The sequence below is a fragment of the Stutzerimonas azotifigens genome, from assembly GCF_013522725.1.
Classification (GTDB): domain Bacteria; phylum Pseudomonadota; class Gammaproteobacteria; order Pseudomonadales; family Pseudomonadaceae; genus Stutzerimonas; species Stutzerimonas azotifigens_A.
Genome location: NZ_JAAMRF010000003.1, coordinates 228,966 through 342,282, shown reverse-complemented (window position 1 = coordinate 342,282; position 113,317 = coordinate 228,966). Strand labels below are relative to the sequence as shown.

Annotated in this window: 108 protein-coding genes (2 of these 108 only partly in view); 59 read left to right on the top strand and 49 right to left on the bottom strand. The window is 64.6% G+C overall.

The genetic code is table 11. The features are described from left to right. Window positions 1-1,049 carry the 5' portion of a tRNA uracil 4-sulfurtransferase ThiI gene (thiI, locus tag G7026_RS07465; RefSeq protein WP_181070123.1) on the bottom strand. Its footprint begins 439 nt before the window's first position, so the window shows 1,049 of its 1,488 coding nt (coding positions 1-1,049); the start codon lies at window positions 1,047-1,049; its stop codon lies beyond the left edge, outside the window. Window positions 1,050-1,376: 327 nt separating this feature from the next. Between thiI and glnA the strand changes: the two genes are divergently transcribed. The 5 genes from glnA to ntrC all read left to right on the top strand — a co-directional run bounded on the left by glnA (window position 1,377) and on the right by ntrC (window position 6,816). Beyond that, window positions 1,377-2,780 (top strand): glutamate--ammonia ligase, encoded by a 1,404-nt coding sequence (gene glnA, locus G7026_RS07460; RefSeq protein ID WP_181070122.1) that lies wholly within the window; start codon window positions 1,377-1,379, stop codon window positions 2,778-2,780. 153 nt (window positions 2,781-2,933) lie between these two features. Then, a complete protein-coding gene (locus G7026_RS07455) occupies window positions 2,934-3,503 on the top strand; it encodes a DUF4124 domain-containing protein (protein ID WP_181070121.1) in 570 nt (189 codons plus the stop codon). Between the two features lie 5 nt (window positions 3,504-3,508). Continuing rightward, window positions 3,509-4,132: a DUF4124 domain-containing protein gene (locus G7026_RS07450; protein WP_181070120.1), complete on the top strand. Its 624-nt coding sequence runs from the start codon at window positions 3,509-3,511 to the stop codon at window positions 4,130-4,132. 168 nt (window positions 4,133-4,300) lie between these two features. Next, window positions 4,301-5,383: a nitrogen regulation protein NR(II) gene (gene glnL / locus G7026_RS07445; RefSeq protein ID WP_181070119.1), complete on the top strand. Its 1,083-nt coding sequence runs from the start codon at window positions 4,301-4,303 to the stop codon at window positions 5,381-5,383. Next, a complete protein-coding gene (gene ntrC, locus G7026_RS07440; RefSeq protein WP_181070118.1) occupies window positions 5,380-6,816 on the top strand; it encodes a nitrogen regulation protein NR(I) in 1,437 nt (478 codons plus the stop codon). Before glnL ends, ntrC begins: the two co-directional genes overlap by 4 nt. Window positions 6,817-6,866: 50 nt before the next feature. On the opposite strand, the gene G7026_RS07435 is transcribed toward ntrC, so the two are convergent. Then, window positions 6,867-7,307: a hypothetical protein gene (locus G7026_RS07435; protein ID WP_181070117.1), complete on the bottom strand. Its 441-nt coding sequence runs from the start codon at window positions 7,305-7,307 to the stop codon at window positions 6,867-6,869. On the opposite strand from G7026_RS07435, the gene G7026_RS07430 reads away from it, so the two are divergent. Next, window positions 7,306-7,800: a tRNA (cytidine(34)-2'-O)-methyltransferase gene (locus G7026_RS07430; RefSeq protein ID WP_181070116.1), complete on the top strand. Its 495-nt coding sequence runs from the start codon at window positions 7,306-7,308 to the stop codon at window positions 7,798-7,800. The genes G7026_RS07435 and G7026_RS07430 overlap by 2 nt on opposite strands. Window positions 7,801-7,927: 127 nt before the next feature. Next, on the top strand, window positions 7,928-10,285 hold the full coding sequence (locus G7026_RS07425; protein ID WP_181070115.1) for an FdhF/YdeP family oxidoreductase: 2,358 nt from the start codon (window positions 7,928-7,930) through the stop codon (window positions 10,283-10,285). Between the two features lie 42 nt (window positions 10,286-10,327). Here G7026_RS07425 and G7026_RS07420 read toward each other — a convergent pair whose 3' ends face one another. From G7026_RS07420 to trxA, 4 genes are all read right to left on the bottom strand, one after another. Next, window positions 10,328-11,296 (bottom strand): CDP-6-deoxy-delta-3,4-glucoseen reductase, encoded by a 969-nt coding sequence (locus tag G7026_RS07420; RefSeq protein ID WP_181070114.1) that lies wholly within the window; start codon window positions 11,294-11,296, stop codon window positions 10,328-10,330. Window positions 11,297-11,353: 57 nt separating this feature from the next. Beyond that, window positions 11,354-12,820: a 4-hydroxy-3-polyprenylbenzoate decarboxylase gene (gene ubiD / locus G7026_RS07415; RefSeq protein WP_181070113.1), complete on the bottom strand. Its 1,467-nt coding sequence runs from the start codon at window positions 12,818-12,820 to the stop codon at window positions 11,354-11,356. A 122-nt stretch (window positions 12,821-12,942) separates the two neighbouring features. After that, window positions 12,943-14,202, bottom strand: coding sequence for a transcription termination factor Rho (rho, locus tag G7026_RS07410; RefSeq protein WP_138408055.1), 1,260 nt, complete (start codon window positions 14,200-14,202; stop codon window positions 12,943-12,945). 239 nt (window positions 14,203-14,441) lie between these two features. Continuing rightward, a complete protein-coding gene (gene trxA, locus G7026_RS07405; protein ID WP_181070112.1) occupies window positions 14,442-14,768 on the bottom strand; it encodes a thioredoxin TrxA in 327 nt (108 codons plus the stop codon). Window positions 14,769-15,025: 257 nt separating this feature from the next. Between trxA and ppx the strand changes: the two genes are divergently transcribed. After that, window positions 15,026-16,528 carry an exopolyphosphatase gene (gene ppx, locus G7026_RS07400; protein ID WP_181070111.1) on the top strand — a complete coding sequence of 501 codons (1,503 nt, stop codon included), beginning with the start codon at window positions 15,026-15,028 and terminating at the stop codon, window positions 16,526-16,528. A gap of 18 nt (window positions 16,529-16,546) precedes the next feature. Here the strand turns inward: ppx and ppk1 are convergent, their stop codons facing one another. Continuing rightward, on the bottom strand, window positions 16,547-18,757 hold the full coding sequence (gene ppk1 / locus G7026_RS07395) for a polyphosphate kinase 1 (RefSeq protein WP_181070110.1): 2,211 nt from the start codon (window positions 18,755-18,757) through the stop codon (window positions 16,547-16,549). A gap of 18 nt (window positions 18,758-18,775) precedes the next feature. Beyond that, the gene (gene hemB, locus G7026_RS07390; RefSeq protein WP_181070109.1) at window positions 18,776-19,789 is read right to left on the bottom strand and encodes a porphobilinogen synthase; all 1,014 of its coding nucleotides are present in this window, start codon (window positions 19,787-19,789) and stop codon (window positions 18,776-18,778) included. Window positions 19,790-20,093: 304 nt separating this feature from the next. On the opposite strand from hemB, the gene elbB reads away from it, so the two are divergent. From elbB to G7026_RS07375, 3 genes are all read left to right on the top strand, one after another. Then, window positions 20,094-20,759 (top strand): isoprenoid biosynthesis glyoxalase ElbB, encoded by a 666-nt coding sequence (gene elbB / locus G7026_RS07385; protein ID WP_181070108.1) that lies wholly within the window; start codon window positions 20,094-20,096, stop codon window positions 20,757-20,759. 137 nt (window positions 20,760-20,896) lie between these two features. After that, a complete protein-coding gene (locus G7026_RS07380; protein ID WP_181070107.1) occupies window positions 20,897-21,367 on the top strand; it encodes a thioesterase family protein in 471 nt (156 codons plus the stop codon). A gap of 92 nt (window positions 21,368-21,459) precedes the next feature. Continuing rightward, entirely contained in the window at window positions 21,460-23,622 is a 2,163-nt protein-coding gene (locus G7026_RS07375; protein WP_181070106.1) for a putative bifunctional diguanylate cyclase/phosphodiesterase, read from the top strand. Here G7026_RS07375 and G7026_RS07370 read toward each other — a convergent pair. The 5 genes from G7026_RS07370 to G7026_RS07350 form a co-directional block, all read right to left on the bottom strand. Continuing rightward, a complete protein-coding gene (locus G7026_RS07370; RefSeq protein WP_181070105.1) occupies window positions 23,588-24,052 on the bottom strand; it encodes a YaiI/YqxD family protein in 465 nt (154 codons plus the stop codon). The genes G7026_RS07375 and G7026_RS07370 overlap by 35 nt on opposite strands. 16 nt (window positions 24,053-24,068) lie before the next feature. Next, window positions 24,069-25,967: an FTR1 family protein gene (locus G7026_RS07365; RefSeq protein ID WP_181070104.1), complete on the bottom strand. Its 1,899-nt coding sequence runs from the start codon at window positions 25,965-25,967 to the stop codon at window positions 24,069-24,071. 93 nt (window positions 25,968-26,060) lie between these two features. Further along, window positions 26,061-26,693: a homoserine/homoserine lactone efflux protein gene (gene rhtB / locus G7026_RS07360; protein WP_181070103.1), complete on the bottom strand. Its 633-nt coding sequence runs from the start codon at window positions 26,691-26,693 to the stop codon at window positions 26,061-26,063. An 82-nt stretch (window positions 26,694-26,775) separates the two neighbouring features. Next, window positions 26,776-27,366: a mechanosensitive ion channel family protein gene (locus tag G7026_RS07355; protein WP_181070102.1), complete on the bottom strand. Its 591-nt coding sequence runs from the start codon at window positions 27,364-27,366 to the stop codon at window positions 26,776-26,778. Then, window positions 27,363-29,273, bottom strand: coding sequence for an ATP-binding cassette domain-containing protein (locus G7026_RS07350; protein ID WP_181070101.1), 1,911 nt, complete (start codon window positions 29,271-29,273; stop codon window positions 27,363-27,365). Before G7026_RS07350 ends, G7026_RS07355 begins: the two co-directional genes overlap by 4 nt. Before the next feature lie 60 nt (window positions 29,274-29,333). Here G7026_RS07350 and G7026_RS07345 point away from each other — a divergent pair, with 60 nt between their 5' ends. Continuing rightward, on the top strand, window positions 29,334-29,801 hold the full coding sequence (locus tag G7026_RS07345) for a TIGR02444 family protein (protein ID WP_181070100.1): 468 nt from the start codon (window positions 29,334-29,336) through the stop codon (window positions 29,799-29,801). Here the strand turns inward: G7026_RS07345 and G7026_RS07340 are convergent. The 8 genes from G7026_RS07340 to G7026_RS07305 all read right to left on the bottom strand — a co-directional run bounded on the left by G7026_RS07340 (window position 29,783) and on the right by G7026_RS07305 (window position 37,490). Next, window positions 29,783-30,502, bottom strand: a complete 720-nt coding sequence (locus G7026_RS07340; RefSeq protein ID WP_181070099.1) for an AlgP family protein — start codon at window positions 30,500-30,502, stop codon at window positions 29,783-29,785. The two genes, G7026_RS07345 and G7026_RS07340, sit on opposite strands and share 19 nt — an antisense overlap. 151 nt (window positions 30,503-30,653) lie before the next feature. Then, window positions 30,654-31,118: a sigma D regulator gene (gene rsd, locus G7026_RS07335; protein ID WP_181070098.1), complete on the bottom strand. Its 465-nt coding sequence runs from the start codon at window positions 31,116-31,118 to the stop codon at window positions 30,654-30,656. A 246-nt stretch (window positions 31,119-31,364) separates the two neighbouring features. Continuing rightward, window positions 31,365-32,594 carry a heme biosynthesis HemY N-terminal domain-containing protein gene (locus tag G7026_RS07330; protein WP_181070097.1) on the bottom strand — a complete coding sequence of 410 codons (1,230 nt, stop codon included), beginning with the start codon at window positions 32,592-32,594 and terminating at the stop codon, window positions 31,365-31,367. After that, window positions 32,591-33,781, bottom strand: a complete 1,191-nt coding sequence (locus G7026_RS07325) for a uroporphyrinogen-III C-methyltransferase (protein ID WP_181070096.1) — start codon at window positions 33,779-33,781, stop codon at window positions 32,591-32,593. Before G7026_RS07325 ends, G7026_RS07330 begins: the two co-directional genes overlap by 4 nt. Window positions 33,782-33,797: 16 nt before the next feature. After that, the gene (locus tag G7026_RS07320; protein WP_181070095.1) at window positions 33,798-34,565 is read right to left on the bottom strand and encodes a uroporphyrinogen-III synthase; all 768 of its coding nucleotides are present in this window, start codon (window positions 34,563-34,565) and stop codon (window positions 33,798-33,800) included. After that, entirely contained in the window at window positions 34,562-35,500 is a 939-nt protein-coding gene (gene hemC, locus G7026_RS07315) for a hydroxymethylbilane synthase (protein ID WP_181070094.1), read from the bottom strand. Before hemC ends, G7026_RS07320 begins: the two co-directional genes overlap by 4 nt. Before the next feature lie 164 nt (window positions 35,501-35,664). Beyond that, window positions 35,665-36,411, bottom strand: a complete 747-nt coding sequence (locus G7026_RS07310) for a LytR/AlgR family response regulator transcription factor (protein ID WP_181070093.1) — start codon at window positions 36,409-36,411, stop codon at window positions 35,665-35,667. Beyond that, window positions 36,408-37,490 carry a sensor histidine kinase gene (locus G7026_RS07305; protein WP_308811767.1) on the bottom strand — a complete coding sequence of 361 codons (1,083 nt, stop codon included), beginning with the start codon at window positions 37,488-37,490 and terminating at the stop codon, window positions 36,408-36,410. Before G7026_RS07305 ends, G7026_RS07310 begins: the two co-directional genes overlap by 4 nt. Before the next feature lie 214 nt (window positions 37,491-37,704). On the opposite strand from G7026_RS07305, the gene argH reads away from it, so the two are divergent. Both argH and G7026_RS07295 read left to right on the top strand, forming a co-directional pair. Continuing rightward, window positions 37,705-39,099, top strand: coding sequence for an argininosuccinate lyase (gene argH, locus G7026_RS07300; RefSeq protein WP_181070092.1), 1,395 nt, complete (start codon window positions 37,705-37,707; stop codon window positions 39,097-39,099). 214 nt (window positions 39,100-39,313) lie between these two features. Continuing rightward, window positions 39,314-39,841, top strand: a complete 528-nt coding sequence (locus G7026_RS07295) for a hypothetical protein (protein ID WP_181070091.1) — start codon at window positions 39,314-39,316, stop codon at window positions 39,839-39,841. Window positions 39,842-39,850: 9 nt separating this feature from the next. On the opposite strand, the gene G7026_RS07290 is transcribed toward G7026_RS07295, so the two are convergent. Together G7026_RS07290 and G7026_RS07285 are read right to left on the bottom strand one after the other, a co-directional pair. Continuing rightward, complete coding sequence (locus tag G7026_RS07290; RefSeq protein ID WP_181070090.1) at window positions 39,851-40,825, bottom strand: magnesium transporter CorA family protein; 975 nt, start codon at window positions 40,823-40,825, stop codon at window positions 39,851-39,853. 90 nt (window positions 40,826-40,915) lie between these two features. Then, window positions 40,916-42,352: an MFS transporter gene (locus tag G7026_RS07285; RefSeq protein ID WP_181070089.1), complete on the bottom strand. Its 1,437-nt coding sequence runs from the start codon at window positions 42,350-42,352 to the stop codon at window positions 40,916-40,918. Window positions 42,353-42,624: 272 nt separating this feature from the next. Between G7026_RS07285 and G7026_RS07280 the strand changes: the two genes are divergently transcribed. From G7026_RS07280 to G7026_RS07270, 3 genes are all read left to right on the top strand, one after another. After that, complete coding sequence (locus tag G7026_RS07280) at window positions 42,625-42,897, top strand: hypothetical protein (RefSeq protein WP_181070088.1); 273 nt, start codon at window positions 42,625-42,627, stop codon at window positions 42,895-42,897. Between the two features lie 84 nt (window positions 42,898-42,981). Then, entirely contained in the window at window positions 42,982-43,227 is a 246-nt protein-coding gene (locus tag G7026_RS07275) for a TIGR02647 family protein (protein WP_181070087.1), read from the top strand. Window positions 43,228-43,370: 143 nt separating this feature from the next. Continuing rightward, complete coding sequence (locus tag G7026_RS07270; protein ID WP_181070086.1) at window positions 43,371-46,229, top strand: class I adenylate cyclase; 2,859 nt, start codon at window positions 43,371-43,373, stop codon at window positions 46,227-46,229. A 9-nt stretch (window positions 46,230-46,238) separates the two neighbouring features. Here the strand turns inward: G7026_RS07270 and rnk are convergent, their stop codons facing one another. Beyond that, window positions 46,239-46,646, bottom strand: a complete 408-nt coding sequence (gene rnk / locus G7026_RS07265; protein WP_181070085.1) for a nucleoside diphosphate kinase regulator — start codon at window positions 46,644-46,646, stop codon at window positions 46,239-46,241. A gap of 136 nt (window positions 46,647-46,782) precedes the next feature. After that, window positions 46,783-47,118, bottom strand: a complete 336-nt coding sequence (gene cyaY, locus G7026_RS07260; protein WP_181070084.1) for an iron donor protein CyaY — start codon at window positions 47,116-47,118, stop codon at window positions 46,783-46,785. Window positions 47,119-47,304: 186 nt separating this feature from the next. On the opposite strand from cyaY, the gene lptM reads away from it, so the two are divergent. The 6 genes from lptM to G7026_RS07230 are packed head-to-tail and all read left to right on the top strand — an operon-like array spanning window position 47,305 to window position 51,929. Then, window positions 47,305-47,442, top strand: a complete 138-nt coding sequence (gene lptM, locus G7026_RS07255; RefSeq protein ID WP_181070083.1) for an LPS translocon maturation chaperone LptM — start codon at window positions 47,305-47,307, stop codon at window positions 47,440-47,442. Window positions 47,443-47,454: 12 nt separating this feature from the next. Next, window positions 47,455-48,702 carry a diaminopimelate decarboxylase gene (gene lysA, locus G7026_RS07250; RefSeq protein ID WP_181070082.1) on the top strand — a complete coding sequence of 416 codons (1,248 nt, stop codon included), beginning with the start codon at window positions 47,455-47,457 and terminating at the stop codon, window positions 48,700-48,702. Window positions 48,703-48,712: 10 nt separating this feature from the next. After that, window positions 48,713-49,543, top strand: a complete 831-nt coding sequence (dapF, locus tag G7026_RS07245) for a diaminopimelate epimerase (protein WP_181070081.1) — start codon at window positions 48,713-48,715, stop codon at window positions 49,541-49,543. Beyond that, complete coding sequence (locus G7026_RS07240; protein ID WP_181070080.1) at window positions 49,540-50,244, top strand: DUF484 family protein; 705 nt, start codon at window positions 49,540-49,542, stop codon at window positions 50,242-50,244. The genes dapF and G7026_RS07240 overlap by 4 nt, the downstream gene beginning before the upstream one ends. A 41-nt stretch (window positions 50,245-50,285) precedes the next feature. Beyond that, the gene (gene xerC / locus G7026_RS07235) at window positions 50,286-51,188 is read left to right on the top strand and encodes a tyrosine recombinase XerC (protein WP_181070079.1); all 903 of its coding nucleotides are present in this window, start codon (window positions 50,286-50,288) and stop codon (window positions 51,186-51,188) included. Window positions 51,189-51,227: 39 nt separating this feature from the next. Further along, a complete protein-coding gene (locus G7026_RS07230) occupies window positions 51,228-51,929 on the top strand; it encodes an HAD family hydrolase (protein ID WP_181070078.1) in 702 nt (233 codons plus the stop codon). Window positions 51,930-51,982: 53 nt separating this feature from the next. Here the strand turns inward: G7026_RS07230 and sutA are convergent, their stop codons facing one another. From sutA to glnK, 5 genes are all read right to left on the bottom strand, one after another. Next, on the bottom strand, window positions 51,983-52,312 hold the full coding sequence (gene sutA / locus G7026_RS07225) for a transcriptional regulator SutA (RefSeq protein WP_181070077.1): 330 nt from the start codon (window positions 52,310-52,312) through the stop codon (window positions 51,983-51,985). Window positions 52,313-52,384: 72 nt separating this feature from the next. Then, complete coding sequence (locus G7026_RS07220; protein ID WP_181070076.1) at window positions 52,385-52,810, bottom strand: secondary thiamine-phosphate synthase enzyme YjbQ; 426 nt, start codon at window positions 52,808-52,810, stop codon at window positions 52,385-52,387. Between the two features lie 99 nt (window positions 52,811-52,909). Next, entirely contained in the window at window positions 52,910-54,163 is a 1,254-nt protein-coding gene (locus tag G7026_RS07215) for an ammonium transporter (protein WP_181070075.1), read from the bottom strand. 117 nt (window positions 54,164-54,280) lie between these two features. Continuing rightward, window positions 54,281-55,597: an ammonium transporter gene (locus G7026_RS07210; protein WP_181070074.1), complete on the bottom strand. Its 1,317-nt coding sequence runs from the start codon at window positions 55,595-55,597 to the stop codon at window positions 54,281-54,283. Window positions 55,598-55,633: 36 nt separating this feature from the next. Continuing rightward, the gene (gene glnK, locus G7026_RS07205) at window positions 55,634-55,972 is read right to left on the bottom strand and encodes a P-II family nitrogen regulator (RefSeq protein ID WP_003096476.1); all 339 of its coding nucleotides are present in this window, start codon (window positions 55,970-55,972) and stop codon (window positions 55,634-55,636) included. A gap of 391 nt (window positions 55,973-56,363) precedes the next feature. Here glnK and G7026_RS07200 point away from each other — a divergent pair, with 391 nt between their 5' ends. Beyond that, window positions 56,364-56,627 carry an accessory factor UbiK family protein gene (locus G7026_RS07200; protein ID WP_181070073.1) on the top strand — a complete coding sequence of 88 codons (264 nt, stop codon included), beginning with the start codon at window positions 56,364-56,366 and terminating at the stop codon, window positions 56,625-56,627. Between the two features lie 32 nt (window positions 56,628-56,659). Further along, window positions 56,660-58,153 carry a YifB family Mg chelatase-like AAA ATPase gene (locus G7026_RS07195; protein ID WP_181070072.1) on the top strand — a complete coding sequence of 498 codons (1,494 nt, stop codon included), beginning with the start codon at window positions 56,660-56,662 and terminating at the stop codon, window positions 58,151-58,153. Between the two features lie 4 nt (window positions 58,154-58,157). On the opposite strand, the gene G7026_RS07190 is transcribed toward G7026_RS07195, so the two are convergent. Together G7026_RS07190 and G7026_RS07185 are read right to left on the bottom strand one after the other, a co-directional pair. Continuing rightward, complete coding sequence (locus G7026_RS07190) at window positions 58,158-60,122, bottom strand: methyl-accepting chemotaxis protein (RefSeq protein ID WP_181070071.1); 1,965 nt, start codon at window positions 60,120-60,122, stop codon at window positions 58,158-58,160. 202 nt (window positions 60,123-60,324) lie between these two features. Continuing rightward, complete coding sequence (locus tag G7026_RS07185; protein WP_181070070.1) at window positions 60,325-61,983, bottom strand: putative bifunctional diguanylate cyclase/phosphodiesterase; 1,659 nt, start codon at window positions 61,981-61,983, stop codon at window positions 60,325-60,327. 262 nt (window positions 61,984-62,245) lie between these two features. Between G7026_RS07185 and rep the strand changes: the two genes are divergently transcribed. Beyond that, window positions 62,246-64,255 carry a DNA helicase Rep gene (gene rep, locus G7026_RS07180; RefSeq protein WP_181070069.1) on the top strand — a complete coding sequence of 670 codons (2,010 nt, stop codon included), beginning with the start codon at window positions 62,246-62,248 and terminating at the stop codon, window positions 64,253-64,255. 8 nt (window positions 64,256-64,263) lie between these two features. Here rep and G7026_RS07175 read toward each other — a convergent pair whose 3' ends face one another. Then, a complete protein-coding gene (locus tag G7026_RS07175; RefSeq protein WP_181070068.1) occupies window positions 64,264-66,201 on the bottom strand; it encodes an ATP-binding protein in 1,938 nt (645 codons plus the stop codon). A gap of 102 nt (window positions 66,202-66,303) precedes the next feature. Continuing rightward, a complete protein-coding gene (gap, locus tag G7026_RS07170) occupies window positions 66,304-67,326 on the bottom strand; it encodes a type I glyceraldehyde-3-phosphate dehydrogenase (RefSeq protein WP_181070067.1) in 1,023 nt (340 codons plus the stop codon). A gap of 195 nt (window positions 67,327-67,521) precedes the next feature. Here gap and G7026_RS07165 point away from each other — a divergent pair, with 195 nt between their 5' ends. Together G7026_RS07165 and G7026_RS07160 are read left to right on the top strand one after the other, a co-directional pair. Continuing rightward, window positions 67,522-68,112 (top strand): 3-keto-disaccharide hydrolase, encoded by a 591-nt coding sequence (locus G7026_RS07165; RefSeq protein WP_181070066.1) that lies wholly within the window; start codon window positions 67,522-67,524, stop codon window positions 68,110-68,112. Between the two features lie 112 nt (window positions 68,113-68,224). Beyond that, window positions 68,225-68,797, top strand: coding sequence for a xanthine phosphoribosyltransferase (locus tag G7026_RS07160; RefSeq protein ID WP_181070065.1), 573 nt, complete (start codon window positions 68,225-68,227; stop codon window positions 68,795-68,797). Between the two features lie 11 nt (window positions 68,798-68,808). Here G7026_RS07160 and G7026_RS07155 read toward each other — a convergent pair whose 3' ends face one another. The 5 genes from G7026_RS07155 to dadA all read right to left on the bottom strand — a co-directional run bounded on the left by G7026_RS07155 (window position 68,809) and on the right by dadA (window position 72,385). Further along, entirely contained in the window at window positions 68,809-69,327 is a 519-nt protein-coding gene (locus tag G7026_RS07155) for a cupin domain-containing protein (protein ID WP_181070064.1), read from the bottom strand. A 129-nt stretch (window positions 69,328-69,456) separates the two neighbouring features. Next, window positions 69,457-69,882: a c-type cytochrome gene (locus tag G7026_RS07150; protein ID WP_138408009.1), complete on the bottom strand. Its 426-nt coding sequence runs from the start codon at window positions 69,880-69,882 to the stop codon at window positions 69,457-69,459. Between the two features lie 218 nt (window positions 69,883-70,100). Beyond that, complete coding sequence (locus tag G7026_RS07145) at window positions 70,101-70,649, bottom strand: cupin domain-containing protein (protein WP_181070063.1); 549 nt, start codon at window positions 70,647-70,649, stop codon at window positions 70,101-70,103. A 106-nt stretch (window positions 70,650-70,755) separates the two neighbouring features. Further along, window positions 70,756-71,112, bottom strand: a complete 357-nt coding sequence (locus tag G7026_RS07140; RefSeq protein WP_181070062.1) for a RidA family protein — start codon at window positions 71,110-71,112, stop codon at window positions 70,756-70,758. After that, the gene (dadA, locus tag G7026_RS07135) at window positions 71,084-72,385 is read right to left on the bottom strand and encodes a D-amino acid dehydrogenase (protein ID WP_181070061.1); all 1,302 of its coding nucleotides are present in this window, start codon (window positions 72,383-72,385) and stop codon (window positions 71,084-71,086) included. Before dadA ends, G7026_RS07140 begins: the two co-directional genes overlap by 29 nt. A 145-nt stretch (window positions 72,386-72,530) precedes the next feature. Between dadA and G7026_RS07130 the strand changes: the two genes are divergently transcribed. The 4 genes from G7026_RS07130 to G7026_RS07115 all read left to right on the top strand — a co-directional run bounded on the left by G7026_RS07130 (window position 72,531) and on the right by G7026_RS07115 (window position 76,952). Continuing rightward, window positions 72,531-73,022 (top strand): Lrp/AsnC ligand binding domain-containing protein, encoded by a 492-nt coding sequence (locus tag G7026_RS07130; RefSeq protein ID WP_181070060.1) that lies wholly within the window; start codon window positions 72,531-72,533, stop codon window positions 73,020-73,022. Window positions 73,023-73,151: 129 nt separating this feature from the next. Then, a complete protein-coding gene (locus G7026_RS07125; RefSeq protein ID WP_181070059.1) occupies window positions 73,152-74,456 on the top strand; it encodes an NAD(P)/FAD-dependent oxidoreductase in 1,305 nt (434 codons plus the stop codon). 61 nt (window positions 74,457-74,517) lie between these two features. After that, window positions 74,518-76,056 carry a phospholipase D family protein gene (locus tag G7026_RS07120; protein WP_181070058.1) on the top strand — a complete coding sequence of 513 codons (1,539 nt, stop codon included), beginning with the start codon at window positions 74,518-74,520 and terminating at the stop codon, window positions 76,054-76,056. Window positions 76,057-76,214: 158 nt separating this feature from the next. Beyond that, complete coding sequence (locus G7026_RS07115) at window positions 76,215-76,952, top strand: hypothetical protein (RefSeq protein ID WP_181070057.1); 738 nt, start codon at window positions 76,215-76,217, stop codon at window positions 76,950-76,952. A gap of 15 nt (window positions 76,953-76,967) precedes the next feature. On the opposite strand, the gene G7026_RS07110 is transcribed toward G7026_RS07115, so the two are convergent. Together G7026_RS07110 and G7026_RS07105 are read right to left on the bottom strand one after the other, a co-directional pair. Then, the gene (locus tag G7026_RS07110) at window positions 76,968-77,486 is read right to left on the bottom strand and encodes an Mpo1 family 2-hydroxy fatty acid dioxygenase (RefSeq protein WP_181070056.1); all 519 of its coding nucleotides are present in this window, start codon (window positions 77,484-77,486) and stop codon (window positions 76,968-76,970) included. 42 nt (window positions 77,487-77,528) lie between these two features. Continuing rightward, entirely contained in the window at window positions 77,529-79,109 is a 1,581-nt protein-coding gene (locus tag G7026_RS07105; RefSeq protein ID WP_181070055.1) for a methyl-accepting chemotaxis protein, read from the bottom strand. Window positions 79,110-79,331: 222 nt separating this feature from the next. Between G7026_RS07105 and G7026_RS07100 the strand changes: the two genes are divergently transcribed. Then, window positions 79,332-80,288 (top strand): TAXI family TRAP transporter solute-binding subunit, encoded by a 957-nt coding sequence (locus tag G7026_RS07100; protein WP_219858340.1) that lies wholly within the window; start codon window positions 79,332-79,334, stop codon window positions 80,286-80,288. A gap of 7 nt (window positions 80,289-80,295) precedes the next feature. On the opposite strand, the gene G7026_RS07095 is transcribed toward G7026_RS07100, so the two are convergent. Continuing rightward, window positions 80,296-81,813, bottom strand: coding sequence for a 3-hydroxyacyl-CoA dehydrogenase (locus G7026_RS07095; protein WP_181070054.1), 1,518 nt, complete (start codon window positions 81,811-81,813; stop codon window positions 80,296-80,298). 118 nt (window positions 81,814-81,931) lie between these two features. Between G7026_RS07095 and G7026_RS07090 the strand changes: the two genes are divergently transcribed. Together G7026_RS07090 and G7026_RS07085 are read left to right on the top strand one after the other, a co-directional pair. Next, the gene (locus G7026_RS07090) at window positions 81,932-82,375 is read left to right on the top strand and encodes a PaaI family thioesterase (protein ID WP_181070053.1); all 444 of its coding nucleotides are present in this window, start codon (window positions 81,932-81,934) and stop codon (window positions 82,373-82,375) included. A gap of 4 nt (window positions 82,376-82,379) precedes the next feature. Beyond that, on the top strand, window positions 82,380-83,714 hold the full coding sequence (locus G7026_RS07085) for a hypothetical protein (RefSeq protein ID WP_181070052.1): 1,335 nt from the start codon (window positions 82,380-82,382) through the stop codon (window positions 83,712-83,714). Window positions 83,715-83,717: 3 nt separating this feature from the next. On the opposite strand, the gene radC is transcribed toward G7026_RS07085, so the two are convergent. Continuing rightward, window positions 83,718-84,392 (bottom strand): RadC family protein, encoded by a 675-nt coding sequence (gene radC / locus G7026_RS07080; RefSeq protein ID WP_181070051.1) that lies wholly within the window; start codon window positions 84,390-84,392, stop codon window positions 83,718-83,720. A 249-nt stretch (window positions 84,393-84,641) separates the two neighbouring features. Here radC and coaBC point away from each other — a divergent pair, with 249 nt between their 5' ends. The 4 genes from coaBC to argB all read left to right on the top strand — a co-directional run bounded on the left by coaBC (window position 84,642) and on the right by argB (window position 89,863). Then, on the top strand, window positions 84,642-85,850 hold the full coding sequence (gene coaBC, locus G7026_RS07075; protein ID WP_181070050.1) for a bifunctional phosphopantothenoylcysteine decarboxylase/phosphopantothenate--cysteine ligase CoaBC: 1,209 nt from the start codon (window positions 84,642-84,644) through the stop codon (window positions 85,848-85,850). Window positions 85,851-85,854: 4 nt separating this feature from the next. Continuing rightward, window positions 85,855-86,310: a dUTP diphosphatase gene (gene dut, locus G7026_RS07070; RefSeq protein WP_181070049.1), complete on the top strand. Its 456-nt coding sequence runs from the start codon at window positions 85,855-85,857 to the stop codon at window positions 86,308-86,310. Between the two features lie 1,240 nt (window positions 86,311-87,550). Beyond that, a complete protein-coding gene (gene algC, locus G7026_RS22535) occupies window positions 87,551-88,942 on the top strand; it encodes a phosphomannomutase/phosphoglucomutase (protein WP_219858359.1) in 1,392 nt (463 codons plus the stop codon). Window positions 88,943-88,957: 15 nt separating this feature from the next. Next, on the top strand, window positions 88,958-89,863 hold the full coding sequence (gene argB / locus G7026_RS07060; RefSeq protein WP_181070047.1) for an acetylglutamate kinase: 906 nt from the start codon (window positions 88,958-88,960) through the stop codon (window positions 89,861-89,863). A gap of 347 nt (window positions 89,864-90,210) precedes the next feature. Here argB and G7026_RS07055 read toward each other — a convergent pair whose 3' ends face one another. Further along, window positions 90,211-90,807, bottom strand: a complete 597-nt coding sequence (locus G7026_RS07055; protein WP_181070046.1) for a DUF4124 domain-containing protein — start codon at window positions 90,805-90,807, stop codon at window positions 90,211-90,213. A 22-nt stretch (window positions 90,808-90,829) separates the two neighbouring features. After that, window positions 90,830-91,471, bottom strand: coding sequence for an orotate phosphoribosyltransferase (gene pyrE, locus G7026_RS07050; RefSeq protein WP_181070045.1), 642 nt, complete (start codon window positions 91,469-91,471; stop codon window positions 90,830-90,832). Between the two features lie 83 nt (window positions 91,472-91,554). Between pyrE and G7026_RS07045 the strand changes: the two genes are divergently transcribed. Then, entirely contained in the window at window positions 91,555-92,334 is a 780-nt protein-coding gene (locus G7026_RS07045) for an exodeoxyribonuclease III (protein ID WP_181070044.1), read from the top strand. A gap of 49 nt (window positions 92,335-92,383) precedes the next feature. On the opposite strand, the gene G7026_RS07040 is transcribed toward G7026_RS07045, so the two are convergent. Together G7026_RS07040 and rph are read right to left on the bottom strand one after the other, a co-directional pair. Further along, window positions 92,384-92,752: a DUF4870 domain-containing protein gene (locus G7026_RS07040; RefSeq protein ID WP_181070043.1), complete on the bottom strand. Its 369-nt coding sequence runs from the start codon at window positions 92,750-92,752 to the stop codon at window positions 92,384-92,386. Between the two features lie 10 nt (window positions 92,753-92,762). Continuing rightward, the gene (gene rph, locus G7026_RS07035) at window positions 92,763-93,485 is read right to left on the bottom strand and encodes a ribonuclease PH (protein WP_181070042.1); all 723 of its coding nucleotides are present in this window, start codon (window positions 93,483-93,485) and stop codon (window positions 92,763-92,765) included. Between the two features lie 172 nt (window positions 93,486-93,657). Here rph and G7026_RS07030 point away from each other — a divergent pair, with 172 nt between their 5' ends. The 6 genes from G7026_RS07030 (at window position 93,658) to G7026_RS07005 (ending at window position 100,443) form a co-directional block, all read left to right on the top strand. Next, the gene (locus tag G7026_RS07030) at window positions 93,658-94,521 is read left to right on the top strand and encodes a YicC/YloC family endoribonuclease (protein ID WP_181070041.1); all 864 of its coding nucleotides are present in this window, start codon (window positions 93,658-93,660) and stop codon (window positions 94,519-94,521) included. 49 nt (window positions 94,522-94,570) lie between these two features. Next, entirely contained in the window at window positions 94,571-95,188 is a 618-nt protein-coding gene (gmk, locus tag G7026_RS07025) for a guanylate kinase (protein WP_181070040.1), read from the top strand. A 120-nt stretch (window positions 95,189-95,308) separates the two neighbouring features. Further along, complete coding sequence (rpoZ, locus tag G7026_RS07020; protein ID WP_178079975.1) at window positions 95,309-95,572, top strand: DNA-directed RNA polymerase subunit omega; 264 nt, start codon at window positions 95,309-95,311, stop codon at window positions 95,570-95,572. A 60-nt stretch (window positions 95,573-95,632) separates the two neighbouring features. Then, window positions 95,633-97,741 carry a bifunctional GTP diphosphokinase/guanosine-3',5'-bis pyrophosphate 3'-pyrophosphohydrolase gene (spoT, locus tag G7026_RS07015; RefSeq protein ID WP_181070039.1) on the top strand — a complete coding sequence of 703 codons (2,109 nt, stop codon included), beginning with the start codon at window positions 95,633-95,635 and terminating at the stop codon, window positions 97,739-97,741. 131 nt (window positions 97,742-97,872) lie between these two features. After that, window positions 97,873-98,253 carry a RidA family protein gene (locus G7026_RS07010; RefSeq protein WP_181070038.1) on the top strand — a complete coding sequence of 127 codons (381 nt, stop codon included), beginning with the start codon at window positions 97,873-97,875 and terminating at the stop codon, window positions 98,251-98,253. Window positions 98,254-98,331: 78 nt separating this feature from the next. Then, entirely contained in the window at window positions 98,332-100,443 is a 2,112-nt protein-coding gene (locus tag G7026_RS07005; RefSeq protein ID WP_308811766.1) for a CHASE2 domain-containing protein, read from the top strand. Window positions 100,444-100,449: 6 nt separating this feature from the next. Here the strand turns inward: G7026_RS07005 and G7026_RS07000 are convergent, their stop codons facing one another. Both G7026_RS07000 and G7026_RS06995 read right to left on the bottom strand, forming a co-directional pair. Continuing rightward, entirely contained in the window at window positions 100,450-101,037 is a 588-nt protein-coding gene (locus G7026_RS07000; RefSeq protein ID WP_181070036.1) for an OmpA family protein, read from the bottom strand. Window positions 101,038-101,040: 3 nt separating this feature from the next. Beyond that, complete coding sequence (locus tag G7026_RS06995) at window positions 101,041-101,499, bottom strand: FecR family protein (protein ID WP_181070035.1); 459 nt, start codon at window positions 101,497-101,499, stop codon at window positions 101,041-101,043. 125 nt (window positions 101,500-101,624) lie between these two features. Between G7026_RS06995 and G7026_RS06990 the strand changes: the two genes are divergently transcribed. The 13 genes from G7026_RS06990 to G7026_RS06930 all read left to right on the top strand — a co-directional run. Continuing rightward, window positions 101,625-103,703 carry a GAF and HD-GYP domain-containing protein gene (locus G7026_RS06990; protein WP_181070034.1) on the top strand — a complete coding sequence of 693 codons (2,079 nt, stop codon included), beginning with the start codon at window positions 101,625-101,627 and terminating at the stop codon, window positions 103,701-103,703. A 334-nt stretch (window positions 103,704-104,037) separates the two neighbouring features. Next, a complete protein-coding gene (locus G7026_RS06985) occupies window positions 104,038-105,408 on the top strand; it encodes an ABC transporter substrate-binding protein (protein WP_181070033.1) in 1,371 nt (456 codons plus the stop codon). A gap of 57 nt (window positions 105,409-105,465) precedes the next feature. After that, window positions 105,466-106,386, top strand: coding sequence for an ABC transporter permease (locus tag G7026_RS06980; RefSeq protein ID WP_219858339.1), 921 nt, complete (start codon window positions 105,466-105,468; stop codon window positions 106,384-106,386). Continuing rightward, window positions 106,383-107,255 (top strand): ABC transporter ATP-binding protein, encoded by an 873-nt coding sequence (locus tag G7026_RS06975; RefSeq protein ID WP_181070032.1) that lies wholly within the window; start codon window positions 106,383-106,385, stop codon window positions 107,253-107,255. The genes G7026_RS06980 and G7026_RS06975 overlap by 4 nt, the downstream gene beginning before the upstream one ends. A gap of 71 nt (window positions 107,256-107,326) precedes the next feature. After that, window positions 107,327-108,070, top strand: a complete 744-nt coding sequence (locus tag G7026_RS06970; protein ID WP_181070031.1) for a GntR family transcriptional regulator — start codon at window positions 107,327-107,329, stop codon at window positions 108,068-108,070. 8 nt (window positions 108,071-108,078) lie between these two features. Further along, complete coding sequence (locus G7026_RS06965; protein WP_181070030.1) at window positions 108,079-109,815, top strand: fumarate reductase/succinate dehydrogenase flavoprotein subunit; 1,737 nt, start codon at window positions 108,079-108,081, stop codon at window positions 109,813-109,815. Between the two features lie 133 nt (window positions 109,816-109,948). Then, entirely contained in the window at window positions 109,949-110,182 is a 234-nt protein-coding gene (locus tag G7026_RS06960) for a 4Fe-4S dicluster domain-containing protein (RefSeq protein ID WP_042923047.1), read from the top strand. A gap of 10 nt (window positions 110,183-110,192) precedes the next feature. Then, on the top strand, window positions 110,193-111,152 hold the full coding sequence (locus G7026_RS06955; protein WP_181070029.1) for a HEAT repeat domain-containing protein: 960 nt from the start codon (window positions 110,193-110,195) through the stop codon (window positions 111,150-111,152). Window positions 111,153-111,329: 177 nt separating this feature from the next. After that, window positions 111,330-111,653, top strand: coding sequence for a ferredoxin FdxA (gene fdxA / locus G7026_RS06950; protein WP_181070028.1), 324 nt, complete (start codon window positions 111,330-111,332; stop codon window positions 111,651-111,653). A gap of 3 nt (window positions 111,654-111,656) precedes the next feature. After that, on the top strand, window positions 111,657-111,851 hold the full coding sequence (locus G7026_RS06945) for a hypothetical protein (protein ID WP_181070027.1): 195 nt from the start codon (window positions 111,657-111,659) through the stop codon (window positions 111,849-111,851). 10 nt (window positions 111,852-111,861) lie between these two features. Further along, window positions 111,862-112,173, top strand: a complete 312-nt coding sequence (locus G7026_RS06940; protein ID WP_181070026.1) for a gamma-butyrobetaine hydroxylase-like domain-containing protein — start codon at window positions 111,862-111,864, stop codon at window positions 112,171-112,173. Next, complete coding sequence (locus tag G7026_RS06935; protein WP_181070025.1) at window positions 112,170-113,177, top strand: YeiH family protein; 1,008 nt, start codon at window positions 112,170-112,172, stop codon at window positions 113,175-113,177. The genes G7026_RS06940 and G7026_RS06935 overlap by 4 nt, the downstream gene beginning before the upstream one ends. Window positions 113,178-113,223: 46 nt before the next feature. After that, window positions 113,224-113,317: the 5' portion of a ferredoxin--NADP reductase gene (locus G7026_RS06930; RefSeq protein ID WP_181070024.1), read on the top strand. 683 nt of this gene lie beyond the right edge of the window; 94 of the gene's 777 nt are visible here — the first part of the coding sequence; the start codon lies at window positions 113,224-113,226; its stop codon lies off the right edge, out of view.

Sequence of the window (113,317 nt, the reverse complement as noted above, 5' to 3'; positions counted from 1 at the left end):
GAGATGACCCCGCAGTACTCGGGCATGTGCCGGGCGAAATCGGCCGTGCCGATGGCGGTCGCGGTGTCGATGATGTCCTGCTTGTGGCTGGCGATCAGCGGACGCAGCACCAACATGTCGGTCGCCGAATCGATTACCGAGAGATTCGGCAGCGTCTGGCTGGAGACCTGGGAAATCGCCTCGCCGGTGACCAGCGCATCGATCTGCAGCCGTTCGGCAATCTGCGTCGAGGCGCGCAGCATCATGCGCTTGAGCACCACGCCCATCTGGCTGTTATCGACTTTCTCGAGAATCTCGCCGACCACTTCCTCGAACGGCACGCTGATAAACAGCACGCGGTGGGAGCTGCCGAACTTCTTCCAGAGATAGTGGGCCACTTCCATCACGCCCAGCTCATGGGCGCGCCCGCCGAGGTTGAAGAAACAGAAATGGGTCAGCAGCCCGCGGCTCATCATCTGGTAGGCCGCCACGGTCGAGTCGAAGCCGCCGGACATCAGCACCAGCGTTTGCTCCAGCGCGCCCAGTGGATAGCCACCTACGCTGTCGTGCTGCTGGTGGACGACGAACAGGCGCTGGTCGCGGATTTCCATGCGCACCTGGATTTCGGGATCCTTGAGCGAGATGCCCGCGGCCCCGCACTGCTGGCGCAACTGGCTGCCGACGTGCCGCTCGACGTCCATCGAGCTGAACGTGTGCTTGCCGGCGCGCTTGCAGCGCACCGCGAAGATCTTGCCCGGCAGGCGGTCGGCGTAGTGCGCCTTGCACTTTTCCACGATGTCGTCGAGATCGCCCAGCGGGTACTCGTGCACTTCCAGGAAGTGGCCGATGCCCGGCGTGCAGCGCAGCCGCTCGATCATCTCGCGCAACGTCCTGGGCTCGGTGACGCTGGTCTCCACCTCGAGGTTGTCCCACACCCCTTCCACCGAGAGCTCGGGATCCAGATCACGCAGCACGGCACGGATGTTCTTCGCCAGCTGGCGAATGAACCGCTTGCGAACCGGCCGGCTCTTGATGGTGATTTCAGGGAAAACCTTGACGATCAGCTTCATGGAGAAAACGAGGACGTCTGCACGGCGGAAAAAGAGGGGGGCGGAGTATAGCGGAAAGTGGTCAACCTTTAACCAACTTTAATCTCTGGCCGCGTCATGCACCAAAATGAAACAAAACCAAGATAAGGCGCACCAATAAAGTGCCTTAATGGGTCTTTTATAGGGCTCATCGGCTCGCCTCACCCCGTTTTCGCTGGCCCGGACCCATCCTTGGGCACTGGCATGCAATTTGCTCTCTTGTGAGGCAGGTTGCCTTGGCGGAACATCCCTGCCCGGCTTCATCCTGATTCGGAAGCTCTGCCATGCTTCCACCACTTGGAGAAAACCATGTCGAAGTCGCTTCAACTGATCAAAGATTACGATGTGAAGTGGATTGATCTGCGCTTCACGGATACCAAAGGCAAGCAGCAGCACGTGACCATGCCGGCTCGCGACGCCGACGACGATTTCTTCGAGCACGGCAAGATGTTCGACGGCTCCTCGATTGCCGGCTGGAAAGGCATTGAAGCTTCCGACATGATCCTGATGCCGGACGACAGCACCGCGGTGCTGGATCCGTTCACCGAAGAGCCGACCCTGATCCTGGTCTGCGACATCATCGAGCCCTCGACCATGCAAGGCTACGAGCGCGACCCACGCGGCATCGCCAAGCGCGCCGAGGAATTCCTCAAGTCGACCGGCATCGGTGACACCGTATTCGTAGGTCCGGAACCGGAATTCTTCGTCTTTGACGAAGTGAAGTTCAAGTCCGACATCTCCGGCTCGATGTTCAAGATCTTCTCCGAGCAGGCTTCCTGGAACACCGACTCCGACATCGACGGCGGCAACAAGGGCCACCGCCCGGGCGTCAAGGGCGGCTACTTCCCGGTACCTCCGGTCGATCACGACCATGAAATCCGCACCGCCATGTGCAACGCCCTGGAAGAAATGGGCCTGGTCGTCGAAGTCCACCACCACGAAGTGGCGACTGCCGGCCAGAACGAAATCGGCGTGAAGTTCAACACCCTGGTGGCCAAGGCCGACGAAGTCCAGACTCTCAAGTACTGCGTGCACAACGTCGCCGACGCCTACGGCAAGACCGCGACCTTCATGCCGAAGCCCCTGTATGGCGACAACGGCTCGGGCATGCACGTACACATGTCGATCTCCAAAGACGGCAAGAACACCTTCGCAGGTGAAGGCTATGCCGGCCTGTCCGATACCGCCCTGTACTTCATCGGCGGCATCATCAAGCACGGCAAGGCGCTGAACGGCTTCACCAACCCGTCGACCAACTCCTACAAGCGTCTGGTCCCGGGCTTCGAAGCACCGGTCATGCTGGCTTACTCGGCCCGCAACCGCTCCGCCTCGATCCGCATTCCCTACGTCAACAGCCCGAAGGCTCGCCGTATCGAAGCGCGCTTCCCGGACCCGGCTGCCAACCCGTACCTGGCCTTCGCAGCACTGCTGATGGCCGGCCTGGACGGCATCCAGAACAAGATTCACCCCGGCGATGCTGCCGACAAGAACCTGTACGACCTGCCGCCGGAAGAAGCTGCCAACATCCCGCAGGTATGCGGCAGCCTGAAAGAAGCGCTGGAAGAACTGGACAAGGGCCGCGCCTTCCTGACCAAGGGCGGCGTGTTCACCGACGAGTTTATCGACGCTTACATCGAGTTGAAGGCGGCCGAGGAAATCAAGGTACGCACCTTCGTACACCCGCTCGAATACGATCTGTACTACAGCGTCTGATCCCTGCGGCATAGGCGTGACGAGAGGCCTCCTTCGGGAGGCCTTTTTCGTTTAGGCCAGACAACGGGCACGCGCTCACAACGCCGTATCGTCGCGCTTGCCAGCGACGGGTGCCGGTGCAATCTTAGCCGTTCATCTCGACGGAGACCGGACATGCGCGCCCTGCTCGCTAGCTTGATGCTGCTTCTGGCCCTGCCAGCCGCGGCACAGATCTACAAATACACAGACGCCAATGGCAACACGGTCTTCACCAACCAGCCGCCGGACGGCGTGAGCGCCGAGTCGGTGGAGCTGCCGCCTACCAACACGGTCGATATCAAGACTCCCGCACCGCCGCCGCCATTGCCCTCGGACAGTGAAACGGCAAGGACCGCCGCGCCCTATTCGCAACTCGCCTTGGCGGGCATCCCGGACGAAGAAGCGCTGCGCGCCAACAACGGCACCTTCAGCGTCGGCGTATCGATCGATCCCGCGCTGCGCCCCGGTCACAGCCTGCGCCTGCTGCTCGACGGGCAGCCTTATGGTCAGCCTACCAACGTACCCATGTTGCAGCTGGTCAATGTCGATCGCGGCGAGCACAGCCTGGCCGTCGAGGTTCTCGCCAATGGGCGCTCGATTCAGCAGAGCGCACCGGAGGTGTTCACGATCCAGCGCGTCAACACCAGCAGCCCGGCGCTGCGGCCGAAACCGACACCGCCCGCTCCACCCAAGAAAGGGCCGTGACCGCCATGTGTCGTCTGCTTCTGTGCCTGATGCTGTTCAGCCCGCTGGTTACGGCCCAGGTCTATACCTACATCGACCAGGACGGCAATCGGGTCTTCACCGACCGTCCGACGGAGGGGGCCAAGGCCATCGAGCTGGCGGCGCCTAACGCCATGCCGGCACCGCAGGCTCGACGTCTTGCACCGCTACCCTCGGCGGACGAGAACAAAGCCAAACCGGCGCTGGGCTATGGCCTGCTGCGGATACTGGTACCCGGCCCGGACGCGACGGTCAACAACAACGCCGGCGATCTGATCGTGACCGCCACCAGCGATCCCGCCCTGCAGGAAGGACACGCCTACCGCCTGATCCTGGATGGCCAGGTCAGTGGATCGCCCGGCCGCAGCCCCGTCTTCGCCCTGAGCAATCTCGACCGCGGCACACACCACATCTCGGTCGAGATCATCGACCAGGGCGGCCGCATTCTGGAAAAGACGCCTAGCCAGCCCTTCCATGTGAGGCGCGTCTCGCTGGCCCAGAAACGTATGGTCAACCCATGCAAGAAGAACGACTACGGCGTACGCCCGGAATGTCCCATCGCGGACAAGCCCAAGGAAGAAGGCGGCATGAGCATCCTGCCCTTTTTCTGATCGCTGTTTGCACTTTTTTGGTGCATAAGCTTGCTTTCTATTCCCTTCAACACCATTTTGGTTCAGCGCGCGCCCTGACGGGCGCCGTGGCATGCAGGCCTGCGCCGCTATGGCGCGCTTTGGTTTGCTTCTTGCATTTCATGATCACCCACCGAATGCAGACAAGCCATGATCAACGATGCCCTGCAGAGCCTGCTGCTAGAGAATCTCACCACCGCGACGCTGCTGCTCAACGCCAAGCTTCGCCTGGAGTACATGAACCCGGCGGCCGAGATGCTGCTGGCGGTGAGCGGACAGCGTAGCCACGGTCAATTCATCAGCGAGCTGTTCACCGAGTCGCCCGAAGCCTTGGCCGCACTGCGCCAGGCGGTGCAGGAAGCTCACCCGTTCACCAAGCGCGAGGCTGTGCTGAACTCCGGTAATGGCAACACCCTGACCGTGGATTACGCGGTGACGCCGATTCTCTGTCGCCGGGAAACCATGTTGCTGCTCGAAGTACATCCCCGGGACCGATTGCTGCGCATCACCAAGGAAGAAGCACAGCTGTCCAAGCAGGAAACCACCAAGATGCTGGTGCGCGGCCTGGCCCACGAAATCAAGAATCCACTGGGCGGCATTCGTGGCGCCGCTCAACTGCTCGCCCGCGAGCTGCCCGACGAGCAGCTGCGCGACTACACCGAAGTGATCATCGAAGAGGCCGACCGCCTGCGTAATCTGGTCGACCGCATGCTCGGCTCGAACAAGCTTCCGTCGCTGTCGATGACCAACATCCACGAGGTACTCGAGCGCGTCGCCAATCTGATCGAAGCCGAATGCCAGGGCGGCCTCATTTTGGTGCGCGACTACGACCCGAGCATTCCCGAAGTCCTGATGGATCGCGAGCAGATGATCCAGGCGGTGCTGAATATCGTACGCAACGCCATGCAGGCCCTGGCCAGCCAGAGCGACCTCGGACTCGGTCGCATCACCCTGCGTACGCGCACCCTGCGCCAGTTCACCATCGGTCATATCCGCCATCGACTGGTGACGCGCATCGAGATCCAGGACAACGGGCCGGGTATACCGGCCGAACTGCAAAACACGCTCTTCTATCCGATGGTCAGCGGACGCCCCGACGGCACCGGGCTCGGCCTGGCCATTACCCAGAACATCATCAGTCAGCACCAGGGTCTGATCGAGTGTGAGAGCCACCCCGGCCACACCACGTTCTCGATTTTCCTGCCGCTCGAACAAGGAGCCCTTGCCCCATGAGCCGAAGCGAAACCGTCTGGATCGTAGATGACGACCGCTCCATCCGCTGGGTATTGGAGAAAGCCTTGCAGCAGGAGGGCATGACCACCCAGAGCTTCGACAGCGCCGACGGCGTCCTCGGCCGCCTGGCACGCCAGCAGCCCGACGTGATCATTTCCGACATCCGTATGCCCGGGGCCAGCGGTCTCGACCTGCTGGCACAGATCCGCGAGCACCACCCGCGCCTACCCGTGATCATCATGACCGCGCATTCGGACCTCGACAGCGCAGTGGCCTCCTACCAGGGGGGCGCCTTCGAATACCTGCCCAAGCCGTTCGACGTCGACGAGGCGGTTTCGCTGGTCAAGCGCGCCAACCAGCACGCCCAGGAACAACAAGGTCTACAGGCACCCGCCGACCTGCACCGCACCCCTGAAATCATCGGCGAGGCGCCGGCGATGCAGGAGGTATTCCGCGCCATCGGACGCCTGTCGCATTCCAACATCACGGTGCTGATCAACGGCGAATCGGGCACCGGCAAGGAACTGGTCGCCCACGCGTTGCACCGCCACAGCCCGCGCGCCGCATCGCCGTTCATCGCTCTGAACATGGCCGCGATCCCGAAGGACCTGATGGAATCGGAGCTGTTCGGCCACGAGAAAGGGGCGTTCACCGGTGCGGCCAACCAGCGTCGCGGCCGTTTCGAACAGGCCGACGGCGGCACCCTGTTCCTCGACGAGATCGGCGACATGCCGGCCGACACCCAGACGCGCCTGCTGCGCGTACTGGCTGATGGCGAGTTCTACCGGGTGGGCGGACATACGCCGGTGAAGGTGGACGTGCGCATCATCGCCGCCACGCACCAAAACCTCGAAGGATTGGTGCAGGCGGGCAAGTTCCGCGAAGACTTGTTCCATCGCCTGAACGTCATCCGCATCCACATCCCGCGCCTGGCGGACCGCCGTGAGGATATTCCGGCATTGGCGCGTCACTTCCTCGCCAGCGCCGCTCAGGAACTGTCGGTCGAACCCAAGCTGCTCAAGCCACAGACCGAAGATTACATGCGCCACCTGCCGTGGCCGGGCAACGTGCGCCAGTTGGAGAACACCTGCCGCTGGATCACGGTGATGGCGTCCGGGCGCGAGGTGCATGTCGACGACCTGCCGCCGGAACTGCTCAGCCAGCCGGCCGACGCGCAGCCGGCGAACAATTGGGAACAGGCGTTGCGCCACTGGGCCGATCAGGCGCTGGCGCGCGGCCAGTCGAACCTGCTCGACGAGGCGGTGCCGGCGTTCGAGCGGATCATGATCGAGACCGCGCTCAAGCACACCGCTGGGCGCCGGCGTGATGCGGCGATCCTGCTCGGCTGGGGGCGCAACACCCTGACCCGCAAGATCAAGGAACTGGGCATGCGCGTCGACGGTGCCGACGACGAGGAAGGCGACGACGCCTGATTCGCCTACGAAAAGCCCGGCGTCTGCCGGGCTTTTCGTTCTTCCCTCTTTTATTGCGGCGCGAGCGAAACCCTCACCCCCCAGCGCCCCTCCTCCTTGCCTTCATTCAGCGTCGCCCGTAGCGGCCGGGTCGCGACGAAGTGCAGCAGCAAGCCTCGCTCGGTGTTCTGCAGCCGCCAGCTGACCACCCCTGCGGCGCCGTTCAGTTGACCGTTCTGCGCCGCCCCCTGCGACTCGAAGAGGATGGCGAAAGCGCCGTCCAGATGCTGCTCCTGGCGCGGCGGCTCGCGGCTGAACCAGAGCTGCACCCCTTCGCCGAACGGCACGACCTCCAGCAGCTCCACCGGCCCGGGCGCCGTGAGCCGACCGATCATCACCCCCACCAGCAGACCGATCAGCGCCAGCGAGGCGAGAAAGCGACGCCACAGGCGAGGTCGCGGATCCTCCGGCGCAGTAGAATGGCGGTCGTCTTCCGTATCGGTGCCCTGCATGTTCCACGTGATCCTCTTCCAGCCGGAGATTCCGCCCAATACCGGCAACATTATCAGGCTCTGTGCCAACACCGGGTGCGGCCTGCACCTGATCGAGCCGCTGGGCTTCGAGCTGGACGACAAGCGCCTGCGCCGTGCCGGGCTGGATTATCACGAATACGCACCTCTGCAGCGCCACCCGGACCTCGACAGCTGCCTGGATCTGCTCGGCCTGCCGCGCCCCGGCAGCGCTCCGTCAGACGATGGCCCCCGGCTGTTCGCCTTCACCACCAAGGGCTCGCAGCCCTTTCACGAGGTGGGTTTTCGGCGCGGCGATGCCTTCCTGTTCGGCCCGGAGAGCCGGGGCCTGCCGACCGAGATCCGCGACGCCTTTCCCGAGTCGCAGCGCCTGCGGCTGCCGATGCAACCGGACAGCCGCAGCCTGAACCTGTCAAACACGGTCGCGGTAGCAGTCTATGAAGGCTGGCGGCAGCTCGGTTTCGCGACCCGCTGATCGGCCGCTTTGTATCAGGCCTTTGCCTGATCGCCCCGCTCGACGGATCGTCCTGAACGATCGACAGAGGGCCACGTCGTAACAAAGAAGCCCACCGCGCCGCCGAGCGCCAGAACAGGGGAACGACGTGAGCAAGCCGAACTTCAAGCCCTACACCTCACCCGCGGGCGGATGGGGCTCCGCCTATTCCGTAGCCAATATTCTGATCCGTCAGAAGGTCTCGCCGAGGAACGCCGCGCTGCTGCTCAAGCAGAACAAAGCAGTCGAGGGGTTCGCCTGCGTCAGTTGCGCCTGGGCAAAGCCGCACCCGGCCAAGCCGCTGGAATTCTGCGAGAACGGTGCCAAGGCCACGGCCTGGGAGAACACCAGCCAGCGCTGTGGGCCGGACTTCTTCGCTCGGCATTCGGTCACCGAACTGCTCAACTGGGCCGACTTCGACCTGGAGCGCCAGGGCCGGCTGACCCATCCCATGCGCTACGATCCGGCCAGCGACCGCTATCAACCGGTCAGCTGGGATGAAGCGTTCGAGGAGATCGGCCGCGAACTAAAGGCGATGGCCGACCCCAACGAAGTGGTCTTCTACATGTCCGGCCGTGCGTCGCTGGAGACCGCCTATGCGTTCAGCATCCTGGCGCGGATGTACGGCACCAACAACCTGCCCGACAGCTCGAACATGTGTCACGAAAGCACCTCGATCGCGCTTCCGGAAAGCATCGGTGTGCCGGTGGCGACCGTCACCTTGCACGACATGAAAAAAATGGACGGCATGCTGTTCTTCGGCCAGAACACCGGCACCTCCAGCCCGCGCATGCTTCATCAGTTGCAGGAAGCCCGCGAGCGGGGCGCACCGATCATCACCTTCAACCCCATCCGCGAACGAGGCCTGGAACGCTTCGCCAACCCGCAGTCTCCAGCCGAGATGGTCACGCCGAAGGAGACGGTGATCAGCACCCAGTATCACCAGCTGCAAATCGGTGGCGATATCGCAGCCATCGCGGGCATGTGCAAGGCACTGTTCGACCTGGACGACCAGGCAATCGCTGCCGGTAGCCGACGCGTGCTCGACGTGGCCTTCATCGAACAGCACACCCACGGTTTCGAGGACTTCGAGCGCAAAGTACGCGGCTACGACTGGAAGCAGCTGGAGCGCCGTTCGGGCCTGACCCGCGGGGCGATGGAGGCTGCCGCGCGCAGCTATGCCTCCTGCGAGCGGGTGATCGCGGCCTACGGCATGGGCCTGACTCAGCACCGCTACGGCGTGCAGACGATCCAGATGCTGGTCAACCTCCTGCTGCTGCGCGGCAACATGGGCAAGGAAGGCGCCGGCATCCTGCCCGTGCGCGGCCATTCCAACGTCCAGGGCCAGCGCACGGTAGGGATCACCGAAAAGGCTGCGAAGGCGCCCGCGGACAATCTGCGGCGCCAGTTCGGCTTCGAGCCGCCGAGCGAGGATGGCGTCAATACCGTCGAGGCCTGCGAGGGAATCCTGGCGGGCCGGATCAAGGGCTTCGTCGCAATGGGCGGCAATTTCGTGCGCGCCGTTCCCGACACGTTGCAGATGGAACCGGCCTGGCGCCGGATGCGCCTGTCGGTCCAGGTATCGACCAAGCTCAATCGGACCCATCTGATCACTGGCCAGGTGAGCTACATCCTGCCGTGCCTTGGGCGCACGGAGATCGACCGCCAGGCCACTGGCGAGCAGTACAACACGACGGAAGACAGCACCGGCTGCATCCGGGCCTGGCGCGGCGTGGCCACGCCCGCGCACGAGGGACTGCTCTCGGAGCCTGCCATCGTCGCCCGCCTGGCCAAGGCTGCCCTGGCGCCGAACCCGAAGCTCGATTGGGATGCCTGGGTCGCCGACTACAACCTGATCCGCGACGCCATCGCCGAGAGCTATCCGGACATTTTCCACGACTTCAATGTACGGATGATGGAGCCGGGCGGTTTTCATCGGCCGCTCGGGGTCAGCAAGCGCGAGTGGGCCACCGAAACCGGCAAGGCCAATTTCATCAACCCGCCGTCGCTTTCCGAAGATCCGGACACCGAAAAAGGCGGGCACGAACGGCGCGATGTTCTGCAGCTGATGACGCTGCGCAGCAACGACCAGTTCAACACCACGGTGTACGGCTACAACGACCGGTTCCGCGGCATCAACGGCACCCGCGCGGTGATCATGATGAACCGCAACGACATCGGCCGGCTGGGGCTCGCCGAAGGCGACAAGGTCGAGGCGATCACGGTCACCGACGACGGCGTGCATCGTGTCGTCGCGCCCCTGCGGGTGACGCCCTACGACATTCCCGAAGGCTGCTGCGCCGGCTACTACCCCGAGTGCAACGCGCTATTGCCGATCTGGCATCACGCCGAACGCAGTAAAGTGCCGGCGGCCAAGTCGATACCGGTCAAGTTACGCAAGATGCTGCACCTGACCGATCGCTCGAGCGTGCCCATCGAACCGCTGCCACCGGCCGGCGCCGCCTGATCCACAACCTGCGGCGGCCTGACTCGGTCGTCGCAGCCTGCGTCAGTCGCGGGGAGCGTAGGCGAACACGTCGGCGCGCATCTGATGCGCATCCATGCCGGCTTCGACCAGCGCATCGAGCGTGCCGTACACCATCGCCGGCGAGCCGCTGGCATAGACGTGCAGGGCACCGAGGTCGGAGAAATCCTCGCGGATCGCTTCGTGCAGCATGCCGCAGCGCCCTTCCCAGCCGCAGAGGTCGCTGACCACCTGGTGCAGGGTCAGGTTGGGTGTCTGCAACCACTGGTCCCAGCCGGCGATGTAATAGAAATCGTCCGGCTGACGCGCCCCCCAGTACAGGTGAACCGGATGCGCGAAGCCTGTGGCGCGGCAGTACTCGACCAGGCTGTGCATCTGCGCCATGCCGGTGCCGGCGGCAATCAGCACCAGCGGTCCATCAGGCAGTTCGGCGAGATGAGTGTCGCCGAAGGGCATCTTCACGCGCACGCTGCTCTGCTCGCGCAGATAGCCGATCAGCCCGATATTGGTGTCGTCACGCGCGAGAATATGCAGCTCGAGTTCGCGGCCCGATTGCGGAGCCGAGGCCAGGGAAAACGCGGCGAATTCGCCGTCCTGGCGCTGCAGCAGCAGGTATTGCCCGGCGTGATAGCGCGGCGCCTTGCCGGCCGGGGCCAGCAGCCGCACGCGAAACACGTCGCCGCCCACCGCCTCGCACTCGGTCACCTGGCAGCTGAATTCGCGCACCGGCAGCTCGCCGGGCGCCAGCACGCCATCCCAATGCAGCACGCAATCTTCCAATGGTACGGCCTGACAGGTCAGCAGCTCGCCCTGTTCGATCGTCTCGAAGCCCTGCTGCACACGTCCCTCGACCAGCAATGCCGCGCATACCAGGCAATTGCCGTTGCGGCAGCTGTGGGGGCTTTCATAGCCCAGGCGCCGAGCCGCATCGAGGATGCGCTCGCCGGGCAGGGTCTGCAGCACGGCGCCGGAAGGTTGCAGCGTCACTCTCATCAAAAAGTCGTTCCCGTACAGGCAAGTGGAGCGCCACCGCGAGCGGCGGCGGCTTAATCAGTCGATTCCCAGCTGCGACCAGAGTTCGTCGACACGGTGCTTGACCGCCTCGTCCTGGACAATGGCGCGACCCCATTCCCGCGAGGTTTCGCCCGGCCACTTGTGGGTCGCATCGAGCCCCATCTTGCTGCCCAGACCGGAAATCGGCGAGGCGAAATCGAGGTAGTCGATCGGCGTGTTGTCGATCATCACCGTGTCGCGCTTGGGGTCCATGCGCGTGGTGATGGCCCAGATCACGTCGTTCCAGTCCCGGGCGTTGATGTCGTCATCGGTGACGATGACGAACTTGGTGTACATGAACTGGCGCAGGAAGCTCCAGACGCCCAGCATCACCCGCTTGGCGTGGCCGGGGTACTGCTTCTTCATGGTCACCACCGCCATGCGGTAGGAACAGCCTTCGGGCGGCAGGTAGAAGTCGGTGATTTCCGGAAATTGCTTCTGCAGGATCGGCACGAACACCTCGTTCAAAGCCACGCCGAGGATCGCCGGCTCATCCGGCGGTCGGCCGGTGTAGGTGCTGTGGTAGATGGCATCGCGGCGCCGGGTGATGCGCTCGACGGTGAATACCGGGAAGCGATCGACTTCGTTGTAGTAGCCGGTGTGGTCACCGTAGGGACCTTCATCGGCCATCTCGCCGGGGTAGATGTGCCCTTCCAGGACGATCTCGGCGCTGGCCGGCACCTGCAGGTCGCTGCCCCGGCATTTGACCAACTCGGTCTTGTGGCCGCGCAGCAGGCCGGCAAAGGCGTATTCGGAGAGCGAGTCGGGAACCGGCGTGACCGCACCGAGAATGGTCGCCGGATCGGCACCCAGGGCAACGGCGACCGGATAGGGCTTGCCCGGAAACTTCTCGCACCAGTCGCGAAAGTCCAGCGCACCGCCGCGATGGCTGAGCCAGCGCATGATCACCTTGTTGCGCCCGATCACCTGCTGGCGGTAGATGCCGAGGTTCTGCCGCTCCTTGTTCGGACCACGGGTCACCGTCAGGCCCCAGGTGATCAGCGGCCCGGCGTCGCCCGGCCAGCAGGTCTGCACCGGCAACTGGCCGAGATCGACGTCCTCACCTTCGATCACCACTTCGTGGCAAGGCGCATCCTTGAGCACCCTGGGCGCCATGGACAGGACCTTTTTGAAGATCGGCAGCTTGGACCAGGCGTCCTTGAGACCCTTCGGCGGGTCCGGCTCCTTTAGGAAAGCCAACAACTTGCCGATCTCGCGCAGCTCCGACACCTCGTCGGCACCCATGCCGAGCGCCACGCGCCCTGGCGTCCCGAACAGGTTGCCGAGCACCGGCATGTCGAAGCCTACCGGCTTCTCGAACAGCAGCGCCGGCCCCTGCTTGCGCAGCGTGCGGTCGCAGATTTCGGTCATTTCAAGGACGGGCGAGATAGGCGTCTGGATGCGCTTGAGGTCGCCGCGCTGTTCCAGGCCGCGGATAAAGTCGCGCAGATCGCGATACTGCATGCATGTGCCTCGCAGGGGCGTGCGGGTCGGGGCGCAAAGTTTAGCCTTGAAGGCGTGCGATCCAAAACCTGCAGATAAACGAAGGCCGGGTTTCCCCGGCCTCGTGTGCAACGGCTCGCGCGTTACTTGCGCTTCATGGACATGAAGAACTCGTCGTTGGTCTTCGTGTCCTTGAGCTTGTCGAGCATGAACTCGATCGCGGCGATCTCGTCCATCGGATGCAGCAGCTTGCGCAGAATCCAGATGCGCTGCAGCTCTTCCTCGCTAGTCAGCAGTTCTTCGCGGCGGGTGCCGGAACGGTTGATGTTGATCGCCGGGAACACGCGCTTTTCCGCGATACGGCGGTCCAGCTGCAGTTCCAGGTTGCCGGTACCCTTGAATTCCTCGTAAATCACCTCGTCCATCTTCGAGCCGGTTTCAACCAGCGCCGTAGCGATGATGGTCAGCGAACCGCCTTCCTCGATGTTGCGCGCGGCGCCGAAGAAACGCTTGGGCTTTTCCAGGGCATGGGCGTCGACACCACCGGTGAGTACCTTGCCGGAGCTCGGGATCACGGTGTTGTAGGCACGCGCCAGGCGGGTGATGGAGTCGAGCAGGATCACCACGTCCTTCTTGTGCTCGACCAGGCGCTTGGCCTTCTCTATCACCATCTCGGCGACCTGCACGTGGCGGGTCGGCGGCTCGTCGAAGGTGGAAGCGACCACTTCGCCGCGCACGGTGCGCTGCATCTCGGTCACTTCTTCCGGGCGCTCGTCGATCAAAAGGACGATCAGGTGGCACTCGGGGTTGTTGCGGGTGATGTTGCTGGCGATGTTCTGCAGCATGATGGTCTTGCCCGCTTTCGGCGGGGCGACGATCAGGCCACGCTGGCCCTTGCCGATCGGCGCGCAGAGGTCGATCACCCGTCCGGTGAGGTCCTCGGTGGAGCCGTTGCCGGCTTCCATGGTCAGGCGCTTGTTGGCGAACAGCGGAGTCAGGTTTTCGAAGAGGATCTTGTTCTTCGCGTTCTCCGGCCGATCGTAGTTGATCGAGTCGACCTTGAGCAGTGCGAAGTAACGCTCGCCTTCCTTCGGCGGGCGGATCTTGCCGACGATGGTGTCCCCGGTGCGCAGGTTGAAGCGACGGATCTGGCTGGGCGAGACGTAAATGTCGTCCGGACCGGCCAGATAGGAAGAGTCCGCCGAGCGCAGGAAACCGAAGCCGTCCTGGAGGATCTCCAGGACGCCATCACCGGAAATCTCCTCACCGCTCTTCGCGTGCTTTTTAAGCAGCGAGAAAATGACGTCCTGCTTGCGCGAACGGGCCATGTTTTCGATGCCCATCTGTTCGGCCATTTCCAGCAGTTCGGTTATGGGCTTTTGCTTGAGTTCGGTCAGATTCATAGAGAGAGATCAGGAAGGATGAAGAAAGCGTTTAGCTTGAGAAGCCGCGCAGCAGGAAGCGAACAGGTTCGCTGTACTCAGTCGGGCAGGAGTGCGTCGGCGACGGCATGCAGGGGGCGACGAAAGAAGCGTCGCAGTGCCGAATCTATCACCGCGCAACCGGAGCGTCTAGCCATGCGGTGAAAAAAAGCCCCGCTTCGCGCAGGGCCTTTTCTGGTGGAGCGTAGAGCCCGCCGGGCTCAGATGTTGCTGTCGAGGAAAGCCGCCAGCTGCGACTTCGACAATGCACCAACCTTGGTCGCCTCGACGTTGCCGTTCTTGAACAGCATCAGGGTCGGGATACCGCGTACGCCATACTTGGGCGGCGTATCCTGATTCTCGTCGATGTTCAGCTTGCACACCTTCAGCTTGCCCTGATAGTCCTTGGCGATCTCGTCGAGAACCGGGGCGATCATTTTGCACGGGCCGCACCATTCGGCCCAGTAGTCCACAAGGACGGGGCCTTCGGCCTGGAGAACATCCTGTTCGAAACTGCTGTCGCTGACTTTGGTGATGTATTCGCTCATGGATTTTCTCCGGGGGTCGGAAACCAGAAAGTGTCGGCCATCATAGCCCGGCTTTTCCCCTACCGGAAGCAGCAAGCCATTGAGCCTGCCAATGAGTCAAGCGTGAAAAATCAATGAACGCGACGGCTTCGTAGGGATCGAAAGGCCAGTTCACCATGCCGAATTGGACGGTGGAGGGCTGCGACAAGATGGCAGATCGCGTTGGCGAGAGCCGCCTATCGTGTCAGGATGTCCGCGTTTTGCATCGAGAATTTTCCATGCTCCAACCCCCCGCCGAGACTTCGCCGCTGATCGCCGCCATCGATCTGGGCTCGAACAGTTTTCACATGGTGCTCGCCCGCACGAGCAATGGCGAGATGCGGATTCTCGAGCGCCTCGGCGAAAAAGTGCAATTGGCGGCCGGTATCACCGAAGACCGCCAGCTCACCGAAGAGGCGATGCAGCGCGGCCTGGATTGCCTGAGACGCTTCGCCCAGCTGGTCAATCATCTCCCAGATGGCGCGGTCCGCATCGTCGGCACCAATGCCCTGCGCGAGGCGCGCAACCGGGCGGAGTTCATCCGTCGAGCCGAGGAAATCCTGAGCCATCAGGTCGAGGTGATTTCCGGGCGCGAGGAAGCGCGACTGATCTATCTGGGCGTGTCCCATACGTTTCCCGGCGCAGCGGGCAAGCGCCTGGTGGTCGACATCGGCGGCGGCAGCACCGAGTTCATCATCGGCCAGGATTTCGAGTCGCTGCTGCGCGAGAGCCTGCAGATGGGCTGCGTCAGCTTCACCCAGCGCTATTTCCGCGACGGCAAGATCACCGCGGCGCGCTACGCCCAGGCCTATACCGCGGCGCGCCTGGAACTGATGGGCATCGAGCACGGCCTGCGCCGCCTCGGCTGGCAGGAGGCGGTGGGCGCCTCGGGCACCATTCGCGCCGTGGGCCTGGCGATCAAGGGGGGCGGCCATGGCAACGGAGAAGTCAATGCCGAAGGCCTGGCCTGGCTCAAGCGCCGACTGATCAAGCTCGGCGAGGTCGAACGCATCGATCTTGACGGGGTCAAGCCGGACCGCCGCAGCATCTTCCCGGCGGGCCTGGCGATCCTCGAGGCGGTGTTCGACGCGCTCGAACTGACCCGCATGACGCACTCCGAAGGCGCGCTGCGCGAAGGCGTGCTCTACGACCTGGTGGGGCGCCACCACCACGAGGATGTTCGCGAGCGTACCCTTGGCTCACTGATGGAGCGCTATCACGTCGACACCGAACAGGCCGCGCGCGTCGAAGCCAAGGCGCTCGAAGCCTTCGATCAGGTCGCCGAAGCCTGGGGCCTCGATCAGGAATGGCACCGCGAATTGCTCGCCTGGGCCGCGCGAGTGCATGAAGTCGGCCTGGACATCGCCCACTATCACTACCACAAGCACGGCGCCTACCTGATCGAGCATTCGGATCTGCCAGGCTTCTCGCGTCAGGACCAGCAAATGCTGGCGCTGCTGGTGCGCGGCCATCGCCGCAACATCCCCAAGCAGAAATTCGAGGAGCTCACCAGCGAGGGCACCCAGCTCACCCGCCTGTGCGTGCTGCTGCGTTTCGCGATTCTCTTCCACCACATCCGCGGGCCGCAGCAGGCGCCGACCTGTCTGCTGAGTGCCAGCGACAACAGCCTGGACATCGCTTTTCCAGAGGGCTGGCTGGCCAGCAACCCGCTGACCCAAGCCGACTTCGTCCAGGAAGCGGAGTGGCTCAAACGCATCGACTTCACCCTCAGCATTCGCTGAGGGCCTGCCCTGCGCTGATCAGCGTGCGCTGACCACCGGCGTCGTGAGCCTGTCCAGCAAGGTCGCCTGGGCGACCCGCGGATTGGCATTGCCGCTCGGGCTGTTGCGCACGTAGCTGCCGTCGGGCTGCAGCACCCAGCTCTGGGTATTGTCGCTCAGATAGGTTTCCAGCTCGCGCTTGACCCGCGTGACCAGCTTCTTGCCTTCGACCGGGAAGCAGGTCTCCACGCGCCGGTCGAGGTTGCGCTCCATCCAATCGGCACTCGAGAGATAGAGCTTCTCGTCCCCGTCGTTGAGGAAATAGAACACCCGGCTGTGCTCGAGGAAACGGCCAATGATCGAGCGCACGTAGATGTTGTGCGAGACGCCGGCGATTCCGGGGCGCAGACAGCACATGCCGCGCACCACCAGATCGATGCGCACCCCGGCCTGGCTGGCCTTGTAGAGCGCGCGGATGATCTTCGGATCGGTCAGCGAGTTAATCTTGGCCATGATGTGCGCGGCCTTGCCTTCGCTGGCGTGCTGGGTCTCCCGGGCGATCATGTCCAGCAGGGTCTTCTTCAGCGTGAAGGGCGCGTGCAGCAGCTTCTTCATGCGCATGGTCTTGCCCATGCCGATCAGTTGGCTGAACAGTTTGGAGACGTCTTCGCAGAGCGCATCGTCCGAAGTCAGCAGGCTGTAGTCGGTGTACAGCCGCGCATTGCCGGCGTGGTAGTTGCCGGTGCCGAGATGGGCGTAGCGGCGCAGCTCGCCGTTCTCGCGCCGCAGGATCAGCATCATCTTGGCGTGGGTCTTGTAGCCCACAACGCCGTAGATCACCACCGCACCGGCGGCCTGCAGGCGGCTGGCCAGCTGCAGGTTGGATTCCTCGTCGAAACGCGCTCGCAGCTCGATGACCGCGGTCACCTCCTTGCCGTTGCGCGCGGCTTCGACCAGCGCGTCGACGATCTCCGAGTTGGCCCCTGAGCGGTACAGCGTCTGCTTGACGGCCAGCACGCAGGGATCCTTGGCCGCCTCGCGCAGCAGATCGACCACCGGGGTGAACGACTCGAAGGGATGCAGCAGGAGGATGTCCTGCTTGCCAACCACGTTGAAGATGTTCTGGCTGTTCTGAAGCAGCCTGGGGATCGCCGGGGTGAACGGCGCATATTGCAGCTCCGGGTGGCTGTCCAGCCCGGTGATGCTGAACAGGCGGGTGAGGTTGACCGGACCGTTGACCTGATACAGCTCGCTCTCGTTGAGGTTGAACTGCTTGAGCAGAAAGTCCGACAGGTGCTTGGGGCAGGTGTCGGCGACTTCCAGGCGCACCGCATCGCCGTAGCGGCGCGAGAACAGCTCGCCGCGCAGCGCGCGCGCCAGGTCTTCGACGTCTTCGGTGTCCACCGAGAGGTCGGCGTTGCGGGTCAGGCGGAACTGGTAGCAGCCCTTGACCTTCATGCCGTGGAACAGGTCGTCGGCGTGGGCGTGGATCATCGAGGAGAGGAAGATGTAGTTCGCCCCCGGCCCGCCGACATCCTCGGGCACACGGATCACCCGCGGCAGCAATCGCGGCGCTGGAATGATCGCCAGACCCGAGTCGCGGCCGAAGGCGTCGATGCCCTCGAGCTCGACGATGAAGTTCAGGCTCTTGTTGACCAGCAACGGGAAGGGATGCGTCGGATCGAGGCCGATGGGGGTGATGATCGGCGCGATTTCGTCGCGAAAGAAACGACGCACCCAGGCCTTGTGCTTGGTGGTCCAGTGGCGGCGCCGGATGAAGCTGATCTGGTGCTTGGCCAGCGCCGGGAACACCACGTCGTTGAGGATCGCGTACTGCCGGTCGACCTGCTCGTGGACCAGTTCGGAGATGCGCGCCAGCGCCTGATGCGGCTGCAGGCCGTCGGCGCCGGCCTGCTCGCGGGCGAAGTTGATCTGCTTTTTCAGCCCGGCGACCCGGATCTCGAAGAACTCGTCGAGGTTGCTGGAGAAGATCAGCAGGAACTTGAGCCGCTCGAGCAACGGATAGGACTCGTCGAGCGCCTGCTCGAGCACGCGGATGTTGAACTGCAGCTGCGACAGCTCGCGATGGATGTACAGGCTGCTGTCATCCACCCCGGGGACCGGCGCAGGTGCCGGCGGCGGGGCCTCGAGCACCGGTTCGGCCTCGATCGCCGACACGGCGGCCGGCGCCTCCAGGTCCGGTGGCGTGGTTTCGCGCAGTTCGGCTTCGCTGAGTCCTTCGTTCGTCATCGTCTCGCCTCGGAGGGCTTAGTGGCCCTGTCTCAATTGTTGTGCCGCCTGCTTGGCGAAGTAAGTGAGGATGCCATCGGCCCCGCCACGCTTGAAGGCCGTCAGCGATTCGAGGATCACCGCCTCGCTGAGCCAGCCGTTCTGGATCGCCGCCATGTGCATCGCATATTCGCCGCTGACCTGATAGACGAATGTCGGCACGCGATAGGCATCTTTTACACGCCAGAGGATGTCCAGGTACGGCATCCCAGGTTTCACCATGACCATATCAGCGCCTTCTGACAGATCTGCTGCAACCTCGTGCAGCGCCTCGTCGCCATTGGCCGGGTCCATCTGGTAGGTGTTTTTGTTGCTCTTGCCGAGGTTCGCCGCCGAGCCCACCGCATCGCGGAACGGCCCGTAGTAGGCGCTGGCGTACTTGGCCGAATAGGCCATGATCCTGACGTTGCTGTGATCGGCCAGCTCGAGCGCCTCGCGAATCGCCTGGATGCGGCCGTCCATCATGTCCGAAGGCGCGACCACCTGGGCACCGGCCTCGGCATGGGAAAGTGCCTGCTTGACCAGCGCATCGACGGTCACGTCGTTCTGCACGTAACCGTGCTCGTCGAGAATGCCGTCCTGCCCGTGGGTGGTGAAAGGGTCGAGGGCCACATCGGTGATCACGCCGAGCTCCGGGAAGCGCGCGCGCAAGGCGCGGGTGGCACGCTGGGCGATGCCCTCGGGATTCCAGGCCTCGGCCGCATCGAGGGATTTCTTCTCCAGCGGAGTGACCGGGAACAGCGCGAGGGCGGGAATGCCCAGCGCCACCAGTTCCTCGGCCTCTTCGAGCAGCAAGTCGATCGACAGCCGCTCCACGCCCGGCATCGACGGCACCGGCTCGCGGCGGTTCTCGCCGTCGAGGACGAACACCGGCAGGATCAGATCGTCGACGGTCAGTACGTTTTCCCGCACCAGACGACGAGAGAACTCGTCACGGCGATTGCGACGCAGGCGAGTGGCGGGAAACATCCGGTTGGCGGCAACGATACTCACGACAGACTCCAGGCCCGCAGAACGGGCGAATATGACAGTTATAGGCCGCACAGATGACCAATAGATGACAGTCAGGTCAGCTGCGATCAGCAAGCCGGCCCATTGTGGCCAGCCTGGCCGGGCTCTGCCAGTGCTTTGCGATCCCTGCCCGGCGACGGAAAAGCGCAGCCGAGCGCGGCGACGGCTGAACACCGGCCCGCTGCGCGACTCCAAAGGTCAGGGCATCATTGGGCTTACCTGAGCGGTCGCCAGGCATTAGCATCGCCGACATGGCCGTAGGCCCCTTTCGCTGAGGAGTACCCGCATGAATAAAAAAGTCGCTGTGATTCTTTCCGGGTGTGGTGTGTATGACGGTTCGGAAATCTACGAGAGCGTGGCCACCCTGTTGCGCCTGGACCAGCGCGGCGCGCAGGTGCAGTGCTTCGCCCCCAACATCGCGCAGATGCACGTGGTCAACCACCTGACGGGCGAAGAAATGCCCGAGACGCGCAATGTGCTGGTCGAGGCCGCGCGTCTGGCGCGGGGCGACATCAAGGACCTGCGCGAGGCCAACGCCGATGACTTCGACGCGCTGATCGTGCCCGGAGGCTTCGGCGCTGCCAAGAACCTCTCCGATTTCGCCAAGAACGGTGCCGCCTGCAGCGTACTGCCCGACGTCCTGTCGGTGGCGCAGGCTTTCGCCAAGGCCGGCAAGCCGGTGGGCCTGATCTGCATCGCACCGGCCATGGCGGTTCAGATCTTCGGGCCGGGCGTGGTCTGCACCCTGGGCCACGACGACGACCCGGCCGCCGCGGCCGTGCGCGAAATGGGCGCCGAGCACAAAGCCTGCGAGGTGACCGACATCATCGAGGACAGCGAGCGCAAGCTGGTCACCACGCCGGCCTATATGCTCGCCCAGTCGATCAGCGATGCCGCCTCGGGTATCTACAAGCTGGTCGACCGCGTGCTGGAGATGACCGCCGAGGCCTGAGCCGCAGCGCGCCGGCCGCCCAGCCGGCGCTTTCAGGGCGATCATGCCAATCGCCGCGCCGCTCCTGCCTCCCGGCTGGTCAAGCGGAGGCCGTTGCGTCAGCGTGCAGGCTTTCCGATACGCCTGCGGATATTCCCATGACCAGCGCTCCGTTCATCCTCTCCGACGAGCAACGCCTCGCAGTGCGCAGCCTCTTCGAGCGCATCCCGTTCAACCGCAGCCTGGGCATCGAGCTCGACGAAGTGTCCAGCGAGCGCGTCGTGATGCATCTTCCGATGAAGCCCGAACTGATCGGCAACTTCGTCCAGGGCATTCTTCATGGCGGCGTGATCGCCTCCTTGCTCGACGTGGTCGGCGGCGCCATGGCGCTGGTCGGTGCGTTCGAAAAACACCAGCACCTGAGCACCGAGGAGCGCATGGCCAGGCTGTCGCGCCTGGGCACCATCGATTTGCGCATCGATTACCTGCGCCCTGGCCGCGGCCAGCGCTTCAGTGCCAGCGCGGCGCTGCTGCGTTCAGGCAACAAGGTGGCGGTGGTGCGCTCCGAGCTGCACAACGAGGACGGGGTACTGGTAGCCGTCGGCACCGGCACTTATCTTTGCGGCTGAGCGGCCGATAAATATTGCAGGCCAGCCACGCCCACATGGGCGAGAATCGCCACACGCAACAGGCAGAACGCCTGCCCCACGAGTGCCACCCCATGGTTCCATTGCAGTTTCTATCCGACATGCCGCCCGGACATGTCGCCCTGCTCGATAGCAGCCATTCCCCTTCCCTGGTGGTACTCGCCTACCTGATCGCCAGCGCCGCCGCCTTCACCGCCCTGGCCATGGCCGACCAGGTCGGCCATAGCGTCAGCGGTCGTGGCCGCGAGGTCTGGCGCTGGATCGGCGCCCTCGCGCTGGGCGGCGGCATCTGGTCGATGCACTTCGTCGCCATGTTGGCGTTCAAGGCGCCGATCGAGATCGCCTACGACCACCGCATCACGCTGGCCTCGCTGCTGATCGCCGTGGCGGTGTCCTATGTGGTAATGCGACTGCTCAGCCGCGAACGGCTGACACCGTCGCAATACCTGCTGGCTGCCGTCGCCGCTGGCATAGGCATCGCCTCCATGCATTACAGCGGCATGGCGGCGATACGTTCGATCGCCACCGCCTACTACGACCCACTGACGTTCACGCTCTCGGTGCTGATCGCCATCGGCGCCTCGCTCGCGGCCCTGGTCCTGGCGTTCCACTTCCGTGGCAAGCGCGGCAGTCATCTGCAACTGCAGCGGGTGCTGTGCAGCCTGGTAATGGGCCTGGCCATCGTCTCGATGCACTTCACCGGCATGCACGCGATGACGCTGGCGGTGCCCGCCGGCCAGCTGCTGCCTCCCTTCAACCATGCCGGCTCCCACTCCCAGGACAGCCTGGGCATGGCCATCGCGGTGGTGGCGCTGCTGATCATCGCCGCCGGAATCGCCGCGAGCTGGGCCGAACGCCGCTACGCGGAACAGCGCCAGGTGCTCGACCTGGTCGAGAGCCAGCTCAACGCGATCACCCACTACGACCCGCTGACCAACCTGTTCAACGGCCGCGCCTTCACCCAGATGGTGACCCAGGTGCTGGCCGCCCAGCAGCAACCGCATCAGGGCCTGTCGGTGCTGGTCATCGACCTCGACAACTTCAAGCGCATCAATGACAGCCTCGGCCACCGGGCCGGCGACCTGGCACTGCAACAGGTGGCCCAGCGCATCCGTGGCGTGCTCGGCCCCAAGGACGTGCTGGCCCGTTTCTCCGGAGACGAATTCTGCATTCTCGCGCTGCTCGACAGCCCGGCGCAGGCCGAACAGCTGGCGGTGCGGATTCTGGAGCAGCTACGCCCACCCTTCGCACTGGCCGGCGCGCAGCTGCAGCTGACCGCCAGCATCGGCATCAGCCATCACCCTCTGGATGGGACGAGTTTCGACGAGCTGTTCAAGCACGCCGGGCTGGCGGTCGGGCAATGCAAGGCGAGCGGGCGCAACCGCAGCCTGCGCTTCGATCCGGCGCTGATGCTGCGTGCCCGGGAAGACCTTTCGCTGGAACAGGACCTTCGCCGCGCCCTGAACGAAGGCCTGCTCGAAGTCCATTACCAGCCCATCGTCGATGCCCGCAACGGCCGTGTGCTGAGCCTGGAAGCGCTGGCACGCTGGAACCATCCGCAGCACGGCCCGATAAGCCCGGACCGCTTCGTCTCGCTGGCCGAGCAGCACGGTTTCGTCAGCGAGCTCGACGCCTGGGTGGGTCGGCGCGCCTGCGCCGACCTGCGTCACCTGAACCGGATCGGCTACGACTGGCTGCGGGTGGCGGTCAACTGCTCGGCGCTCAATCTGTCCAACGCGGCGCTGCCCCACGGGATTGCGGCCGTTCTCGCCGAGGTCGGGCTGGAGCCTTCGAGGCTCACGCTGGAAGTCACCGAGAACGCCCTGATGAACAACCTTAACTCGGCCGTGGAGATCCTCAACGCGATCCGCGCGCAGGGCATCATGATTTCCATCGACGATTTCGGCAGCGGCTATTCCTCGCTGGCCTACCTGCGCAAACTGCCGGTGGACACCCTGAAGATCGACCGCTCCTTCATCATCGAGCTGAACGAGCAGAACAGCGACCGGGCCATCACTGCCGCGATCATCGCCATGGCGCACAAGCTGCAGCTCAAAGTCGTCGCCGAAGGTGTGGAGGATCAGGTGCAGCTGAGCTACCTACAGGAAAACGGCTGCGACATGATCCAGGGCTACCTGTTCAGCCGACCGCTGCCGCTGCCCGCGCTGATCGACTGGCTGGCACAGCGCACGCCTGCGCCACTCAGCGAGCCGGCTGCTCACGTGCCAGGCGTGTAAGCAACCGGTCCAGCGCATTGGCGAAGGCCTGGCGGTCACGCTCGCCATAGGCCGCCTGGCCTCCTCCGACCTGCCCTTGCTCGCGCAGGTCGGTGAACAGGTTGCGCACCGCCAGGCGCTCGCCCATGTTGCGCTCGTCGAACTCGCGCCCCCGCGGGTCGAGCGCAGCCACACCCTTCTTGACCAGGCGATCGGCCAGCGGCACATCGCTGCAGATCACCAGTTCGCCGGGCACGGCATGCTCCACCAGGTAATCATCCGCGGCATCAGGACCGCTGGGCACCACGATCAGCCGCACGCAGGCGAAAGCAGGCTTGGCCTGGCTCTGTCCGGCAACCATTACCACCTCGAAACCGCGCTTCAAGGCAAACTTCACCACCTGATCGCGTGCCCCCCGGGGGCAGGCGTCCGCATCGATCCAGACCCGCATGCATCGAACCTCGTGTTCAGGCCGCCGCGCTGGCGGCCCGTTTCTGAATGAGCCAACTACGCCCATAGAGTACCGCGACACCGGTCAGCGCAATGCCCTGCGCTAGCAGTGACCAGGCATCGGGATGAATGCCCAGCAGGTCGACTTCGAAGAACGGCACCGGACGAGTGGCGAACACGCCGGCCTCCTGCAGCGCCACCACGCCGTGGCCGGCGAACACCACCGACAGCACGCACAGGAGGATGGCGTTGGCGCTGAAGAAGGTCGATAACGGCAGCTTCTGCGCGCCGCGCAGGATGACCCAGGCAAGGCCGACCAGCAGTACCAGCGCCGCAACGGCACCACCAATCACCCAGGCGTGCCCTGCCGGCCCGGCCTGCAGCCAGAGGGTCTCGTAGAACAGGATCACCTCGAACAGCTCGCGATACACCGCGAAGAACGCCAGCATCGCGAAACCGAAGCGCCCACGGCCACCCTCGAGCTGCGCCTGCAAGGTCGACTGCCAGGCCGCGACGTGTCGTCGATCGTGCATCCACACGCCGACCCAGAGCAGCACGGCGCTGGCGAACAGCGCCGTGACACCCTCCATCAGCTCGCGCTGGGCGCCGCTGACATCGATCAGATAGGCCGCCGCAGCCCACGTCGCGATACCCGCCAATACGGCCAGCCCCCAGCCGATGTGCACGCTGCGCAGCGCCGCCTGCTGCCCGGTATTGCGCAGGAACGCCAGGATCGCGGCAAGCACCAGGATCGCCTCGACGCCTTCGCGCAAGAGGATCAGCAGCGCCGAGAGGAAACTCAGCGAAGCGTTGAGATCGTCCCCGCCCAAGAGATCGGCGCATTCGGCGAGCATCGGCTGCAGCGCAGCGAGCTCCGCGGCGGCCTGATCGGGGGTGATTCCGTTGAGCAGGCTCTGCCGAAAAGCCATCAGCGCACGCTCGGTACGCTTGCGCAGGCCGCTGTCGAGGTTGTCCAGAGCGCTCTCCACCAGTTCGAAGCCTTCGAGGTAAGCGGCGACGGAGAGGTCGTAGGCCTGCTCATGATCCCCGCCGCGGTAGGCTTGCAGGCTCTTGTCCAGCGTCTGCCGGGTGTAGTCGAGCAGCTGCTGCGGCCCGCGCTTCACCGCTGGCGGCTGCGCCCGCTGGGCGCGAAATCGCTCGGCCGCCTCGACACCCTCGGAGCGCTCGATCTGCGCGGGAGTCTGGACGGCCAGGGATGAGAGCTCGAACGGGGCACCGGTGCCGAGCGACGGCTCGGCGGTGAAGTGGGCGATGTAGGTCGCCAGGTCCCAGCGCTGACGCTCGTCGAGTTGGTCGGCAAATCCGGGCATGTCGCTGCCGTCGATACCCAACCCGATCGTGTTGAACAGGTCGAAAAGGCTCTGCCGATCCAGACGCGCACGATCGGCAAGGTTCGAGGGCGCCGGCTCCAGGCCTAGGCCCGCCGGGCCGTCACCGTGGCCAAGGTCACCGTGGCAAACCGCACACTGCTGCGCATAGAGTGGCTCGCCACGCGCCGGATCGGGCCTGATCGCGGGACTGCGAGAAATCTCGTAGCGCTCGGCCAGGCGCTCGGCGAGCGTGTGCGCCTGACGTTCGACCTGATCGCCCGGCCGCCGCTGGGCGATGGCCTCGTGCAACTGCCGCGCGTCCTGTTCTAGGGAAGGACTCTGATCACGCACCGGCAACGCCAGGACCAGAGCCTGCAATTGGGCAGTGAGTTCGAGCTGGTCGCGATAACGAGGTTCGTCGACCACCACGCCCGCAGCGACGCTGGCCGGGTAATTCATACCGATTTGGCCGAGCAGCTGCAGGGCCTGCGCGGCGCCCTCCGGCGAATCGGCAAGAACACAGGCGCTGAAGAGCGCGAGAAACGGCAAAACAAGCCAGGGAAATCGGGCCAGACGGCGAGGCATGGCGCATCCAAGTGAGAATGAATGGCATTCCATTGTCAGCCGTCCGGTGCGTCCGAACAAGACTTTGCTACAAAATGTTTCGCAGCGTAAAACTCACGCCACGGCGCGACGTACCGTGGCCAATAACGCCGCCGCGCCAACGAACAACGAGGCGAAGGTTCGGTTCATCAGCCGCTGTTGACGCGGCGTGCGCAACATCCGCAGCACACGCGCCGCCAGCCCGGTGTAGCCGGCCATGACGATCAGGTCGACAACCACCATGGTGACGCCAATCACCAGGTACTGCTCGAGCAGCGGCCGCTGCGGATCGATGAACTGCGGCAGCACCGCGAGCATGAACACCACCGCCTTGGGATTGCTGGCGTTGACCAGAAATCCTCGCATCACCAGGCTCAGCGGCCGACCAATCGGGCGCGGCGCATCGCTGTCGAGCAACTCGGCCGGTACCGCCTGCCACTGCTTGACCGCCAGCCAGACCAGATAGACCACGCCGAACCACTTGATCAGGCTGAACGCCAGGGCCGAGGTGGCGAGCACCGCACCAACGCCGGCGGCGACGATAGCGATCTGCAGCGCCAGGCCTAGCTGCAAGCCGATGGCGTTCCAGTAACCGCGCCAGAAACCGTACTGCAGGCCGCTGGACATCGAGGCGATGGCCCCAGCGCCGGGCGACAGGCTGATGATCCAGCAGGCAACGAGAAAGCCGAGCCAGGTATGCAGTGCCATGAGATGCCCTCCGGAGAAATGACTGCCTGAGCCGACGCGGTAGCCGCCGTTCGGCTACCGGATCTGGGTCAGTGCGTGGGGGTCACTTCTTGACTGTGGTGTGGGGGTTGAACGCTGAAAGTTCGGTACCGCGCCAGCGCCGCACGGCTTTTTGGAAGAACAGGCTGTTGGGAACCTGTACGACGGCAGTTTCACCCTGCTCATTGGTTTCTTCAAGCGTGGTGTAGAGCATATTGATGTCCGTCACCCGACCCTTGACGCCCGGCTTGTCGGCACTATCGATGACCTCCACCACATCGCCCAGACGAAACGGCCCGACCAGCAGGATCAGCACTGCGCAGAACAGGTTCGAGAGCACGCTCCAGATGGCGAAGAACGCCACCGCAGCCACGGCGACGAAACCCGAGAAGGCCGTCCACATGACCGTGGCGGACACACCGAAGCGCTCGAGCACCATGATCAGCGCGCCGCCCATGATGAACCAGCGAGCGCCCACGCGCATTGGCAGCAGTAGCTCCGATGGCAGCCGGTAGCGCTCGGCGAGACGCGCCAGGGCGCGAGCCACCAGACGTTGCAGCAGGTAGGCCAGCAGCAGTATCAGCAATACCTGTCCGCCGAGCAGCAGCGGCTCGCTCCACTTATGCATCAGCAGTACCCAATGCTCGTCGCTCATGAGGCGGCCTCCAGTTGCGCTTGCAGAGCCTCGAGCGTTTCCAGCGCTTCCAGCCAGGCCTCTTCCAGCTCACCCTCGCGGACCTTGAGCGCGGCCTGCTCGGCCAGCCGCTCGCGCAACTCGTCCTTGCGCGCCTGCTCGTAAATCCCCGCGTCACCCAGCCGGGTTTCGAGAGCGGCGAGCTTCTCCTGGACCGCGCCGAGTTCCTTTTCCAGCTTCTCGGCCTGGCGCTTGTGCGGCGCGAGCTGTTGGCGCAACGCGGCGGCGGCCTGGCGCTGCCCGCGCTTGTCCGTCTTGTCACCAGCCGCTTCCGGGGTCGACAACGGCTGCTGGCGCGCCCTGAAGTCCACCAACCAGCGCGCGTAATCGTCCAGATCACCCTCGAATTCACGGATACGCCCCTCGGCGACCAGCAGGAATTCGTCGGTGGTGCTCTTGAGCAGATGGCGGTCGTGGGAAACCACCACCACCGCGCCACCGAAATCCTGCAGTGCCATGGTCAGAGCCAGGCGCATCTCCAGGTCGAGGTGGTTGGTCGGCTCATCGAGCAACAACAGGTTGGGTCGTTCCCAGGCGATCAGCGCCAGCGCCAACCGGGCCTTTTCACCGCCGGAGAAATTCACTACCGGCTCATCGCAGCGATCGCCACGAAAATCGAAGCCACCGAGGAAGTCGCGCAGGGTTTGTTCGCGCTCGCCGGGGGCGATGCGCTGCAGATGCAGTAGAGGGCTGGCCTTGGCATCCAGCGAGTCGAGCTGGTGCTGCGCGAAGTAGCCGATGGCGAGGTTCTCGCCGCGCTGCAAGCGGCCGGCGAGCGGCTGCAACTCATCGGCAAGGGTCTTGATCAACGTCGATTTGCCCGCGCCGTTGGGACCGAGCAGCCCGATGCGCGCGCCCGGTACGAGCTGCAGCTTGACCTTTTCCAACACCGCCTTCTCGCCATAGCCGAGGCGCGCTTCGGACAGATCGAGCAAGGGGCTCGATATTTTCTGCGCTTCGCGAAAGCGGAAGTCGAAGGGTGAATCGACATGGGCAGGCGCCAGCTCCTCGAGGCGTTCGAGCGCCTTGATCCGGCTCTGCGCCTGGCGTGCCTTGGTCGCCTGCGCCTTGAAGCGACGGATGAAGCTTTCCATGTGCGCACGCTGCGCCTGTTGCTTTTCGTAGGCCTGCTGTTGCTGAGCGAGGCGCTCGGCGCGGGCTCGCTCGAAGGCAGAATAGCCGCCGCGATAAAGCGTCAGCTTGCACTGTTCCAGATGGGCGACGTGGTCGACCACCGCATCGAGAAAATCGCGGTCGTGGGAGATCAGCATCAACGTGCCCGGATAGCCCTTGAGCCAGTCCTCCAGCCAGAGGATGGCATCGAGATCCAGGTGGTTGGTCGGCTCGTCGAGCAGCATCAGGTCCGACGGGCACATCAGCGTCTGAGCAAGATTCAGGCGCATCCGCCAGCCACCGGAAAACGAGGATACCGGGCGGTCCATCTGCTCGCTGGCAAAGCCCAGCCCGGCCAGCAGCTTGCGCGCGCGCGCGTCGGCGCTGTAGCCGTCGGCGCTGTCGAGCTCGCTGTGCAGGCGCGCCAGTGCGTCGCCGTCATGCGCCGCCTCGGCGAGTTGCAGCTCATGCTGCACCTGGCGAAGGCGCACATCGCCGTCGAGCACGTAGTCCACCGCCAGCCGGTCGAGGGTATCGATCTCCTGGCGCATGTGGGCGATACGCCAGTCGGCGGGCAGGTAGCAGTCGCCGGCGTCGGCCATGAGCTCGCCGCGCAGCAGGGCGAACAATGAAGATTTGCCGGCGCCGTTGGCGCCGATCAGACCGACCTTCTGGCCGGCATGAAGGGTCAGTTCGGCGCCATCCAGAAGTCGCTGGGGTCCGCGTTGTAGAGTGAGGTCTTGAAGTCGGATCATAATGGCCGCGGAGTTTATCAGCTCGCCCTTGCCACCCACCGGAAGACGATAAAAAAATCCATGAACGCACCTGACCTGTGGTCCTTCTCCCTGGACTGCTATGCCCGCCCCGGCGTCGAAAGCGCGTGCCTGACGCTACAGAGCCATGGTGCCGACGTCTGCCTGCTGCTGGCTGGAACCTGGCTGGAGGCGCGCCGGGTAGCCTGCACACCTGAACGCCTCGCCGCGCTCAGGGAGCTGGCCGGCCACTGGCAGGCGCTGGCGATCGAGCCCTTGCGCTCGACACGCCAGCGCTGGAAGGAACCAGGCCTGACCGATCCGCCGCTCGAAGCGCTGCGCACTGAACTCAAACGCCTGGAATTGGCAGCGGAACGCCTGCTGCTCGGCCGTCTACAGGACGCCACGGCCGACTGGGCAGCGCAAACAGACGCCGAGCCGTGGCTCGAGGCCCTGCTCGGCGAGGGTTATCCAGACCAGACGCAGCTACTACGCACGGCCGCCAGGCAGACTCAGCCTTCGGCAGGCTGAGGCGCGGCGGCGGGCTTCTTGGCGGCAGGCTTGCGCGTAGCGGGTTTGGCGGGCGAACGGCTTGTCGCCGGTGTGCGGGCAGCTGCGGCGGGCTTGACGGCGCCATTGCCCGGAGCCGCCTTGCCGTTGCCGGTGCGGCGGGCTGCCGTAGCGGCCGGTTTGGGTGCAGCTTTGGCAGCAGAGGGTTTGGCGGCGGTGGTCGATTTTCTGGCCTTGCTGGCGGCGCTTGCCGGCGTTTTGGCCGAGGCAGCTGCGCGGCTCGCGGGCGCCTTGGCTGCCGGCGCAGACTTGGCCGGTGTCCGGTTCGCCTCGATCGCTTTTCCGGCCGCTTCACCGACCTGCCTGATACCTTCCGCCAGCTTCAGGCTCTGCTCGGCATCGCGCTTGAGCTCGGCGATATAGGAGAGGGTTTCGCCCTGGCGGGTCTGCAGCGTGACCGCCAGCGTTTCGAGTTCGGCAACCGCCGCCTTCGACTTGCCTAGCGCCTTGCCCTTGCCGGCGCTGGTCGCCTCGTCGAGCTTGGCCCGCGCCTTGTAGAGCTTCTCGTCGGCCTTGCCGCGTTGCTTCTCGAGCTTGGCCAGCGTTGCCTCGGCGTCCGCCAGCGCCTGCTGGCAGGCTTTATCGAGGTGTTCGATCAGGCTGCTGGACAGCTGTTGCAACAGGTGCAGCGGGGTGGTGACGGCCTTTTTCTTAGCGGGCATCTCGGCGCCTCCTGGCGTATGGGTTGGAGCCATACTAGACGCCCCTCCGACGGGGCGCCAACACCACGAACGGATGATTCAGCACGCCTGGCCGGCACCTGACGCGGTTGCCTGGAGGCACCCGCGCGGCGTGACTTTGAAGGCCTGAGGATCAGGCGGTGGCGGCTGGCTGCTTGTGGGCCGTGTGCAGGACTTCGATCAGGCAGTCCTCGAGCTCGAAGCGCTCGTGCAGCAGCTGGCCGAGGCGCGTGATCTCCGAAGAGAGGCCGGGGCTGTCGTGGCAGTCGCCGGTTTCGCAACGATCGTTGAAAGCCAACGCAACCTCGGTGATCGCCTCGATCCGCGGATAGATCTGCTTGGCCAGCTCCAGGCCGCGCTTGTCGCCGAAGGCTTCGGCTTCGTTGAGCAACTGCTCGTAGATCTCGAAATGACCGGCTGAGACGTAGTCCACCAGAATTTCGCAATACCTCTGCAGCATCTGCCGTGTCACAGCCTCGGCGTTTCCGAGCAACTCATCATGCGCCTGGATCAGCTGATGACGCTCTTGCAGCCAGCGATCGATCAGCATATGCACACCACCCCAGCGTTCCTGGGCGTTCCGACAGCTCTCGAGCATGATGACCTCACTTCCCTAATCGTTAATGCTTTGCGCCTTATTCCGAGACGTTTTTTTGTCATTCGGTGATGGCTTGGGGACAGGATGTGCGCGAATGGCGGTTTTCCGTCGTACCTGGGCAGACTATGCCGACCCGATCAGTGCATCAACCCAAGGCCGACGAAAAAGCGCTCCGCATTGTTGCAGGGCCTTGCAGCCGCTGCTGTTTCGCCGCCGGGGATGCCGTCGGCAACCCTGATGTTTCCCCTAGCGAGGTGCCTGCACAGTGGCAGGCAAATTTCGCTCGACGATGCCGAGCCCCTGCTGGAACAGTTGATTGCTGCGCTCCACCTCGCCCAAACGGGCGAGCAGGCGAGCGAGTTCGGCGCACGTCTGCGGCCGGAATTCGAAACGCAAACTCGCTTCCAGATAGTCGCGCGCCTTGCCCCACAATTCGTTGCGCGCGCTCAGACGTCCCAGGGTGAGCAGCAGTACGGCATCTTCGGGATGATCCTTCAGCCAGCCCTCGGCCTGGGCCAGCTGACGCGCCCCGTCACGGCCTCTGACCTGTCCGTAGAGTTCCACCAGGCGGGAGTCGAAGCGTTTCCGGATGGCCGCCAGCAATGTCTCCTCGGCCTTTTCCTCGGCCCCCAGCCGCGCAAGACCGGCAGCATAGACTTCGACCAGCGCCGGCTCGGCGCGCAGAGCGTTGGGCATCGTTTGCCATTGCTGGTTGAGCGTCTGCAGGGCCTCGTCCTGCGCCAGCGAGGGCTGACCGGCCTGCTCGAGCGCAGCTGCCCAGGCCAGACGTTCCAGCTCGTCGAGGCGTTCGGCAGGCAGCACCTTGTGCTTGCGCAGTTCGGGCAGCAGGCGGCAGAGCGCCGACCACTCTTCGAGCTGCACGTACAGCTGCTGAAGTAGGATCAGCACCTGCGGATGACGAGGCTTCTGTTCGCGCAACAGCGCCAGCGACTCGCGCGCCTGCACGTAATCGCCCCGGGCGATCTGCAACTGCGCCTGGGTCAGACCAACGGCCAATGCGGCATCGGGCTCGCGCTCCCGAGCCTCGCGCAGCAATTCGTCGCTTTGCGCGTAGTCACCGAGCTCGTTGGCCGCGCGGGCGGCGCCCAGGTAATGCACGAGCGGCTTGCGGTCATGCCCGGCGGCAGCGCGCAGATGCTCGAGCGCGGGGCCCCATTGACCTTCGGCGAGCTCGCGCAGCCCCTTCTGCGAGGCCCGCTCGACCCGCCGCTCGCGATGTCGGCGCGACCAGGGATTGACCAGCGTGCCCGACACGTACAGCAGGCCCAGCAACCAGTGCACCAGCACCGCCAACAACCACAGGCAAGCCAGCAGCGCGAGGAATATCCAGAAGGTCGATTCGTAACGGAAGCGATCGTAGGTGATCAGCACATAACCGGCGCTCTGGCTGACGGCCCAGCCGAGCGCGCCTAGGCAGACCAGTATCAGCAGCAAGACCAGCGCGGAGCGTTTCATAGTCCCTGGCCCTCGCCATCGACCTGCTCAGCCGGCTGCCGAGCCTGGTCGGCTTCGCCTTCGAGCGAGGGCGTCTCGCGCTTGCGGATATAGCCCTGCAGCGCCTTCAGGGCGGGTGCCAGGTCCGGCAGCTCGACCGCGACCTGACGATCACGCAGCGCCTCGATGCGTTCACGCAGCCCACGGGCCTGGCCGTTGTCCTCGCTGAAGTGGTCCTGAAGCATCGAGCGCGCCTGCTCGAGCGATTGCCGATAGACCTCGGTATTGCCGTTGAGCACTGCCCATTGCGCCTGCTCGATGGCCAGCGACAGCGCCAGACGCACCTGGCCGAGGCTCTGTCCAGCCAGCAGCGGCTTGACGTCGTTTTCGGCATCCAGATCGATGCGCACGTAACGGGTCAGCTCGTCGAGCCATTGCCGCCAGCGCGGCGCATCGGCACCGACCGCAATCTCGCTGCCCACCTCGAATTCGGGCGCAAGCGCGCTCAGCTGTGCGCTTTGCCCACGCAGCGCGCCAAGCTGCAGGAAGAGTCCGGTGCGATCGAGCTCGGGCAGGCTGCGCAAGGCTTCGAGCCCTTCGAGCAATTGCTGGCGCGCGCCATAGGCCGCCGGATCGTTCTGCTCGCGCAGGATAATGTCCGACTCCTCCAGCAGCGCCTCGGCGCTGTTCACATCCTGCATCGCCGACAGGCGCAGCATGGCCATCCGCAACAGGTGTTCGGCCTCGGCCAGACGCCATTCTTCACGGCTGGCACCCAGGACCTGCTCGACCCGACCGGACAGGCGCTGCTGGTCGCGCTGCAGATTGCTCAGCAGGCGTCGGCGCTCTTCCAGCTCGTCGGCGGAGGGCAGACGCTCGAGCCGCTGCAAACGCGAATCGAGCTCACCTTCACGCTCGGCCAGACGCCGGGTCTGCTGCGCTGACTGCTGCAATTCGCCCAGCTGCTGCTCCTGCTGCTCCTGCTGCTGACTGTATTGCTGGAGCTGCCAGAAGCTGTAGCCACCAACCGCAGCGCCGACCAGGCCAATCAGCAAAGCCAGCGAAGCGATGGCACTGGACGATCGGCCGGCGTTCGGCGTCGGTCCGGCCGGTTTTGTCGGAGTTGGCTTTGCAGGAGCTGCCGTTGCTGGCGGAATCGGCTCACCGGATTCGGGTTTCTGCGGGTCTTTCTGATCTGCTTCGCTCACGTTTCCATCCTTTGCATCAGGGAGCGGCCGGCACGGGGTTGTCCCGCAACGCCGCCAGCAGGGCCGCGGCACTGGCGCCACGGCAATCGACGACGTCTTTGACGCCCAGCTCGCGCGCCATCGAGGCGACCCGCGGGCTGGGCACGAACAGTGGCTGCGTCAGCGGCCAGCGGGCACCTGCAATGTCGTGCAACGATTGCAGGCCCTGCCCACTGCTGACCACCACGCCGTTCAGGCGTTCCGCCTCAAGCTGCCCGGCGAGTGTTCCAGGCGCGTACTCGGGCAGGCTACGGCGATAAAGCTCCAGGCTATCGACCTGCACGCCGCGCTCGCGCAGCGTCTGCGTGATCAGCTCACGGCCGCCTTCACCGCGCAGGATCAACACCCGGGGCGCAGGCCGCGAGAGCGCCACCGCAAGTTCGGGCAATGCCAGCAAGGCTTCGCTGTCATCGCTCGACGCCGGCCAGCTGACCCGCAGCCCATAGTCCTCGAGCAGCGCACCGGTGGCCGCGCCGACGCTGAACCAGTGCTGGTCGAAGGGAGGTTGTGGCCAGTAGCGATCGATCAGCGCCAGCCCCAACCTTGCCGCAGGCTTGCTGACCACCACCACCGCGGCGTAACGGTCGAGTTCGAGAATGAGGCTGCGCTGTTCCGGGGTCTCGGGCAGCGGTTCGATCTGCAGCAACGGCAGACTGGCGCTGTGGATTCCATGCCCGACAAGCGTGGCAGCCAGCGCCGCACACTCGTCGGCGGGACGGGTCAGCAGCAGCCGCCAACCGGTCACGCGTCGTCGGCCTCGCCGTAGATGGCGCTCAGGATGCCTTCGGCGCCCTGGGCCAGCAGCGCATCGGCCACCCGCACGCCCAATGCCTGCGCCTCGGTCACCGGAGCACGGTCTTCGGCACGCAGCAGCAGGCTGCCGTCAGGCTGGCCAACCAGGCCACGCAGCCAGAGCTGGTCACCTTCGAGAATCGCATAACAGGCGATCGGCACCTGGCAGCCGCCGTTGAGGTGGCGGTTCAATGCCCGCTCGGCCAGCACCCGCCATTCGGTGGCGGCATGGTGCAACGGACCGAGCAGCGCGTGGATTTCATGGTCGGCGGTGCGGCACTCGATGCCGACTGCGCCCTGTCCGCCCGCCGGCAGGCTGTCTTCGACGCTCATGCTCGAGCGGATGCGGTCGGCAAAGCCCAGGCGAATCAGGCCGGCGGCGGCCAGGATGATGGCGTTGTATTCGCCAGCGTCGAGCTTGGCCAGGCGCGTATTGACGTTGCCGCGAAGGAACTGGATTTTCAGGTCAGGGCGCCGCGCCAGCAGCTGCGCCTGGCGACGCAGGCTGGAGGTGCCCACCACACTGCCGGCCGGCAGCGCGTCGAGGTTCTCGTATGTGTTGGAGACGAAGGCGTCGCGTGGGTCTTCGCGCTCGCAGATGCAATACAGGCCCAGGCCCTCGGGAAATTCCATCGGCACGTCCTTCATGGAGTGCACGGCGATGTCGGCTTCGTTCTCCAGCAACGCCGTTTCCAGCTCTTTGACGAACAGGCCCTTGCCGCCGATTTTCGCTAGCGGCGCATCGAGCAGCTTGTCGCCGCGACTGACCATCGGCACCAGGCTGACGCTCAGGCCGGGGTGCGCCTGTTCCAGGCGGGCCTTGACGTATTCGGCCTGCCAGAGAGCCAACGCGCTCTTGCGTGTGGCGATGCGGATTTCGCGGAGCATGTGCAATTCCAGAGAAGATGAACTGCAGGCGATGATAACAGGCTCAAAGCGCGGGCTGGGCTGGCCGGGATCAAGGAAGGCAGCTGGAAGCGAATCAGAGGACGGACTGACGCCGAAGCGCCGTCAGGCTCCTTCCACTTTCACTTCACGCTTCAGGCCGCTTCTCAGAGATTCTGCATCAACTTGCGCACCCCGGCGACGTGGCGTCGGCTGACCGTCAGCGCCTCGCCTTCGAGTCCCTTGAGGAACAGCTGGAAATGTCCCAGCGGCGTGCGCTGCAGGCGCTCGATGCGATCGCGGTAGACCAGTGCGTTGCGGTGGATGCGCACGAAGCGATCGCCGAACTCGTCTTCGAGCGCCTTGAGCGGTTCATCCAGCAGCACCTCGCCGCCCTCATGGCGCAGGGTGACGTACTTGTGGTCGGCGATGAAGTAGATGACCTGCTCCAGCGGGATCAGCTCGATGCCCTTGCGGGTCCGGGCGCTGATGTGGCTGCGGGCACCGGCCCCACTCACCGCGGCCGGCCGGGTCAGGGCCGCGAGCTGGACGCGGTTGGGTCGCTCGGCCTTGCGCAAGGCCTCGGCCAGGTTTTCCTGGCGCACCGGCTTTACCAGATACCCAACGGCGCTGACCTGGAAGGCTTCGAGCGCGAATTCATCATGGGCAGTGCAGAAAATCACCGCAGGCGGGGCATCTCGTTCGCAGAGTTTCGCGGCTACCTGCAGACCATCGAGACCGGGCATCCGGATGTCGAGCAATACGACATCGGGCCGCAGGTCATCGATCAGGGCCAGAGCCTCCTCGCCATTGCTCGCGGCTGGCTCCAGTACTCGATAGCCGTCGAGATCACCTACCAGTCGGCTGAGGCGCTCGCGCGCTAGAGGTTCGTCATCGACAATCAGGACATTCATATAGCTCTGGGTTCCTGCTTTTGTCTCGCACAAGGATAGCGTAGACAGGTGTAGTGGCGGCCGTTACGCCGCTCCACGCTGAGACTCGCGCGCGGCCCGAAAAGTGCCGCTAAACGTGCATCGATGTTGTGCAGGCCTTGATTGGTGCCGCGTGAGGGCTGCACTTGAGCGGCTTCGTCGTAGGGATTGCTGACCCGCAGGAAAAATTCTCCGTCGCGGTAATGGGCTTCGACGCAGACCAGACCGCCTTCGATGCGCGGCTGGATTCCGTAGATCAGGGCATTTTCCAGCAGCGGCTGCAGCGTCAGTTGCGGGATCGGCAGATCCTCCGGCACCTCGTCGATCTGCCAATCCATCTGCAGGCGCTCGCCGAGCCGATACTGTTCGATCGACAGGTAACGGTGCGCCAGCAACAGCTCGTCGCGCCAGGGCACCAGCGTGCCCGGCTTGGCCAGGCTGGCGCGAAACAGGTCGGAGAGGTCCAGCACCGCCTGCTCGGCCTTCTGCGCATCGACCGGCACCAGGCTGGCGATGCTGTTGAGGCTGTTGAACAGGAAATGCGGGCGGATCCGCGCCTGCAGCGATTCGATTCGCGCCCGCAGCTCGGCCTGCTCCTGTCGCCGCCACTGGCTTTGCAGATAGAAATAGCGCAGCAGCAGTCCCGACATGATCAGGCTGATGAGCGCGTGGCGCAGGTACAGGTTGACCTCCCCTGCACGCTGCAGTGGGCCGCCGAGCTGGTAGATATCGGCCACGGCGGTGCAGGCCAGCGTCAGCCCGACCACCAGCACGCAGCACAGCACGCCGGCCAGGGAGGCGCTCAGTCGAGCCAGCAACGGACGCAGCTGGCAGAGCATGCCCGCCGACAACAGCACGATCCATTGCACGAAGAGCGAGGTCAGCGCCAGGCGCACCCAATTGAAGCCGGGCTGCATCGGCTCGGCGAGCACCAAGACCAGCACCAGCAGCTCGGCGAGCAGCACCAGCGCGAGCAATGCCTCCGACTGGCATAGCTCCGGCACGAAGAAATCATCGGAGGGGGCGGGCGGTTTCGCCCGTTTGAACCAGGACATTCGCATGCGCAGAGTTTCCGCGTGGCGGCCCTGCAAAAGCAATCGGCCGCGAGGATGGAAAAGGCGGCTGGCTACGCCGTGCGGGCGAGTCTAGCGAGGCGAGCTCGGCGCGAACGTGTGCGCCGCGGCAAAACCGAGCGAAGCCCCGCATCCGGCAGCGCGCCCTTCCCTGTTATGATCTGGCCCCTCTTCCGGTCCCGAGATTTCAGCGAGCGCATTCATGAGCAACGACAAGACCAACCAGTCCTGGGGCGGCCGTTTCAGCGAGCCCGTCGACGCCTTCGTCGCCCGTTTCACCGCCTCCGTCGAGTTCGACAAGCGCCTCTACCGCCACGACATCATGGGCTCGATCGCCCACGCCACCATGCTGGCGAAAGCAGGCGTACTGACCGCCGAAGAGCGCGACGCCATCGAGGCGGGGCTCAAGGAAATCCAGGCCGAAATCGAAGCCGGCCAGTTCGATTGGCGTGTCGATCTCGAAGACGTGCACATGAACATCGAGGCGCGCCTGACCGATCGCATCGGCGTGACCGGCAAGAAGCTGCACACCGGCCGCTCGCGCAACGACCAGGTGGCCACCGACATCCGCCTCTGGCTGCGCGACGAGATCGACCTGATCCTCGCCGAGCTCACCCGTCTGCAGGAAGGCCTGCTCGGCCTTGCCGAGGCCGAAGCCGACACCATCATGCCGGGCTTCACCCACCTGCAGACCGCGCAACCGGTAACCTTCGGCCATCACCTGCTGGCCTGGTTCGAGATGCTTTCGCGTGACCATGAACGCCTGGTCGACTGCCGCAAGCGGGTCAACCGCATGCCGCTCGGCTCGGCCGCGCTGGCCGGCACCACCTACCCGATCCAGCGGGAAATCACCTGCGAGCTGCTCGGTTTCGAAGCCGTTTCCGGTAACTCCCTCGACGGCGTATCCGATCGTGATTTCGCCATCGAATTCTGCGCCGCCGCGTCGCTCGCCATGATGCACCTGTCGCGCTTCTCCGAAGAGCTGGTGCTCTGGACCAGCGCGCAGTTCCAGTTCATCGACCTGCCCGACCGTTTCTGCACCGGCTCCTCGATCATGCCGCAGAAGAAGAACCCCGACGTGCCGGAGCTCGTACGTGGCAAGACCGGCCGCGTGTTCGGCGCACTCACCGGCCTGCTGACCCTAATGAAGGGCCAACCGCTGGCCTACAACAAGGACAACCAGGAAGACAAAGAGCCGCTGTTCGACGCCGCCGATACGCTGCGCGACTCGCTGCGCGCCTTCGCCGACATGGTTCCGGCGATCAAGCCCAAGCGCGAGGTCATGCGCGAAGCGGCCCGCCGCGGGTTCTCGACCGCGACGGACCTGGCCGACTACCTGGTGCGCAAGGGCTTACCGTTCCGCGACTGCCACGAAATCGTCGGCCATGCGGTGAAGTACGGGGTCGACTCGGGCAAGGATCTGGCCGAAATGAGCCTGGATGAGCTGCGCCGCTTCAGCGACCAGATCGGCGAAGACGTGTTCGCCGTGCTGACCCTGGAAGGCTCGGTCAACGCCCGCGACCACATCGGCGGCACTGCGCCAGCCCAGGTTCGCGCCGCGGTCGCCCGCGGCCGGGCCTTGCTCGCCTCACGCTGACGCGCCGACCGGCCAGCGCATCAGGGATCGGGGCGTCTATTGCGAACGATTACGCAGCAGACCGCCGATCCCTGAGTCACCCTCACCCTTCACTTCGCATACGTCGCGATAGCGCACACTGCCGCGCTCGCTCAATCACTGAGATGGCAGCAGATGGGGAACTCGGCTTGCCCACTGGCGCCCAACAGGCATCGCCATTTGCCTAACTGCCGCCATGACCGACCTGCGCTCGTTGCTGCTGAACCAGGATACCCAGGGAGCCGAGCTATTCGACTCGCCCAAGGAACGTCTGCTGTTCTACCGCTCGGAAATCCACTTCGAATCGTCGTTGCTGGCGGACCGGACCAACTCGTACCTCGCCTCCCAATCATTTTTGATGATCGCCTTCGCCTCGTCGATGGCCAACAGCAATCCCGAGTGGGGTGAGCTCTTCCGTCTGGTGGTGCCTTCGATTCTCGCGGTACTGGGGCTGCTGACATCCTTTCATGCGATGCCCGGCATCCGCTCCAATTTCGAGGTGATCGAGCGCTGGCATCAGAAACAGGCCGAACTGCTGCAAATCGAAGGGCGTGCAGGCCTGCTGCCCAATAACGAGTCGGCGCTTTTCGGCGAAGGAAACAGTCCGGTCGGCGGGGAACGCTACAAGAGAACACTGCTGTTCTCGTTGCGTACCCCACTTATCTTTTCGTTCGTATGGGGTGCGTTCGGTGTGCTCTGCCTGGGCCTGGCACTGGTCGGCTGAGACGCAGCCTCAAAGCCAGTTCTTGAACTTGAACCAGGCATAAGAGGCGGCCGCCGAGACGACCATCATCGCCAGCGCCAGCGGATAGCCATACGTCCAGTGCAGCTCGGGCATGGCGTCGAAGTTCATCCCGTAGACGGTACCGAGCAGGGTCGGCGGCAGGAACAGCACGGCGGCGATGGAAAACACCTTGATGATGCTGTTCTGCTCGATGTTAATCAGCCCGAGGGTCGCGTCGAGGAGAAAGGTCACCTCCCCGGAGATCTTCGCCTGGTGCTCTCCCAGCGAACGCACGTCGCGCTCCACCGATTTGAGCGCGATACGCGCCGGTTCGCGCAGCCATTCGCTGGCACCCAGACGCACGTAGCTGAGTTGCCGGGTGATGCTCAGCAGGCTGCCGCTGAGCTTGCCCAGCAGGCTGTTGTGGCGGCCCAGGTGCTTGAGGATCACCTGCAGGTCGGCCTTGCCCTGACGCACATCGGCCGCATCGCTGAAGATACTTTCCGAAAGCGAGTTGAGCTGCGACTGGAGCATCTCCAGCACGTCAGCGATGCGGTCGACGATACTGTCGAGCAATGCCGCCAGCAGCAGATCGGGCGAGGCATGGTTGTTCAGACTCTGAGCGTTCTTGGTTTCGAAGGCGCTGAACGCGGCAAGCTCGGCATAGCGCACCGTCACCAGCCATTCGGACGAGAGCACGAAGGTCACCTCGGCGGTCGATGGCCGCTGCGCGCTGATGCCGCTGACCACGGTCGAGGTCATCAGCAGCGTGCCGCCCTGCTCGCGCAAACGCGAGGAGTCTTCGATCTCGGCCATTTCCTCGCGGGTGGGAATATTCACGCCCAGCGCTTTTTCGACCCGCAGTTCTTCTTCCAGGCTGGGCTCGAGCAAGTCGATCCATAGAAATTCGGCGGGCAGTGGATCGTCAGGTTCGATTGACTGGCTCTTCAGCACACCGTTGATGACGTGATAGCAGGTGATCATGGGGGCTCTTCCAGGCTTGGATGCTACAGCTTGACCAAGCCTGAGAGGCGACACAAACCGCTTCGTTCAGTCATCGTGCCGCGGCGACCCTCATGAAGCACCGCCTGCCACGACCCCAAGCCGCTGCTCGCGCCGATTCAGGCGGTTGCGTATTCGAGCCTGACGCGCTGCGGTCAGCGGGTAGTTCCAGGCGATGAAGAACGCCAGCATGTAGAGCGCCACCGGCCCCAGGATGTAAAGCGAACGCAGCGCGAGCAGATGCCCGGCATCGTTCTGAGCGGTCGCATCGAAGCCGACCAGCGCCAGCAGCCCGAGCGAAAGCCCCAGACCCAACGCCATGGCCAGCTTGTGGGCTATACCCGACATCGCGAAGAACAGCCCGGCGCGATGCTCACGACTGCGCGCGGTGTCGAGATCGATGATATCGGCAAGCATCGACAATGGAAGAAACTGGAAGGCGGCAAAGCAGAATCCCTTGAGGGCGAACATCACCGCGAACGGCACCAGCTGGCCGGCCTGCAGGAAAAACATGCCGATGATGCTCACGCTGGATACCAGCACCGCGACGCAGAACGCACGATGCTTGCCGATGCGCCGACCCAGGGTGAGCCAGAATGGAATGCCGAGGATGCCGACCCCGAAGTAGATCAGGTACATCAGGCCGATCTGCGCCTGGATCTGGATCACGTGCTGCATGAAGAACACCGACAGCGCATTGCGGAAGGCCTCGCCGGTGATCACGATCAGCAGCACCAGCATCATGATCTTGAACGGCCCGTTCTTCTTCAGCACCCGCAAGCCCTGGCGCCAGTCGGTGCGTTTGACGGTGCGCGGCGGGGCCTCCCGCACGCGGGTCACCACCAGCAGCACGGTCAGCGGCAGCAGCAGGATCAGCAACCAGGCCATCGACGCCAGGATCGGCCCGTAGCCGATGCCGAACTGGCCGTCGCGCCCCAATAACCAGACCATCGCCTGCATCAGCGCGCCATCGGTGTCCCCGGCCTCGAAGCGGCGTCCGAACGCCTGCACGATGGCGGGCGCCAGCGCAGCGAGAAACAGGCCGATCAGCACGTAGGCTTCGCGCGAGGCCGTCACCCGACTGCGCTGGTGATAGGCCGTGGACAGCTCCGCCCCCCAGGCGCTGTAGGGCAACGTGACCATGGTCCAGCCCAGGTACATCACCATCGTCCACAGCAACAGGTGCCAGACGCCTACTCCGGCCGGCGGCATGAAGATCTGCACGGTGCCGACCAGCATCAGCGGCACCCCCATCACCAGCCAGGGCTTGCGACGCCCGAAGCGGGTCTGCCAGCGGTCGCTCAGGGTCCCAATCAGCGGGTCGGTGATCACATCGGTGAAGCGCGCCAGCACCAGTACCAGCGCCATCAACGCCATGTTCGCGCCCAGCTCCTGGGCATAGAACGGTGGCAGATAGACCGCCAGCGGATAGCCGATGATCGCCAGCGGCATGCCGATGGAGCCATAGATGTAAATAGTGGAACGCTTCAACTCGTCGGGCTGGCTCATGGTTCCTCCGCAGCGAGAGGCGCGGCCTCATCGGACCGGCTCTTTGTTGTTCTTGTCTTTAAACCGGCGCGCCCCGTGTCGCGCCGCCGATCGGTTGTGCCACAACGATCGCAGCCGGCTGAAGCGGGGCTCTGTAACAGCAGATTCCAGCGTACCGGCGCAATGAATTCCAAGGCTCTGGGACGGGCCTCCCGGCTCGGCATGGGCAGCCATCACGGGCATGAATGCAGCCATTCGTGGCAGACTCATGACTTGTCCCAGAGGAGCGAGCCATGAGCGAACCCGACGACGGCGAAGAGGCCTTCGCCCAGGAAACCCTGATCCAGGCCATCGAGAATCAACTCGAGGCAGACGACCCACCCGCCGCCAAGGCGACGCTGAACAAGCTCACCCTGGTCGGTTACGAGCGCGACGAGATCCTGCACCTGATGGCGCTGGTGCTGGCCGCCGAGATCGCCGCGATGTTGCGCGAAGACCGCCCCTTCGATCGCGACGGCTACGAGGCGGCGCTACGCCAGCTGCCCGGCTTGCCCGAGGCACCGTGACCCGCTCAGATGGAGCAGGCGCAACCGTCCGGCGCGACTACACTTGCCCTACCGGGCCCGGGCCCATCACGTGAGGAGCAGCCAATGACCTACACCCCCGAACTCGTCGCCGAGCTGGAAATGCTCACGCTGTTCAATCTTGAAAACACCCTGGAGGGCCTCAAGGTGCATCAGGACGCCGCGCCGGACGCGATCGCCGCCACCGGCCGGCTGCATGCCAAGGGCCTGACCAGCCAGCCCGACGGCGGCTACCTGACCAGCCTGGGACGCGATGCCGCCGAACATGCGCAGTCGCTGCTGACGATCCTTTCCGCACCACAAACCGCTTGAGGCGCAGCCGCCTCGAAGGGCGGCGCTCGCCCCACCGCCATGCCGCCCCTGCCTGACCGGCGCGGGACCTCGAGCTAAAGGCTCGCCGGTTCGCGCCGATCAGGTAGCTGACACCCTATGACGCTGAACTGCATGAGTACCTGATGAGTCGTTCCCAGGAAATCCGTACCGACCTCGACGAAGGGATCGACCGCAAAGACCTGTCCCTGCTGCGCACACGCTTCATGAGCGTCAACGACGGCCGCCTCGAACGCACCCGCCAGGCCATGTCGCCGCGCCAGCAACTGGTCCTCACGCTGTTGCCGCTGCTGCTCGACATCAACCACCCGATCCTGCCGGGCTACGTTTCCAATGGCACGCCAGCCGGGCTCAGCGGCTTCAAGCCCGACCCGAAGGTGATCGCCGAAGCGCAGCGCTTGAGCCGCTCGTTCAGCTACAAGCCCCATCGCGGGGTGCGCAACGAGGCGATCCACGGTCTGTTCCTGATGGGTAGCCTGGGTACCGTGGCACAGAACGAGCAAAGCGACCTGGACGTCTGGGTCTGTCATCAGCCCGACCTCAGCCCCACCTGCCTGATGGAATTGCGGCGCAAGTGCGATCTGCTCGAAGCCTGGGCGGCGACCCAGGGCACCGAGGCGCATTTTTTCCTGATCGACCCGGCGCGCTTCGCTCAGGGCCGCGGCGCCGGGCCACTGACCTCGGACGACTGCGGCACCACCCAGCACTATCTGCTGCTCGACGAGTTCTACCGCACGGCCATCTGGCTGGGCGGTAGAACTCCGCTGTGGTGGCTGGTGCCGGCGTATGAAGAACATCGCTACGACCTCTACGTGCAGACCCTGATCCGCAAGCGCTTCATCCGCGCCGACGAAGTGCTGGATCTGGGCAATCTCGGCGCTATTCCCGCCAGCGAATTTCTCGGCGCGGGCCTGTGGCAGCTCTACAAAGGCATCGAGTCGCCCTACAAGTCGGTGCTCAAGCTGCTGCTGACCGAGGTCTATGCCAGCGAGCACCCCGACGTGCAATGCATCGCCCTGCGCTACAAGCAGGCGGTCTACGCCAACCGGCTGGATCTCGATGAGCTCGACCCTTACATCGTGGTCTACCGCCGACTGGAGGAATACCTCAAGGACCGTGACGATCACCAACGCCTCGAACTGATCCGCCGCTGCCTCTACATCAAGGTCAACAAGCCGCTCAGCCGCCCTCCACGCAACCGCCGCAAGAGCTGGCAGCGCCTGTTGCTCGAACGTCTCACGGACGAGTGGGGCTGGGATTCGCGCCAGCTCGCGATGCTCGACAGCCGCAGTCGGTGGAAGGAAGGGCAGGTGAGCCTGGAACGGCGCGCGCTGGTCAACGAGCTGACCTATGGCTACCGCTTCCTCTCGCAGTTCGCCCGACAGATGCAAGTGGTCAGCCCGATGGACAGCCACGACCTGGGCATCCTCGGCCGGCGCCTGTATGCCGCCTTCGAGCGCAAGGCCGGTAAGGTGGAGTTCATCAACCCCGGCATCTCGCCGGACATGGCCGAAGAAAGCCTGACCCTGGTGCGCAACACCGGCAGCGACGGCGACCACCAGTGGATCCTGCTGCGCGGGAACCTCGGCGCTCTGGAATGGCGCAATTACGCGCCGCTCAAGCGCTCCCGCGATCTGGTCCCTCTGCTCGCCTGGTGCCATCGCAACGGCGTGATCGACGCCAGTACGCGCATCTCCCTGCACCCCGGCGATAGCGATCTGCGCGAAGCCGAATTGTCAGGCCTGCTCGGCAGTCTCCAGCAGGTGCTGCCCGTCCCGCTGGACACCGTGTCCGAACAGGCGCTGCTGGCCGGCAGCGTGCCGAAGAAGGTGCTGCTGCTGATCAACGTCGGCGTCGACCCGCTGCCCCAGCACAGCCTGCTCAACATGCACATGGCGACCGGCCGTACCGACTCGCTCGGCTATTCGGGCGCGCGGGAGAATCTGGTGGTATCGATCGACCAGCTCACCCTCAACAGCTGGAACGAGCTGATGGTCAGCCGCTACGACGGCGCCGATGCGCTGCTCGACTGCCTGCGCGATTACCTCGATGCGCTCCCGGCCGAAGGCGCTCTGCCCGAGTTCCATGTGCGTTGCCTGTGCCGTAACCGTGCGCCGCTGATCGCCCGCCGGGTCGAGGAGCTGTTCGCCGATGCCCAGGCGAGCCTCGCCAGCTCGCCCAACAGCCGTTACCTGTTGCAGATCCGCCAGCACTATCACCTGATCGACCTGGTGCCTGGCCAGGTCAGGCATGCCAGCTTGCCGGACCTGCCAGCGCTGCTCGACCACCTGGGCGAAGGCCGCGCCGCCTACAGCCCGATCCATCTGGATCGCCATGCCCAGGAAGTGAATGACCTGGCGGTGATCCTTCCCGCCGGCAAGCCGGACTGTCTGCAGGTGTTCTATCGCATCCGCGGGGAACATGCCGAACTCAGTGTGCTCGACGAATTGAACGCGCTATGGCGCCAGCACCTGCCGTTCAAGGACGAGCTGACACTGCTCACACCGCTGCAGCGCTTTCTGCAGTCGATCCTGTATCGGCGCAACGCCATGCAACCGCTCACCGACCACGGCCGCGGGCCAACGATGGAAATTCTGTATCACCAGATTCTCGCGCCCCAGGGCGACCTGCCGCTACGCCTGGAACGGCGCGCCGCACTACCGAGCCGCGTGAGCGATCCGTTCTACGACGTTCAGGCCATCATCGAACCCGGTGACCGCGGCCGTACGCAGGTCAGCCTTTACTGCAATCATCGGGAATTCTCCGAACTCGAATACGGGCCGGACCTGTTCGCCACCGTGGCCCGCCACATCCTCGCGCAGCGGCGCACCCGCGAGCGCTACCCCTGCTACATCACCGACCTGGACCTGTCGGGCATGTTCGGCGACAGTCCGGCACAGACGGTGCAATACCTGCGTTACAAGATGCGCCTGGAAGCGGCGCTTAACCAGGCGCTCGAACAGCAGGCTCTGGATCCAGGCTGACGCGCTGATTCAGTGCCGCACCGCGGCGTTCGCCTCAGGCTGGTATTCGACCTCCAGCAGAGTCAGCGCCAACACCTTGCCGCCGGGCGTCGCCCAGTCGATGTGCTGGCCTACGGACAACCCGAGCAGGGCGGTGCCCACCGGGGCGAGCACCGAGACGGTGCCGTCCTTGCCTGCGTCCTGGGGATAAACCAGGGTCAAGTGGTAATCCTTGTGGCTGCTCTCTTCACGGCAATGGACGCGCGAGTTCATCGTCACCACGCCGGGCGGCAACTGGCTGACATCCATGATCTGCGCGCGCGCCAGCTCCTTCTCCAGCGCTTCGGCAGCAGGGCCGTAGTCGTCGAGGCTGTCCAGCAGGCGCTCCAGACGCTGCAGATCGGTATGGGTCAGGGTGATGGGCGGTGCGCTGCTCATGGGCGGGTTGTCTCTCCATGGTTGATGGGCAGAAAAATAAAAACCCCGCCCGAAGGCGGGGTTCTGAAAGACCTGAATGGACCCTAACACAGCCCGGCAGATTATCAAGGCCACCCTCGGCCGCCCGCCGAGGCGACTAGCGCAGCGCTTCGAAATCCAGCTCCGCTCCGCTCTGCTCACGGGTCACGCGCTCGAGCAACTCGCCCAGCGGCTCCTCACTGGTATCGCAGATCCAGAGTCCGGCGGCTTCGTCGAAATCGAAGTGAAAACCACCGGAGCGGGCGGCGACCCACAGCTGCAGCAGCGCCGGTTGGCGGCTGAGGATCAACTGGGTGCCGTTGTCGAAGCGGACGGTCAGCACGCCCGCGGAGTTCTCCAGATCGACATCCAGGTCGCTGTCGTCGAAGACGTCCTCGACCTCCTGCTGCGCGGCGTCAATGAGGTCATGGTAGCGGGCTTCGTTCAAGCTCATGGTGATGTTCCTGCAGGATGGAGGCAACGGCCACTCGGGCCGCCAATAAAGGCGCCGAGCTTAGCACCGCATCCACCGGCAGACAGCAGCCGATCGCCCCGGCGGCGGCAATTGGTGGCTCACATAGGCAATCCGCCGGGTGCTGGGTATACTCGGTGGCAATCGATTTTCCAAGGATTCAACCCCATGAAGCGTCTGCTGCTTCCCCTGCTCTCTCTGGTCGTGCTGACTGCCGCGCTTGGCGGCTGCGGCCAGAAAGGCCCGCTGTATCTACCCGACAGCGACACTGCCAACGAGCGTTCCAAAGACCGTTTCGAACTTTAAGAGGAGGCATCCATGGAGGCCTTCTCGTACCGCGACGGTCAACTCTTCGCGGAGGGCGTGGCGCTGTCCGCTCTCGCACAACGCTTCGGCACCCCCACCTACGTCTATTCGCGCGCGCACATCGAAGCCCAATACCGGGCCTACGCCGATGCGCTCGAAGGCGTACCCCACCTGGTCTGTTTCGCCGTCAAGGCGAACTCCAACCTGGGCGTCCTGAACGTACTGGCTCGGCTCGATGCCGGCTTCGACATCGTTTCGCGCGGTGAGCTCGAACGCGTCCTGGCCGCAGGTGGCAAACCCGATCGCATCGTCTTCTCCGGAGTCGGCAAGACCCGCGACGACATGCGCCGCGCGCTGGAAGTCGGCGTGCATTGCTTCAACGTCGAGTCGACCGACGAACTCGAGCGCCTGCAGCAGGTGGCCGCCGAGCTCGGCACCGTCGCCCCCGTCTCGCTGCGGGTCAATCCCGACGTCGATGCGGGCACCCACCCGTACATCTCGACCGGGCTCAAGGAAAACAAATTCGGCATCGCCATCGCCGACGCCGAAGCGGTCTATGCGCGTGCCCATGCGCTGCCGAATCTGCAGGTCATTGGCGTCGATTGCCATATCGGCTCGCAGCTGACCAGCTTGCCGCCGTTCCTCGATGCCCTCGACCGGTTGCTCGCCCTGATTGATCGCCTGGCCGCCAAAGGTATCCAGATCCGCCACCTCGATCTAGGTGGCGGCCTCGGCGTGCGTTATCGCGATGAAGAACCACCACTGGCAGGCGACTATATCCAGGCGGTGCGCCAGCGCATAGAAGGCCGTGACCTGGCGCTGGTGTTCGAGCCGGGCCGCTTCATCGTTGCCAACGCCGGCGTGCTGCTGACCCGCGTGGAATACCTCAAGCACACCGAGCACAAGGATTTCGCCATCGTCGACGCGGCGATGAACGACCTGATCCGTCCGGCGCTGTATCAGGCCTGGATGGACGTGGTTCCGGTGACGCCTCGCGACGGCGAGGCACGGACCTACGACATCGTCGGGCCGATCTGCGAGACCGGCGACTTCCTCGCCAAGGAGCGCCAGCTGGCGCTCGCCGAGGGCGATCTGCTGGCGGTGCGCTCGGCCGGTGCCTATGGCTTCGTCATGAGCTCGAACTACAACACCCGCGGCCGCGCCGCGGAGGTGTTGGTGGACGGCACCCACGTCCATGAGGTGCGCCGGCGCGAAAGCGTGCAGGAGCTGTATGCGGGCGAAAGCCTGCTCCCTGCCTGAGGCTACGACGATGCTTTTGCGCTTTACCAAGATGCACGGCCTGGGCAACGACTTCATGGTCATCGACCTGGTCAGCCAGCACGCGCACATCCAACCCAAGCACGCGCGTCAGTGGGGCGACCGCCATACCGGCATCGGTTTCGATCAGTTGCTGCTGGTCGAACCGCCGCATGATCCGGACGTGGACTTCCGCTATCGCATCTTCAATTCCGACGGTTCGGAAGTGGAGCAGTGCGGCAACGGTGCCCGCTGCTTCGCCCGCTTCGTGCTCGACAAGCGCCTGACCATGAAGCGTCAGATCCGCGTCGAAACCAAGGGCGGCATCATCGAACTCGACCTGCGCCCCGACGGCCAGGTATGCGTCGACATGGGCCCGCCGCGCACGGTACCCGAGCAGATTCCCTTCATCGCCGACCATGAGGCGCCCAGCTACGCCCTGGACGTCGATGGGCAAACCATCGAACTCTCTGCCGTGTCCATGGGTAATCCCCATGCGGTGCTGCGTGTCGAGGATCTGGACAACGCGCCGGTGCACAGCCTCGGCGCGAAGATCGAGCACCACCCGCGCTTTCCGCAGCGAGTCAACGTCGGATTTCTGCAGGTGATCGACCGTCAACGCGCTCGGCTACGGGTGTGGGAACGCGGCGCTGGCGAGACCCAGGCGTGCGGCACAGGCGCTTGCGCCGCAGCGGTGGTAGCGATCAGCCAGGGCTGGATGGCCTCCCCCGTCCAGCTGGAACTGCCGGGCGGCCGCCTGTCCATCGAGTGGGCAGGCCCGGGGCAGCCCGTTATGATGACCGGCCCCGCCGTTCGCGTGTATGAAGGACAGGTTCGCCTATGACCGACCAGCGCCAGGACCCGCCAGAGCAACTCGACCCGGAACAGGTTGCCGCTTTTCTCAGGGCACACCCGGAATTCTTCGTCGACTACGACGAGCTGATCGCCGAGCTGCGCATTCCCCATGCCCGTGGCGATGCCGTCTCGCTGGTGGAGCGCCAGGTCAAGCTGCTGCGCGAACGCAACATCGAGATGCGCCACCGCCTGTCGCAACTGATGGACGTCGCGCGCGATAACGATCGCCTGTTCGACAAGACCCGTCGCCTGGTCCTGGATCTACTCGACGCCGGCAGCCTGGAAGAAATCGTCGGTGCGGTGGACGACAGCCTGCGGCATGAATTCCAGGTGCCCTTCGTAAGTCTGATCCTGTTCAGCGAGACGCCGATACCGGTCGGCCGCAGCGTCACGGCCGCCGAAGCCCACCAGGCGATCGGCGGCCTGCTCGGCGACGGAAAGACCACCTGCGGCGTGCTGCGCCCCCACGAACTGGCCTACCTGTTCGGCGAACAGGAAAGCGCCGGCATCGGCTCGGCGGCCGTGGTCTCGCTCACCCAGCAAGGCGTGCAGCAGGGCATCCTGGCCATCGGCAGTCCCGACCCGCAGCATTACAAGAGCTCGCTTGGTACGCTCTTCCTCGGTTATGTCGCCGAGGTCCTGATTCGCGTACTGCCGCGTTTCTCCGCGCCACTGCGCTCGGTACGCTGAGCGCGTCGGCGCCGCGCCGACGGATGACCGAGGGGCTTCTCATGCATGCTGAGCTGGACGCCTACCTGCAGCACCTGCGCAACGAACGGCAGGTCTCGCCCCACACCCTCGACGGCTATCGACGCGACCTGAACAAGGTGCTCGAGCATTGCGGCCGCGCCCAACTGCAGAGCTGGTCGGCGCTCAAGCCCAATCACTTGCGCCAGCTGGTCGCCGAACAGCACCGCAAGGGCCAATCGAGCCGCAGCCTGGCGCGCATCCTGTCGTCGGTGCGCGGTCTCTATCGCTACCTCAATGGGGAAGGTCACTGCAGCCATGATCCGGCTGCCGGGCTGAGCCCCCCCAAGGGCGAGCGGCGCCTGCCGCGCGTACTCGACACGGATCGCGCGATGCAACTGCTCGACGGCGGCGTCGAAGACGACTTCATCGCCCGCCGCGACCAGGCGCTGCTTGAGCTGTTCTATTCCTCGGGGCTGCGTCTGTCCGAGCTGGTCGGGCTGAATCTGGATCAGCTCGACCTGCCGGCCGGGTTGGTTCAGGTCCTGGGCAAGGGCAGCAAAGCGCGGGTGCTGCCGGTTGGGCGCAAGGCCCGCGACGCGCTCGAAGCCTGGCTGCCGCTGCGAGCCCTGGCATCACCGGCCGACGGCGCGGTGTTCATCGGCAAGCAGGGACGGCGACTGGGTGCCCGGGCGGTGCAGCTGCGCGTTCGCGAAGCCGGTGTACGCGAGCTCGGCCAGCACCTGCACCCACACATGCTGCGCCACAGCTTCGCCAGTCATCTGCTCGAGTCTTCCCAAGACCTGCGTTCGGTCCAGGAACTGCTCGGCCATGCCGATATCGGTACCACACAGATCTACACCCATCTGGATTTCCAGCACCTGGCCAAGGTCTATGACCAGGCACACCCGCGCGCCAAGCGCAGGCCGCGCAGTGAAGAAACCTGAGCGTCCGCCCTGCCTTCACAGGGCCTTTCTGGAGCCGCGATGAGCATTCGCCTGATCACCTTCGACCTCGACGATACGCTGTGGGACGTCGCGCCCGTGTTGCGCAGCGCCGAGACTACGCTGCGCAATTGGCTGACCGAGCATGCGCCACGTCTGGGGACGTTCTCGCCCGAGCATCTGTGGGCGATCCGCAGTCGCCTGACCGAAACGGATCCAGGCTTGAAGCACCGTCTGAGCGAGTTGCGCCGTCGGATCCTGTTCCACGCACTGTCCGAGGCCGGCTATGCCGAGGATGAGGCAGAAGCGCTGGCGGAGCGTGGCTTCCAGGTCTTTCTCGAAGCGCGGCATGCGGTGGAGTTGTTCCCCGACGTGCACGAAACCCTCGAGCGGCTGGCAGGACGCTACATGCTCGGCGTGCTCACCAACGGCAACGCCGACGTCCGCCGCCTGGGTCTGGCCGACTACTTTCGCTTCGCGCTCTGCGCCGAAGAACTGGGCATCGGCAAACCCGACCCCAGGCCCTTTCGCGAGGCCCTTGCCCGCGCTGGCGTGGAAGCAGGCCAGGCGGTGCATGTCGGCGACCACCCGAGCGACGACATCGGCGGTGCACAACAGGCCGGCATGCGCGCGATCTGGTTCAACCCCACGGCGCTGTCCTGGGACCAGGCACGCCAGCCTGACGCCGAAATCCGCAGCCTCGCGCAGCTGCCCGCCGTGTTGCAGCGCTGGGCCCAGGCGTAACAGCACGCATGAAAAAGCCCGCCATACGGCGGGCTTTTCACGGACATCCGGCCCTAGATAGGGCGGCTGCCGTATTTGCTGTCTGGCTTCTTGGGCGGGTCGGCCACTACGTTCGGCTCGACTTCCTGCACCTTGCCTCCGCGCGCCAGGAACTCCTGCATGGCGCGTTCCAGCGCTTCCCGCTCTTTCTGCTTCGCCTCGATACTAGGCAGCTCGTCGGGCTCGACGGCCTTGGCCTTTTTCTTCGTCGGCGTCACGCGCTCGCTGTCGGTGCCTTCGTCATCGGCTCCTTCATCGGCCTCGGTGTCAGCAGCGCTCAGTTCTTCGCCGTCCTCGTCCTCGTCGAGTTCAACGTCGTCCTGTTCGAGTTCTTCATCGCTCATGTTCAACCTCATGGCTTGCCAAAGCAGGTAAGTTATAGCCCAGCGATCGCGGAAATCCGCTCCGCAAAAAAATCAACTTTCCATCCCCTGCAGGGTGGCCAGTACCTGCCGCGAACCGCCATGGTCGCGGTGCTCGCCCAGATACAAACCCTGCCAGGTCCCGAGCGCCAGGCGCCCTTCGGTCACCGGCACACTTAGCTGACAACCGAGCAGGCTCGACTTGAAGTGCGCCGGCAGGTCGTCCGGACCCTCGTAATCGTGTTCGTAGCCGCTTTCACCCTGGGGTACCAAGCGATTGAAGAACCGTTCGAAATCGCGTCTCACCGCAGCGTCGGCATTCTCGTTCACCGTCAGCGACGCCGAGGTGTGCCGCAGCCACAGGTGTAACAGACCGACCCGGCATCGTTGCAGTTCCGGCAGTGCGGCAAGCAGTTCGTCGGTGATCAGGTGGAAGCCTCGCGGCCGTGCCCGCAGGGTGATCGTCGTCTGGTGCCACATGCCGGTTATTCCACCCCGAGATGTCATGGGCGCGCATTCTAGCGCGGCGCCGGAAAAAACAAAGGGCGCCCGTAGGCGCCCTCGTTATGACCGCGGCGATCACTTTTTGTTGGTGAACTCCGGATAGGCTTCCAGGCCGCATTCGGCGACGTCGACGCCCTCGTATTCTTCCTCTTCGCTGACCCGCAGCCCCATGACCATCTTGATGACGGCCCAGACGATCAGGCTGGCGATGAATACCCAGGCGAAGATCGAAGCAGCGCCCAGCAGCTGCGCGCCAAAGGAGGCGTCGGCATTGGTGAGCGGAACCACCAGCAAGCCCCACAGACCGACCACGCCGTGCACCGAAATCGCGCCGACCGGATCGTCCAGCTTCAGCTTGTCTAGCGCCAGGATGCTGAACACTACCAGCACGCCACCCACGCCACCGATCAGCGTGGCCTGCAGGGCGCTGGGCGTCAGCGGCTCGGCAGTGATGGCGACCAGGCCGGCCAACGCGCCGTTGAGGATCATGGTCAGATCGGACTTGCCGAACAGCAGGCGAGCGGTGATCAGCGCCGCGACCAGGCCACCGGCAGCGGCCATGTTGGTATTGACGAAGACCTGAGCGACTGCGTTGGCATCTTCAAGGGTGCTGATGCGCAGCTGCGAGCCGCCGTTAAAGCCGAACCAGCCCATCCAGAGGATGAAGGCACCGAGCGCGGCCAGCGGCATGTTGGCGCCCGGAATGGCGTTGACTTGGCCGTTCGGGCCGTAACGACCTTTGCGCGGGCCGAGCAGCAGGACGCCGGCCAATGCGGCGGTGGCGCCGGTCATGTGAACGACGCCCGAACCTGCGAAATCCATGAAGCCGGCCGCGTCGAGGAAACCGCCGCCCCACTTCCAGAAACCCTGGATCGGATAGATGAAACCGGTCATGACGACGGCGAAGGCGATGAACGCCCACAGCTTCATCCGCTCGGCCACCGCACCGGAGACGACCGACATGGCGGTCGCGGCGAAGACGATCTGGAAGAAGAAGTCCGCGCGGGCCGAGTAGTAAGGCGCGTCTTCGCCACCGGCGGCCACCACGTCAACCGCGTGCTCGTCGCCGATCAGGAAGCCCAGGCTCGGCAGGATGCCGCCCTCGGGGCTCGAGTACATGATGTAGTAGCCGATCAGCAGATACATGATCGACGCCACGGCGTAGAGCACGATGTTCTTGGTCAGGATCTCGGCCGTGTTCTTGGCCCGAACCAAACCCGATTCGAGCATGGCGAAACCAGCCGCCATCCACATCACCAGCGCGCCACAGAGGACGAAGTAAAGGGTATCGAGTCCGTACTGGACGGGTATCAAAGCAGTGCTATCCATGTTTCACCTCTTGCTGTGGCGCCAAGGCGCTATTCGATCAACAGGCCACCGAGAGACGCGCCGCCTGTGAAGGTCTGTCATCGCGCCCGGGTTGGCTCCGGGCGCTCCCCCTAAGCCTTAAAGGTTGTATCCACGCTCGTTGTGCTGGGCCAGGTCGAGACCGACGGTCTCTTCCTCTTCGCTGACGCGCAGTCCCATCACCATGTCGATCACCTTGAGGATCAAGAAGGTGACGATGGCCGTGTAGACGACTGTGAACAGCACGCCCTTGAACTGGATCCAGAGTTGCAGCGCAACGCTTTCCACCTCGCCGAAGCCACCAAAGGCCGGCGCCGCGAAAATACCGGTTAGCAGCGCACCGACGATGCCGCCGATGCCATGCACGCCGAAGGCGTCCAGGGAATCGTCATAACCGAGCTTGCGCTTGAGGGTGGTTGCGCAGAAGAAGCAGATCACGCCGGAGGCCAGGCCGATCGCCAGCGCACCCATCGGGCCGACGGTTCCTGCCGCCGGGGTGATGGCTACCAGACCGGCGACCACGCCCGAGGCGATGCCCAGTGCACTGGGCTTGCCATGGGACATCCACTCGGCAAACATCCAGCCCAGGGCCGCAGCCGCCGTGGCGATCTGGGTCACGAGCATGGCCATGCCTGCAGTACCGTTGGCAGCCACTGCCGAACCTGCGTTGAAACCGAACCAACCCACCCAGAGCATGGCTGCGCCCACCAGGGTCAGGCCCAGGTTGTGCGGCGCCATCGGCGTGGTCGGGTAGCCCTTGCGTTTGCCCAGCACCAGACAGGCCACGAGACCTGCGATGCCGGCGTTGATGTGCACCACCGTGCCACCGGCGAAGTCCAGCACGCCCCAGTCCCACATCAGACCGCCGTCACCACCCCACACCATGTGGGCGATCGGTGCATAGACCAGGGTGAACCAGACGCCCATGAACACCAGCATCGCCGAAAACTTCATGCGCTCGGCGAAGGCGCCGACGATCAAGGCCGGCGTGATGATGGCGAACGTCATCTGGAAGGTGATGAAGACGCTTTCAGGGAAGGCTTCGGTGAGGCTCTCGGTGGTCAGGCCACTGAGGAATGCCCGATCCAGACCGCCGACGAAGGAATTGAAGTTGGTGACGCCCGCTTCCATGCCCGTGGTATCGAAAGCCAGGCTGTAGCCGTAGACCACCCAGAGGATGCTCATCAGGCCGGTGACAGCGAAGCACTGCATCATTACCGAGAGGATGTTCTTGGAGCGGACCATGCCGCCATAGAACAGGGCCAAGCCTGGGATGGTCATGAACAGCACCAGCGCGGTGGCGGTCATCATCCAGGCCGTGTCACCCGAATCGAGCGTTGCCTCCTGGGCCATGGCCAAGCCGGGGCTAAGCAGAGACAACAGGGCTCCTAGCCCTGCGAATCTTCGCAGAGTCATGTGTTACTCCTGGGGCGTGGGGTTCGCAGGGTTTGCTTAAATCGCGTCGGTATCGGTTTCGCCGGTACGGATGCGGATGGCTTGCTCGAGGTTCACGACAAAGATCTTGCCGTCGCCGATCTTGCCGGTGTTGGCAGCCTTGGTGATGGCTTCGATGACACGGTCGAGCTGATCATCGGCAATTGCCACGTCGATCTTCACCTTCGGAAGGAAGTCGACGACATATTCGGCTCCACGGTAGAGCTCGGTATGGCCTTTCTGACGACCGAAGCCCTTGACCTCGGTGACGGTGATGCCCTGGACGCCGATCTCGGACAGCGACTCACGCACGTCGTCCAGCTTGAACGGCTTGATGATGGCAGTGACTAGTTTCATGAAACTTCTCCCGTTTAGGTGGACTTGCCCCAGAAGTACGAACCCGGTTCAAGTCTAAGCTGAGTGTCCGACTGTTGTAACGCGCCGACTTGAGTCACGCGTGTATCCGACACCACCAACCGCTCCAAATAACCTTTCGCCCTGCACCGCGACTGCATGGTGCATGCGTCACAACCGCTAAAGCAGAAACAGTGCCAGGTTGTTTCAAAGGCCGTCCTGACAGGCCTGGCGCGACTTCCAGCCTCATTACGTGATGCCAGACGAGCGGCAAGCGCACCAATATCGAGCACGCAAGCACGCCATGACGCCCCAAAAAAGGGCCGGCAGGAGACTCCCCGGCACATGAAAAAACGCGTGTTACACTGCGGATCGGCCAACTCAGGAATCACGCATGTTGCCCCCAAAAGCTTTTCTCGATGCTCTAGGTTCGCAGGCCTCCCGCCTGTTCAATGGTGAAAATCCTCTGCCGCGCGGCGAATTCGAAGCGCAATTCAAGGCGGTGGTACAAAGCGCCCTGAGCAAGCTCGACGTGGTAAGCCGCGAAGAATTCGACAGCCAGATGGTGGTCCTTGCCCGCACCCGTGCGCGCCTGGAGGCGCTGGAAGCCAAGGTGGCGGAACTGGAAGAACGCATGACGCCGCCAACGTCCGAATAGACGAGGCGGCATTACGATCAAGGAGTGATCGGATGTCCCTGGCAATTGTTCATAGCCGAGCCCAGATCGGTGTCGAGGCGCCCACCGTCACGGTGGAAGCTCACCTGGCCAACGGCCTGCCCTCGCTGGCGCTGGTCGGCCTGCCCGAAACGGCGGTCAAGGAGAGCAAGGACCGCGTACGCAGCGCCATCCTCACTTCCGGATTCGATTTTCCTGCCCGCCGCATCACCCTCAACCTGGCGCCCGCCGACCTGCCCAAGGACGGCGGACGCTTCGACCTGGCCATCGCGCTGGGCATCCTCGCCGCCAGCGCACAGATCCCGGCTGACGGGCTCGATTCGATCGAATGCCTTGGCGAGCTTGCCCTCTCCGGCGCATTGAGGCCCATACAAGGCGTGCTACCCGCAGCGCTTGCCGCGCGCCAGGCGGGGCGCGCGTTGCTGGTCCCCCGAGCCAATGCCGAAGAAGCCAGCCTGGCGTCCGGGCTGAGAGTGTTCGCAGCCGATCATCTGCTGGAAGTCGCCGCGCATTTCAGCGGCCAGACGCCTCTGGCACCCTATGAAGCCCAGGGCCTGTTGCGCCAGGTATTGCCCTACCCCGACCTTGCCGATGTGCAAGGCCAGCTGGCCGCCAAGCGCGGCCTGTTGGTGGCGGCTGCCGGCGCGCATAACCTGTTGTTCTCGGGCCCACCGGGCACCGGCAAGACGTTGCTGGCCAGCCGCCTTCCCGGCCTTCTGCCGCCACTCGACGAGCAGGAAGCATTGGAAGTGGCCGCCATCCAGTCGGTGGCCAGCCAGTCGCCGCTGGCACACTGGCCGCAGCGTCCGTTCCGCCAGCCCCATCATAGTGCATCGGGCCCTGCACTGGTCGGGGGCGGCAGTCGCCCACGCCCTGGCGAAATCACCCTTGCGCACCAAGGCGTGCTTTTCCTCGACGAATTGCCCGAATTTGATCGGAAAGTCTTGGAAGTGCTGCGCGAGCCGCTCGAAAGCGGACAGATCGTGATCGCCAGGGCGCGCGACAAGGTGCGCTTCCCCGCGCGATTCCAGCTGGTGGCGGCGATGAATCCCTGCCCGTGCGGCTACCTCGGTGACCCCAGCGGCCGCTGCCGCTGCTCCGCCGATCAGATCCAACGCTACCGGGGCAAGCTTTCAGGTCCGCTGCTTGACCGCATCGACCTGCACCTGACCGTGGCGCGCGAAGCGACATCGCTACATACCCCGCCGGTCAGCGGCGAACGCAGCGAGACGGTGGCCAGACAGGTCGCTGGCGCGCGACACCTGCAACTGACCCGGCAAGGCTGTGCCAATGCCTTTCTCGACCTGAAGGGATTGCGCGAGCACTGCGCATTGAGTCCGGAAGACCAGCAATGGCTCGAGCGCGCCAGCGAGCGGCTCGGCCTGTCGTTACGCGCCGCTCACCGCATCCTCAAAGTCGCCCGTACGCTGGCCGACCTCGAAGCGGCTCCGGCGATTGGCCGAAGCCATCTCGCCGAAGCCCTGCAATACCGCCCCGGCAACAACTGAGCGATCAGCGGAAACGGTCGACTTCGTTCCACAACTCCTTGGCCAGGCCTTCAAGCTGGCGCGCGGTCTGCGCCAGATCGGCGACCACCTGACGCTGTTCGCCGTTGGCCTGGGCGATGCTCTGCAGGTTGCGGCTGAGCACCGTGGCGGTGCTGCTCTGCTCTTCGGCCGCCGTGGTGATGGCGGTGAACTGCTCGCCGGCCTGGCGCGTCTGGGCAGCGATCTCGGCCAGCGCGGCCACTACCTTGGCGTTGCGCTCCAAGCCGTCGCGCATGAGCAGATTGCCCTTGTCGATCGCCTCGATGGCAGTGCTGGTTTCGCTCTGGATGGTACCGATCATGGTCGAAATTTCGGTCGTGGCCTGACGGGTGCGTGAGGCGAGGCTGCGCACCTCGTCGGCCACTACGGCAAAACCGCGACCCTGCTCGCCGGCACGTGCCGCCTCGATGGCCGCGTTGAGCGCCAGCAGGTTGGTCTGGTCGGCGATGGCGGTGATGACCGCGACGATGCCGCCTATTTCCTGGGAGCGCTGACCCAACGTATTGACCACCGCGGCCGTGCCGGTCAGCGAGCCGGCCACCTGCTCGAGTGCGACAGACGCCTCGGCCATCGCGGCCTCGCCGATGCGCGTTTGCTGAGCGCTACCATTGGCCATCCGCTCGGTGTCGCGCATGTTGTCGGCGATGTTGGATGAAGTTGCGCTGAACTCCTCGACGGCACCGGCCATGCTGGTGATTTCACCGGACTGCTGCTCGATGCCTTCGTAGGCGCCCGAAGAAAGGCCTGAGAGGTTCTGTGCGCCGCTGCTGACCTGCTGCGCCGCCTGACGGATACGCGACACCATGGTCGACAGCGCCTCACCCATCTGGTTGAAGCTCGACGCGAGTTCGCCGATTTCGTCGTTACTGTCCACGGCCATGCGGGCCTGCAGATCGCCGGCACCCAAAGCGCGCGCCTGGGTCACCAGGGCCGCCAGCGGGCGCAGACGACGACGCAGCAGCCAGACCACAAGCACCACAGCGATCAACAGGGCCGCCAGGCTGCCAACTACCAGCCGTACGCCGACCTGCCAGGTCACGTCGCTGATTTCGGCCTGAGGCAGGGACGCCAACACCAGCCAGGGACCACCGCTGAAGGGAACCGCCACGCTGAAGTAATCCTGCCCGGCGTCGCGCCAGGAGACGCCCTGCCCCGGATTCTCGCTCAGCGCCGCGATGTCCGCCTCGCCCTTGAAGCCAGACGGTGCGACCAGCCATGTCGATTTTTCGTCCAGCAATGCCAGCGAGCCGGTCTTGCCGATGCGAAATTGCTCCAGGTTGGCGAACTGCGTCTTTTGCGCGTCGGTGTAGTCGAAGCCGACGAACAGCACGGCGATCACTCGGCCGCTGCCGTCTTTGACCGGCGTGTACTGGGTCATGTAGTTGCGCTCGAACAGCAGCGCCCGACCGACATAACTGTCGCCTGCCAACAGCCGCGTGTATGCCGGGTGTGCATGATCCAGCACCGTGCCGATGGCACGGCTACCGTCCTGCTTGAGGAGCGAGGTGGTGATACGCACGAACTCATCGCCATCGCGTACGAACACCGTCGCCACACCGCCGGTCATGGTGCGGAATTCGTCGACCTGACTGAAATTGTTGTTCAGACGATCGCCTTCCAGGTACAGCGCAGGTGCCTGTAGCGAGGCCGCGGCGACCTTTTCTCCGGTATTGACCGACAACCCGCGGCCGAAGCGTTGCTCGAACAGACCGGCCAAACGCTGGGTACTGTCGCGCAGACTGCCATGGAAGGTTTCGAGCTGGTCGGCCAGCAGGCGCGCCTCGCTGCCCAGGTGCTGCTCACGGGTTTGCAGATTCGCACTGTCGAGCGAATGCAGGGCGAACAGCGTGCTGGCACTGATGACCAGCATGAGAATGACCGCCAGCGCCACGGCCAATTGCCAGGCGATGCGGGAACGGGGGGAATGCATGGAGCCTCCAGCTTCAACGGCACGCAAGGGGGACAGGCACAGCTGGGCAACCGTTTTTTTGAAAGCGTGGTGCGTCTCAGTGACCCGATTCACAGTAATGGCCATCGGCTTGCAACGACATCACTGAAGCCAGACACAGACTGAAACGCTTGCTAATGAGAACCGGATCACAAATAGAGAGCTGCCGACCGAGGCGTGGCGGTCAGTTCGACTGCCCAACCCGTCGGCCATTACCGAGAAAGCCCTGCAGCTCGCTGAACGGCAGCGGTTTGCTGACCAGAAAACCCTGTACCTGGCTGGCGCCAAAGCTGCGCAAAACGCCCATCTGCTCGCCGGTTTCCACGCCCTCGGCGACGATCTCGAGCTCGAGTTCGTGGGCCATGTTGATCATCGCCTGGACCAGCTTGCGGTTGTGCTTGCGACCGTCCATACCGCCCACGAAGCTCTTGTCGATCTTGAGCAGACTGATCGGCAGATTGTTCAGATGCACGAACGACGAGAACCCGGTACCAAAGTCATCCAGCGAGAAGCGCACGCCCAGGTCGCGCAGGGCCTGCATGGTCTGGCGTACCTGATCGCTGCGGCGCATCACTGCGGTCTCGGTCAACTCGAACTCGAGCCAGCCCGGGTCGACGCCCCGCTCGTCGATCAGACGGCTGAGCGTGGGCAGCAGCTGACTGTCCTGAAACTGGCGGAACGACAGGTTGACCGCCATGTGCAGGTCATTGTGCCCACCTCCCTGCAGGCACTGCATGTCGCGCAATGCACGGGAAATAACCCAATAGCCGAGTGGCACGATCAGGCCGCTCTCTTCGGCCATCGGAATGAACTCGTTGGGCAGCAGCAGGCCGCGCTCGGGATGCTTCCAGCGCACCAGCGCTTCGAGCCCGACGATGCGATTGTCTTCCATGGACAGACGCGGTTGGTAATGCAGCTCCAGCTCGTCCCGGCGCAACGCCCTGCGTAGCTCGCTCTCCAGATCGGAGAGGCTGCGCGCGCCTCGGTTGATCAGCGGATCGTATCGGTACCAGGTACAACCCTGCCGAATCTTGGCCTGCTGCATGGCGATATGCGCCTGCACCATCAGCGAATCGGCATCATCCGCGCCACCGGCATCGGCAATGCCGAGACTGCAGCCGATCATCATGCTCTCGCCATCCAGCCAGTACGGCTCGGCCAGCGCTTCGACGATGCGGTCGGCGACTTCCTCGTCGCGGTCGGTCTGGCGCCGGGTGTCGAGCAACAGGGCGAATTCGTCTCCACCGAGACGGGCGACGACATCCCCGGCGGCCAGCTGCGAGCGCAGGCGCGCCACGACCTGGAGGATCAGCCGATCACCGGCCTGGTGACCCAATGAGTCGTTGACGTGACGAAAATTGTCAAGATCCAGATGCCCCAGCGCCAACCCTTCCCCACCGTCATTGGCCAGATGGGCGCTGAGCAATGCCTGGAAACCCTGGCGGTTGGCTATGCCGGTGAGGGGATCGTGCTCGGCCAGGCGTTGTACCGTCGCCTGCAGGCGAATGCGCTCGAGGGCGTAGCGCAGACAGCGACTGAGTACGTCAGGATTCAACTTCCTGCTTACCAGCCAGTCCGCGGCGCCGTCGGGCGGCGTGGACGGCTCCTTGTCGAGCAGCAATACCAGGGGCCAGCCGCCAGTGGCCGATGGCCGGCAGGCGGGCGTGCTGAACAGCAGATAGTGTCCGGCCGGGTCCAGGCGCAGGCTGGCAGTCTCCCAGTCGGGCGCGACGATGAGCGGCAGCGCGTTCCCGGCGGCATGCAGACAATTGCGCAGCCGAGCGATCCATTCGGGCTGTTCAGCCAGAATGACCAGGCGCAGGGATAGGGCGGACGCGGACACGCAATCTCCTTTTTCCAAGAAGTCATGGAGGCGTTCACTCGCCCTTTGCGCCCGTGCGGCGCATCCATTGCACGTCCCCTATGCAAAAAACGATGCCAATTTAGATCAGTGTTTACCGCGGTGCCTAAGCGTAATCCATTTCGGTGATAATCCAAGTCGCTTAACCGATGACCGGCAGCCCTGCCGTGCATAAGCGGGTCCTGCCCCGGCGACACGCTCCTGTTAAACTCGCGCCCCCGCTGCAACAGACGCTTTCCACGCCATGTCGCGACTCAATCCCCGGCAGCAAGAGGCCGTCCACTACGTCGGCGGCCCGATGCTGGTACTGGCCGGTGCCGGCTCCGGCAAAACCAGCGTAATCACCCGCAAGATCGCCTACCTGATCCAGCAGTGCGGCATCCGCGCCCAGTACATCTGCGCCGTGACCTTCACCAACAAGGCCGCGCGCGAGATGAAGGAGCGCGTGGGCAGCCTACTGCGTGGAGGCGAAGGCCGCGGACTGACGGTGTCGACCTTCCACAACCTGGGTCTGAACATCATCCGCAAGGAGTACGCCCGGCTCGGCTACAAGCCCGGTTTCTCGATCTTCGACGAGAGCGACATCAAGGCGCTGCTCACCGACATCATGCAGAAGGAATATTCGGGCGACGACGGCGTCGACGAGATCAAGAACCTGATCGGCGCCTGGAAGAACGACCTGATCCTCCCAGATGAAGCGCTGGCCAACGCGCGCGGCCCTAAGGAGCAGACTGCCGCGATCGTCTACACCCACTACCAGCGCACCCTGCGCGCCTACAACGCGGTGGATTTCGACGACCTGATCCTGCAGCCGGTGAAGCTGTTCCAGGACCACGCGGATATCCTGGAAAAATGGCGCAACCGCGTGCGCTATATGCTGGTCGACGAATACCAGGACACCAACGCCAGCCAGTACCTGCTGGTGAAGATGCTGGTACAGGAGCGCGCGCAGTTCACCGTGGTAGGCGACGACGACCAGTCGATCTATGCCTGGCGGGGCGCGCGGCCGGAAAACCTGATGCAGCTCAAGGAGGACTTTCCATCACTGAAAGTCGTCATGCTCGAGCAGAACTACCGCTCCACCAGCCGCATCCTGCGCTGCGCCAACGTGCTGATCGCCAACAACCCCCACGTGTTCGAGAAGCAGCTGTGGAGCGAGATGGGCCATGGCGATCCGATCCGGGTGATTCGCTGCCGCAACGAGGACGCCGAAGCCGAACGGGTGGCGGTGGAGATCCTGACCCTGCACCTGAAAACGCAGCGGCCCTACAGTGATTTCGCCATCCTCTACCGCGGCAACTACCAGGCCAAACTGATCGAGCTGAAGCTGCAGCACCACCAGATTCCCTATCGCCTGTCCGGCGGCACCAGCTTCTTCGGCCGCCAGGAGGTCAAGGACCTGATGTCCTACTTCCGGCTGCTGGTGAACCCGGACGACGACAATGCCTTCCTGCGGGTCATCAACGTGCCGCGCCGGGAGATCGGCTCCACCACCCTGGAAAAGCTCGGCAACTACGCCACCGAGCGCAAGATCTCGATGTTCGCCGCCTGCGACGAGATGGGCCTGGGCGAGCATCTGGATTCGCGCTTCACCGAGCGTCTGCAGCGATTCAAGCGCTACATGGACAACCTGCGCCAGCAATGCGCGCAGAACGACCCCATCGCGGCCCTGCGCAGCATGGTCATGGACATCGATTACGAAACCTGGGTGCGCTCGCAGACCTCCAGCGACAAGGCCGCCGACTTTCGCATGAGTAACGTCTGGTTCCTCATCGATGCGCTGAAGAACACGCTCGAGCGCGACGAGGAAGGCGGCATGACCATCGAGGAGGCCATCGCCAAACTGGTGTTGCGCGACATGCTCGAGCGGCAGCAGGAAGACGAGGAAGGGGCCGACGGCGTGCAGATGATGACCCTGCATGCGTCCAAGGGTCTGGAATTTCCCTATGTCTTCATCATGGGCATGGAAGAGGAAATTCTTCCCCACCGCAGCAGCATCGAGGCCGACACCATCGAGGAGGAGCGCCGCCTGGCTTATGTGGGCATCACCCGGGCGCGCCAGACCCTGGCCTTCACCTACGCGGCCAAGCGCAAGCAGTACGGCGAAATAATCGAATGCATGCCCAGCCGCTTCCTCGACGAGCTGCCGCCGGACGACCTGGAATGGGAAGGTCAGGAAGACGCGCCGGTGGAAGTCAAGGCCGCCCGCGGCAACGACGCCTTGGCAGCGATGCGGGCGATGCTCAAGAAGTAGGCCGCGCCTCAGCGCCCGCGGAGGATCGTCTCGATGCGCGCGGCCAGCACATCCATGGCGAACGGCTTGGTCAGCACGTGCATATCCGGCTCCAGACCGCCATAGCCGAGCACCGAGTGTTCGGCGTAGCCAGTGATGAACAGCACCGGCAGCCCAGGGCGCTGGGCACGCGCGGCATCGGCCAGCTGTCGACCGTTCATGCCGCCGGGCAACCCGACATCGGATATCAGCATGTCGATGCGCGCCGGTGATCGCAAGAGTTCAAGGCCGGCGGTGCCGTTAGCCGCTTCCAGCGCGATATAGCCGAGTTCACCCAGCACCTCGGCGATCAGTTCACGGATCGTAGGCTCGTCATCCACGACCAGTACCGTCTCGCCCTGCAAGGCACCGCCGGGCGTCGGCGGGGACGCTTGCTCGCTCGCAGGCACAAGCGAATCGCCGCTGCGAGGCAGGTACAGGCTCACCACCGTACCTTGCTCTGGCACGGAGTCGAGCCTGACCTGACCGCCCGACTGGCGGGCGAAACCGTAGATCATCGACAGGCCGAGCCCGGTCCCCAGCCCGAGCGGCTTGGTGGTAAAGAAGGGATCGAAGGCGCGACTGGCCACCTCGACCGTCATGCCGACGCCGGTATCACGAACCTGTATCAGGGCGTAGTCGCCTGGAATCAGTTCGAGGGGCGCGGCCTGGATGCCGGCGAGCGAGACGTTCCTGGTCTCGATCGACAGGCGCCCGCCCTCGGGCATCGCGTCGCGGGCGTTGAGGCACAGATTGAGCAGTGCATTCTCCAGCTGATTGGCATCGCAGAGGGTGATCCACAACGCATCGTCCAGCTGGGTGCTCAGCTCGATACTGGGCCCGACGCTGCGGGAGATCAGCTCCACCATACCGCTCACCAGTTGGTTCACCTGCAACGGCCGTGGATCGAGCGTCTGCCGACGGGAAAAGGCCAACAGTCGGTGAGTGAGCGCCGCGGCACGCTGGGCAGCCCCCTGCGCCAGGTGCAGATAGCGCTCCATTTCATCGTAGCGCCCCTGTTGCAACCGCACCTGCATCAGGTCCAGGCTGCCAGAGACTCCGGTGAGCAGGTTGTTGAAGTCATGCGCCAGACCGCCGGTGAGCTGCCCCACCGCCTCCATCTTCTGGCTTTGCCGCAGCAGTGTCTCGGCCTCCTCCAGCGCTCGGGCCTGAGCCTTGAGGGCGCTGATATCACGCACATTGGCGTACACCAGCCCATCGCGCACCACCGAACTCCAGGACAGCCAGCGGTAGGTACCATCGCGATGACGCAGCCGGTTTTCGAAGTTGAACAGGATCTCGCCCTCGGCCAGCGCGCCCAGGGCCTGGTGGCTATGCTGCAGATCGTCCGGATGCACCAGCATCGAATAACGCCGCCCGACCAGTTGCTCGCGATCCCAACCCAGCACGCCGCTCCAGGCCGGATTGAGGCTGGCGAAGCGGCCGTCGAGCCTGACGGTGCAGAGCATGTCCGGTGCCGCCTGCCAGACCTGGTCGCGCTCGCGGGTGCGCAACTCTGCCCGTCGCTCGAGCGTTGCGGCGAACTGGCGAAGCCTCGTGTAGCTATGTCGCAGCGAGGCGCAGACGGCGACGATACTGGCATTGACGACGAGGTACAGCGCGTTGGCAGTCCATTCCTGGCCGCTGAGCCTGAAGGAATTCGGCTCGCCGACGAACAGGTAGGCAGCCAGCCCGGCACTGAAGACCGTCGAAACCAGCCCCGGGCCGAGGCCCAGGACGAAGCCGATGACCATGAGCACCGGAATGAACAGCAGGTACGGCAGGCCCATGACCGGCACGACCTGCCGCAGGTAGGCGCTGACTAGCACCGCCAGGACGGCGATCAGGTAACGCGAGGGCAGCGAGAGCCGCCGGCTCGGCAATGCACCGAGTAGACGGTAGACGAAGGGGGGCGTGTCTCGGCGCAAAAGCTCGACCTGAAGGCAGCCGCCGGATGGCAGCGGTGCGGCAGTATATATATAGGGAAGACCCGGCGCGGCACACAGGGCAAGTGTGCCGCGCAGCCTCCGTCAAACCTGGCTCGGCTGGGTGCCTTGGCCTTGCCAGGCCAGCGCCACGTCGAGCATGCGGTTGGCGAACCCCCACTCGTTGTCGTACCAGGCCAGGACCTTGACCAGATCGCCCTGAACGCGGGTCTGGTTGAGGTCTGCGACGCACGATACGGGGTAACCCACGAAGTCGCTGGATACCAGCGGCACCGCGTTGCACTCCATCACCCCGTCCGGCATGCGCCGTGCGCCCTCGCGCAGCACCTGATTGATCGCATCGGCATTGCCCGGACCACGCTCGGCGGTGAAGGTCAGGTCGAGCAGCGACACCGTGGGCGTCGGCACCCGCACGGCGAGCCCGTCCAGCCGACCGGCGAGCTCCGGCAGGACCAGGCCGATGGCCTTGGCCGCCCCGGTGGTGCTGGGGATCATCGAGAGCGCTGCGGCCCGGGCGCGGTAAAGGTCCTTGTGGGTCTTGTCCAGCAGGTTCTGGTCATTGGTGTAGGAATGCACAGTGTTCATCAGCCCGCGCCGGATGCCGACCGCCTCGTGCAGCACCTTGGCCAGCGGCGCCAGGCAGTTGGTGGTGCAGGATGCATTCGAGATGACCTGCTGGTCGCCCAGCAGCTCATGGTTGACGCCATACACGACGGTCAGGTCGGCGCCGTCGAGCGGGTGCGAGGCGAACACCCGCCTGGCACCGGCCTGCAGGTGCTGGTCGATGTCGGGACGCTTCTTGAACCGGCCGGTGCATTCCATCACCAGGTCCACGTCCAGTTCCTTCCAGGGCAGATTGCCCAGCTCACGTTCGCTCAGCAGGCGGATCGACTGGCCGCCGACGAGCATCTGGTCGCCATCGACCTCGATCTTTTCGCCGAAGCGGCCGAAGGTGGAATCGAAGCGGGTCAGGTGAGCCAGCGTCTCGTTTTCGCTGAGGTCGTTGATCGCCAGGATCTGGATCTGATCGCCCAGCCCGCGCTCGAACAAGGCCCGAAGGACGGCGCGACCAATACGGCCATAGCCATTGAGTGCGATACGCAGCATGACGCTCTCCTCTTGGTGAATGCCCTCAAAGCTTAGGTCACTGAGCCGACGGCAAGGCTCCGCCCGGCGGAACTGCGACGGCAGGCCGCGGCGAACCCACACGGATGGGGCCAGTCCTAACTGCAACGCCACGCCGGAGAAAACAGCCATGCCCCTTCCCGCTTCGTCGCCCGACGCCCGTTTCAGCGCTCGGCCATGAACCGTTCATTGGACGCCAGCCGTTGGCGCGCCTGGCGCGGCGAGGGTTTTCCGGAAAACAGCTGGCGCATCGCCGAGGGCGAACTACAGGCAATCGATACCGCGCCGAGAGTCGATCTGGCATCGCGCGAGCGCTTCGGTAACTTCATCTTCAGTTACGAATTCTGCCTGCCAGCAGCGGGCAATTCCGGCGTGCTCTATCGCGCCAGCGAAGCGGCCGAGATGTCCTGGCAGAGTGGCCCGGAGATCCAGTTGCTCGACGATTCGCTGCATTCGGACGGCCAGCAGCCCACTACCTGCAACGGCGCGCTCTACGCCCTGCGCGCGCCGGCGCTGGCAACGCCGATCGAGCCCGGCCGCTTCGTCAGCGGGCGCCTGGTGGTTCGTGGGATGCAGGTCGAGCATTGGCTCGACGGCAGGCAGGTGCTCGCCTATCGCCTCGACGACCCGCGGCTGCAAGAGGCCATCAGGCAAAGCAAGTTCGCGTCCTATCCGCGCTTCGCCGCCGAGCCCGTGGGGCATCTGGTATTGCAGCACCACGGCGATGCGGTGCGCTTTCGCAACTTGTGGCTCGACACCTTCGACTGAGCGCCGCCGGCCTGGCGGCGCTTTGAATTGCCCGGGCGTTGAGCGAGAATGCGCGGCTTTCCAGGCGACGGTAGGCGACGCCTGTGCGTAGATCCGCTTGAGAGGCGCGTTCGTGGAACAGCTGAAAGAGAAAATCCGCAGTGAAGGCATCGTGCTGTCCGACAAGGTGTTGAAGGTCGACGCGTTCCTCAATCATCAGATCGACCCACAACTGATGCAGCAGATTGGCCGGGAGTTCGCGCGCCGCTACCAAGGCCAGGGCATCACCAAGATCGTCACCATCGAAGCGTCCGGCATCGCGCCGGCTGTCATGGCTGGGCTCGAACTTGGGGTCCCGGTGATCTTCGCGCGCAAGCACCAGTCGCTGACCCTGACCGACCATCTGCTGACGGCCTCGGTGTATTCGTTCACCAAGCAGGTGGAAAGCACCATCGCGATCTCCACCAACCACCTGAGCCCAAGCGACCGGGTGCTGATCATCGACGACTTCCTGGCCAACGGCAAAGCAGCCAAGGGCCTGATCACCATCATCGAACAGGCCGGCGCGAGCATCGTCGGCCTGGGCATCGTCATCGAAAAATCCTTCCAGGCCGGCCGCCAGGAACTCGAAGCCCTCGGCCTGCGCGTCGAGTCACTGGCCCGGGTTCAGGCCTTGCAGGACGGCCAGGTCCACTTCGTCGACTGACCGGCCTGGCATCAGGCCTGGCGCCACACGCTGACCAGTGCGCCCTGGGTGCCGGCCACCGGATCGCTGATCGGCACGTCGACTCGGGCGATGCGGGCCACCGCCTCGTCGTGGGTGGCCGCATCCGGGCGCATCACGTCATAGGGCTGGTTCACCGGATAGCCGCCCACCACAAGAAAGTCCTCGCTGGCCGAGAGCTGGCAATGGCCGGTACCGGCCGGCAGCACCAGCACGTCGCCCCGGCGCACCTCCACTTCCTGCCCCTGCTCGCCCCCGAGCATCAGCCGCGCGTTGCCGCTGGCGACGCCGAGGACCTCATGGGCGGTGGAGTGGTAGTGGTGGTAGTCGTAGACGTCCGCGCGCCACTGCGCAGGCCACAGATGGGTGGCGAACAGCGCCTCGAAGGCAGACGCGTAGTCGCCATCGGCCAGCGGCAGGTCGCGATAGATCAGTACGGGGTGCGGGCTGTTGGGCGTGCGCCCGTCGCTGTGCAGCTGCAATTGCTCGGGAGTCTGGGCGGAGCTGGGCATGGGTACCTCGCGAATCGGATAATCCGGCCCGCGACGGACCGGCTATGGGAATTCGACCCGGCGCCGCCTGTTTTTGCTCAGCTAGAACGACGAAGCCGCCCGTAGGCGGCTTCGCTTGGCACGATGCGATCAGAGACCGGACATGTGCTCGATGGCTTCGCGCAGCTCGTCATCCGAGCAGCTGGCGCAGGTGCCTTTGGGCGGCATGGCGTTGATACCGCTGATCGCTTTGGCCAGCAGGCCGTCCATCCCGCCTTCCTTTTCCGAACGGGCTTGCCAGGCGGCTGTGTCGCCGACCTTCGGGGCGTCCAGCAGGCCGGTACCGTGGCAGGCGTTACAGAACTTGGCGACCACCGCTTCACCGGTCATCGCCGCGCCACCGGCCGCGGCGGCAGCGCCCGGGCCTGCAGCGGCGCATTCTTCGCCCTGAATGCAGACCGAGCCGACCGGCTTGAGGCGGTTGGCGATGTTTTCGTCACTCGCAGCCTGAGCGCCCATTGCCCACAAGGCCAACACGGCAGCCTGTGCTGCCAGGATCTTCTTAATCAGCTTCACCTTACATCCTCATGTGGCTAGATACGCCCGCGGCCACGGTGACGGGCCCGACGACCATCGGTCGCAGTCGTTCGAAATGGACCTGTTACGCGAGCGGGCGCCAGTATAACGGTTAGGTTTGCCCTCCGAAACAACCCTGGTTGTCGCGGGGCCTTCGGATTCTTCGCTGCCGCCGAGCGGCAGGTGCGCTACAGCGTACGCCAGCCCTTTGCGCGCCGTCAGAAATTGGCCGGCGTGGTGGCGCTGATCAACCGCGCCGGTTCGCTGAACGGGTTGCGAAAACGATGCGGCTTGCTGCTTTCGAAGTAGTAGCTGTCGCCGCTTTGCAACACGTAGATCTGGTTGTTGACCGTCAACTCCAGCTGCCCCTGCACCAGCATCCCGGCTTCCTCGCCTTCGTGGGTCAGCATCTCTTCGCCGGTGTCGGCGCCTGGCGGATAGGTCTCGTCGAGGAACGCGATCGCACGGCTCGGGTGCGCCCTGCCGATCAGCTTCATGCTGACATTGCCGTCGGAGATATCGATGAGTTCTCCGGCCCGGTAGACCACCTGGGTGTCGCTGTCCTGCTCGAAATCCTGCGAAAAGAACTCCACCAGCGACATCGGGATCCCGCTCAGCACCTTTTTCAGCGAGCTGATCGAGGGGCTGACACTGTTTTTTTCGATCATCGAGATGGTGCTGTTGGTGACTCCGGCACGCTTGGCCAGTTCACGCTGGGAGAGTCCCTTGAGCTTGCGGATGGTTTGCAGTCGAACACCGACGTCCAATGCTTGAGCCTCTTGTAATGCACGGCGAAGAGGCGGCTATCATGGCGACGGCGTTCAGTATTTACAACACGGAGTTCGGATATTTGCTCGCCTGCGGGCGGGGTCGTTATTCAGGCAGCGCTGCCACCACCGAGAGTTCGACCAGGATTTCAGGCTCGCAGAGCTTCGCCTCGACGGTGGCTCGCGCCGGCGCCACGCCTTCGGGCAGCCACTGGTCCCACACCGCGTTCATACCCGCGAAGTGGGCGTCGATGTCCTTCAAATAAATGGTGACCGACAGAATGTGCCGCTTGTCGCTGCCGGCTTCGGCGAGCAGCGCCTCGATGGTGGCCAGGGTTTCGCGGGTCTGCTGTTCGATGCCAGCGCTCAGATCATCCGCTACCTGGCCGGCCAGATAGACCGTGCCGCGGTTGATGACGATCTGACTCATGCGGTTATTGGTGTGCAGGCGCTGGATGGGCATGTTTGCGTGATTCCTTGTGCTGACCGTAACGGGAGATATCCAGGCCTTCGGTGCTGATCTGCGGATGGCGCTTGGCGATCAGATCCGCCAGCAACCGACCGGAGCCGCAGGCCATGGTCCAGCCGAGCGTACCATGGCCGGTATTGAGGAAGAGGTTGCGGTAGGCCGTGGCACCGACGATGGGGGTGCCGTCCGGGGTGGCGGGTCGCAGGCCGGTCCAGAACTCCGCCTGGCTGGCTTCGCCGCCCTCGGGGAACAGATCGCCGACCACCATTTCGAGCGTCTCGCGGCGGCGCGGATTGAGCGACAGGTCATAGCCCGCGATCTCGGCCATCCCGCCGACACGGATGCGCTGGTCGAAACGGGTGATGGCGACCTTATAGGTCTCGTCCAGCACCGTGGACATCGGTGCCATTGCCGGATTGCCGATCGGCACCGTCAGCGAGTAGCCCTTGAGCGGGTAGACCGGCGCGCGGATCCCCAGCGGCGCGAGCAACGCCGGGCTGTAGCTGCCCAGCGCCAGCACGTAACGGTCGGCGGTTTCCAGCGTGCCGTCGATCCAGACGCCGTTGAGACGGTCGCCGGAAACGTCCAGGCGCTGGATGTTCTGCCCGAAGCGGAACTCGACGCCCAGCTGGCGCGCCATGTCCGCCAGCTGGGTGGTGAACAGCTGGCAATCGCCGGTCTGGTCGTTGGGCAGGCGCAGGGCGCCGGTGAGCTTGTCGGCCACTTTGCCCAGCGCCGGCTCGGCGAGGGCGATGCCGGCACGATCGAGCAACTCGTAGGGCACTCCGGAGCGCTCCAGCACCGCGATGTCCTTGGCCGCGCTGTCGAGCTGCGCCTGGGTGCGAAAGAGCTGGGTGGTTCCCAGCTGGCGCCCCTCGTAATCGATGCCCGTCTCGGCGCGCAGTTCATCCAGGCAATCGCGACTGTATTCGGACAGGCGCACCATGCGCTCTTTGTTCACCGCATAGCGGGCAGCGGTGCAGTTACGCAGCATCTGCGCCATCCACAGGTACTGCTGAACGTCGCCGGTAAGCTTGATCGCCAGCGGGGCATGGCGCTGCAGCAGCCACTTGATCGCCTTGAGCGGAACGCCGGGCGCAGCCCACGGCGAGGCGTAACCAGGCGAGACCTGGCCCGCGTTGGCGAAGCTGGTCTCCTGCGCCACCGCCGGCTGGCGGTCGACCACCGTCACGTCGAAACCGGCGCGCGCCAGATAGTAGGCACTGGTGGTGCCGATCACGCCGCTGCCAAGGACCAGAACTCGCATTGCTGCCTCCTAGCCCGCCGAGCGAGCTTCCGTATGCGCTATTGAGCGCAGTATAGAAAAGGGCAATCAGTGTTTTTGCCTATATAAGCAGCTATATTTAGCAATAATTCTCGCCATATAGCCGCCTTTCGGAGGCATATCCACCATGCGAACCCGCCATCAAAGTCGTCGAGAACTCGACAAGATAGACCGACAGCTATTGCGCCTGTTGCAAGCCGAGGGCCGACTGCCATTCACCGAACTCGGCGAGCGAGTTGGGCTGTCGACCACGCCCTGCACCGAGCGGGTCCGCCGTCTGGAGCGCGAGGGCATCATCATGGGCTACAGCGCGAGGCTCAATCCACAGTTCCTCCAGGCCGGCCTGCTGGTGTTCGTCGAGATCAGCCTGGCCTACAAGTCCGGCGACATCTTCGAGGAGTTCCGCCGCGCCGTGCTCAAGCTGCCCCATGTGCTGGAATGCCATCTGGTTTCGGGCGATTTCGATTACCTGGTCAAGGCGCGTATTTCGGAGATGGCGTCCTACCGAAAACTGCTCGGTGACATCCTGCTCAAGCTGCCCCACGTCAGGGAGTCGAAAAGCTACATCGTCATGGAGGAAGTGAAGGAATCCCTGGATCTGCCAGTGCCCGAACAGTGAACCCCAACCGCCAATCGACGCCGAAACAAGAACGAGCAAGCCTGGAACGGATCGACTTCGACCAAACCCGCGCTTTGCGTTGTCTGAATGCCGGCCTATGCTGGAAAGAAAAATGTTTCAAGGTATGAAATGAGCATTACTTCACTGCACACACCTTCTCACGCCAATTCCTACTACGCCTCCAGCACCAATCGCCCGCTCGAACTGCCCAGCCTCGCTGGTGAATTGCGGGCCGACGTATGCATCGTCGGCGGCGGATTCAGCGGTCTCAATACCGCTATCGAACTGGCCGAGCGCGGCCTCAGCGTGGTGCTGCTGGAGGCGCGGCGTATCGGTTGGGGCGCCAGCGGACGCAACGGCGGGCAGCTGATTCGTGGTGTGGGCCATGATGTCGAACAGTTCGAGCGTTCCATCGGCGAAGACGGCGTCGTCGCCCTCAAACAGATGGGTATCGAGGCAGTGGATATCGTTCGCCAGCGCGTCGAGCGCTATGCCATCGACTGCGACCTGACCTGGGGTTACTGCGACCTGGCAACCAAGCCGCGCCATCTGAAGGCCTTCGAAGAGGAATACGCCGACCTGATGCGCCTGGGCTATCCGCACCCGGTGCGGCGGGTATCGAAGGTCAACCTCGGTGAGATCATTGGCTCGCAGCGCTACCTGGGCGGCTTGGTGGACATGGGATCGGGCCACCTGCATCCGTTGAATCTGGCGCTGGGCGAGGCCGCCGCGGCGCAATCACTCGGCGTGCAACTGTTCGAAGACTCGACCGTCACGCGCATCGATCATGGCGCGCAGGTCGCCGTGCATACGGAACGGGGCGTGGTGCGCGCCGACACCCTGGTGATCGCCTGCAACGCCTACCTGGGCGACCTGCAACCGCAGCTTGCCAACAAGGTGCTGCCCGCCGGCAGTTACATCATCGCCACCGAGCGCATGCCCGAGGCCCTGTGCCGCGAGCTGCTGCCCCAGAACATGGCAGTGTGCGACCAGCGCGTGGCGCTCGACTATTTCCGCCTCTCGGCCGATGGGCGCCTGCTGTTCGGCGGCGCCTGCCATTATTCCGGCCGCGACCCCAAGGACATCGCCGCCTACATGCAGCCGAAGATGCTGCAGGTGTTCCCCCAACTGGTCGGCATCGGCATCGCCTACCAGTGGGGTGGCATGATCGGCATCGGCGCCAACCGCCTGCCGCAGATCGGCCGCCTGCCGGACCATCCGAACGTCTACTACGCCCAGGCCTATTCGGGACACGGACTGAACGCAACGCACCTGGCCGGACGCCTGCTCGCCGAGGCGATCTGTGGCGAGCAGAGCACCGGCTTCGACCTGTTCGCCGGAATCAGGCACCCCAGCTTCCCCGGCGGCCGCCATCTGCGCTCGCCGCTGCTCGCGCTGGGCATGCTCTGGTATCGCCTCAAGGACCGTTTCTGAATTACCGCACGCCGCCGACGTCCAAGCACCCAAGGAACCAGAACGACAACAGGAGTGACGCGTGCGAGTGCTGATACTGGCGGTGCTTTTGCTGGCTGGCTGTGCCCAGGTCACGCCCATTCCCTCCCACTCCCTCCCGCCGGACAGCACGCCGCTGGGGCGCCGCGTGCTGGAAATGGCTGCACAGCACCCCCCAGGCTATTCGGGTTTTCGTCTGCTCGACTCGAGCACCGAGGCCTTTGCCGCGCGCATCAAGATGTTCCGCTCGGCGCAGGCCACGCTGGATGTGCAGTACTACATCGTTCACGACGGCCTAAGCACACGCGCACTGGTCAAGGAGCTGCTGCAAGCGGCCGATCGCGGCGTGCGGGTACGGCTGCTGCTCGATGACACCACCAGCGCCGGCAATGACTATCAGATCGCACGCCTGGCCGCCCATCCCAGCATCGAGGTCCGGGTATTCAACCCGCTGCACGTGGGACGCAGCACCTTCGTGACCCGCTCCTTGGGGCGGCTGATGCTACTGTCCAGGCAGCATCGGCGGATGCATAACAAAGTGGTGGTGGTCGACAGCAGCCTGGCCATCGTCGGCGGACGCAACCTGGGCGACGAATATTTCGAGGCCGACCAGGGATTCAACTTCACCGATATCGACCTGCTCGGCGTTGGCCCGGTAGCCAATCAGCTGGCCGATAGCTTCGACGAATACTGGAACCACGAGCTGAGCATCCCGATCCAGCAGTTCCTTTGGCGACCACCGACCGAGCGCAGCCTGGCCGAGGCGCGCCAGCAGGTCGCCGAATTTCTCGAACAGGCGCGCCTGGAAAATTCCGAGCGCTGGCAGCACCTGATGACCGACCTGCAGCAGCCGCAGTTCGAAAGCTGGCTGCAGGAATTGACCTGGGCGCCCGGCCAGGCGCTATGGGATCACCCCGATAAGATCGGCGCCACCGGCCTGCCCGACCCCGACCTGCTGCTGACCACCCAGCTCGAGCCGGTCCTGCGCGACGTCGAGCACGAGCTGACGCTGGTGTCGGCCTATTTCGTTCCGACCCAGACCGGCGTCGAGTACTTCGCGCGCAAGGCCGAAGCGGGTATCACCATCCGTCTGCTGACCAATTCGCTGGAGGCCACCGACGTACCCATCGTCCACGGCGGCTACGCGCCCTATCGCCCGCAACTGCTGGAGATGGGCGTCCAGCTGTTCGAAATGCGCCGGCAGCCGGAAGAGGAAACCTCCTACAACCTCAGTGGATCATCCGAATCCAGCCTGCATAGCAAGGCAGCGGTGTTCGATCAGCAACGGGTCTTCATCGGCTCGCTGAACTTCGACCCACGTTCGGTGCTGTGGAATACCGAAGTGGGCATTCTCGTCGAAAGCCCCGATCTAGCCCGCCAGGTGCATGAGCTGACGCTGGAAGGCATGGCGCCTTCGATCAGCTACGAGGTGCGCCTGCAAGAGCGCGACGGCAGCCAACAACTGGTCTGGCTCGCCGAAGACGACGGCCGGGCATATGTCCTGGACAAGGAGCCGGGAGGGGCCTGGCGGCGCTTCAATGCCTGGATCGCGAGAGTCGTCGGGTTGGAGCGGATGCTCTAAGCGAGCCGACAACGAGGCGGCCCGATGGTTCAGGGATGAACGGCTTGCTGACGACAAATCACTCTTTGGTGCAATGGCGGTGCGCTTGTCGATGCGTAGGCTACGCCTGACTGCATAATTGCAGCGCTGCTCGACAAAAATAAAAAGGAGCACTCCCCATGGCACGTCCTTTATGGTTAGGGATGATCATCGCGGTTGCCGGTTGCGTTTCCGGCCTGCTCGCACCAGCCCAAGCCTCCCCTCTCGAAAACGCGCAGATCTACGCCAACCGGGCCACCAGCAGTTTCCTGCTGTACCGCGGCGAAGGTTTTCAGCAAGCCCATCTCACCCGCCTGGAACAGGACATCGGCCAGCTCGATGCCGCGGTGCAGAGCCTCGCCACCGCCAGCCCGGACCTGCGCCTGAAGCACCAGGAGCTCGTCGCGCTGCTGCGCGAAGGAGCCGCCTTCGGGCACACCGAAGACGACGTGCCCTGGGGCTGGCCGTCGAAACTGGCGAAGTCGTTGCGCGACTTTCTCACCGCCTCCCGAGAGCAGCAGGGCGGTGACACGCAGGCCGAACTACCTGCGAAGGTCGAATACCTGGCGGTGCAGTACCTGAGCCGCGCCTATATCGGCTCATTCGAAACCGCCCGTGAACAGCCAGATACCTATCTGGGGCAGGACGAGCGCAAGTTGGTCCCGGCGATCGATGAGCAGATACGGCAGCTCGAAATCGACGGCGACCCACTGATCGCCAAGCTCAAGGCGCGCTGGGACTTCCTCAAATCGGCCCTGACGGACATGAACAGCGGCAGCAACGGTTTCAACAGCGCCTCGGGGCGGCCGTTCGCGCCGATCATGGTCGATCGTCACACCCGCGGGCTGAGCGATCAATGGATGGCACGCGCTCAGTAAGCCGCAGCGCGGCGCTCAGGCTTCGGCCGGTCGCCGCTTGAGCCCGCCGGAGCGGGCTTCGATCGCGAGCCTCACCTCGTCGCGCAGCCTGATCAGAAAGCCCGCTTCGGCGACCACGAACAGTGGCCCGACGATCAAACCGCGCAGATCGTCGAGAAAGGCTGGCTTGCGGCCCTCGTAGTAGTGCCCGATGAACTGGATCACCCAGCCGAGCGCGAACAGGCCGATCCCAACGGCCAGCCAGGCTGCCGTCGCCCCACTGGCCAGCACCGCCCCGCCCCACAGGCAAAGCGCCAGCAACCCGGACATGACCAGCCCATAGCGCAGGTCCAGCCGCAGGTAAAACACTGCCGACAAACCGGCCGCCAGCGCTGCCGGACTCAGCCAGAACCCGCCGAGCGACAGGCCCGGCCGGGACAGCAGCACCGCCACGGCGAACACGATCATCGGAATGCCAATGAAATGGGTGACCAGGTTGCGCGGGTCACGGTGATAGGCCGCGTAACCGGCCAGGTGATCGATAAGCGTCTTCATCAAGCGTCATCCCCGCAAAGCACAATGATGGCTGGCGCGCATTCAGCGCGACGCCGTTTCCGGTTCCGGCCGATAACCCAGCCGCAGACCGCCCCAGTGCCGCCCGCGCACCATGATCGGCACCGAGAGGTCGTGCATAAGCTCACCGGTGTCGCGGCTGTAGGTCTGCAACAGCAAGTCGCGCTGATGGCTGCCGCAGCGGCTCCCGGTGCGGTCGTTGAACAGACGTTTGCTGCGGCTCTTGACGATATCGATGGCCGGATCGCCCACTGGCGGCTGGCTGAACGCACGGTTGTGAGTGGGCACGTAACCCTCCGGCGTGGTGGCGATGGCATAGACCAGCGCATCGTTGCGACTGAGCAGCGGCTCCTGGATATCCGGCAGAACCCCGTCGGCATAGCGATCGAAACGTGTCTGATACTTCGGCGGCTGGGTGCCCGGTAGCGGGACGTAACGGCGATCGAACAAGTCATCCAGGCTCAGGCGACCGGCCTGCAGGTCCGCATCGAAACGCGCAGCGATCGCCGCCGCGCCTTCGCGCGCCAGGTCGTAGATGCGCTGGTGATAGTCATCGAGCTGGACCTGCGCCAGTTGCTCGCTCACGGTCTCGGCCTGGGCCACCAAGCGCTCGGAGGCCTGACCGACCTGCCGGGTCTGCTCTTCGCTGCCGTGCACATCCTCGCGCAGTTGGTCGAGGGCGACGAACAGATCGGCCAGACGCTGATGATTGCTGGCGGTACCCGAGGCGATGGCCGCCACTTGGACTTCGACATCACTGGCCAGGGTCGCGATCTCGGTCAGCTGAGTGCCGCTGTCGGCTACCTCGCCCGCCACCTGATCGAGCTGGCTGGCCTGCTGATGGATGTGGGCAACTACCGCCTGGCTCTGGGCGCCAATGTCGCTGATCATCCGTCCGACTTCCTCGGTGGCGCTGGCGGTACGGCCCGCGAGGCTGCGCACCTCGTCGGCGACGACCGCGAAACCGCGCCCCGCCTCACCCGCACGTGCCGCTTCGATCGCGGCGTTGAGTGCGAGCAGGTTGGTCTGGCTGGCGATCGACTGGATGACATCGGTAATACGGCGGATCTCCTCGGTGCGGTTGGCCAGCCCATCGAGCAGATCGCGACTGGCCTGGGTCTGGGCGCTCAGTTGCTGCATGCGCTCGGCCGCCCGCAACAGTCCCCGCCGTCCTTCGTCGCCGGTACGTCTCACCGCCTCGGCGGCCTGCTGCGCCTGGCTGGCGCGCTCGGCGCTGTGCTGTTCGGTGTCGGTCATCGCCTGGGCGCCACTGGCGATTTCACCCAGCGCGCCGAGTTGCGATTGCAGCTTGTTGGCGAGCTGTTCGACGCTGAACGCCACCTGGGCGGCGGCCAGTGCGTTGTGGCAGGTGTGCCGCGAAAGGCGCTTGCTCAGCGCCTCGAAATCCGTCGAGATTCCGCCTTGCACGGACGGCTCGTCGTCACGCCGCCAGGGTCCGAGCCATGGCCAGAGCGCCAGCAGCATGACCGATCCGATCAGCAGCGCCGCCGGCACTGCCATCGACTGGTAGAACATCAGCAGGCCGAACAGCCCCACCGCATGGGCCAGACTGGTCTTGGGAAAACGGGTTAGTGCTGGGCGCATCCTGGCCTCTTCTTATTAGTTGTCACGACAGGGTTGCTTGTACCGCTGCTGCGCCCGGAAACCTAGTGCTCCCTTAGTCGCAGCCAAACGGACCACCTTCGGAAAAGGTTATCGGCGCGGTTGTGTTCAACTGTAGAAGAGGCCAGCAGCCGGCGCGAACGACTAGGCTGTCACTTCGGAGCGGAGCTGGCTGCAACCCATCGAGACCCATGGAGGTACCAGGTGAACAGATCGGCAATTATCGGCTGTGCCATGGTCATGCTGGCAGCGGTGCTGGGCACGGTCGCCCGCGCCGAAACCCGTCCGCTGACGCTCGGCACGTCCACCCAGGGCGGCGGATTCAGCCTTTATGGCGACGAACTGGCCGCGGCGATCAATGCCGTCGATCCCGGACTCAAAGTCATGTCACGGCCAACCCGCGGCACCGATGAGAACATTCCGCTGCTCGAGCAGGGCGAACTGGACATGGCGCTGGTTCAGGGAACGGTAGCTTATGAAGCCCTGGTCGGGGTCGGCAGGCCCCGCGCCGATCTGCGCATCCTCACCGCAATGTATGCCAGCCCCGGGGTGTTCGCGGTGCGCGGTGACGTCTCGGCGCGAACGCTCGACGATCTCAAGGGCCAGACGGTGGTGTTCGGGACCGAAGGCTCGGGCCTGGTCGTGCTGGCAGACTACGTTCTGGAGGGGCTCGGGCTGGACATGCGCCGCGATTTCGATGCGGTGTTCGTCAGCGCCGCGGCCGAATCGCCACGCAAGGTCATTGACGGCGAAGCGGTCGCCTTGTGGGGAGCGGGTGTCGGCTGGCCCGGATTCGAGCGGGTCGCCGGAGCGCCGCAAGGAGCTCGCTTCATCGGCCTGGACGAGGCGCAGCGTGAAAAGGTCCGTGCTCGCCATGGCTTCCTGATGCCCATGCAGTTGCCGGCCGGCAGCTACCCTGGCCAGGACGAGGCGATAGACACGGTGGGCTCCTGGAACCTGGTGCTTATCCGCAGCGACCTGCCGGAGACGCTCGCCTACCGATTGATGAGCGCCATCGACAAGGCCGGGCCGGCATTGACCGCCAGGCTCGAGCAGGCCGGCGAAACCACGCCGGCCAATACGGCCGTCGCCGCGCCGGAGCGCCGCTTGCTGCACCCGGGCGTCGAACGCTACCTGGTCGAGATCGGGCTGCTGGAATAGCGGCCGCTCAGCCTGCAGGTCGGTCCGGCTGGCTCAGCGCAATACCCAGCTGGACGCGACGGCGCAGCCAGGGACTGGGCCGGTAACGCGGCTCGCGGTAGCAGCTCTGCAGGCCTTCGAGAATGGTCAGGATGCGTGCCGGCAGATAGTGCTCGGCAAACCCCAGCGGCCCTTTCGGATAGCCAAGCGCGAGCTGGATGGCGCTCTCCAGCGTCTGCGGCGTGGCGATGCCCTTCTGCGCAATCTCGCAGCCGAGGTTGACGATGCTGGCGACCACCCGCTGGCTGACGAAGCCCGGCGAATCGTTGATCACCTCCACCGGTACGCCATCGGCGCCCAGCGCCTGACGCGCTTGCGCCTCGAGCGCCGGGTCGAGCGCAGGCTGGCGCATCAGCACGCGGCGCTTGTCGAAATCCGAGAACAGGTCATAGGCGAGGGTGCGCATGCCCGGCAGGCCGAGGCGCTCGATCATGTTGCTGGCATCTTCCCCGAGTGGCGTGATCAGGCAGATCGCCGCGTCGGATGGCGTTTGCCCCTCTTCCAGGGTCGCCCCGGCCTGGGAGAGCACCGCTGCGAACTGCGCGCGCACCTGCGGCTCGATACTGTCGAGCCAGAACGGGCGATCGATCGTCACCGGGTCAGCCACGGGCTCGGGACTGCGCAGCTGCTGGCCATTCTCGTACCGGTAGTAGCCCTGCCCCGTCTTGCGCCCGAGCAGCCCGGCGGCGACCCGCTGCGCAGCGAGATAGGACGGTGTGTAACGCGGGTCCTGGTAGAACTGGTCGTGGACCGACTCCATCACCGCATGGGAGATGTCCAGGCCGGTGAGGTCGAACAGCTCGAACGGGCCCATCTTGAAGCCGGGACCGTCGCGCAGGATACGGTCGATCTGCTCGGCCGTGGCGACCCCCTCGGACAGGATGCGCTGGGCCTCGGTGCCATAGGCGCGGCCGGCATGGTTGACGAGAAATCCGGGGGTATCGGGGGTAATCGCAGGGAAATGTCCGGCGTGCTCGGCCAGCGCCACCAACCGGTCGATGACCTCCGCCTCGGTACGCTCGCCGCGCACCACCTCGACCAGCTTCATCAGCGTCACGGGATTGAAGAAGTGAAACCCGGCCACACGTTCGGGCCGGCGGCAGGCGGCGGCAATCCGCGTGACCGATAGCGACGAGGTATTGGTCGCCAGCACCGCATCGTCACTGATCAGGCCTTCGAGTTCGACGAACAACTGCTGCTTTACCTCGAGCTTTTCGACGATGGCCTCTATCAACAGGTCGCATTCGGCCAATTCCGCCAGGCTTCCAGCCGGCTGCATGCGCTCGAGCGTTGCGGCGAGCGCCTCGGCAGTCATTCGCCCCTTGGCGACGTTGCGTTCGAGCAATTCGCGGTTGAACGCCAGGGCCTGGTCGACGGCCTCGGCGCGAACGTCATAGAGCAGGACCTGCTGTCCGGCGGTGGCAAACAATTGCGCGATACCGCGCCCCATGGCCCCGGACCCGATGACACCGATGCGCTTGAACATGCGAACCTCCTTACTTAGAGTCTTTAATTTCGCAGTGCAGAACAACATTTCGTTATATTGACCAGGAGCCTAAAGGCTGCCAGTCTGCGACGCAAGCGCCCAGCACTGTGATCGCCCCATGACCGACACGCCCACTTCCCGCGCCACGCTCGACCAGGTCGGCGCTTCCGTTACCGGATTCTTCCAGGATCTGGGCTGCGAACTGCTCGAGTATTCGCCCGACCGCGCGGTGGTCGCCCTGACTCTGGCGCCGCGTCACCTGAACAACGCGGGCAACCTGCATGGCGGGGTCACTGCGACGCTGATGGATGTGGCGATGGGCCTGTGCGGCACCTGGACCGAGCAGCCCGAGCAGCGGCGCGTGGCCATCACCCTCTCGATGAACGTGAACTTCAGCGCGCCAGCCGCCGCCGACAGCCGTGTGCGCGCCGTGGCCCGCTGCCGCTCGGGCGGGCACAAGACCTTCATGGCCAGCTGCGATCTGCTCGACGAATCGGATCGGCTGATCGCTTTCGGCGAAGGCGTCTTCCAGCGCGGTGCGCTGCGCAGCGAACTGCCGTGAGCCGATGATCGTCCTGCTTCCCCTGGCGCTGGCCTGCGAGCTGCTCGCCCTGGTGACCCATATAGAGGCACTGAGCGTAGCCAGCGCGGGCATGCTGGGGCTGTTCTTCCTCTATCACTGGCGGTCGTTGATGCCCTATCCACGCCGGCTCGGACTGGTAACGCTGGTCGTGCTCGGCGGCTGGCTGCTGCTGGGCGAGCCGAGTTGGCAGAAGGCGCAACGGATGATGAGTTCGGCGGCCTACTACGCGGCCTTCATCGGCGCACTGGGGCTGATGCATTGCCTGGTCAAACGCCTGCATCAGCTCGGCGAGCTGCATCGGCTGCTGCTGTCGGGACCGCGCACCTTTCTCTATCCAGGCTATCTGCTGAGCACCTTCGCCATCAGCTCGATTTTGAGCTTCGGCATGCTCAACCTCATCTGTGGCTCGCTGGACACTCATCTGAGCCGCCGCGCCACTGGCGGCGACCCGCACCGCGAAGGGCGCCGCGGCGTCATGGTCACGGCGCTGCGCGGCTTCGCCCTGGTACCTCTGCTGGCGCCGACGAGCGTGGCGGTGGCGATTCTCACTCGTGAGCTGCCCGGTCTGAGCTGGAGCGCCCTGCTGCCCTTCGGCTTGCTCGGCGCGCTGGTACTGTTGCTGGTCGGCTGGCCGATGGAAAATCGTCGCCTGCAGTCGCTGCTCCGCGAGGGAAGCGAACGCAACGATTCCGACGTCCCGGTTCGCCTGACGGGCCTGATGCTCGGCAGCCTGATCGGCATCGTGCTGATCGCCTTGCTGGCGGCGCTGACCTGGCTCTCGGCAACCCAGGCGGCCATGTTGCTGGTGCCGCTTGCGGTCATCGGCCTGCTGCTCTGGCGTGGGCAGGCGGCAGGCGCGGTCTATAAGGAGGTGGGTGACACGCTGGCCGGCATGCGCAACGAGACGTTCATCTTCGCCGCCTCAGGGTTGCTCGGTGCGCTGACCGCCGAGCTGGTGCCGATACACCTGCTGGCAGGCCAGTTCAGCGTCACGCCGGTCGCGCTGTTCATGATCGGTTCGCTGGGCATGCTCGCAATCATCGCCCTGGCGCTGCTCGGCGTCGCTCCGATCATCTCGCTGAGCCTGTGTGCCGCGCTGCTCGCGCAGCTGGCCGAGCATGGCGTGCCGGTGATGCAACCGGCGGTGGCGCTGCTGACCGGGTTTTCCCTGGCCATGCTGCTGTCGCCCTACGGACCCTCCGCATTGCTGCTGGCGCGCTATGCGCAACTGTCACCGTGGCGCATCGCCTTCGACTGGAACGGTCGCTTCGTGCTCATGGCGATCGGCCCGCTGATGCTGATCGCGCTACTGGCCTGACGCCTACATCCAGCCCTGTTCGGCCATCGACAGCGGCTCTCCGTCGCCGACGATGAAATGGTCCAGGACCCGCACGTCCACCAGCGCCAGGGCATCGGTCAGGCGCCGGGTCAGCTGGCGATCGGCCTGGCTCGGCTCGGCTACGCCGGAAGGGTGGTTGTGGGTCAGGATCAACGCCGCCGCGTTGTGCGCCAAAGCCCGCTTGACCACTTGGCGCGGATAGACGCTGGCGCCGTCGATGGTGCCGTGGAACAGCACCTCGAACGCCAGCACGCGGTGCTTCGAATCGAGAAACAGGCAGGCGAACAGCTCATGGGGCTCGTGCCGCAACCGCGCCGTGAGGTAATCGCGCACCGCCTGCGGACTTTCCAGCGCCGAGTCGCGGCGCATCCGCTCGGCCAGGTGCCGACGCCCCATCTCCAGGACTGCCTGTAATTGCGCATATTTGGCAGGACCCAGCCCCAGATGCGCGCCGAATCGCGCAAGGTCGGACTCGAGCAGCGCGCGCAGGCTGCCGAACTCGGCCAGCAGGTGGCGCGACAGATCCACCGCACTCTTGCCAGCCACCCCGGTACGCAGAAAGATCGCCAGCAGCTCAGCGTCGGAAAGGGCTGCAGCGCCCTGTTCGAGGAGCTTTTCCCGGGGCCGCTCGGCCGCCGGCCAGTCACGAATGCTCATGTCATCTCCTTGTGAGCCGCGGCCCCTGTTCCGTCAGGGGCGCTGTGCTATCTTAGCGCTCTTTTTTGCACAGCGGCCGCCCGGCAGGACGCTGAAAATAACGAGAGCATCGGTTGCCCGACAGAACGTCCGGCACCGGCCGGGAAGCCCGAACAGCCGCAGCGCCGGACCGATCGCGCCCTTCTCGCCCCGCCTCCATTTTCAGCACCCGCCTGCGTCGCGCACCCTTTCCGGCAACAAGGCAGGCTTATGCAGCGGCTGTATCGTAAACGCATCGTCCTGGGCGTCGGCGGCGGCATCGCCGCCTACAAGAGCGCCGAACTGGTCCGCCGCCTGCGCGACCATGGCGCCGAAGTCCGCGTGGTCATGACCCACGGCGGGCGAGAATTCATTACCCCACTGACTCTGCAGGCGCTGTCCGGTCACCCGGTTCACCTGGACCTGCTCGACCCCACCGCCGAAGCCGCGATGGGCCATATCGAGCTGGCACGCTGGGCCGACCTGGTCCTCGTCGCCCCCGCCACCGCCGACCTCATGGCGCGCCTGGCCCAGGGCGTGGCCAACGACCTGCTGACCACCCTGGTGCTCGCCACAGACGCCCCCGTCGCCCTGGCACCGGCCATGAACCAGGCGATGTGGCGCGACCCGGCCACCGAGGCGAACGCCGCACTGCTGGTCGAACGTGGCATCCGCCTGCTGGGGCCTGGCGCCGGCTCCCAGGCCTGTGGCGACATCGGCCTCGGACGGATGCTCGAGCCCGACGACCTGGCTCGCGCGGCGGCCGACTGCTTCGAACGGGATCTGCTCACCGGTCGCCACGTGCTGATCACCGCCGGGCCGACGCAAGAGAACATCGACCCGGTGCGCTACATCACCAACCACAGCTCCGGAAAAATGGGCTTCGCCCTGGCCGAAGCCGCCGCCGAGGCTGGTGCGCGCGTCACCCTGGTGTGCGGCCCGGTCCATCTGCCCACGCCCGATCGGGTCCACCGCATCGATGTGGTCAGTGCCCGCGACATGCTCGCCGCCTGCGAAGCCGCCATGCCCTGCGACCTGTTGATCGCGGCGGCCGCGGTCGCCGACTACCGCCCGGAAGTGGTCGCACCGCACAAGTTGAAAAAAGACCCTGCCAGCGGCGACGGTCTGCTGCTGCAGATGGTGCGCAACCCTGACATCCTGGCCACCCTTGCAGGTCGGGCGGATCGTCCCTTCAGCGTCGGCTTCGCCGCCGAGACCGAGAACCTGCTCGACTACGCCGCCCGCAAGCTTCGCGACAAGAACCTCGACCTGATCGTCGCCAACGATGTCGCCAATCCGAGCATCGGCTTCAACAGCGAGGAAAACGCCGTGAGCGTGATCGACCGCAACCAGCAGGAAACCCGCTTTGGCCAGGCCAGCAAGGGGCACATCGCGCGCCAGCTGGTGGCCTTCATCGCCGACCGATTCAACCAGGCCTGACTCCATGCAAAAGCTCCAAGCCAAGATCCTCGACCCCCGCCTCGGCCGCGACTTTCCCTTGCCGCACTACGCCACGCCCGGTTCCGCCGGCCTGGACCTGCGCGCCATGCTGCCCGCCGACAGCCGGGTCGAGCCCGGCCAGACCCTGCTGATCCCCACGGGCCTTGCAATCCACATCGCCGACCCGAGCCTGGCCGCCCTGGTGCTGCCGCGCTCGGGCCTGGGCCACAAGCACGGCATCGTGCTGGGCAACCTGGTCGGCCTGATCGACTCGGACTACCAGGGCGAGCTGATGGTGTCGTGCTGGAACCGCGGCAGCCAGCCGTTCGACATCGCCGTCGGCGAGCGCATCGCACAGCTGATGCTGGTACCGGTCGTGCAAGCCGAATTCGAACTGGTCGAAACCTTCGACGACAGCGACCGCGGCGCGGGCGGCTTCGGCCATTCAGGCACACGCTGAACCCCACTCTTCAGGATGAGATGTCGGCAGGAACATGAAAGTCTTCAAGCGCACCGCCAAGGAACCCGGCACGTTGAACCCGGCCGATGCAACCTCCACCCAGCGGCCCGGCGGCCCAGGCCTCGCACCAATGCTGCCTGGCCTGATTTCCAGCCTGATCGGGCTGCTCGCCGCCGCTGCCCTGCTCTGGTTCAGCCTCCAGGCGAGCGAGCAGCGACAGCTGAGCGAACTGCGCAGCGCCTGGGGTGAAGGTCAATCCGGCGCGATCAATCAGGCGCTTTACCAGATCGCCGCCGATACCCAGTCCGCCGCCAGCGACCCTCGCCTGCTCGAGGCCCTGCTCAGCGAACAGCCGGAGCGCATCCGCACCGCGGAGCGTAGCCTGGGCTATCGGAGCGGGGTCGTCGATGCACACCTGAACCTTCGCGGCCGCGCTACCCAGAGCACCGGACGCGTCGCACCGATGAACTTCGCTGCGCTGGATCTGCTGCAGCGTGCCGAAAACGGCCAGACGCCGGCGCCTGAAGCCTACAAGGTCGGCAGTCGCTGGATGCTCTACAGCGTCGCCGCGCTTCGCCCCGACCCGCAGCAACCAGCCCTCGGGACTCTGTTGCTGGTGTTCGAGCTCGACCGTCTGCTGGCCTCGCTGCCAGCCCTGCCCGACGGTGTCGGGCAATTGCGCCTGCAACAGCAGTTCGGCAACGCCCCGCCGCAGATGCTGGCCCAGCTCGGCACGCCGGGTCGCGACGATCTGCGCCAGAGCCTGTCAAGCGGCAACCCCAACTGGCAGCTCAGCTTTTCTCCCGGCAATCGTCTGGTACAGCCCTCCGTCTCGCCGGTGGTGCTGATCCTCGCCGGTCTCCTGGCACTGGCCGGCAGCCTGTTCGGTCTGCAACTGGTACTCGGTTCGCAACAACGGCGACTACGCGAAGATGTGCTGCAGTTGAGTCGCATGGTGCAGGAACTCTCCGCCGGCAAGGCCATCAAACCTCCGACTTTGAGCCTGCCGGCGCTCGACGCGCTGGCCAAGAGCCTGGTCCGCATGCCACGGCGCCCCCCGGCTCCGGCAGCCGGCGCTGCGCCTGTCAGCTCCGCTCCCGCTCCGGTGGCCGCTTCACGGCAAGCCAAACCCACCGAGTTCGTCGACCCGCTATACCAGGACACCGATATCCTCGACATCGACATCCTCGATGAAGACCAGGACCTGTTTGGCCTCGACACCATGGAGCGAGAATCCGCAATGAGCAGCGCCAAAGCCCCCCGATTGCCCGCAAGTATCTTCCGCGCCTACGACATCCGCGGCGTGGTTGGCGACAGCCTGACGCCCGAAGCAGCCTACTGGATCGGCCGTGCGATCGGCTCCGAGAGCCTGGCCAAGGGCGAGCCGAACGTGGCGGTGGGCCGTGACGGACGCCTGTCCGGACCGGAGCTGGTGCAGCAACTGATCCAGGGCATCGCCGATTGCGGCTGCACCGTCAGCGACATCGGCATGGTGCCGACGCCGGTGCTCTATTACGCCGCCAACATCCTGGCCGGCAAATCCGGAGTCATGCTCACCGGTAGCCATAATCCGCCCGACTACAACGGCTTCAAGATCGTCATCGCCGGCGATACCCTGGCCAACGAACAGATCCAGGCGCTGCGCCTGCGCATCGAGAACAACGACCTGGCCAGCGGCGTCGGCAGGATCGAGCAGGTCGACGTACTGGAGCGTTACTTCAAGCAGATCCGCGATGACATCGCCCTGGCCAAGCCGATGCGCGTGGTGGTCGACTGCGGCAACGGCGTGGCAGGCGTGATCGCACCGCAACTGATCGAGGCGCTCGGCTGCAGCGTGATTCCGATGTATTGCGACGTCGACGGCAACTTCCCGAACCATCACCCCGATCCGGGCAAGCTCGAAAACCTGCAGGACCTGATCGCCCGCGTGAAAGCCGAAAACGCCGACCTGGGCCTGGCCTTCGACGGCGACGGCGACCGTGTCGGCGTGGTGACCAACACCGGCACGGTGGTCTATCCGGACCGCCTGCTGATGCTGTTTGCCAAGGACGTGGTCTCGCGCAACCCGGGCGCCGACATCATTTTCGACGTCAAATGCACCCGCCGCCTGACCCCGCTGATCAGTGGCTATGGCGGCCGCCCAGTGATGTGGAAGACCGGTCACTCGCTGATCAAGAAGAAGATGAAGGAATCCGGCGCCCTGCTCGCGGGCGAGATGAGCGGCCACATCTTCTTCCAAGAGCGCTGGTTCGGCTTCGACGACGGCATCTACAGCGCCGCCCGGCTGCTGGAAATCCTCAGCCAGGACAAGCGCAACGCCGAAAGCGTCTTTGCCGCCTTCCCCAACGACATCTCGACGCCGGAAATCAATATCACCGTCACCGAGGAAAGCAAGTTCACCATCATCGAAGCGCTGCAGCGCGACGCCGAGTGGGGCGAGGCGAACCTGACCACGCTCGACGGCGTACGGGTGGATTATCAGAAGGGCTGGGGCCTGGTGCGCGCCTCCAACACCACACCGGTACTGGTGCTGCGCTTCGAAGCCGAGACCGAGGAAGAGCTCAAGCGTATCCAGGAAGTCTTCCGCGCCCAGCTTTATACTGTCGCTCCTGATCTTGCCCTGCCGTTCTGACATTCGGAGCCCTGCATGACCCTCAGCCGTGAAGCTGCCACCCAATTCGCCCAGGTCCTGTCCGAGGCGCTGCCCTACATTCGACGTTTCGTCGGCAAGACGCTGGTCATCAAGTACGGCGGCAATGCGATGGAGAGCGAAGAGCTCAAGACCGGCTTCGCCCGCGACATCGTGCTGATGAAAGCAGTAGGCATCAACCCGGTGGTGGTACACGGCGGCGGCCCGCAGATCGCCGAGCTGCTCAAGCGGCTGAACATCGAAAGCCACTTCATCGACGGCATGCGGGTGACCGACAGCCAGACCATGGACGTGGTCGAGATGGTCCTCGGTGGGCAGGTGAACAAGAGCATCGTCAACCTGATCAACGGGCACGGCGGCAGCGCCATCGGCCTGACCGGCAAGGATGCGCAGCTGATCCGCGCGAAAAAGCTGCATGCCAGCCGTCAGACCCCGGAGATGACCAAGCCGGAGATCATCGACATCGGCCAGGTCGGCGAAGTCACCGGAGTCAACACCGAGCTGCTGGACATGCTGGTGCGCGGTAACTTCATCCCGGTCATCGCGCCCATCGGCGTCGGCCAGGATGGCGAGTCCTACAACATCAACGCCGATCTGGTGGCGGGCAAAGTTGCCGAGGCCCTGAAGGCCGAGAAGCTGATGCTGCTGACCAACATCGCCGGCCTGATGGACAAGGAAGGCAAGGTACTCACCGGCCTGACCACTGCCCAGGTGGACGGGCTGATCGCAGATGGCACCATCTATGGCGGCATGCTGCCGAAGATCCGCTGCGCGCTCGAGGCCGTCCAGGGTGGCGTCCACAGCGCGCACATCATCGATGGCAGGGTACCTAATGCGGTGCTGCTGGAGATCTTCACCGATGTCGGCGTCGGCACCTTGATCACCAACCGCAAGCACCACTGACATCCGCAACATCGCGACCGCTGCCACAGCCACGCCTGGCTCTGGCAGCGGTCCACGTCTCCTAAATCGCTCCAACGCGTTCTGATCCGAGCCGACCCGATCGATCCCTGAAATTACACGCCCCAGGCCCTACAAGGCTTGCGCGCAGCCGCGTCGCCAGCGCTTCTCGACACCGTCACATGGACTGGAAAATACAGGGCGCGAACGGACGGGCATCAACCTGAGCGCAAAGCGAACTTAACGTTAAGAGAGCTGGAAGGGGACACAGGGAGGGTCGCCGCGCTCGGCGGCGAGAAGGGTGCCATGCGCTGCAGTACCGGCATGGCAGGGTAGGTGCGAGGGCCAGCTTAGCGCTGCATGCGCCCGTGCAATTCCTGCAAGCGATCGCGATCGGCAGTGAAACTGGCATCGGCTTGCTCGCGGACCTGCCTGTAGCGCTCGATGTTGCGCTGCAGGCTGGCCTGTTCCTTTTTCAGGTTTTCGATCTGCGCCAGCAGATGCTCGGGCACCTTGCGCCCCGCGCGTTCATGGTCGGCCGCCTGGCTCTGCAGGTTCGCCTGCTGGGTACGCAGCGACTGCAGGTTGCCCTGGGTCACGCCGATAACGCTTTCCAGCTCTGCCAGTTTGCGCGCTTTGGCGCGCTCGACGTCCTCGACACCGGTGTAGAGACGCAGCAGCTGGGCATCGGAGTTGGCGCGTGCCTTTTCCTGCAGCATGCGCTTCATTTCTTCGGGAGACGGTGCCGGCGGCACGACCCGTACCACACGGCCCTGCTCGTTGAGCACCTCATAGCCCTTGCCGATGTGCTGCGGCGGCACACCCTGGCGGTCTAGCACCACGACACCCTTGTCATCGGCATAGCGATAGAGCTCGGCGGCATCGGCAAACTGCATGTGCAGCAGACCAAGCATAACGAAGGAGCCAACGGCAGCCGGCTTGAGCATGGGTGATTTACCTGTCCTGGTATCAGATTCCGTATTGCGCGCGGTAAGCCTCCACCGCAGGCAAGTGCTGTTTCAGCTGATTATCGCAGGCAAGATATTCCAGAACTTGCGACAAGGACACAATACTGAGTACTGGCATATTGAAATCACGCTCGACTTCCTGAATCGCCGACAGCGCACCTTGACCACGCTCCTCACGATTGAGTGCAATCAGCACGCCCGCCGGCTGTGCCTGGTTGGCCTGGATGATCTGCATTACCTCGCGGATGGCGGTGCCCGCCGTGATCACGTCATCGATGATCAGCACCCGCCCGGCCAGCGGCGCGCCGACCAGGGTGCCGCCCTCGCCGTGATCCTTGGCTTCCTTTCGATTGAAGCACCAGGGAAGGTCCCGGCCATGATGCTCGGCCAGCGCCACTGCGGTCGTCGCCGCCAGCGGGATGCCCTTGTAGGCGGGGCCGAATACCACGTCGATATCCAGGCCGCTGTCGACCAGGGCCTCGGCATAGAAACGACCCAGCTGCGCCAGAGCCGAACCGCTGTTGAACAGCCCGGCATTGAAGAAGTAAGGGCTGGTGCGTCCGGATTTCAGGGTGAACTCACCGAAGCGCAGGACGCCGCGTTCGATGGCAAAACGGATGAATTCGCGCTGGTACGCCTGCATGAAAGAAATTCCCGGAAGCCACGGATTTAGCTAATTGCAAACAGCTCGGTTATCATACACGGACGTGTTTTTAGGGGCCATTTATGCGGATCATCAGTGTCAACGTGAATGGCATTCAAGCGGCAGCACAGCGAGGACTTCTCAGCTGGCTGCAGGCTCAGAATGCCGACGTCATTTGCCTGCAGGATACCCGCGCCTCTGTCCTGGAACTCGAGGACCCTGCCTACCAGCTCGACGGCTATTTTCTCTACGCCAGCGATGCGGAGATTCCCGAACAGGGCGGTGTAGCGCTCTATTCCCGGCTACAACCGAAAGCGGTGATCAGCGGACTCGGCTTCGAAATGGCCGACCGTTACGGGCGCTATCTGCAGGCCGATTTCGACAAGGTGAGCATTGCCAGCCTGCTGATGCCTTCGGGCCAGAACGGCGATGAAAACCTGAACCAGAAATTCAAGTTCATGGACGACTTCACCCACTACCTGGACAAGCAGCGCCGCAAGCGTCGCGAGTACCTGTACTGCGGCTCGCTGTATGTCGCCCACCAGAAGCTGGACCTGAAGAACTGGCGTGACTGCCAGCAGACCCCGGGCTTCCTGCCACCGGAGCGGGCGTGGCTGGACGAAGTGTTCGGCAATCTCGGTTATGTCGATGCCCTGCGCGAAGTCACCCGTGAAGGCGACCTGTACAGCTGGTGGCCGGATACCGAACAGGCCGAGATGCTCAACCTTGGCTGGCGCTTCGACTACCAGATCCTCACCTCGGGCCTGCGCCGTTTCGTAAGAAGCGCTCGCTTGCCACGTCAGCCGCGCTTCTCTCAGCACGCCCCGCTGATCGTCGACTACGACTGGACGCTGAGCCTCTAAGGCTGCGGGTTCCATCGGGCCAACCGAAAGCTGGCCCGATGAACACGACCTATTTGATCAGCCGCCAGCAGAACGGGTAGCGGTAGGGCTTACCCTCGTTGGCGCGGATCCCGGCGATCACCACCAGTACCAGCGTCACGATGCTGATCAGCGCCATCAGCGGAAAACCGATCAGGACCCAGGCCAGCAAGCCGCAGATCATCATCAGCACACTGAAGGTGATCTGAAAGTTCAGCGCCTCCTTGCCCTGCTGATCGATGAACGCATCGCTGTCCTTCTTCAACTGCCAGATGATCAACGGCCCCAGCACGTTGCCGATCATCGGCACCAGGAACCAGAAGAACGCCGAGTAGTGGCAGAACATCGCCCACTGCCGCGCCTCACGGCTGGGCAAGGGCACCAGTTCCTGATCGCTCATCGCAACCTCCTCAATCACTCAGCGCGGCGCGCTGCAGCGTAAACAGCTCGCGAGTACCCGCCTGGGCCAGCGCCAGCATGGCATTGAGCTCCTCGGGCTGGAACGGCGCGCCTTCAGCAGTGCCCTGCACTTCGATGAAACCACCGCCTTCGGTCATCACCACGTTCAGATCGGTTTCGGCTGCCGAATCCTCGAGGTAGTCCAGATCTAGCACCGGCTCGCCCTGGTAGATGCCGACCGACACCGCTGCGACCATCTGCTTGAGCGGATCGCCACCCTTCAGCCCGCCACGCTTCTTCAACAGCTTGAGCGCGTCGGCCAGCGCGACCATCGCTCCGGTGATCGAAGCGGTGCGGGTACCACCATCGGCCTGGATCACGTCGCAGTCGATGTAGAGGGTGTTTTCACCCAGCTTGGTCATGTCCAGCGAGGCGCGCAGCGAACGGCCGATCAACCGCTGGATTTCCAGCGTCCGACCACCCTGCTTGCCACGGCTGGCCTCGCGCTGGTTACGCTCGCCGGTGGCCCGGGGAAGCATGCCGTATTCGGCCGTGAGCCAGCCCTGCCCCTGCCCCTTGAGAAAGCGCGGCACTCCGGATTCGATACTGGCGGTACAGATCACCTTGGTATCGCCGAACTCGACCAGCACCGATCCCTCAGCATGCTTCGTGTAGTTGCGGGTGATGCGAATCGAGCGCAGCTGATCGGCGGCGCGGCCACTGGGACGTTTCATGGGAGTTCTCGCTTAGCAATAGGATGATCGGCGGCCATTATAGAAGCCTCGACCGGCCTTGCGGGGATCGGCATGCACCAGCCGACCGCCGCCCCCGAGCCGCTGCACCCGCGAGAGGCTTTTGCTTTACAATCCACCGCCTTTTCGCAGCCCGCACCGAGAGGTATCCCCCATGACCCACAGCATGACGGCCTTCGCCCGTACCGAACAGGCCGGCACCCAGGGCACCCTCAGCTGGGAAATCCGCTCGGTCAATCATCGCTACCTCGAACCCCACCTGCGCCTGCCTGACGCCTTTCGCGAACTCGAAGGCCCCGTACGCGAGGCGCTGCGCAAGGGGCTGTCGCGCGGCAAGGTCGAATGCACGCTGCGTTTCGTCGAAGAATCGGGCAGCCGCTCGCTGCAGATCGACGAGGAAAGGGCCAGGCAGGTCATCGCCGCCGCCGAGCAGCTGGCGCGCCTGATCTCGCAGCCTGCGCCGCTCAATCCCCTGGAAGTACTGGCCTGGCCAGGCGTGATGGCCGGCGATGCGAGCGATCCGCAGGCACTCAACCAGGGTGCGCTGCAACTGTTCCACGCCGCGCTCGAAGAGCTGAAGAAGGGGCGCCAGCGCGAGGGCGCCGAACTGGCCCGGTTGATCGACGAGCGCCTCGAGGCGATCCTCGCCGAGGTGGCCACCCTGCGCGAACAGGTCCCGCAGATGCTCGCCGCCCAGCGCCAGAAGGTGCTCGATCGCTTCGCCGAGATGCAGGCCGAACTGGACCCGCAGCGCCTCGAGCAGGAGATGGTGCTGCTGGCGCAGAAAAGCGACGTCGCCGAGGAACTCGATCGCTTGAACACCCATGTGATCGAGGTGCGTCGTGTGCTCAAAAGCGAAGGCGCAGCCGGCCGCCGGCTCGACTTTCTGATGCAGGAGCTCAACCGCGAAGCCAATACGCTGGGCTCCAAGGCCTTCGATCCGCGCAGCACCCAGGCCGCGGTCAACCTCAAGGTTCTGATCGAGCAGATGCGCGAGCAGGTTCAGAACATCGAATGACGGCACCACGCCGCGCATGACCCCACACCGGATACCTCAGGAAACCATCATGTCCGCCACCGGCACGCTCTATATCGTTTCAGCCCCCTCCGGCGCGGGCAAGACCAGCCTCGTCAAAGCGCTGGTCGACACCCAGCAGCAGGTCCGTGTGTCGGTCTCGCATACCACTCGGGCGATGCGTCCTGGCGAAGTCGACGGGGTCAATTATCACTTCGTGACCCGTGAAGACTTCCTGGAGCGCCTGGAGCACAACGAATTCCTCGAGCACGCCGAGGTGTTCGGCAACCTCTACGGCACCTCCCAGCGCTGGCTGGAACAGACGCTGGAGGAAGGCTACGACCTGATCCTGGAGATCGATTGGCAAGGCGCCCAGCAGGTTCGCCGTTTGATGCCCCAGGCCCGCTCGATCTTCATCCTTCCGCCCACCCAGGACGCGCTGCGCCAGCGCCTGACCAACCGCGGCCAGGACAGCGACGAGATCATAGAACGGCGCATGCGCGAGGCGGTCAGTGAGATGAGCCATTACGTCGAATACGACTATCTGGTGATCAACGACGACTTCGCCCACGCGCTGGCCGATCTGCAGGCGATTTTCCGCGCCAACCAGCTCAGGCAGGCCACCCAGCAGCAGCGCTACGGAAGCCTGCTGAGCCGGCTGCTGGCCTGAAGCTGCGGCCTGCGGCGAACGATTTTTACCGCTTCCCTAAAACCTGGTTATTTTTTAAACTACTCCGTCCGCTCGCCCATTCGGGCACGCTCCACCGTTCAAAGATCACGAGGAACACCCATGGCTCGCGTTACCGTTGAAGACTGCCTGGACAACGTTGATAACCGCTTCGAGCTCGTCATGCTCGCCACCAAGCGCTCGCGCCAGCTGGCCACCGGCGGCAAAGAACCCAAGGTAGCCTGGGAAAACGACAAGCCGACCGTGGTCGCCTTGCGCGAAATCGCCTCCGGCCTGGTCGACTACGACGTCATCGCCCAGGACGAAATCGTCACTGACGAGCCGCTGTTCGCGCCGTTCGAGGACGATTCCAACGAGGCCATCTGATTCCATGCCAGGTCGAAGTCGAGCCGCGCGCGCTGTATCTCGCCGGCAAGGAGCGCATCCTTGTCGGGCATAGATTCACTTGCCGATCGCCTGTCGACCTACCTGGACGACGAACAGGTCAACCTGGTCCGCCGCGCGTACTTCTACGCCGAGCAGGCCCATGACGGGCAGCGTCGCCGCAGCGGCGAAGCCTACGTCACGCACCCGCTGGCGGTAGCCGGCATTCTCGCCGACATGCACATGGACCATCAGAGCCTGATGGCCGCCATGCTGCACGACGTCATCGAAGATACCGGCATCGCCAAGGAAGCGCTCACGGCGCAGTTCGGCGAGACCGTGGCCGAACTGGTCGACGGGGTCAGCAAGCTGACCCAGATGAACTTCGAGACCAAGGCCGAGGCGCAGGCCGAGAACTTCCAGAAGATGGCCATGGCCATGGCCCGGGATATCCGGGTGATCCTGGTAAAGCTCGCCGACCGCCTGCACAACATGCGCACCCTCGAAGTCCTCTCGGGCGAGAAGCGCCGGCGCATCGCCAAGGAAACCCTGGAAATCTACGCGCCCATCGCCAATCGCCTGGGCATGCACGCCATGCGCGTCGAATTCGAAGACCTGGGCTTCAAGGCGATGCACCCGATGCGCTCCGAGCGCATCCGCGCCGCGGTGCGTCGTGCGCGTGGCAACCGCAAGGAAATCGTCAACAAGATCGAGCAATCGCTGATCCACTGCCTGGAACGCGAAGGCCTCGAGGGCGAGGTGATCGGGCGCGAGAAGCACCTGTTCAGCATCTACCAGAAGATGCGCGGCAAGCGTAAGGCGTTCAACGAGATCATGGACGTCTACGCCTTTCGCATCGTGGTCGACAAGGTCGACACCTGCTATCGCATCCTCGGCGCCGTGCACAGCCTCTACAAGCCGCTGCCTGGGCGCTTCAAGGATTACATCGCGATCCCCAAGGCCAACGGCTACCAGTCGCTGCACACCACCCTGTTCGGCATGCACGGTGTGCCCATCGAAATCCAGATCCGCACCCGCGAGATGGAAGAGATGGCCAACAACGGCATCGCCGCCCACTGGCTATACAAGTCCAGCGACGACGAAGCGCCCAAGGGCACCCACGCCCGCGCCCGAGAGTGGGTCCGGGGCGTGCTCGAACTACAGCAGCGCGCCGGCAATTCGCTTGAATTCATCGAGAGCGTGAAGATCGACCTGTTCCCCGACGAGGTCTACGTCTTCACCCCCAAGGGCAGCATCATGGAGCTGCCCAAGGGCTCGACGGCGGTGGACTTCGCCTACGCCGTGCACACCGACGTCGGCAACACCTGCATCGCCTGCCGCATCAACCGACGCCTCGCGCCGCTGTCGCAGGCGCTGGAGAGCGGCTCGACGGTCGAGATCGTCACTGCGCCTGGCGCCCGGCCGAACCCGGCATGGCTCAATTTCGTGGTCACCGGCAAGGCGCGCACCCACATTCGCCACGCGCTCAAGCTGCAGCGCCGGTCGGAGTCGATCAACCTGGGTGAGCGACTGCTGAACAAGGTCCTCAACGGCTTCGACACCAGCCTCGAGAAGATCCCGATGGAGCGGATTCGCCAGGTGGTGAGCGAATACCGCATGGAGGTACTCGAAGACCTGCTCGAAGACATCGGCCTGGGCAATCGCATGGCCTATGTCATCGCGCGCCGGCTGGTTGCCAACGAGGGGGAACAGGCGCCAAGCGTCGAAGGGCCTCTGGCGATCCGCGGCACCGAAGGGTTGGTGCTCAACTACGCCAAGTGCTGCACGCCCATTCCAGGCGACCCGATCGTCGGTCACCTGTCGGCGGGCAAGGGCATGGTGGTGCACCTGGAAACCTGCCGCAACATCGCCGAAATCCGCCACAACCCGGACAAGTGCATCCAGCTCTCGTGGTCCAAGGATGTCACCGGTGAGTTCAACGTCGAACTGCGCGTCGAGCTCGAGCACCAGCGCGGCCTCATCGCCCTGCTGGCCAGCAGCGTCAACGCCGCCGACGGCAACATCGAGAAGATCGGCATGGACGAGCGCGACGGCCGGATAAGCGTGGTGCAGCTGGTGGTCAGCGTCCACGACCGGGTGCATCTGGCGCGAGTCATCCGCAAGCTGCGTACCATCGGTGGTGTCATGCGTATCACGCGGGTGAAAGCTTAAAGCGAGCTGGAAGCTGGAAGCTGGAAGCTGGAAGCTGGAAAAGGTGGTCACATCTGCTCGGCTTGTCTAGCATCCCGCTTTTATTTCCAGCTTCAGGCTTCCTGCTTCAAGCGCTCGATCGAGGACTTCCCATGACCCGTACCGTCATCAACACCGACAAAGCCCCCGCCGCCATCGGCACCTATTCCCAAGCGATCAAGACCGGCGATACGGTCTACCTTTCGGGCCAGATCCCCCTGGACCCAGCCAGCATGCAGCTGGTCGAGGGCTTCGATGCGCAGGTCGTGCAGGTCTTCGAGAACCTCAAGGCCGTCGCCGAAGCCGCTGGCGGGTCGCTCAAGGACATCGCCAAGCTGAACATCTTCCTCACCGACCTCGCCCATTTCGCCACCGTGAACGAAATCATGAGCCGCTATTTCGAGCAGCCCTACCCCGCACGGGCAGCCATTGGCGTGGCCGCGCTGCCCAAGGGCGCTCAGGTGGAAATGGACGGCATCATGGTGCTGGGCTAACGACCAACCCGGGCCGGCACGCCGGCCCTTTCGCAGCCATCCACCGGCACGGTCCGGGGTGCAGGGAGCGCAACGACCGTGGCGTTTTTACGTTCCATATCGCTCGGTAGGCTGGTTGCCTTCGGCGGGCTTCTCGCGGCTTGTCTGTTCTACCTCTATGAACCGGCCATGGTGCAAACGCTGCGCAACGGCCTGTTCGACCAGTATCAACGCTGGCAGCCCCGTAGCGCTCCGACGGGCTCTCCCTCGATTCAAATCGTCGACATCGACGACGCCAGCCTTGCACGGCTCGGCCAGTGGCCATGGCCGCGTACGCGCATGGCCGAGCTGCTCGACCGGCTGCGCGAGGCCGGCGCCGCGGTGGTGGTCTTCGACGTGCTGTTCGCCGAGCCGGACCGCACCTCGCCCTCCCGCATCGCCACGCAGCCCGGCATCCCCGAAACGCTATCCCGGCAACTGGCGCAGCTGGACGATCACGATCACCAGCTTGCCACCGCCTTGACGCAGCAACCGACCGTGCTCGGGTTCGCCGCCACCGCAGCGGCCAGCGGCGATTCACCTCGCAAACGCTTCGCCGTGCGCAGCGATGATCCAGAAGCCCTTTCCGCACGATTGTCCGGCTTCGGCGGCAGCGTCGGCGCACTGCCCGAGCTTCAGCAGGCGGCCGCCGGCAACGGCGCGATGACCTTCGTACCCGACGCCGACGGCGTGGTGCGCCGGGTCCCGCTGCTGATCCGCGCAGGCGACGACGTGCTGCCGTCGCTGTCGGCCGAGGCGCTGCGGGTATTTCTCGGCCAACAGGTCTATCGCGTCGCCCAGCAGCCGCTCGGCATCGAACGCATTGACATCGGCTCGCAGTCGATCGCGACCAACCACCGTGGCGAACTCTGGGTGCACTATCGCCCCATGCCCGTCGATCAGGCGCTGCCGGCCTGGCAGGTTCTGGATGGCCAGTTCGACCCCAGCCTGCTGAAGGGCAGCCTGGTGCTCATCGGCAGTTCCGCCCAGGGCCTGCAAGACCTTCGTTTCAGTCCGTTGGGCGGAATCATTCCGGGCGTTCAGGTCCATGCCCAGGCGCTGGAACAGGTGCTGCACGGGTCGGTCCTGCAGCGACCGATCTGGAGTTCCGCAATCGAAGCGCTCGGCCTGCTGCTGGGCGGCGTCCTGCTGTGCGTGGTGGTGATGCGTACCGGCGCGCTGACCGGCGCGTTGCTCGCCGCCGGCCTGATCGCCGCACTCAACCTCGGCGCCTGGTGGGCGTTTTCCGCACAGGGGTTGTTGCTCGATGCGCTGACGCCCTCGGTGGGCCTGCTGCTCTGCTACTTCGGCGCGAGCCTCGCGGCCCACCGCCACAGTGAGCATCAGCAACGCTGGATTCGCGACGCCTTCTCGCACTATGTGTCGCCCAACCTCGTCGAGCACCTGGTTCGCCATCCGGCGCAGTTGCAGCTTGGCGGTCGGCGGCAGACCTGCAGTTTCGTGTTCACCGACCTCACCGGGTTCACCCGATTGATGGAAAGCCAGCCGCCTGAACGCGTGGTCAGCCTGCTCAACGAATACCTGGACGGCATCATCCAGATCGCCTTCCGCCATGAAGGCACCCTCGATCGCATCGTCGGCGACGCGGTGGCGATTCTGTTTTCCGCACCCGTCGTCCAGCCGGATCATTCATGCCGGGCACTGGCCTGCGCCCTGGAAATTCGTCGCTTCACCGCCGAACACGCTCGGCACCAGCAGGCTGCGGGCATTGCGCTTGGCGTAACCCGCATCGGGGTGCACAGCGGTGAGGTGGTGGTGGGCAACTTCGGCGGCTCGACGCTCTTCGACTACCGGGCGCTGGGCGACGCGGTGAACGTCGCGGCGCGCCTGGAAGCCTTGAACCGCCACCTCGGCACGGCACTGTGCGTTTCCCAGCCGATTCACCAGGCCAATGCGCAGCAACCCATGCGCCCTATCGGCGACGTGGTCCTGCTGGGCAAGACCGAACCCGTCAGGCTGTACGAGCCGCTGGAGTCGAAGGATGAGCCATACGAACGGGCTTATGCGCTGCTGGCCGAACGTCAGCCGCAGGCGCGGTCGGCCTTCGAGCAACTGGCCCTGGCGCGACCGGAAGACGGATTGGTCGCCTTCCAACTGGAACGGTTACGCCGCGGTGAGCAGGGCATTCGCATCGCCATGGAGGAAAAGTGAGCGAGCCTAGCGGACGATGATTTCGACGCGGCGGTTGCGCGGCTCCGGCGTATCGTCCGGGGTCTTCACCAGCAGGTTGCGCTCGCCGTGGGACTGCACCTTCAGCTCGATCACCTGCAGACCGCGCGCCTTGAGCAAGTCGGCGATGGCCTGGGCACGGATCAGCCCGAGCTGCTCGTTCCAGCGCGCGCCGCTGACCGTGTCGGTATGGCCGGTCACCGAGACGGCTGAAGGCCCACGCGTGCGGATCGTGTCCAGCACACGCGGAATTTCGGCCTCCGAAGCGGGAGTAAGGCTCGCGCCACCGGTCTGAAAATAGATCAGGAAAGTTTCCGGCAGCGCCGGCTGCGCCGCCAGGGCAGCGGAGAAATCTCGATCCAGGCGCGTCTGGGGCACGCTGAACTGACCCCGCCACAGACCACCAAGCGTCACCGCCTGCTGCTTGCGCTCGACGCGCGTGGTGCCCATCGAATCGCTGACCACGATGGCGCCAGTGGAGCCATCCGGGCTTTCCAGCAGCACCACGTAGGACTTCGACGCGCAGCCACCGAGCGCGAACATCAACAGCACGAGCGAGTACAACAGAACTCTCATCGATCAGCTATCTACTTTCACCAGGAAATGGGTACCGCGTACGCCGATGGTACCGGTGGGCGTCTTGATTTCCACCGCTTCGGGCTTGAGCTTGGCGATGACCCCGGAGATGAAGTTCATCGTGCCACGGCTGATGCGAGCACTGAGGCGCAGCTGCTCCTGAGCGGGCGTGAACAGGTACTCATCGACCGTCAGCAGCGAATTGGGACCGAAGGACATCACCGTGTTGTCAGTCAGCGTGACGCCCAATGCCCCATCCGCTCCGGTACGCAATTCTGCCCCGAGCATGACGGCTTGCCCTACACTGGCCGGCAGCGCCTGGCCACGCGTAACCACGGTAGCCTCCCCTTCGACCTTCATCACGTAGCCGATGGGTTCGCCTGGCTCGTCAGCGTTCGCACTACCGGCGGTCGCCAGAGCGGCTACAAGCGCGCCGAGCAAAATATTTTTGAACCGAAACATAGTAACCTCCGTCCATAAAGGCGATTGGCCATCAAACCACTTCGCGACATGAGCCGACAAGCCTCACGGCCTCTAAGCTCTGCTCGTGCGCAGTTCAGTCCAGGAATGCTGATGCAGGACGCAGTATGACACCAAAACACCCCTTGCTCAGATTCGATGCCTGGTCCCTCGCGCTTTGCCTGTTCTACATCCTGCAGCCAACCCTGCTGATCGTACTGATCGGCTTCGGGGTCCTCGAAACCCGCACCGTGCTGCTGGGCAGCCTGGTGCTGATGCTGTTGACCCTGCCGCTGGCGATCGCCGGCTTCGAGAGCATACGCCGTTCGATCGCGGCACTGACCGAGGACGCCCAACGTATCCGTCACCTGGACTTCAGTGCCAAGAACAGGCCGCGGGCGCTGTTTCGCGAACTCGAAGACCTGCACCATCAACATCGAGAGATGAAGCGCTCGCTCAAGGCCCAGACCGAAACGCTGGGTGAAGCCCAGCGCAAGCTGGCCAGCCTGGTGGAGAACGGACTGCTGCTGTCCTCCGAACGCGACAAGCACCGGCTGCTGCGCCACATCCTGATGGAGGGCAAGCGCATCTGCCATGCCGACGCCGCCACCCTGTACCTGATGACCGACCATGACAGCCTGCGCTTCACCCTGCGCTCGAAGGCCGATCCGCTGCCGGCCTTCGAAATCCCGCTATACGACCCGGCAACCGGCAAGCCCAACGAGCGGCACGTCTCGACTTACGTGGCCTTGCGTAACGAAACGGTCGCCATCGACGACGTCTACGCGCAGACCCGCTTCGACCTCTCCGGCACGCGCCGCTTCGATAGCGAGTCCGGTTACAAGACCGTGTCGATGCTGTGCGTCCCGCTGACCGCACACAGCGGAGAAGTACTTGGCGTGCTGCAGTTCATGAACGCCCTCGACCCGCAGACCGGCGCAGTGATCGGCTTTTCCCGGCAGAGCCTCAACTTCCTCGAGGCGCTCGCCTCCCAGGCGGCGGTGGCGCTGGACAACCACAACCTCATCGACTCGCAGAAGGCGCTGATCGACGCGATGATTGAAATGCTCGCCGGCGCCATCGACGCCAAGAGCGCCTACACCGGTGGCCATTGCGCTCGGGTGCCGGAACTTGCGCTGATGCTCGCCGAGCAAGCCTGCGCCGTCACCGAAGGGCCGCTGGCCTCGTTCGCGTTCCAGAGCGAAGACGAATGGCGCGAATTCCGCATCGGCGCCTGGTTGCACGACTGCGGCAAGATCACCACGCCCGAGCACATCGTCGACAAGGCGACCAAGCTCGAGATCGTCTACAACCGCATCCATGAAGTACGGATGCGGTTCGAGGTGCTGCTGCGCGACGCGACGATTGCCCGTCTCCAGGCGCTGGCCAACGGCGTGCCTGCCGAGGAAATCGAAGCCGCCTACCAAGAGCGGCTGGCCAGCCTTCAGGACGACTTCGCCTTCGTCGCCAGCTGCAACATCGGCGGCGAGCTGATGGCTCCGGAGCGTATCGAACGCCTGCAACGCATCGCCTCCCAGACCTGGGTGCGGCATTTCGACGACCGCCTGGGGCTGTCCCACGAGGAGAGCACCCGCCTCGAAGCGATCCCCGCCGCACCGCTGCCAGCCGTCGAACATCTGCTGTCCGACAAGCCCGAGCACCTGATACCTCGCGGCGAGGACCGAGCGCTGGACCCGAAATACGGTTTCAAGGTCACGGTGCCCGAATATCGCTTCAACTACGGGGAGATCTACAACCTCAGCATCAGCCGCGGCACCCTGACCGCCGAAGAGCGTTACAAGGTCAACGACCACATCAACCAGACCATCGTGATGCTCGAGAGCATGCCCTTCCCGAAGAACCTGCGGCGCGTGCCGGAATACGCCGGCACCCACCACGAAACGCTGCTGGGCACCGGCTATCCCCGCCAGCTCGACAAGGACAGCCTGTCGATCCCGGCGCGCATCATGGCCATCGCCGACATCTTCGAGGCCCTCACCGCCTCGGACCGCCCCTACAAGAAGGCCAAGACCCTCAGCGAATCCATCGACATCCTCGCCAGCCTGCGCGACCGCGGCCACATCGACGCCGACCTGTTCGCCCTCTTCCTCTCGTCCGGCCTTCACCTGCAGTACGGCGAGCGCCGGCTCAAGCCCGAACAGCTCGATCAGGTCGACGTCCAGGCCTACCTGCACGCACCCGCCTAGGCCATCGCATTACGCCGTGGCCTGTAGCGCTTGGGCCACCCTCCTGGCCAGGGAAACAAGCCCGCCCCACGCCGCCGACCGGAACTTGTCCCACTTGTTCTAGAGCCTCCACTCACCGCTGCGCCGACTTGGCCCAACCAAGAATGGCCTGCACCAGCGCTGGGCAGAACATGATCGGCAGCGTCTCTGGCCGCTCGGTCAGCTCTCGCCGAAATTACCTACACAAAACAGCAGGATAAAACCCGACTGCGGCGGTATGGCACATCCGGTGCACCTTCAAACACAGGCGTTATGCCCTGTTAGTACAAGTTGCTCAACCGCCAAGGTGATGACAATGCACAACCGGAATAGCCTGCTTGCAACCTCGTTTCTCGGATCGCTCATGGCCTTCGGCGGTCCTGCCGCCGCGGAAACCATCCGTATCGGCATCGGCCATCAGAGCATGGTCACCAATACCGTTGCCGGGGGTATCGTGCTGGAAAAGCTCGGCCTGCTGGACCAGCATTTGCCCAAGACCGGTAAATACCAGAACGCGAACTATCGGATCGAATTCCGCGACTACGATTCGGGCCCGCCGATCACCAACCAGATGCTCGCCGGCAAGCTCGACTTCGGCGTGATGGGCGACTACCCGCTGATCGTCAACGGCGCCAAGTTCCAGGAAACCGGTAAGCAACAGACGCGCTTCATCGCGGTGACCGGCTACAACCTCAAGGGCACCGGAAACGGCATCGTGGTGCCGGCCGCGTCCTCCGTGCAGAGCCTGCAGGACCTGGCCGGCAAGACCCTCTCGACGCCAGTCGGCAGTGCCGCCTGGGGCATGACGCTCAAGGTGCTGCGTGATGCCGGCCTGTCCGACAAGGTCACCCTGGTCAATCAGTCGCCGCCGGTGGGCGCGGCCAACATCGCCGCAGGCAAGATCGACGCGCATGCCGATTTCTGCCCCTGGTCGGAAATCATGGAGTTCCGCGGCACCGGCCGGAAGATCTACGACGGCAGCGAAGCCGGCATTCCCACCTTCCACGGCATTGTGGTCCGTGACGCCTTCGCGCAGAAATATCCCGAAGTCGTCGAAGGCGTGCTCAAGGCCACGCTCGCCGCGCAGAAGTGGATCAGCGAAGACCCGATGCGCGCCGCTACCCAGGTGGCCGAGTGGACCGGTGTCGACAAGGAAGTGCTCTACCTCTACTTCAGCGACGGCGGCATCTCGACCATGGAAGCGAGCATCAAGCCGCAATGGATCGAGGCGATGAAGTACGACCATGCCCTGCTGCAGAAGGAAATGGACATTCCCGATCTCGATTTCGCCACCTGGATCGATGACGCCTATCTGAAAAAGGCCTACGCCGCGTCGAATCTCGACTACGACGCCATGGTGCAAAGCGTGGTCAGCCCGATCCCTCGGGCGCCCGGCCGCAAGCCTGCGGAAATCTGGTTCGCCGACAAGGGGATCGTCGCCTACGACAGCACCGCCGCGATGCTCACCGCCGAAGCGCAAGCCAAGGCCGCGGGCCAAGCGATCAATGCCACCTATGTCTACGACAACCTCAGCGGGCTGAAGCTTTTCGGCAAAGCCGCCTACCTGATCGAGGACCCGAGCGGCGAGGTATTCGCCTTCATGAAGAAAAGCGACTCCGAGCAGCATATCGCCGAAAGCGGCGGCGTACCGCTGAGCGCTGCGCACCCGGTCGCGATGTTGCCCTGATCCGCTCGCCATGCGCCGCAGAGCGCGCGAATCAAACCTGAGCCGAGGAGCGTAGCCATGAGTGTCAAGCCGAATCCGGTGTTCGATTCAGCCACGCCAGTGCCCGCAGCGGTAGCGGCGCCCACGCTGGAAGTTGCACCCGCGCCCTGTCCCTCCGCAGCGCCGAGCGCACCTACCAGCAGCCAGCCGCGCAGACGCCTGCCGCAAATGACGGGACGCTATCTAGTGCGCATCGCTGCGCTGCTGATGGCGCTGGTGGTCTGGCATTTCGCCGCCAGCAGCGGTTTCAACGTCTTCATCAACTTCGAGAACGTGCCGACGCCGCTGCTGGTGGGCCAGGCACTGGTGGCCCAGCTGTCCAGCTCGGAGTTCTACCTGCACATCGTCCATAGCATGGAACGGATCGCCATTGCCTACGCTTACGCGGTGGTGTTGGGCGTTCTGACCGGCGTGATGATGGGCCGCTCACGCTGGGCTGAGGACATCATCCTGCCGTACATCGAGCTGTTCCGGCCGATTCCTGCGGTGGCCTGGATTCCCCTGGCGATCCTGATGCTGCCCACGGAACAGTCGAGCATCGTCTTCATCACCTTTCTCGGCGCCTTTTTCCCCATCGTGCTCAACACCGTGCACGGCGTGGAGCAGACGCCCGACGTCCTGGTCCGCGCCGCCCGCAGCCTCGGCGCGAGCCGCAAGGCGATCCTCTGGCACGTGGTGATCCCCGGTGCGATGCCGAGCATCGTCGCCGGGCTGGCGATTGGCATGGGCGTGGCCTGGTTCTCCCTGCTGGCCGGCGAAATCATCAGCGGCCAGTACGGCATCGGCTACTTCACCTGGACCTCCTACACGCTGGTCAAGTATCCGGAAATCATCATCGGCATGCTCACCATCGGCGGCCTCGGCACCCTCTGCACCCTGCTCGTGCGCAAGGCCTGCGCGCCGCTGCTGCACTGGCAGGCCAAAGGAGGTCGGCCATGAACAGCGCCGTGCAGGACAGCCGCCTCGCCGTGCTCGACCACAGCCGGCTGCGGGCGAAGGCCAACGCCAACGATGAGGGACGCGGGCATATCAGCGTGCGCAACCTGCACATCGAATTCGACCACCAGGGTGGCAAGCGCGCCGCCGTGCAGGACGCCCAGCTGGAGATCCGTCCTGGCGAGTTCGTCTGCCTGCTCGGCCCGTCCGGCTGCGGCAAGTCGACTCTGCTGAACGCCATGGCCGGCTTCGTCAATCCAACTCGCGGCGAGCTTCGCATCGACGACAAGGCGGTCGATGCGCCCAGCCCGGATCGAGGCATGGTGTTTCAGCAACACTCGCTGTTTCCCTGGAAGACCGTGAGGGACAACGTCGCCTTTGGCCCGCTGATGGCCGGCGCGTCGCGCAACGAGGCCTGCAGCGTGGCACGCACCTTTCTTTCGCTGGTCGGCCTGGCGGCGTTCGAAGACGCCTACCCCGGCACGTTGTCGGGCGGCATGCAGCAGCGCGTCGGCATCGCCCGGGCGTTGGCCAACTACCCCAGCGTGCTGCTGATGGACGAGCCCTTCGGCGCGCTGGATGCGCAGACCCGAATCATGATGCAGGAGAACCTGCTGGAGATCTGGCGCGAGTTCAGGAACACCGTGGTGTTCGTGACCCACGACATCGACGAGGCGGTATTCCTTTCCGACCGCATCGTGGTGATGAGCGCCAGCCCCGGGCGGATCATCGCCGACATCAAGGTCTCGCTGCCCAGGCCCCGCGAGCAGAGTCTGCTCACCAGCGCGGAGTTCATGGACTACAAGCGCCAGTGCCTGGACCTGATCCGGCAGGAAACCCTGCGCGCCTTTCAGCAGCAGAACGGAGGCTGAGCCATGCCTGATTGCCTCCGTTTTTCGTCTTCGCTCGACATGACCTGTCATGACAGGCTGGAGCTCACCCGATGAAAGGAACCCAGCAACTCGCCCCTGGCCAGTCACCGCTGCCGCTGTACGTGCAGATTCGCGATGACCTGCGGCGCAAGATCCTGGAAGGCAGCTACGTGGTTCATGAGCGCCTGCCCTCGGAAAACGAGCTGATGAACGCCTTTGGCGTCAGCCGCATCACCATTCGCCAGGCGCTGCGCGATCTGCACAACGAAGGCCTGGTATTCAGCGCTCAGGGCAAGGGCACCTACGTCAGCAAGCCGAAGGCGGTGCAGAACGTCCAGCGCCTGCAAGGCTTCGGCGAAGCCATGGCCGCCCAGGGCTACGAGGCCACCGCCAGACTGCTGTCGATTCAGGAACGCAAGCCGCCCAAGGCGGTAGTTGCCGCGCTGCACCTGCTCGCCGGGGAAGACGTGGTCGAGGTCAAGCGCGTGCGTTACCTCAACCGCGAAGCCGTCTGCGTCGAAAACAGCTACTTCCCCCTCGACATCGGCCGGCGGATGTTCGGCCTGGACCTGTCCGGCGACATCTTCCCGATGCTCGAGAACGCCTTCGGCATCGCCCTCGGGCGTGCCGACATCAGCCTCGACGCCACCCTGGCCGACGAGGAACACCAGCACTACCTGGCCCTCAAGCCCGGCGAACCCATCCTGCGCATCGAGCGGCTGACCCACGACCGCGCCGGCCGCCCCATCGACTTCGAATACCTCTGCTACCGCGGCGACGCATTCAAATACCAGTTCCGAGTGGATCGGAAATAGGAGGCGACATGACCACTATCAACGACATCCCAGTCATCGACACCGACGTACTGGTCATCGGCGGCGGCACCGCCGGCCCGATGGCCGCCGTGACCGTCAAGGAGCAGGACCCGAACCTCAAGGTCATCCTGCTGGAGAAGGCCAACGTCAAACGCTCCGGAGCCATTTCCATGGGCATGGACGGCCTCAACAACGCCGTGGTCCCCGGTCATGCGACGCCCGAGCAGTACGTCAAGGAAATCACCATCGCCAACGACGGCATCGTCCACCAGCCGGCGCTGATGGCCTATGCCACGCGCTCGTTCCCGATGATCGAGAAGCTCGATTCCTGGGGCGTGCATTTCCAGAAGGACGAAACCGGCGACTACGACATGAAGAAGGTGCACCACCTGGGCACCTACGTACTGCCAATGCCCGAAGGGCACAACGTCAAGAAAATCCTCTACCGCCGCCTGCGCCGCGTGCGGGTGGAGATCGAGAACCGCTTCCAGGCCACCCGCCTGCTCAAGGACCCGGACGGCAACATCGCCGGCATGATCGGGGTGAACACCCGCACCGCCGAGCCGATCATCATCCGCGCCAAGGCGGTGATCATGGCCACCGGCGCCGCCGGACGCATCGGCCTGCCCAACTCCGGCTACCTGTTCGGCACGTATGAAAACCCGGCCAACTGCGGCGACGGCCACGCCATGGCCTACCACGTCGGTGCCGACCTGGTGAACCTGGAGTGCTTCCAGGTCAACCCGCTGCTCAAGGACTACAACGGCCCCGCCTGCGCCTATGTCACCGGCCCGCTGGGCGGCTTCACCGCCAACGCCTATGGCGAGCGCTTCATCGAGTGCGACTACTGGTCCGGGCAAATGATGCTGGAGTTCTTCAAGGAGCTGGAATCGGGCACCGGCCCGGTGTTCCTCAAGCTCGATCACCTGGCCGAGGAAACCATCCAGGAAATCGAGACCGTCCTGCATACCAACGAACGGCCGACCCGTGGCCGCTTCCACGAAGGGCGCCAGGTCGACTACCGCCAGCGCATGGTGGAAATGCACATCTCCGAGATCGGCTTCTGCTCCGGGCATTCGGCCTCAGGCGTGTGGACCGACGAGACCGGCGCGACCACCGTGCCCGGCCTCTACGGCGCTGGCGACATGGCCTCGGTGGCGCACAACTACATGCTCGGCGCCTTCGTCTACGGGCAGATCTGCGGGGAAAGCGCCGCCGCGTTCGTCAAGGAACGCAGCGAGCCGGTGCTCGACGAAGCCTTCATCGCCGCCGAACTGGCGCGCATCCAGGCGCCGCTCCTGGTCAAGGACGGCATTCCGCCGGAGCAGATGGAATACAAGGTGCGCCGTCTGGTGAACGACTACCTGCAGCCGCCGAAGGTGACCAAGAAGATGGAAATCGGCCTCGAACGCATCTTGGCCGTGCGTGAAGACGTGCCGAAACTCGCCGCCGCCGACCCCCACGAACTGCTCCGGGCGCTGGAAGTGCAATCGATCATCGATTGCGCCGAGATGGCCGCGCGCGCCTCGCTGTACCGCACCGAATCGCGATGGGGCCTGTACCACTACCGCGTCGATTTCCCCGAGCAGGACAACGCCGAGTGGTTCTACCACAGCCGCCTGTTCAAGGACGCCAATGGCCAGATGACCCACGGCAAGCGCCCGGTCGCCGACTACATCGTCCCGCTGGGCGAAGAAAAGGATGCCTACAGCAAGCTGCGAGTGAAAAAGGCCGCGAATGCCTGACCTTTGACGGCCTTTGCAACCTTGTAGGGGCGAATTTACTCGCCCAACACCTGATGCCAATGGGCGAATGAATTCGCCCCTACAGGAAAGCAGGCTCACCGTGCCCGCTCGACTGGAACCGAGGAGATAAACCATGCCCGTAGCCAACCACCGCTCTGCCGTCCCGGTCATCGTCGACGAAGAGAAATGCATCGCCGAAAAAGGCTGCCGCGTCTGCATCGACGTCTGCCCGCTGGACGTCCTGTGGATCAACCCGGACACCGGCAAGGCGCACATGAAGTACGACGAATGCTGGTACTGCATGCCCTGCGAGACCGACTGCCCGACCGATGCGGTCAAGGTGAACATTCCCTACCTGCTGCGCTGAGGAGCCGCTGATGAAGACCTATGACGATCCCATGCTGCAGCAGATTGCCGACAACCTGGCCTCCGATGATCCCGGCATCCGCCGCGTTGCCGTGCTCGAGCTGGTCGATTGCGGTGAGCCGGAAGCCGCCGAGTTGTTGATCCTGGCGCTCAACGACCCCGACCCCGCGGTGCGCCAGGAGGCCGCCAAGGTGGTCGACGAGTTCGATGCGGTGGACATCGCCGACGCGCTGATCGCCGCCCTGCAGGACAGCAACGAGGTGGTGCGCAACGCCGCCGCCCATGCCCTGGCCGACCTCAAGGACCCGGCCGCGGCGATGCCGCTGCTCGAAGCGCTGGCCGGAACGGACGATCCCTTTGTGGTGGCCGGCATCCTGCGGGCGGTCAAACCGCTGCGCAACCCGGCCGCCCAGGCGCCGGCACTGCAGCGCATGCAGGCCGCCGATGCCGGTGTGCGCCGCGAGGCGGTCGCAGTACTCGGCTGGCTGAAGCAGGCCGAAAACCTGCCGGCGCTGATGGAGCGCGCCCAGCATGACGAGGACGCCGAAGTGCGACGCGCCGCCACCGGCGCCCTGGTGTACGCCACGCCCGAGCAGGTCGGCCCGACGCTGGTGGGGCTGCTGCACGACGCGCACTGGCAGGTTCGCGTCGAGGCCGCGGTGAGCATCGGCAAACTCGACTACCAGGCGGCGTTGCAGCCTCTGGTCGAGGCCACTCACGACAGCTTCTGGCAGGTCCGCGAGAAAGCCGTGGATTCACTCGGCAAGCTCGGCGCCGTCGGTGCCATCCCGGCGCTCGGCGTCTGCGCCCGCGACCCGATGAGCAACCTGCGCAAGGCCGCCATCGGCGCACTCGGCGCGATCGGCCACAGCGATGGCCGCCCCTTCGTCGAAACCGCCATGGACGACCCGGACCCGGACGTCCGCAAGCTGGCCCGCTGGGCCATGTCGAAACTCGATGCGGCGGCGTGACGAATACGTAAGGCGGGTGCAACCCGCTGATCGTAGTCGCCGCCGAGCACGTTCGGCGGGTTTCACCCGCCCTACGGTTCTGCCGTCGCCGTGCAGATTCGCGCTGTGCTTCCGCCCCCTCTCCCATGGGAGAAGGTCGGGGTGGAGGGGGCAAGGCGCACCAGAGGAGCCTATGAAATGACCTATGTCGTTACCGAAAACTGCATCCGCTGCAAATACACCGACTGCGTCGAAGTCTGCCCGGCGGACTGCTTCCACGAGGGCCCGAATTTCCTCGTGATCAACCCCGAGACCTGCATCGACTGCAGCCTCTGCGCACCGGAATGCCCGGCGGACGCCATCTTCGCCGACAACGCGCTGCCCGCCGACCAGTCCCACTTCATCGCGCTCAACGCCGAACTGGCCGAGGTCTGGCCGGTGATCACCCAGACCAACAGCCCACTGGCCGAAGCCGACACCTGGGTCGATCAGGGCGACAAGCTGCAGTTTCTGGAGCGCTGACCCATGCCCGAACTTGTCATGACGAGTTGGCTGCGCCCCGCCCTGCTGGCACTGGTGATCGGCAGCGCTGCGCTGACCGGCAGCGCCCGGCCGGTCGAGGACCAGAGCCGCTTCGTCAGGACGCCGGAAATCGCTGCTTTGATGGTGCCGGACGGCTATCCGCCGCGCCTGTTCGGACCCTTTTTCCAGATAGGTTGAGGAGTTGTCCATGACCACCCAGACCCTGATCGCCCCACCCCAGGAAATCCGCCTGCGCAAGGCGCAGAAGATGCTCGAAGTGCTCTGGTCCGACGGTGTGCGCAGCCAGCTGAGCTGCCTGGCGCTGCGCAAATCCTGCGCCTGCTCGATGTGCGCCCAGGCGCAGCAGCAGGGCACGCTGACGCTGATCGATGCCGATGTCGGTGTCGATCGGCTGGAGGTGTCCGGCGTGAGTGGCGTGCAGTTCCATTTCAGCGATGGCCACTACCGTGGACTCTATCCCTGGGCCTATTTGCGCGAACTGGGCGAGCGGCTGCAATGAATCTGCGCGCTCAGCAACTGTTCGCGCCGCCCTTCGCTGCGGTCCGCCGGCTTTATCCCGGCGCGGCGCTGTGCGTAGTGCTGGCGCTGGCCGGCAGCTTCCTCGCCGAGCACTATGCCGCGCCGGCGCTGATGCTGGTGCTGCTGCTGGGGTTCGGCTTCGCCAGCCAGGCCGCCGACGCGCGCATGCAGGTAGGTGTCGGCTTCTGCAGCCGCCATGTGCTGCGTATCGGCGTGGCGTTGCTGGGTGCGCGGATCGGCGTCGAACAGCTGCTCAGTGTCGGTAGCCTGCCGTTGCTGATCGTGCTGACCAGCGTCCCGCTGGTGATCGGCGCGGCATTGCTGCTGGGCCACTGGCTGGGTCTGCCACGATTGCACAGCCTAGTCGCTGGCGTGGCGGTGGCGATCTGCGGCGTGTCGGCGGCGATCGCCGTGGCGGCGGTGATTCCTGCTGGCCGGCTGGAGGATCGACGGTTGCTCTGTGTGGTCGTAGGCGTCACTGCGCTGGGCACCCTGTCGATGCTCATCTATCCGCCACTACTCGGCACCTTGGGTTACGACGATATCCAACGAGGCTTGCTGCTCGGCGCCAGCATCCACGACGTGGCGCAGGCGGCTGGCGCTGGCTACCTGGTGTCGGAGACGGCCGGCGATGTCGCCACCCTGACCAAACTGTTGCGGGTCGCGCTGCTGGCGCCGCTGGTGTTGCTGCTCGGCTGGCTGCTGCGTCGCGGCGACTCCGGCAGCGCCGAATTTCCGTTGTTTCTGCTCGGCTTTCTCGCCCTGTTCGGGCTGAACAGCCTCGGCTGGCTGCCGACCGGGCTGCGCGAAGGGCTCGTTACCGCCTCCAACGCCTGCCTGCTGGTCACCATGGCGGCGCTCGGCATGCGCACCACCTTGAGCGAACTCTTTGCCCAAGGCTGGCGGCCGATGCTGCTGCTGGTGGTGCTCAGCGTCGGGCTGCTGCTGGGCGCGATGGCGTTGCTGGCACTGGCGTCGCCCTGACGATTTTTTCTGCCCCGTTTCCCTTTTGACTGTTGGAGGATTTGCCATGGCTGCAATCGGTACTGAAAGCGTTCTCAGCGTCCGCCACTGGAACGACACCCTGTTCAGCTTCACCACCACCCGCGATCCGGGGCTGCGCT

Bases quoted from the DNA above. Each gene is read 5' to 3' on its own strand.
- glnA (WP_181070122.1), top strand. From the start codon at position 1,377: ATGTCGAAGTCGCTTCAACTGATCAAAGATTACGATGTGAAGTGGATT.
- G7026_RS07455 (WP_181070121.1), top strand. From the start codon at position 2,934: ATGCGCGCCCTGCTCGCTAGCTTGATGCTGCTTCTGGCCCTGCCAGCC.
- G7026_RS07450 (WP_181070120.1), top strand. From the start codon at position 3,509: ATGTGTCGTCTGCTTCTGTGCCTGATGCTGTTCAGCCCGCTGGTTACG.
- glnL (WP_181070119.1), top strand. From the start codon at position 4,301: ATGATCAACGATGCCCTGCAGAGCCTGCTGCTAGAGAATCTCACCACC.
- ntrC (WP_181070118.1), top strand. From the start codon at position 5,380: ATGAGCCGAAGCGAAACCGTCTGGATCGTAGATGACGACCGCTCCATC.
- G7026_RS07430 (WP_181070116.1), top strand. From the start codon at position 7,306: ATGTTCCACGTGATCCTCTTCCAGCCGGAGATTCCGCCCAATACCGGC.
- G7026_RS07435 (WP_181070117.1), bottom strand. From the start codon at position 7,307: ATGCAGGGCACCGATACGGAAGACGACCGCCATTCTACTGCGCCGGAG.
- G7026_RS07420 (WP_181070114.1), bottom strand. From the start codon at position 11,296: ATGAGAGTGACGCTGCAACCTTCCGGCGCCGTGCTGCAGACCCTGCCC.
- ubiD (WP_181070113.1), bottom strand. From the start codon at position 12,820: ATGCAGTATCGCGATCTGCGCGACTTTATCCGCGGCCTGGAACAGCGC.
- rho (WP_138408055.1), bottom strand. From the start codon at position 14,202: ATGAATCTGACCGAACTCAAGCAAAAGCCCATAACCGAACTGCTGGAA.
- trxA (WP_181070112.1), bottom strand. From the start codon at position 14,768: ATGAGCGAATACATCACCAAAGTCAGCGACAGCAGTTTCGAACAGGAT.
- ppx (WP_181070111.1), top strand. From the start codon at position 15,026: ATGCTCCAACCCCCCGCCGAGACTTCGCCGCTGATCGCCGCCATCGAT.
- ppk1 (WP_181070110.1), bottom strand. From the start codon at position 18,757: ATGACGAACGAAGGACTCAGCGAAGCCGAACTGCGCGAAACCACGCCA.
- elbB (WP_181070108.1), top strand. From the start codon at position 20,094: ATGAATAAAAAAGTCGCTGTGATTCTTTCCGGGTGTGGTGTGTATGAC.
- G7026_RS07380 (WP_181070107.1), top strand. From the start codon at position 20,897: ATGACCAGCGCTCCGTTCATCCTCTCCGACGAGCAACGCCTCGCAGTG.
- G7026_RS07375 (WP_181070106.1), top strand. From the start codon at position 21,460: ATGGTTCCATTGCAGTTTCTATCCGACATGCCGCCCGGACATGTCGCC.
- G7026_RS07370 (WP_181070105.1), bottom strand. From the start codon at position 24,052: ATGCGGGTCTGGATCGATGCGGACGCCTGCCCCCGGGGGGCACGCGAT.
- G7026_RS07365 (WP_181070104.1), bottom strand. From the start codon at position 25,967: ATGCCTCGCCGTCTGGCCCGATTTCCCTGGCTTGTTTTGCCGTTTCTC.
- rhtB (WP_181070103.1), bottom strand. From the start codon at position 26,693: ATGGCACTGCATACCTGGCTCGGCTTTCTCGTTGCCTGCTGGATCATC.
- G7026_RS07355 (WP_181070102.1), bottom strand. From the start codon at position 27,366: ATGAGCGACGAGCATTGGGTACTGCTGATGCATAAGTGGAGCGAGCCG.
- G7026_RS07350 (WP_181070101.1), bottom strand. From the start codon at position 29,273: ATGATCCGACTTCAAGACCTCACTCTACAACGCGGACCCCAGCGACTT.
- G7026_RS07345 (WP_181070100.1), top strand. From the start codon at position 29,334: ATGAACGCACCTGACCTGTGGTCCTTCTCCCTGGACTGCTATGCCCGC.
- G7026_RS07340 (WP_181070099.1), bottom strand. From the start codon at position 30,502: ATGCCCGCTAAGAAAAAGGCCGTCACCACCCCGCTGCACCTGTTGCAA.
- rsd (WP_181070098.1), bottom strand. From the start codon at position 31,118: ATGCTCGAGAGCTGTCGGAACGCCCAGGAACGCTGGGGTGGTGTGCAT.
- G7026_RS07330 (WP_181070097.1), bottom strand. From the start codon at position 32,594: ATGAAACGCTCCGCGCTGGTCTTGCTGCTGATACTGGTCTGCCTAGGC.
- hemC (WP_181070094.1), bottom strand. From the start codon at position 35,500: ATGCTCCGCGAAATCCGCATCGCCACACGCAAGAGCGCGTTGGCTCTC.
- G7026_RS07310 (WP_181070093.1), bottom strand. From the start codon at position 36,411: ATGAATGTCCTGATTGTCGATGACGAACCTCTAGCGCGCGAGCGCCTC.
- G7026_RS07305 (WP_308811767.1), bottom strand. From the start codon at position 37,490: ATGCGAATGTCCTGGTTCAAACGGGCGAAACCGCCCGCCCCCTCCGAT.
- argH (WP_181070092.1), top strand. From the start codon at position 37,705: ATGAGCAACGACAAGACCAACCAGTCCTGGGGCGGCCGTTTCAGCGAG.
- G7026_RS07295 (WP_181070091.1), top strand. From the start codon at position 39,314: ATGACCGACCTGCGCTCGTTGCTGCTGAACCAGGATACCCAGGGAGCC.
- G7026_RS07290 (WP_181070090.1), bottom strand. From the start codon at position 40,825: ATGATCACCTGCTATCACGTCATCAACGGTGTGCTGAAGAGCCAGTCA.
- G7026_RS07285 (WP_181070089.1), bottom strand. From the start codon at position 42,352: ATGAGCCAGCCCGACGAGTTGAAGCGTTCCACTATTTACATCTATGGC.
- G7026_RS07280 (WP_181070088.1), top strand. From the start codon at position 42,625: ATGAGCGAACCCGACGACGGCGAAGAGGCCTTCGCCCAGGAAACCCTG.
- G7026_RS07275 (WP_181070087.1), top strand. From the start codon at position 42,982: ATGACCTACACCCCCGAACTCGTCGCCGAGCTGGAAATGCTCACGCTG.
- G7026_RS07270 (WP_181070086.1), top strand. From the start codon at position 43,371: ATGAGTCGTTCCCAGGAAATCCGTACCGACCTCGACGAAGGGATCGAC.
- rnk (WP_181070085.1), bottom strand. From the start codon at position 46,646: ATGAGCAGCGCACCGCCCATCACCCTGACCCATACCGATCTGCAGCGT.
- cyaY (WP_181070084.1), bottom strand. From the start codon at position 47,118: ATGAGCTTGAACGAAGCCCGCTACCATGACCTCATTGACGCCGCGCAG.
- lptM (WP_181070083.1), top strand. From the start codon at position 47,305: ATGAAGCGTCTGCTGCTTCCCCTGCTCTCTCTGGTCGTGCTGACTGCC.
- lysA (WP_181070082.1), top strand. From the start codon at position 47,455: ATGGAGGCCTTCTCGTACCGCGACGGTCAACTCTTCGCGGAGGGCGTG.
- dapF (WP_181070081.1), top strand. From the start codon at position 48,713: ATGCTTTTGCGCTTTACCAAGATGCACGGCCTGGGCAACGACTTCATG.
- G7026_RS07240 (WP_181070080.1), top strand. From the start codon at position 49,540: ATGACCGACCAGCGCCAGGACCCGCCAGAGCAACTCGACCCGGAACAG.
- xerC (WP_181070079.1), top strand. From the start codon at position 50,286: ATGCATGCTGAGCTGGACGCCTACCTGCAGCACCTGCGCAACGAACGG.
- G7026_RS07230 (WP_181070078.1), top strand. From the start codon at position 51,228: ATGAGCATTCGCCTGATCACCTTCGACCTCGACGATACGCTGTGGGAC.
- sutA (WP_181070077.1), bottom strand. From the start codon at position 52,312: ATGAGCGATGAAGAACTCGAACAGGACGACGTTGAACTCGACGAGGAC.
- G7026_RS07220 (WP_181070076.1), bottom strand. From the start codon at position 52,810: ATGTGGCACCAGACGACGATCACCCTGCGGGCACGGCCGCGAGGCTTC.
- G7026_RS07215 (WP_181070075.1), bottom strand. From the start codon at position 54,163: ATGGATAGCACTGCTTTGATACCCGTCCAGTACGGACTCGATACCCTT.
- G7026_RS07210 (WP_181070074.1), bottom strand. From the start codon at position 55,597: ATGACTCTGCGAAGATTCGCAGGGCTAGGAGCCCTGTTGTCTCTGCTT.
- glnK (WP_003096476.1), bottom strand. From the start codon at position 55,972: ATGAAACTAGTCACTGCCATCATCAAGCCGTTCAAGCTGGACGACGTG.
- G7026_RS07200 (WP_181070073.1), top strand. From the start codon at position 56,364: ATGTTGCCCCCAAAAGCTTTTCTCGATGCTCTAGGTTCGCAGGCCTCC.
- G7026_RS07195 (WP_181070072.1), top strand. From the start codon at position 56,660: ATGTCCCTGGCAATTGTTCATAGCCGAGCCCAGATCGGTGTCGAGGCG.
- G7026_RS07190 (WP_181070071.1), bottom strand. From the start codon at position 60,122: ATGCATTCCCCCCGTTCCCGCATCGCCTGGCAATTGGCCGTGGCGCTG.
- rep (WP_181070069.1), top strand. From the start codon at position 62,246: ATGTCGCGACTCAATCCCCGGCAGCAAGAGGCCGTCCACTACGTCGGC.
- gap (WP_181070067.1), bottom strand. From the start codon at position 67,326: ATGCTGCGTATCGCACTCAATGGCTATGGCCGTATTGGTCGCGCCGTC.
- G7026_RS07165 (WP_181070066.1), top strand. From the start codon at position 67,522: ATGAACCGTTCATTGGACGCCAGCCGTTGGCGCGCCTGGCGCGGCGAG.
- G7026_RS07155 (WP_181070064.1), bottom strand. From the start codon at position 69,327: ATGCCCAGCTCCGCCCAGACTCCCGAGCAATTGCAGCTGCACAGCGAC.
- G7026_RS07140 (WP_181070062.1), bottom strand. From the start codon at position 71,112: ATGCCCATCCAGCGCCTGCACACCAATAACCGCATGAGTCAGATCGTC.
- dadA (WP_181070061.1), bottom strand. From the start codon at position 72,385: ATGCGAGTTCTGGTCCTTGGCAGCGGCGTGATCGGCACCACCAGTGCC.
- G7026_RS07130 (WP_181070060.1), top strand. From the start codon at position 72,531: ATGCGAACCCGCCATCAAAGTCGTCGAGAACTCGACAAGATAGACCGA.
- G7026_RS07125 (WP_181070059.1), top strand. From the start codon at position 73,152: ATGAGCATTACTTCACTGCACACACCTTCTCACGCCAATTCCTACTAC.
- G7026_RS07115 (WP_181070057.1), top strand. From the start codon at position 76,215: ATGGCACGTCCTTTATGGTTAGGGATGATCATCGCGGTTGCCGGTTGC.
- G7026_RS07110 (WP_181070056.1), bottom strand. From the start codon at position 77,486: ATGAAGACGCTTATCGATCACCTGGCCGGTTACGCGGCCTATCACCGT.
- G7026_RS07105 (WP_181070055.1), bottom strand. From the start codon at position 79,109: ATGCGCCCAGCACTAACCCGTTTTCCCAAGACCAGTCTGGCCCATGCG.
- G7026_RS07095 (WP_181070054.1), bottom strand. From the start codon at position 81,813: ATGTTCAAGCGCATCGGTGTCATCGGGTCCGGGGCCATGGGGCGCGGT.
- G7026_RS07090 (WP_181070053.1), top strand. From the start codon at position 81,932: ATGACCGACACGCCCACTTCCCGCGCCACGCTCGACCAGGTCGGCGCT.
- G7026_RS07085 (WP_181070052.1), top strand. From the start codon at position 82,380: ATGATCGTCCTGCTTCCCCTGGCGCTGGCCTGCGAGCTGCTCGCCCTG.
- radC (WP_181070051.1), bottom strand. From the start codon at position 84,392: ATGAGCATTCGTGACTGGCCGGCGGCCGAGCGGCCCCGGGAAAAGCTC.
- coaBC (WP_181070050.1), top strand. From the start codon at position 84,642: ATGCAGCGGCTGTATCGTAAACGCATCGTCCTGGGCGTCGGCGGCGGC.
- dut (WP_181070049.1), top strand. From the start codon at position 85,855: ATGCAAAAGCTCCAAGCCAAGATCCTCGACCCCCGCCTCGGCCGCGAC.
- algC (WP_219858359.1), top strand. From the start codon at position 87,551: ATGAGCAGCGCCAAAGCCCCCCGATTGCCCGCAAGTATCTTCCGCGCC.
- argB (WP_181070047.1), top strand. From the start codon at position 88,958: ATGACCCTCAGCCGTGAAGCTGCCACCCAATTCGCCCAGGTCCTGTCC.
- G7026_RS07055 (WP_181070046.1), bottom strand. From the start codon at position 90,807: ATGCTCAAGCCGGCTGCCGTTGGCTCCTTCGTTATGCTTGGTCTGCTG.
- pyrE (WP_181070045.1), bottom strand. From the start codon at position 91,471: ATGCAGGCGTACCAGCGCGAATTCATCCGTTTTGCCATCGAACGCGGC.
- G7026_RS07045 (WP_181070044.1), top strand. From the start codon at position 91,555: ATGCGGATCATCAGTGTCAACGTGAATGGCATTCAAGCGGCAGCACAG.
- G7026_RS07040 (WP_181070043.1), bottom strand. From the start codon at position 92,752: ATGAGCGATCAGGAACTGGTGCCCTTGCCCAGCCGTGAGGCGCGGCAG.
- rph (WP_181070042.1), bottom strand. From the start codon at position 93,485: ATGAAACGTCCCAGTGGCCGCGCCGCCGATCAGCTGCGCTCGATTCGC.
- G7026_RS07030 (WP_181070041.1), top strand. From the start codon at position 93,658: ATGACCCACAGCATGACGGCCTTCGCCCGTACCGAACAGGCCGGCACC.
- gmk (WP_181070040.1), top strand. From the start codon at position 94,571: ATGTCCGCCACCGGCACGCTCTATATCGTTTCAGCCCCCTCCGGCGCG.
- rpoZ (WP_178079975.1), top strand. From the start codon at position 95,309: ATGGCTCGCGTTACCGTTGAAGACTGCCTGGACAACGTTGATAACCGC.
- G7026_RS07010 (WP_181070038.1), top strand. From the start codon at position 97,873: ATGACCCGTACCGTCATCAACACCGACAAAGCCCCCGCCGCCATCGGC.
- G7026_RS07000 (WP_181070036.1), bottom strand. From the start codon at position 101,037: ATGAGAGTTCTGTTGTACTCGCTCGTGCTGTTGATGTTCGCGCTCGGT.
- G7026_RS06995 (WP_181070035.1), bottom strand. From the start codon at position 101,499: ATGTTTCGGTTCAAAAATATTTTGCTCGGCGCGCTTGTAGCCGCTCTG.
- G7026_RS06990 (WP_181070034.1), top strand. From the start codon at position 101,625: ATGACACCAAAACACCCCTTGCTCAGATTCGATGCCTGGTCCCTCGCG.
- G7026_RS06985 (WP_181070033.1), top strand. From the start codon at position 104,038: ATGCACAACCGGAATAGCCTGCTTGCAACCTCGTTTCTCGGATCGCTC.
- G7026_RS06980 (WP_219858339.1), top strand. From the start codon at position 105,466: ATGAGTGTCAAGCCGAATCCGGTGTTCGATTCAGCCACGCCAGTGCCC.
- G7026_RS06975 (WP_181070032.1), top strand. From the start codon at position 106,383: ATGAACAGCGCCGTGCAGGACAGCCGCCTCGCCGTGCTCGACCACAGC.
- G7026_RS06970 (WP_181070031.1), top strand. From the start codon at position 107,327: ATGAAAGGAACCCAGCAACTCGCCCCTGGCCAGTCACCGCTGCCGCTG.
- G7026_RS06965 (WP_181070030.1), top strand. From the start codon at position 108,079: ATGACCACTATCAACGACATCCCAGTCATCGACACCGACGTACTGGTC.
- G7026_RS06960 (WP_042923047.1), top strand. From the start codon at position 109,949: ATGCCCGTAGCCAACCACCGCTCTGCCGTCCCGGTCATCGTCGACGAA.
- G7026_RS06955 (WP_181070029.1), top strand. From the start codon at position 110,193: ATGAAGACCTATGACGATCCCATGCTGCAGCAGATTGCCGACAACCTG.
- fdxA (WP_181070028.1), top strand. From the start codon at position 111,330: ATGACCTATGTCGTTACCGAAAACTGCATCCGCTGCAAATACACCGAC.
- G7026_RS06945 (WP_181070027.1), top strand. From the start codon at position 111,657: ATGCCCGAACTTGTCATGACGAGTTGGCTGCGCCCCGCCCTGCTGGCA.
- G7026_RS06940 (WP_181070026.1), top strand. From the start codon at position 111,862: ATGACCACCCAGACCCTGATCGCCCCACCCCAGGAAATCCGCCTGCGC.
- G7026_RS06935 (WP_181070025.1), top strand. From the start codon at position 112,170: ATGAATCTGCGCGCTCAGCAACTGTTCGCGCCGCCCTTCGCTGCGGTC.